The sequence below is a fragment of the Amycolatopsis sp. NPDC058278 genome (assembly GCF_042881395.1).
Classification (GTDB): Bacteria; Actinomycetota; Actinomycetes; order Mycobacteriales; family Pseudonocardiaceae; genus Amycolatopsis.
Genome location: NZ_JBHVXZ010000008.1, coordinates 40901 through 141283 on the forward strand (window position 1 = coordinate 40901; position 100383 = coordinate 141283).

Sequence of the window (100383 nt, forward strand, 5' to 3'; positions counted from 1 at the left end):
GGGGGCGGCGGGCCCCGGCCCTTCCACCGCTGGGGGCGTGGCGGTGTGGCATCCGGGGGGGGGCCCGGGCCGCCCCCCCCCGCGCCGCGGATCATCGAAACTTTCCGAAAGTTATTGCCTGACCAGCAGAACCACTCGCATGCTTTGGCCATCCTGGCTCGCTTGCCAGCCTCGACGAGGAGGAAGCATGCTCACCAAGAAACGCGGCCGCAGCAGGGTGTTCGCCGGCGGCGCCGTCCTTGCGCTGATCGCCGCATTCCTGCCCGGCACCGCCTGGGCCGACACGGTCATCACGACCAACCAGACGGGCAACAACAACGGGTACTACTACTCGTTCTGGACCGCCGGTGGCGGCTCGGTCTCCATGACACTCGGTTCCGGCGGGAACTACCGGACCAACTGGAGCAACGTCAACAACTTCGTCGCCGGCAAGGGCTGGAGCAACGGCAGCCGGCGGAACGTGAACTACTCCGGCAGCTTCAACCCCTCCGGCAACAGCTACCTGGCGCTCTACGGCTGGACGTCCAACCCGCTCGTCGAGTACTACATCGTCGACAACTGGGGCAGCTGGCGGCCGACCGGGACGTACAAGGGCAGCGTGACCAGCGACGGCGGCACGTACGACATCTACCAGACGACCCGCTACAACGCGCCGTCCGTCGAAGGCAACAAGACGTTCAACCAGTACTGGAGCGTTCGCCAGCAGCGGCGGACCGGCGGCACCATCACCACCGGCAACCACTTCGACGCGTGGGGCCGCGCCGGCATGCGGCTGGGCAGCTTCAACTACTACATGATCCTGGCCACCGAGGGCTACCAGAGCAGCGGCAACTCCAACATCACGGTGGGCTGACCATGCGCGTGTGGAGCACCCTCCTGGCCACGGCGGCCATCGCCGTGGCGAGCACGGTCGCCGTCACGCCGGCCCAAGCCGCCGCGTGCAACGGGTACGTCGGCCTGACGTTCGACGACGGGCCGTCGAACGCCCACACCCCGGCCATTCTGAACGCGTTGCGGCAGAACGGGTTGCGGGCCACGATGTTCAACGAGGGCCAGTACGCGGCCGCGTACCCGGCGCAGGTCCGCGCGGAGGTGAGCGCGGGGATGTGGGTGGGCAACCACAGTTACACGCACCCGCACCTGACCCAGCAGAGCCAGGCCCAGGTGGATTCCGAGATTTCCCGGACCCAGCAGGCGATTTCGGCCGCGGGCGGCGGTACGCCCCGGCTGTTCCGCCCGCCGTACGGGGAAACGAACGCGACGGTCCAGTCGGTCGAGGCCAGGTACGGCCTCCGCCAGATCATCTGGGACGTCGACTCGGGAGACTGGAACAACGCGAGTGTGGACGCGATCGTCGCGGCCAACGCCCGGCTCACGAACGGGCAGGTCATCCTGATGCACGAATGGCCGGCCAACACGCTGTCCGCGATCCCGCGCATCGCCCAGACGCTCGCCGGTCGCGGGCTCTGCGCCGGGATGATCTCACCGCAGACGGGGCGGGCGGTCGCCCCGGGCTGACGGTGCGGGAGGTGGCGCGGCGGTTGCACCCCGCCGCGCCACCATCCGATCCTCCACAGTGGATTGCCTGATGGCCGACCAAGGGTTGACCCCGACATTTCACCGGCCCGGTGACGGCCGGTCGGGGCCCTGCTCGGCCTGCTGCTGGGCCTGGCCGTCGCCGACGAAGGGCGGCTGGAGATCCTCGGGACGCCGGTGGGCCGGATCGCCCGGACAACGGGCAGTTGCTGCGGCGGGTGGAAGCCCGGATGGGCGACCGCCCGGACCCGGTGGTGGGGAGCTTCACCCCGGCGACGTCCGCGCCGCCGGGCTCGGTGGCGGCGTTCGCACGCTGAGCCGGAATCGCGTGCGCTTCAGCGGGCCGGGCGCAGGTGTTCGGTGCGCCAGTGCCGTCCCCGGCGGGGTGTTCGCCAATGCCGTCCCCGCCAGGGGCGCACCGGGCCGCGGGAGGCCATGAAGGCCGGCTGGTGCGCGGCGAAACCCTCCGCCGTGAGGCCCATCAGCACCGGGTACCGGACCTCTCCGCGGCGCAGCTCCGTGTCCCGCGGGCGGCCCTCCTCGCGGAAGCCCAGCTCTCCGTGCAGCGCCAGCGAGGCGAAGTTGCTCCCGTTGATGCTGACCTCGCACTTGCGGTACCGCCGCAGCTCGAACATGTACGCCAGCAGGACCGTGACCGCGTCGGCCGCGTAGCCGCAGCGGCGGTACTGGGGCCCGATGCCGACGCCGTAGCTGAAGTGGCCGCTGGCCGGGTCGGCCTGGATCCAGATCGACCCGACCAGCGTCCGGTTGTGCAGTGTCTCGATCGCGAAGTGGAAGTCGTCGCCCGCCGGGCCGCGGTGCGTTGCCCAGTGGCGGTAACCGCCGATCTGCCGGTCCGAATCACGGTCGAACCCGATCAGGGTGCGGTGATCCGCCGGGCGGACCTCCCGCAACCGCACCTTCCACCCCGCCCAGCTCATCGGCAGTGATGGTACAGCCCGATCACCAGTAGCACTGCGTGGTCATGTCGTCGAGCCGGACGAACCTGGACGAGCCGTTCGCCCCGATGATCGCCTTGACGAACACCGGGTTGACGCCGTTGAGGTTCCACCGGGCCGTGTTGACCGCCTGGTAGGCGCCGCTGCCGTTGAGCCACGGGTAGGTGCTGGACAGCAGGTGCCCGAAGGCGTCCCAGATCTCGATGCCGACCTGCGCCCCGCCCGCCGTCTGCATGAGGAACTGCGACGCGCACTGAGCATTGCCCGGCACCGAGTTCGTGGGCACCCAGAAGCCCTCGAACGCCCAGCCGTTGGTGGCGAACAGCCAGCCGTTGTTGCGGCCGGAGCGAGCGGTCCCGGCCCCGATGTCGAACCCGGCCGACGCGGAACCCCCGGTCGCGACCAGCCACGACGACTGCGGGTTGACCTCGAACCCGTCCTGGACCTGCGACAGGGAGGCGTGGGCCACCCCGGACGTGACGGCCATCAGTGCGGCGGACAGCGCGGCGGCGACGGTGACGCCACCCAGCTTGCGCAGGAGCCGGTTTCGTCCCCCGGAAAACGTTGCGGACATGTCGATCCCTTCCTCGATTCGTAGCACCCTCGCCTCTCCGAGCACGCGGGAAGGAGCGGTGATACATCCGGGTAACGACGGAACTGCCCGGAACGAAGGACAAGACACGATGAACCTGATGCCCCTGCCGGGCCGTGCCACCGGCGACGGCTTCCCGCACTGCCTGGCCGAGCTGCTCGAGCTGTGCCGGGTCCACCTCCCCGCCCGGACGGCGGAGGCCGGCGAGAGCGAGGAGGACCAGCGCGTCGTCCTGCGTGGCGCGCTGGGCAACCGGTACTCCGACTACCCCGACCTCCCGGAGCCGTTCTTCGCCGCGCTCGTGCGCGCCGCGGTCCACGACCCGAATCCCAGCTTCAACCGGCAGTTCGTCGAGCCGCTCCGCCGGGCGTTCGGGGCCCGCCGGACGCAGGAAGCGCTCCTCGAAGTCCTCGCCACCGGCACGAACCCGGAACGCGCGGGGGCGGCCCGCGCCTGGTACTGGGCCACGCTCGAGCCGCTCGACGACCTCCAGGACCGCTGGAACCGCGCCGCCCTGCGCGAGTTCGTCGCCAACGACGACCTCGACGTCCGCCGGTGGGTGCTGCCGGGGCTCACCCTCGACCCGGCCCGCTACCCCGCCGAGCTGCACCCGCTGGTCGCCGAGGCGGTGCACCTCGCGCGGACCCACCCCGACGGCTACCTCCGGCACCGCGTCGAGCTCCAGGGGGCCGACCCGGAGGTCTGACTGTCACAAGCTCCGGCCCGCCGGTGTCTTGAGGTCGTTCCCACCCCAGGACACCGGAGGACGAACCCATGGAACCCCGCATCGACCTGTTCACCACCGACACCGGCTCCCGGCTGGCGAAGCGGTTCGCCGGCCTCGGGCAGGTCATCGACCGGTCGCCGCTGCCGAAGCTCACCCGTGAACTGGTCAGCCTGCGGGCCAGCCAGATCAACGGGTGTGGCTGGTGCCTCGACATGCACGCCAAGGAAGCCGCCGCGGCCGGCGAGACGGCGGTCCGGCTCGCGCTCGTCGCCGCCTGGCGGGAGTCGACGGTCTTCAGCGAAGCCGAGCGGGCCGCGCTCGCCCTCGCCGAGGAGGGCACCCGGCTCGCCGACGCCGCCGAAGGCGTGTCCGACGAGACCTGGGCCCGGGTGCGCGAGCACTACGACGACGAGCAGGTCGCCGCGCTGGTCTCGCTGGTCGCCCTGATCAACGCCGCCAACCGGCTCGCCGTGATCGTGCACCAGAAGGGCGGGTCCTACGAGGCCGGGATGTTCGCCGCCGCTGCCGAACGCGGCTGAGAAGCCCGCTTCAGCAGCGTGGCGAGGACGGTGCCGAGCATGACCACCGGGGTGATCGCGATCATCGCCGACAAAGGTTACGTCTCCGCCGAACTGGACCGCTTCCTCACCGAGCGCGGAGTCCGGCTGATCCGGCCGTCCTACCGCCACCGGCCAACCCATCACCCGATCCCTGACCGCCTACGACCACTGACCGAGTTACGCATCAATCGTCCAGGGGACGCTGGTGCTCGCCCGGGGCGTTGGTGCCGGTTTCCGAACCCGAAAGCTGCCGGGCCGTGTTGACCAGCCCGACCATGCTGAACGCCTGCGGGGTGTTCCCCACCTGCCGCCCCGAGGCGGTGTCGTACTCCTCCGACAGCAGCCCCACGTCGTTGCGGAGCCCCAGCAGCTGCTCGAACAGCCCGCGGGCCTCGCTCGTGCGGCCGGTCGCGTGGAGGGCGTCGGCGAGCCAGAAGCTGCACGCCAGGAAACTGCCCTCGCCGCCGGGCAGTCCGTCGACGCCGCCGTCCGCGTCGGGGTCGTAGCGCCGGACGAAACCGCCGTGGGCGAGCTCGGCGCGGACCGCGTCCACCGTTCCGCGGACCCGGGCGTCGCCGGCCGGCAGGAAACCGACGCGGGGGATGAGCAGCAGGGCCGCGTCCAGGCCGCGCGAGCCGTAGAACTGGGTGAACGTGTTGCGATCGGCGTCGTAACCGTGGGCGCAGACGTCCTGGTGGATCTTTTCGCGCAGGGCCCGCCAGTCCTCGACCGGGCCCTCGAGGCCGTGGGCCGCCACCGTGTGCACCGCGCGGTCGATGCCGGCCCAGGCCATCACCTTGGAGTGGACGAAGTGCCGGCGCGGCCCGCGGACCTCCCACAGGCTGTTGTCCGGCTGGTCCCAGTGGCCTTCGAGGAAGTCGAGCAGCCCGCGCTGCAGGTCCCAGGCCGGGTGGGACGTCGGGAGCCCGGCTTCGCGGACGAGGTGGAGCCCGTCGAGGACCTCGCCCCAGACGTCGAGCTGGAACTGGTCCGCCGCGGCGTTGCCGACCCGGACCGGGGCGGCGCCTTCGTAGCCCGACAGCCAGTCCAGCGTCGACTCCGGCAGCCGGCGGGTGCCGTCGAGGCCGTACATGATCTGCAGGTCGGCGGGGTCCCCGGCGACCGCGCGCACGAGCCATTCCCGCCACGCGCGGGCTTCGTCGTGGTAGCCGGTGCCGATCAGGGCCTGCAGGGTGAAGGTCGCGTCGCGCAGCCAGCAGTAGCGGTAGTCCCAGTTGCGCGACCCGCCGAGCTGTTCCGGCAGCGACGTCGTCGCGGCGGCGAGGATGCCGCCGGTCGGGGCGTAGGTGAGGGCCTTGAGCGTGATCAGCGCGCGCCGGACCGCGTCCGGCCACGGCCCCTCGTACCGGCAGCGGCCGATCCACTCCGCCCAGAAGCGTTCCGTGTCGGCGAGCGCGGCTTCGGCGTCGGTGAAGCGCGGGCGCGGCCGGTAGGAGGCGTGGTGGGTGAGGACGAACGGGACGCGCTCCCCGGCGGCCACGGTGAACTCGGCGTGCGTGGCCAGGTCCTCGCCGTGCAGCGGCACGGGGGTGCGGACCCGGATCGCGTCGGGCCCGGCGACCGCGACGAACTCGCCGTCCTCGTTGCGCACCCAGGGGGTGACGGCGCCGTAGTCGAGCCGCAGCCGCAGCAGCATGCGCATCGGTACCCGGCCGGACACGCCTTCGACGATGCGGACGAGGTCCGCGGCTTCCCCGCGCGGCGGCATGAAGTCCAGGACGCGGACCGTGCCGTCGGGGGTGTCCCACTCGGTGGCCATGATCAGCGAGTCGCCGCGGTACGAACGCCGGGTCGCGGGACCGCCGCCGGCCGGGGCGAGCCGCCAGGTGCCGGCGTGCTCGTCGTGCAGGAGCGCGGCGAAACAGGCCGGGGAGTCGAAGCGCGGCAGGCACAGCCAGTCGATCGCGCCGTCGCGCGAGAGCAGCGCCGCCGTGTGCAGGTCGCCCAGCAGGGCGTAGTCCTCGATCGGGGCCACGGCGATCAGTGCTCGCCGTCGAGGTCGATGACGACCTTGACGTCGTCGTCGTGCGCTTCGAAGGCGTCGGCCGCCCGGTCCAGGGGCACCCGCCGGGTGATGAGCCCGCCGAGCCAGTCCAGGTCCGCGCGGCCGAGCGCGTCGGCGGCGGCCCGGTAGTGGCGCAGGTTCGCGTTGACCGACCCGATGACGACGTCGTTTTCGAGGACGAGCTCGCGGTTGATGGTCCCCGCGTCCACGGTGAGGCTCCGGCCGGCCGGGGAGACGCCGGTCAGGCAGACGATGCCGTACGAGCCGGTGCCGGCCATCGCGTCGAACACCAGCGAACCGACGCCGGTGGCCTCGAGGACGACGTCGGGCTCGAGCGACGGCAGCACCTTTTCGACCGGGTCGTGGTGGTAGGTCGCGCCCAGCGCCTCGGCGAGCCGGGGCTTGGGGCCGCCGGTGACGCGGTCGAGGACGTGGACGTCGAGGCCGCGCTGCACGCCCAGCAGCGCGCCGAGCAGCCCGATCGGGCCCGCGCCGGTGACCAGCACCCGCTGCGGCTCGAACCAGGCGCGTTCCCCGACGCGCTGGATCTGCTCCCACGCCTTCGCGACGACCGTCGTGGGTTCCAGCAGCATGCCGACGTCCCGCAGGCGGGGATCGAGGCGGACCGCGTAATCCGCCTCGACGGTCCACCGTTCGCTGCCGTAGCCGTCGATCTCCTTGATACCGCGCTCGGTGTAGCGGCCGTTGCGGCACATGTCGAACTCCCCGGCCGCGCACGCGCCGCACGGCACCGGGTCGGGGCGCCGGACGACCCCGACGACGAGGTCGCCCTCGGCGAAGCCGGCGGCCGGGGTGATCACCTGGCCGAGTGACTCGTGTCCCAGCACCAAGCGGTCCCGGCCGGGTGGCGCCCAGCCGTACTCGCCGCGGGCGATCTCCTTGTCCGTGCCGCACACGCCGAGGGCGAGCCCCCGCACGAGCAGCTCGCCCGGCAACGGTTGCGGCTCGGGTACCGTGCCGGTCCGCAGGGACCCCCGCTGTTCCGGCACCACGGTCAGTGCTCGCATCGCTCCGCTCCCTTCCGCGACGGCGGTGTCCGCCGGACGGCTCGGTCACGGTTTGACGCCCTTGCGCTCCGCAAAACATGCGGATGTGAAGCGATGAGCGGGCAAATGCGACGTTGCGGTGCAGAAAGGCCGGACGGGACCGGAACACCGGCCCCGTCCGGGTGACGGGCTCAGCCGGCGGCGACGATGCGCCACCGCTGGTTGGTGCTGCTGCTGTCACCGTATTGACCGAGGTCGGTGCCGCTGGCGGTGCGGCCCATGCCGTCGAGGTACTCGCCGGTGCTGCTGTTCCGGATGCGCACGTTGTTCGCGTCGGTCACCACCGACCACAGCTGGTTGGCGCTGCCGCTCGCGGCGTACTGGCTCACGACGGCGCCGTTGGTGGTGCGGCCCGCGCCGTCCAGGTAGAGGCCGGTGGCGCGGTTCTTGATGCGCACGCGGTTGCCGGCGTTCTCGATGACCCACTGCTGGTCGTAGCGGGCGGGGTCGCCGCTCGCCTGGCCGGTGCCGGAGCCGCTGGAGGAGCGCCCCAGCCCGTCGACGTACAGCCCGGTGGCGGCGTTGACGATCCGGACGTACGTGCCGCCTCCGTCGCCGATGCCCCACGCGTACCGCAGCCGGGTCAGCCCGCTGGCGTTCGACAGCGACAGCTTGATGCCCGGGCCGGTTCCCGCCTTGGTCGTCATGCTGTACCAGTCGCCGTCGCGCAGGCCCGGCCAGTACACGCTGCCCACGCCCAGGCTCCGCAGTTTCCCGCTGACGCCCCGGATGTAGTCGGCGAAGAACGATCCGCTCGGGATGCTGTAGTCGAGGGAGTCGTAGTGCACGCCGTTCTTGCTGCCGGGCGACATCGGGCCGCCCCACTCGGTGACGACGGTCCGGTCCGCGTACGCGCCGATGTAGCCGCCGATGTGGTCGGCCCACTCGGTTTCGCTTTCGTAGCCGGCGAAGAACGAGTAGTCGTGGGCCGCCAGCAGCGTCCCGTCGAGCCGCCGGTCGCCGCCGACCGCGGGCACGTTCTGGGCCAGGCCGGCGCCGTCGAGGATCACCCGGTCGCGGGGCACGCCGGGGTACCGGTTCAGCCAGGCGGTGTAGAAGTTGTTCAGGTCGCCCGCGCTGTAGGCGTACGGCTCGTTGATGACCTCGAAGTAGGCGTTCGGGTTGCTGCCGTACTTGGCGACGACCGTGTCCCACATCTGCTGGAACCGGCCCGTGTCCGTCGGCTTGCCCCCGGTGTAGGCCCAGTACGCCAGGATCACCTTGCCCTTGGTGAGCGCGGTGTCGATCGCCCCGGTGTAGGTGCCCCAGTAGCCGGAGACCGTCGGTTCGTTGATCGGCATCCGGACCGTGCTCGCCCCGGTGATCGAATACAGCTGGCCGACGACCTGGTTCGCCGTGGCGGCGGCCGAGGAGTACGTGTCCGAGGCACCGAGCCCGGAGACGTACAGCACGCCGTTGACGAAGTTGTCCCGCGTGTCGGCCCAGTTGACGCCCTTGAGCCCGGCAGTGGACGCCTGGGCCTGCGCCGGGACGGCGGTCAGCAGCCCGCCGGCGAGCGCGGACAGCGCCAAGAACCGCAACGCCGTGGACAGCGTCCTGCGGAGCGCGGAGTGGGTCGGTCTCATCGGCTCGTTCCTCCCGGATCCTGCGCAGCCGGAAAATGTTCGAGACCCTGGTTAACACCCGGCCCCGGCGAGCGGCCAGGCTTTCGAAGCGAAACGCTCAGGATCGGTCAGAAAAGAACACGGCGTGCCGCATTGAACAGAGCGAGCTCTGTTCAATGCGGCACGGCGCACTGTGGTCAGCCGAAGTCCACGTCACTGCACCACATGTACGTCTGGTCCTGATGCGAAGCCTGCCAGATCGTGAAGACGACGTGGTGTCCGCGGTAACCGCCGGAGGTCTGGACGGTGAAGGTGATGTCCTTCGCCGGGGCGTAGCGGCCGGTCTGCGTGACCTGGTCGAGGTTGCCCCAGCCGAGGCGCTGGGTGGTGGGGTCGTAGCCGTTCTTGCTGACGTAGACCCGGATGAAGTCGGCGCCGTGGCTGGCCTGGTCGTACAGGTGCATCGAGAAGGTGCTGCCGAGGCTGGTGGTGCGCCACTGGCCGGGGGTGTTCAGGGAGTTGTTGCGCGCCAGGCCGTTGCTGCACAGCTGCCCGTCGGGCGTCGCCCCCTGGAAGTTGCCGTGCAGCCCGTCCCGCAGGGCGCTCATCCAGTTCCACATGGTGTCGGCGTTGGCCTGGAAAGCCGCCCAGCACATGGGATCCTGCTGCTGCATGGCGGGGTTCGTGTGCTGGCTGCCCCAGTCCTTCCAGCACTGGTAGGCCCGGGTGGGGGGACTGACGATGGTCCCGTGCGCCGAGGCGGCGGGCACCCCGACGAACAGGCCGGCCAGCCCGGCGATGACCAGGGCGATCAGGCCCCGTCGTCCGGTAGCGGACCCGGAAAAGTTGCGCCTACGCATGGATGAGCCTCCATTCTCGGATGATCGAGCGGTGGTGGTTCATGTGGGAGCGCTCCCAGGGTGGCAGCAGCTTATCCCCGATCCGGACAAACTTCAACCAAAAGCCGAGCCGGAATCGTGGTTATTCCCCGCCGGAGTTCCGTTTCGAAAAGAACGTATTTCTCGCCGAAACTTTCGGAGTTCGTTGTTCGGCGGTGGACGACCGGCGACGAAGAGTGAGCCGAAGTCCGGGGTTACCCCCCGGGGGTTTCCCGATTGTCCCGGGCGGGCGTGGACCGCCGGTCACCTGGTCTTCCTCGTGGGGCTGGGATTCTTCGCCCACGCCTGCCGGACCATGTGGACGATCGCCGGCCGGACCCGTCTCGCCACCGCCGGGTTCCTCGCCGGGATCGCCGGCGGGCGGCGGGTGAAGCCGTGGGCGCCGGTACTGGTCCTCGCCGAGGTCGTCCTGCCCCTGCTCGACAAGAACTTCATCCCGCTGGGCGCCGCACTCCTGCTCGTCGCCTTCGCCTCGCTCCTCCGGCGCGGCGCCGTACCGCGGTCCACTTCGGACCCGGTCGCCCCGCTCATCGGAGGGTGAACACCACGGCGCGGGAGCCCGCCGGGCCGAGGGCTCCCGCGCCGGCGGTCAGCCCTTGGCGGTCAGCTCGAGCAGCCGGCCGGTGAGGTCGAGGTGCTCCTCGATGCTGCCGGTCAGGTAGGTGAGGTCCACGAAGGTGTGGTCCGGGGCCACCAGTTCGACGATCTTGGTGACCGACTCGGCGATGACCTCCGCGTCCGTGCCGGGGTCGGGGTTCACCCGCAGCGCCACCCCCAGCGCCTGCGGGTCGCGGCCGGCCCGCTCGGCGTCGGCGCGGAGCTTGGCCAGGGTCGAGGTGATCACGTCGGCGGGGAACTGCTCGGGCACCGACCAGACCGGGAGCCAGCCGTCGGCCCGCTCGGCGACCCGGCGCAGCGACTTCTCGCCGAAGCCGGCCAGGTGGACCGGCGGCTTGCGCACCGGCTTCAGGGCGACGTCGGACTCCGCGATCCGGTAGCCGACGCCCTCGTGCGTCACGGTGTCCTTCGTCCACCACGTCTCGAGCAGGTCGAGCAGGTCGTCGAGCCGCTTGCCGCGCTCGGACATCGGCACGCCGACGGCCGCGTACTCGTCGGGGGACCAGCCGATGCCCAGCCCCGGGAGGAGCCGGCCGTTGCTCGCGACGTCGATGCTGGTCAGCATCCGGGCGAAGTTGGCCGGCTGGTACTGCGTCGCGTTGATGGTGCTGGAACCGAGGACCGCGGTTTCGGTCACGGCCGCGGCGACGGCCAGCGCGGTGAACGGGTCCTGCGCGGTGTGGAACTCCTCGGGCATGGTGTCGTAGCCCGGGTACGGCACCACCGGGGCGACCGGCGACAGCAGCCGGTCGCCGACCCAGAGACTGGCCGCGCCGGCCCGTTCCGCCTCGCGCGCGTACCGCGCGATCCCGCCCGGCGTGGCCGCCGCCTTGCCGAACACCGGAAGGCTGAAACCAAGTGGCATTGCTTCTCCCCTGAAGAGTGAACGGACTCGTTCGGTCCTCGTACCACTACTACTCGCATCTAGTTGCGCCTTCAAGCACTTCCCGGTGCCCGGTCGCTGTGGCGCCGGATGCTCTGGGCCGCGGGGCGACGGCGGGCACGCCACCCACCTCGTGGAAGCGGCCGGGCGGACACACCTCGCGGAGCTTTCAGGCGGTCCGGTGCACCGCGAGCCAGGCGGCGCGGTGATCCGAATCCAGCCGGCCCGCGGCGGCCGCGGCGTTGTGGCCGACCGGTTCGGCGAGCCAGCCGGTGACGGTCTCCGCCAGCAAATCGGTGAATTGCCGGCCCAGGTCGGTCAGCTCGTCTCCGGCCCGGAGCTCGGCCAGTGCCTCGGCCACCGCTTTCCGCCACCGCGCGAACTCCGTTTCGGCGAACAGCCGGTCGGCCGGCGGTGCCGGGACTCGCCGCTGTTTCCGCCAGAAAGCCGCGACCCCGGCGAATGCGTAGCTGCCGTGCAGCAGGCCGCTCGCCGGCCTCGGATCGGTTCGCCACGGCGCGTAGTACCGGCGATCCGCGCCGGGCGAAACCAGCGGGAACAAGTCGGTCAGCCCGATGAGCTTGGTGTGCTGGAGCTCGTGGGTCAGGCTCGCGGCCGCGGTCACCGGATCGGCGGGCGGGGAAAGGAAGACGCACCCGAACGCCGCGTCGGCGGTGCCGCTCACCGGACTGGACTTCCCGCCGCGCAGGGGCGTGACCACCTTGATCGCCCACGGCAGCTCGTCCGCGGTGCCGGGGTGGTGGCGGCTGAGCACCTGCCAGGCCGCGCCGAGCGCCTTCTGCCACACGGCCGGGACCGCGGCGGTGTCCGGGACCATCGCGGGCGGCTCGTCCGCACCGGACCAGTCGTCCAGGAGGAATGTGACGGGCCGGTCCCGGGCGCCGACCGTGACGCGGGGGAGCGGGTACCAGTGGTCGGCCGACCGGCGCCAGTCGAGGGGAATCGTGACCGGCCCGATTCGCGTGCCGCCCGGAATCGGTGTCACCGTGATCCTGCCCGGCTCGGCGAGCAGGACCGTGCCCATTCCCGGAATCGCGACGTCGCGGCCCGGCACGTCGGCCGTCACCGGAACGCGGGCGTGGACGGCCGCGGCCAGGATGACCCGCTGGAGGCCCGGTACCGCGGGTTCTCCCCGGGTGGCCACTCGCAACGCCCAGGCGCCCACCGACGGGTGACGGAGCACGCGGCCGACGGACCCGGCCCGCGCTTTTTCCAAGCGAGCCAGGACGGCGAGGGCGGACGCCGCGGAATTCTGCGTGCCGGCCAGGTGCCTGATCAGGTGGAGGGTGCGGCTGAGCCGCGCGTCGGCGAGCAGGCGCACCACGGACGGGCCCCCGCCGCCCCGGGCGAGCGCGGCGAACTGGGCCCGCCGCAGGGTGAACGGGACCGCTCTCATCGGGTACCGCGCAACGCGCCGAGGTCGGCGGTGAGCCGGGCCCGGATGTGCGCGATCAATCGGTAGAGGTCCGCGCAGTAGACCGAGGGATTGTCGAAACCGCTGCCCGAGCGGTACCGGTGCGCCGGGAGCCCGCCGCCGCACACCCGCACCAGGTCGCACGCCCGGCAGCTCGCGCTCAGTGGTGGCGGTGCCGCACCGGGGAGTGCGGCGTCGAACGGATCCCGGTCCACGCGCAGACCGGTTTTCGCCACGTTTTCGGCAGCGGAGGCAAGAATGTCCGAGCGGCTGATCGAACCATCGGTTTCCACCACCAGGAACGGGGCCGACGGCGGGCCGCCCACACTTTCGACGGCGGACCGGCCGCCGAACAGCACGTGGATGATCTCCTCGAACAACCGCACCCCCGTTTCGCGCCGGTCCGCGCCGTACCAGCGGTCGAAGATGCGGATCAGCCAATCCGCGTACCGGCCCGCGCCCGGCGGTGGCGCGTCCCAGGTGTGGTGCGGGAGCAGGAAATCCACCCGGGGCGGAGAGAACTCCAGCAGGGCTTCGTAGCAGGCGACGGGATCGTTGCGCAGATCGATGGTGCACAGCACCCCGCGGTAGATCTCGCGGAAAGCGGGGGAATTCAGCCGCCGCAGCGCGGCCGCCGTGTCCGCGTGGCTCCCGCGCCCACCGGGCCCGCGGCGGTGCCGGTCGTGGGCGATCCGGTCTCCGTCGAGGCTCACGCCGACGCCGACGTCCAGCTCGCTCAGCACCTCCAGGGTGGCCTCGGTGAGCAGGGTTCCGTTGGTCTGCATCGAGAGCCGGACTCGGGCGGGCACCTTGTCCCGCAAGGCGTCCGCGATCCGCCGGACGAGCGGAAGACCGCCGAGCAGCGGCTCGCCGCCGTGCAGCAGGACAGCCAGGGTCGGCACGCGGTGCGCGGCGGCGTGTTCGGCGATCCTGGCGACGGTCCGGTCGGCCAGCTCCGGCGACAAGGCCCGCGGGCGAAGCTGCCAGCCGTGGTCGGCTTTGGTGTAGAGGTAGCAGTAGTCGCAGGCCAGGTTGCACCGGCCGTGCAGCTTGAGGATGAATTGACGAAATGCCAACGGGGCCGCTCGGACGATCTCCTCCATAGCGCCTCTTTTCCTCCTGATCAATGAAACACGCTCGTCCGGGTGATCGCGAGACCGCCGACGCCGATTGATCTTTCTGGCGGCAGCTCGATCCACCGAACGGTTCATCCTTCTCTGGAGTGACGGACGCCCGGTTATGATGGAAACCATCAGCGGCAGCACGAGGGGCGGCAGCGTCGATGGCCGACGAGAACCTGCTCGAATCCGATCTTCTCGACGTCACGGATCTCGACCTGGAGGCACTGCAAGCTCTGCCCGATTGTGTGTTGCGTTGTTCTCTGGAACGTGCGCTCGGTGCCGGGGAAGATTCTCCGGGCCGATACGATGCGCCGTACAAAGCAGGTCTGTGAGGCGCCGTGTAATACCCGGTCCTCTTTTCGCGACTGGAGTGTGATGAGCAGCCCATCGAGTACGGGGACCCCGGGAGCGGGAAGGCAGCCGAATGTGGCGGCCTTCCTCTCCGCGAAAGAGGGCTCGGGCTGCACCAGTACCGTGGCGAACCTGGCGTGGATCCTGTCCGCCGCCGGCCGGCGCGTATTGGTCCTCGATTGGAGCCCGGCAGGCACCGGGCAGCGCGAATTCCTGGGACCGTTCGCCTCCGAGCAGGTCGAGCTCCCGCAGCCACTGGCGAGGCAGCTGTGGCTCGCCGCTTCCCAGCCGTCGAACCCGCGCGAAGCCGGACCGCTGACCGCCGTGCGCTGCACCCACCTCGATCAGCCCGGGTACGTCGACGTGGTGACGATGACCGCGGCCGGCCCGGCCGTGGCCGCCGCGGCCGGCCTGCGGGAGCAGCTGCTCGCCGCCGGGTACGACGACGTCCTCGTGGACTGCCCGGTGGGGGCGGACGACCTGATGCTCGGCTTCGTCGGCGTCCTGTGCCGGTGCGTCGTCGTGTGTTTCGTGACGCGTGCCAAGGAAGTCGCCGAAGCCCGGGCACTGGTGGACCGGGTGCGGCAGGCCGGGCGGCCGGGACCGGCCGTGCTGCCGCTGGCGACCCGGTTCGGCGACCGGTTCCCCGAACGGGCCAAGCAGGCACGCGGTCTCATCGCCGCGGAGTTCGGTTCCGTGGTCGAGGAGCAGTCGGCCGTTCTCCACCTCGCCGAGGTGCCGGAGATCCCCGATCGCACCCACGACACGGTGGACCCGGTGCTCAACTTCGTCGTCGAAGAGCCCGGGGCGGGTGGGCGGCTGGAAGCGGGGTACGGGAGTCTCGCCACCGCGCTGACCGACGGGGTGCTCACGTCGGTGCCCGAGGTGCCCGACCTCGTGCGACGGCGCTACCGCAAGGCGTTCGGGCTGGCCGTGCCGGACGACGGCGCGGAGGACCGCGTGGTCGTCTCCTACGCCACCCCCGACCGGGCCTGGGCCGACTGGGTGAACGTGCACCTCCAGCGGGCCGGCGCGAGCACGCGGTTCTTCCGGGACGCGGAGCCGTGGCTGGCCGGAAGCGGCCGGCTCGGCCTGGTGCTGGTCGGCACCCCGGCGTTCGACGAGGCCGGGCTGGCCCCGGAGGTGGTCGCGCAGGTCGCGCGGGCGCGGCGGGCCGGGCTGCAGGTCGACGTGGTGATCCTCGCGCCCGGCGGGAGCGGGCGGACCAGCGACATGTTTCCCGAGGCGGCGACGATCGCGGGCGACTTCGCGCGGGACGGGCAGTGGCTCGTCACGCGCATGCTGCGGCATTTCGGCTTCGTCGAGCGCCCGGGGAGCAGGCCGGCCGAGGGTGACCGCATTCCGGGACGGGCGCGGAAGCTGCAGTCCCTGCCGCCGCGCCGCCGGGTGTTCGTCGGGCGCGATGCCGAGGTGGAGGGGTTGCGGGACCGGCTGCCGGTGGCGCGGGCGGGCCGGGAGGAGCTGAGCGGGCCACCCGGGATCGGCAAGACGGAACTCGCGCTCGAATTCGCCCACCGGTTCGCCGGCGACTACGACGTCGTGTGGTGGATCCCCGCCGCCGACCGGCAATCGGTCCTGCTCGCGCTGGCGAACCTGGCGGAACACCTGGAAGGGCCCGCCTCGGGAACCTACGGCAACACCGTGGCCCTCGATCGGCTGCTCGATCCGGAGTTCCAGCGGTTCCTCCTGATCTACGACAACGTCGAGGACCGGGCGGTGCTCGAAGGCACCGTGCCGGAAAGCGCGCACGGGCACGTCATCGTGACCGGGTCGGCGGCACCACCGTCGGCGATCGAGCTCGCGGAACTTTCCAGCCGCGACAGCGTCCGGCTGCTGAATTCCCGCGTCAACGGCCTCACGTTCGCCGATGCCCAGGAAGTCGCCGAAGCGGTGCGCCACCTGCCCCTCGCGCTCGAGCTCGCCGGGGCGTGGCTCAACGAGATGAGCGGCGCCGACCGCGGGGCGGGCTCGAGCGTCCTGTCCGCCGCGGCCTGGGCGGCCAGCCGGTTCCGCGCCCGGCTGGGCACTTCCGCCGACCGGGACGAGGATGCGGACACGACGGTCGCCCGGGTCGTCGACCTCCTCGTCGCCACCCTGGACGAATCGTCGCTCGGCCGGTGCACCGCCCTGCTCGCCCGGCTCTGCTCCTGCTACTCCCCGCACGGCATCGGGCTGGGCCTGGTCCGGTCGACCGCGATGATCGACCGGCTGACCGAGCTCGCCGCCGGCTCCGACGCGGACCTCCTCCGGCAGGACGCCGCGGAAATCGACCGGATGCTTTCCCTGGGCGCACGGCTGGGACTGTTCCGGGTCAGCTGGGCGCGGCCCGGTTCCCTGCAGATCCACCGGGTGGTGCAGGGGGGTGTCCGCCGCTCACTGGGGACGGAAGCCGAAGCCCGGTACCGGGCGGAAGCGTTGCGGGTGCTGGCGCGCTACGCGCCGACCGAGGTGGAGGCCGAGGAGAGCTACTACACCGAGCGCTTCCTCGAGCTGCACAAGCACGTTTTCTCCTCGCAAGCAGTGCGGAGCGAGGACGACGGGGTCCGGCGCTGGCTGGTCGCCCAGGTCCGGTTCTACTACCGCAGCGGCGGTACCCAGGTCCAGCGGGAGGCGCTGCCGTACGCGGAACAGGTGCTCCGCGACTGGACCGGGCGATTCGGCCAGAGCGACCTCCTGCGGATGCGGCTGGCGCTCCAGGTGGCCAACCTCCACCGCGCGGTCGGCAACACGGCCGAGGCGCTCCGCCTGGACGACGCGGTGCTCGGCAGGCTGCGCCGGCAACGCGGGCTCACGCACCCGCAGACCCTCTTCGCCGCCCGCGCGCGTGGTGGCGACCTGCGCAGCCTCGGCAAGTTCGCGGAAGGCCTCGTCGAAGACCTCAGCGCCTGGGACGGCTTGCGGGAGGCACTCGGCGACGACCACCCCGAGACGCAGATGGCGGCGAGCAACGCGGCCGGATCGCTCTTCCTCAACGGAGACCTGAAGCGCGCCCACACCGTCGCCACCGAGCAGTACGAACGGCGGAAGCGCCTGTACGGGAACGATTCCAGCGTGTGGTCCGCGCTCGTGACGGTCGGTGCTTACCGGCGGGAACTGGGCTACCGCCGGGACGCCGTCCACGTCCTGCGTGAAGCCATCGGGCGGTTGGCGGACCTCGAACCGAGGCTGAACCTGTACGAGCTCATCGCCCTGCGGCAGCTCGCCATCGCGGAGCGGACCGGCCCGGGCGCCGGCACTGCCGCGCACGCCGAAGGCGCCTGCAGCCAGATGGAGAAGGCGTACGCGGGGTACCGGACGCTGCTGGGGGACGACCACCCCGCCACGATGGGCTGTGCGCTGAGCAACGCGGCCACGCTGCGGGCGACGGGGACCGATCTCGCCGGCGCCGTGAACCTCGCCGAAATCGCGTTGGACGGCCTGCGGACCAAGGCCGGTTACACGCAGGACCACCCGTTCACCGGACTCGCCCGGCTGACCTTCGGCCTGGCGCTGGTCGCCGCGGGCGAGCACGACCGAGGAAGCGGCGAGGTGAGCGGGGCGCTCGACGTCCTGGTGTCCCGGCTCGGGGCGGCGCACCCGTGGTCGCTGGCCGCCGCCGTCGACCGGGCGTGGGCCCTCGCCGCGCGCGGGGAAGGCGAAGCGGCCGCGCGGCGCATCACCGAGGCCGGGCTCGCTTGCCGTGAGCACCTGGGAGACGAACATCCGCTCACCGCGGTCGCCACCCACGACGAGGAGCTGGCCAAGGCCGGGCAGTACCGCGGCTGGCGAGCGCACGACGTAGACATCCCGCACATCTGAACCCGGCCGGAGGAAATCGGTGGCTGTCCACGAGAACCACGCCGATCACGTCGGCGCCGAGTTCGATCGTGAACGAGCGGAGGTGACGGCGGCCGCGGAGGCGGAACCGGCGTTGAGCTTCCTCGCCCACTACCGGCGGGGGGTGTACGACTTCGGCGTCGACCGCCTCGCGGAGCCGGAGGCGAGTGCCTTGCGGGACCGGCTCCGGTTGCTGGGCAGGCAGTTCTGCCACCTCACGATGCGCCTCGACCGCATCCTCGCGGAGGCGCGCACGGGCGGGCTGATCCGGGTGGTCCTGCACGGAGGGAACGCCGCCGCGTTCTGCGACGCGGTGGTTCCCGACGCCCACTTGTTCGGGCTCGCGCTGACCCTCGGTGCGGACGAGGCGGAAGAGCGGCAGCCGATCCTCACCGAGCAGCCCGCGGTGCGTTCGGCGGACCAGGCGGTGGCGATGCTGGCCACCCGGCTGCGCGCCCTGGCCCAGCTGCCCACGGCGAACCCGGGCGGCTGGGAGACGACCGGGCGCGCCGGCCGGCAGGCCGCCGAGGACTCGGGGGAGACGGTGACCGAGATCCGGCACCGCACCGCGGACAAGCTGCCGGACGGAGAACTCGCCTTCGCCCGTGACTCGTTGCGCGAGTACATCCGGGCGCCGGATCTGCACTTCGTCGCGTTCTGCGCGAACTGCGAACCGGTGCTCACCTTCGACCGGCTGGCCGATCCGGTGCTGGGACCGTACTTCCAGCAGATCACCATCCCCGTGCGCCGCGCCTTCTACCACCGGCTCAGCCGGGAGGTCGGTGACGTGGCGGCGCGGTTCAACCGGACCGCCGCGGACGTCGTCGGCGGCCTCTTGGACCGGCTCGTGCTCGACGTCGAGCAGGGCGCCGTCTACTACTACCGGCTCGGGGCGGGCCGGTTCCTGATGGGGGTCACGCTGAACCAGGACGAAGTCAGCACCGTCGACGACCGGATGGCCGAACTGGCCCGCCGGTTTCGCCCGGTCGGAGTGGGATCGCGTGAAAAATGAGCCGGATCGGATAGTTCGGCTGGTCACCGCGGGTGAGAAGTCGCCATTGCCGCGGCCTGCGCAGTACGCTGGACGTTCCTCCCCGGCCCGGAGGTACCGATGATCGGAACACGACGCGCGCTCGCTCTGATTCCGGCGTTGGTGCTGGGCATCCTGCTGGCCGCCGGTACCGGGCTCGATGTGGCCCACTCACGGGCTTATCCCCTTGCGGTCACGATTCTGCTGGCCATCGGGCTGTACGCGAGCACGCACGGAATCGACGTGGCGGAATTCCGGACCCGGTGGAAAACGGTGGTCACCGCCGTCACGTTCGGGGTGATCCTCAAAGCGGCGTTGATCTCCGCCGTGATGTTCGCGTTCTACCGCGAACCGTACGTTTTCCTGCTTTCGATCGCCGTGGCGCAGATCGACCCGCTTTCCGTGGCCGCGGTCCGGGCGAAATCACGCATGTCGGAGCAGGGCAAGGCGTTGCTGGCGGCGTGGGCGGCGTTCGACGATCCGATCACGGTGCTGCTCACCGCTTACCTCACGGGCGTGCTCGTGCCGGGCTCGGGCGCGAGCCCGGCCGTCTTGCCCACCGGGCTCGCCGCGGCCGGGGTGAACTTCGCGGCGAACGCCGCCCTCGTCGTCGCGGTGTGGCTCGTCCGGCGGCTCGTTCTCGGCTGGAAGGCGCCTTCGCCGGCCGCCGTCCGGGTCCGCGCGGGCCTGGAAGTCGTGCTGCTCCTGGCGTGCGGGGCGGCCGCGGTCCAGTGGTCCCTGCTGCTGGGGCTGGCCGTCACCGGGCTTTTCCTGCGGCCCCGGTTCGGTGTGGCGCTCGACAGAGCGGTCACGGGGTGCCTGGTGCTGGCGGCGTTCGCGGTCGGGCTCGTCCTGGCCGACGGAGTCCGCATCGTACCGGGGATCGTCCTCGGCACCGCCGCGTACGGGGCGCAAATCGTCGTCGCGCTGGCGCTGACCGCGCCCCGGGTCTGGCGCGCGGATCGCATGCGGCTGGCGCTGGGCCAGCAGAACGGGCTGACGGCGCTGGTGCTCGCGCTCGTCCTGGAGCCCGTGGTGCCGGCCGCGGTGGCGACCGTGGGCCCGGCGATCCTGGTCGTGAACCTGTGGCACGCGGCCGCGAACGGGCTGTGGGACCGGCGGCACCGGTTAGCGCGGCCGAAGCCGGCTACGGCTGCGGAGCGGCCGAACGAAAGACCGCACGCAGAACACGCGGGCTGAGGTTCTCGACGACGTCCTGCACGTAGGTCAGCGAGGTCTCGCGGGCCCCGGCCGTCCGGCTGCGCGCGGCCACGCTCGTCAGCGGGCCGAGCCGGAACGCGGGCACCTGGCTGCAGATTTCGTCGTAGGCGCGGCACAACCGGTCCAGCTGGGCGCGTGACTCCGCCGAAGCCTGCGCCGGGGACTGGGGCGAATCCGCGGCCATCCGGCCGTACCACGTTTCGACCGCCGCGCGGAAGCCGTCCATGATCCGGCGCAGGACGAGAGCGGTGCCCGCCGCGGGGAAGAACTCGGTGCCGCGGGCCAAGGTCCGGAATTCGTCGATCGACTGCCGTTCGGTGGCCCCGAAGGCCCCGGTCAGGATGGGACCGAGCTGCACCAGGTCCTCGAGCGTGCCGGTGGCGTCGGTGAAGATCTCGCCGACGTGGTCGGGCAGCCGGTGCGGCGAGTCCGTGCTTCCCCGGCCCAGCGCGGCGAGGTCCTGCAGCACCGTGGCGAACCCGCGGGTGGAGGCCGCGGCGGCGTCGTCCAGCTGCTCGCTCAGCTGCTCGAGGAAACCGTGCAGACTGGCTTGCTGCCGGCTCAGCTGGGTGAACCGGAGCTCCAGGGCTGAAGAAGAGTCTCCGGTGAGCGCTTCGAGCCGGTCGTTGGCGATACCGAGGAGCGTCGCCAGCTGGTGGGGGAAGGCCGGATCGACGGAGCGCAGCAGTTCACCGGTCAGCGGCGTCCGCACTTGCTCCGCGACGGCGTCGTTCAGCACCCCGTTGATCACGATCAGGGCTTCCACCGGATCGTCGAGGTTGGCGAGGTCGTCGAGCCTGCGGTTCAGCACCTGCACGTCGCGCTCGTCGAGCACCGAGCGCGTCAGCAGGATCGCGCACCCGCCCGCCCGGCCGGGGAAGGTGACCCAGAAGTCGACCGGCTCGCTCCCCGGCGGGCCGAGCCGGTGCCGGCGGCGGAACGGCCACCCGTGGGCCGTGAGCACCCCGGTCACCGCCGCTTCGACGTCGTCCCCCGGCCGGGACCCGAACTGGCGGTGCGCGGCGCCGCGGATCATCGTCTCGGTGACCGGCGATCTCCGGTCCCCGCTCACCCGCGCGGCGTCGGCCCACGTGGCGTAGGTGGCCCGCAACAGCCGGATCACGTCACGGGCCTTGCCGCCGGACAGGTCGCGCACGTACCGCGGCGACTGCTCGGTGAACGGGGCGAGCCTGCTGTCCTGCGCCAGCTCGATGAACTGCCGGACCTCGTCCGCTTCCAGCGGATCGAGTTCGACGGTGTGGGCGACCCGTTCGAGCACGCTCGCCTGGAGAACGCGGAGGAAGTCGGGCAGGCCCACGAGCACGAGGCAGGCACCGGATTTGGAGAAGACCCGCATCAGCTCCTGGAACGCCGCTTGGACGTCCTCGTCCTCCCGGCGCTGCGCGGAGAAGACCTTGTCCATCTCGTCGAGCACCAGCACGAACCGGCCTTGGTGACTGCCGAACAGGAGCGCGAACACCCCCAGGGCCGCCAGTGCCGCGGTTTCGGTGTCGATCGCGGTGGTGATCCCGCGCTCCCGCAGGACCTCCGCCGGAGCGGCGCCGCTGAACCAGTCCCACACCGCGTCCTCGAACCCGCTGCGCAGCAGCAGGGTCAGCGCGGTGCCGAAGGTTTCGTCGTCGGTGACCTGGGCCAGGTTCTCGTGCACCCGGCGAAGCAGGGAACTTTCCATCAGTCCCAGCCGCTCCACCACCTGCTGGGGATTGAGCTCACGGTTTTCCAGCCACTCCAGGATGGTGCCGCTGAGCCCGGTGTCCTGCAGCGACGACGTGACGACGTCGATGTAGAAGTCGCTCACGCTGGTCCGGACGAAGTCCCGGTCGAGCCGCCGGACGAACCTGCGGTACAGGTCGACGAAGGTACTGGCGGTGGCCTCGAGGTACATCGCCCGGTGGGGATCGCCGAGCAGGATCCCGGCTTCCTGCACCAGCCGCAGCGCGAGGTGCGATTTGCCGGTGCCGTAGTCACCCACGACGGCGAGGACCGTGCCTTGGCCGGTCCGGGTGCGCTTCGAGTCGGGGGCCAGGCATTCGGACAGGTAGGCGAGGGCGCGGCGGACGGCGTCGGTCTGGATCGTGGGGTAGTCGTTGTCCGAGGAGTAGAACTCCGTCACCAGGGCGACGGCCATCGGCGAGTAGGGGTTCTCGAGTGGAGGCAGTTCTTCCACGCCTTCGCTCACCGCGCTCACTCCCGGCCGTCCGGCGGCTCTCGCCGGGCTTCTCTTTGCTGGAATTCGCTGATGTGTTGCTCGGTCACCAGCGTCGTGGGGCCGTACTCTAGTGGTTTTGTTTTCAGCAGTTCGTAGGTTCCGTGAAGCACGATCTGGAGTTGTGACACGGAGAGTAGCCGGCCCTCCAGCGAGTGCAAGGTCTCTTCGCTCATTAGAGGGTACTCTCCGGCCTGTGCGTGACGTGTAAGCCGATCGTTGGCAAAGCGGGCGAAATCGCCCTCCTTCAGCTTGCCGACGTGAATGCGGACCAAGCGACCGTAGTCCTTCAGCTCATTGTCGATCACTTTCAGGTGTTTGTCTTCGAAGTGGGCCGACTCGACCACGAACAGTGTCCGCTTGGACACCCACCCGCCGTAGCGGATCACTTCCTGGGCCAGTTCCGTCGACGGCAGCAGGATGACCAAGACGATTCCCCGGACCAGGGAGCGGCCGAGGTGGGGGTACACCCGGGCCGGGAAGGCGCGGTTCTCGACGAACCGGTTCAGGTCGGCGGGAACGAGGAAGTCCTCCCCCTCCAGTTGACCGACCACGTAATCGCAGACGGTGGTCAAGCGTTCGGTCATCGACAACGTCTGGCCGAGCAGGGCCGGTCGCGCGTCCACGATTTCGACTTTGAGTTCGCGAGCGGCCAAAGTTTTCTCCAACCAGCCCAGGCACCGGTTCGCGACCGCGGTCTTGCCGCAACCGGTGTCGCCGGTCACGAGCAGGAGTTTGCCGTCTTCGCCGGGGGAGCCGAGCGTCGCCGCCTGCTGCGTGAATTCCTCATACGCTTCTTGCGTGTGATCGAGGTCGACGTACAAGTCCCGGTGCTCGGGGTGCCGCCAGGGGCAGAGCGGCTGTTTCGGGTCGGTGAGCTTGGGCACGGCGAACGGGTTGTCCACGGTCCGGGCGGTCATCGCGCACCCCGGAGGATCCAGCGGGCCCGCAGCGGTCGTTCCAGCGCGATGGCCACGTCGAGCACTTCGTCCCGCTGGGAATCGAGTGCCGCCAGGAGGGTGCGCCGCCGGGCACGGGTGGTCTCGGACTGTTCGTACCAGTCCTCGGTCAGCGAACCACCGAACTCGCCGGTCGTGAGCCGGTCCCGCACCTGCCGGACGACCGTCCAGCGACGGTGTGCGGCCGCCGTTTCGGCGAGCCGGGCGACGAATTTCCGTCTCGATTCGCCGAGGGCGGCGTCCGGGTGCTCGGACGAGGTGTCACGCAGGTACTGGCCCGCGGCGTCGTGGAACTCCGCGTGTGCCGAACGCAGGGATTCGGCCTGGACACGTCCCCGGGCGACGCGGTCACGCCACGACGCCGCGAAGAAAGCGAGCACGGCACCCAGGACCGCGGTGAGGACGGGGAGCAGCGTGGCGAACTGGCTCGCCGCCGCCTGGTGGGTGGAGGCGTAGAGAGCCTCGCACGAAGCCGCGAAATCCGCCGGTCGCGAGGCACGCCACTCGCGCGGGGTGAGCGTGCGCGTGCCGTCGAGGACGGCCGTTCCGCTCGGGTCGGGCCGGGCGCGCCCGAGTGACACGCCGGCGTCGACCACCGCGGCGCGTTGCGCCGGGGAAAGGCAATAAACGATCGCCGCGTCGTCCTCGGCGTGGACGAGTTCGGGCCGGCCGGTCGCCAGGAGGACGATGAACAGGCAGAGCACCCCGGCTCGTCTTCCGGTGCCCGAAAGATCCACCTGCACCCCCGTGGGAACGACCGCCGACCACTTTACCGGCGGAGAGTCGTCGAACGGCCGCATCGCGTTACGTCCACCGGAGCGGAGTAGCGGGAGCAAGATCGCGGATTCCGGTGGCGCCGGTGAACCTGGCAAACTGTTCACCCACGATCGAGGGGAGCTGACGCCGGTGGCACGCCTTCACGTCGGCTGCGCGATGTGGACCCACAAGGCGTGGCCCGGGCGGTTCCTGCCGCCGTCGCTGCCGGCCAAGGAATGGCTGCGGGCCTACGCCGGCTGGTGCACCGCGGTCGAAGGCAACACCACCTTCTACGCGACTCCCGCCCGGGCCACCGTCGAAACCTGGGCGCGGCAAACCGATCCCGGTTTCCGGTTCGTGGTCAAGCTGCCCAAGGTCGTCACGCACGAGCGCCGGTTCGCGGGGGTCGAAACCGAGATGCGGGCGTTCCTGGACGCGATCGAACCCCTCGGCGAACGGGCGGTCCTGTGGACCCAGCTGCCCGGTTCGTTCGGCCCCGCGGACGTCGACGCCCTCGGCCGCTTCCTGCGCCGGCTCCCCGCCGGCCGCCGGCGCGCCGTGGAGGTGCGCCACCCCGGGTTCTTCACCGACGCCGGCTCGACGGCGCTGCTGGAGGGGACGCTCGCCCGCGCGTACGCCGAGTGGGTGCCGTTCGACACCACGGTCTTCTTCCAGCGCCCGCCGGCGAGCGAGGCCGAGCAGGATGCCTGGGCCAAGAAACCGCGGCTGCCACGGCGGACGCGGGCGCTGACCGACCGGCCGATCGTCCGTTACCTGGGCCGGGACTCGGCCGAGGAGACGATCGCGGGGTGGCGGCCGTGGACGGCGGTGGTCGCGGGCTGGCTGCGTGAGGGCCGGTCGCCGACGGTGTTCGTGCACACCCCCGACAACGACGACGCCCCGGCGCTCGCCCGCCGGTTCCACGACGACGTGCGCGCGCTGGTGCCGGATCTCGACCCCCTGCCGGAGCCGGCGCCGGTCGAGCCCGCGACCCTGTTCTGACGCGTCGATCCGGTCAGTGCCGGTGGGTCAGGCGCCCGTAGATTTCCCGGGGCTTCCTGGCCCAGCGCCAGAGCTTGGTGGCGAAGACGGCCTCGAGTTCCGCCTGGTACTGGTCGCGCTCCGCTGCCGTGCGGGCCAGCTCGGCTCGGAGCTGCCCGATCTCATCGCCGAGACGGCGGGCGTGGCGGGTGGCCGTCCCGGCGGACTCCTCCGCTTCGGCGCGCGCTGCCATCGCGGCCGCGAGGTCGTACTCGAGTTCGCCGCCCAGGGAGTCGCGGTAGCGGGCGTGGGTGACCGGGACGGTGAAGTCCTTGTCACGCGGGTCGAAGGACACCGCGATGAGGCCGTCGCCGCTGACGGATTCGCCGACGGTGTGCTCGGCGATGACGTGCGCGCCGGCGTCGAGCAGCAGCCGGAGGGCGTTCTGGTGGGTGAGCGGGTCGCCGGAGATGGTGTGGTGGTGGGTGGAGACGACCAGGAACCGCACCCGCCCGGCTTCGAGGTCGCCCCGGGCGCGGGCGAGCAGGACCGTCTCCGCCCCCTGGACGTCGGCCAGGACGAGGTCGACCCGGTCCAGGCCGGTTTCGGCCAGCAGGGAAGCCAGGTCGTGCTGGGGGACGTCGCGGACCCGCTGGTCGCTCTCGGCCTCGAAGGCCAGTGGCTCGCCGGGGTCGGCACCGAGCGCCCCCTGGACGAACCGGACGCGGTCGTCGTAGCCGTTGAGCGCGGCGTTGCGGCGGCCGACGTCGATCCAGGCGGGGTCCGGCTCGAGGCCGACGACCCGGCCGGCGGGGATGGCGTGGCAGAACCAGAGGCCGTAGTACATCCAGAAGCTGCCGAACTCGATCATGGCGGGTGCCCCGCCGTCGGCGGCCAGGCGTTCGAGTATCCGGTGGAAGACGATCTCTTCCTGCGGTTCGTGGTGGCCGCGCAGGGCCCGGATGATCTCGGACATCCAGGCGCCGTAGTAGCCGCCCTCCTCGACGAGCAGCCCGTTGTGCATGACCTGCACGCGGGTGCCTTCGTGGTCGCGGCACGTCCCGGCGTCGGCGACCTTCGGGATGACGTCGGCGTCGGTGCAGGCGACGGTGGCCAGCATGCGGCCGGCCAGCGCCGGATCGAACCCCGCGACGTCGGGAACCAGCCGCTCCACAGCACCTCCAAGACGGGAATTTCGCCGGTTCGAGCGTAGGACCTCCGGCCGGCCGCGAGCTGCGCGGCCCGGAGGCGGCGGTCGGCACCCCGTAACCGCGTGCGCACCATCCGCTGCCTGCCTCGAGAGATCGGATCGTTACGCAACTTCGGGTGGCCCGGCACGTCTTGGGGTTCGTGAGAATGATCCGCATCGCCGGACTCGGCCTGGGGGCCCTGCTGCTGGCGGCATGTAGTGGACAGACCGGCACCGTGGGGGCTGCGCAACCGGCCGGGGCGATCGGTGCGGCCGGAGCGACCGGGACGGCGACCGTACCCGGGGTACCGGCCGCGACCGTGGCGTTCCAGGGCGGGGACCAGCTGAGCCCGAAGGACCCGATCGTCGTCAAGGCATCGGGTGGCACGTTGCAGGCGGTCGTGGTGACGAACCCGCAGACCGGCAACGGCGTCAAGGGCGAGCTCTCGGCGGACAAGACGTCGTGGACCAGCACGGACCGCCTCCGGTACGGGTCCACCTACCAGGTGGTCGCGACCGCGGTGAACCAGGCGGGCGCGGCGACCGAGCAGCGCGGGGAAGTGCACACGGTCAAGCCGTCCGGGGTCGCGACTCCGGCGCTCTTCCAATCGGCCTCGGGCGATTTCGGCGTCGGCCTGATCATCGGCCTGAAGTTCGACCACGACATCACCGACAAGGCCACGGTGGAGAAGTCCTTCAAGGTGACGTCCTCGCCCGCCCAGGACGGCGGCTGGTACTGGGTCGGCAAGCGCGAGGTGCACTTCCGGCCCAAGGACTACTGGAAGCCCGGCTCGACGGTGAAGCTCGAGACCACGACCTTCGGCATGCCGATCGGGGGCGGCCTGTACGGCGGCCAGGACGTCTCGGCCAGCTACAAGGTGCACGACTCCTGGATCGCCAAGGCGGACGGCAAGACCCACCAGATCAAGGCGTACCACAACGGGCAGCTGGTGAAGACCGCGCCGACCAGCATGGGCAAGACCGCCGACACCCCGCCGCGGGGCGCGACGCCGACCTTCAACGGCACGCACACCGTGCTGGGCAAGGAGGCCAGCAAGATCATGGACTCCTGCAGCTACGGCGTGTGCGAGGGCGACCCCGGCTACTACAAGGCACCGGAGAACTGGAACGTCCGAATCTCCAGCGACGGCGAATACCTGCACGAGAACCTGAAGACGGTCGCTGTGCAGGGCAGCGACAACGTCTCCAACGGCTGCCTCAACATGAACACCGAGAACGCCAAGTGGTTCTTCGACAACTTCAACGTCGGCGACGTCGTCGAGGTCACCAACTCGGGCGGCCCGCAGCTGGCCATCAACAACGGCCACGGCGACTGGGCCATCAGCTGGACGGCGTGGCAGGCCGGCAGCGCCTTGCGCGGCTGAGTCCCGACCGCGGTCACCGGCACGGACGGTGCCGTGAAAACCAGTTCTGAACCTGGGGTTCTTCCCCGTACGGGTGGGCGAAGCTCGCAATGAGCCTCGCCCACCCGTACGGGTATCAGCCGTTCTTGCTCACGTTGCCGTCCTCGGCGGTGTTCCCGACGGCCCTCGCCAACCCTGGCCGGGTGCCCTCGGCAGCGGGTGCGGCAGAGCGAGGGTTGACCCCGCCGCAGCCGGGGTATCGCCGGAACGCGGACGTCTTCAGCAGCGAGGACGGAGAGCCTGGAAGGGTGGGTTTCTCATGCCCGAGCCGAGCGACGGCCCCGCCTCGCCGCCGCCCTTCTGGTCGATGGATCTGCGCGGTACCACCGCGCCGGCGCTGGTGGAGATCCGTCGCTGGGCGTCACGGATCCTGACCCAGGTGGATGACACCCACCTGGGTGATGTGCTGCTGGTGGCCACGGAACTGGTCACCAACGCCTACGACCACGGCCACGGCCCGCTGCAGGTCCGGATGAGCCACACCCCGGTGCCGTGCCGGATCCGGATCGAAGTCGACGACGAGTGCCCGGACCACCCGGTGCTCACCACGCCGTCACTCGAGCGCCTCGGCGGCCGCGGCATGCACATCGTGGACAAGCTCGCCCACGCCTGGGGCGTGCTCGAGCACCCGGCCGGCCGCAAGACGGTGTGGGCGGAAGTGTCCTGCGACGGGATCGGCGCAGTTCCGTGCGCGGCGGTGACCCGTTCCTGAGGTGGCGCTCCACCGCGACCACCGTCACCGCGGGGCACCGGCCGGCCGCCCGAGCTCCAGGGGTCAGGCGCCGAGGCGGCTGTAGAGCCGGCTGGCCAGGGTGCCGGCCAGCTGGTTCAACGCGGCGTGCGGATCGAGCTGCGCGAACTGCCCGAGCAGCTCCGCAGCCGCGTAGGCCTCGGCCTCCGACAGCACCGCCACGCACCGCTCCCGCCGTCCCCGCTCCAGGAGCCGCGTCAGCGCCTCGGCGTACTCCCCGAGGTCGGCGACCTCGGTCAAGCCGTACCGCTCCTCGAGCGGATCCCGGAGGGCCTCGTCACTCACGGTCGTACCCCTCTTCCTCACCGTCAGTCCACCACGCCGTCAGAAAATCTATGCCGGCTGGAGTAGACATTAGACGACGGGTGTGTGTAGTGTTCTTCTCGTAGCGAGAGAGACAACGTCAAGCAGGCGCGGGAGAGGACGTAACTACCCGCGAGGTGAGACAAGACGGTCAGGCAGTGCGGAGCCGATCACGGAACAAGGTTTCGGCTGGTGACCGGGAGCAGTAACAGCAGTATTCGTAGTTGTTCGTGCAAGTTTGTTCAGGCAAGTGCAGTGGCAGTACCGGTCAGGTGGCCGGAGCCGATCAGTGAACGGGGCTCCGGGCAGTGACCAGCGGCGTCAGCGTGCTGGGACCGATCAGTGGAAGGGTTCCGGCAGTGACGTCCGCGGCAGCAAGTGCAGTGGCAGTACCCAGTAAGTGGAAAACACAGGAGAGAAGGGATCGGGAGCATCATTGGATCGCCCGCAGCGGCTGGGCAGTAAGGCCGCGCGGGTGCCGCAGTCCCATCGAGTTCGGAGGTGGTGCTCGGTCACGAATGAGCGATCCCCGCGAGTTCCGGTTTTCGACCGGTCGCGGGTGCAGGAAGCCGGCGGTCGCGTCGGTTGACAATGATGAAACCCAACCCTTGAGGACCCCGGGTGCCGTGCGCGGCACCCGGGGTCCTTTGTGATGTGGAGGTGGAATGATTCCTGACCAAGCAGGACCGGCCGCGCCGGATGCGGCCGACAAGTTCGAAGACGAGCACTACCCGGCGTACACCATGGGGCGAGCCGCGGACATGCTCGGCACAACGCAAGGCTTTCTGCGCAGCCTCGACGAAGCCGGGCTGATCACGCCACAGCGCTCCGCCGGCGGGCACCGCCGCTACTCACGCCACCAGTTGCGTCTGGCCGCTCGTGTGAGGGAACTGGTCGACCAGGGCACCGCGATCGACGCCGCGTGCCGCATCGTCACCCTCGAAGACCAGCTCCACGAAGCCCAGTGCCTCAACACCGAGCTCCGCGCCCCGGCTGATCTCTCCAGCCCGGCCACGAAGCAGGAGTGACGTTCGTCCCCGACCACGTCCCGGGCACCTGGGCCGTGGTCGCGGCACCGGCCGGCGACCACCGTGCGGGCGCATGCCGGTCGCTCAGGAGGCGCCCGCCGGCGGTGCGGATCAGAGTGCCGGCTTGCCCGGCTGGTAGAGCCAGGTCTGGAAGAACGAGCCGAGGTTGCGGTGGGTCAGCCGCTCGACGAACTGGATGAACTGCCGCGTCGAGACATTGCCGTACCGGTGAGCCGTCGGCCACTGCGTGAGCACCTCGAAGAAGGCGCGGTCGCCGATCTTCATGCGCAGCGCCTGCAGTGCCATCGCGCCGCGGTTGTAGACCAGATCGTCGAAGATGTGATCACGTCCGGGGTCGGCGACTTCGCCGCTCCAGTCCTTCTCGTCGGCGTAGGCCTTCGCGAAGGTCTGCTGCACGGGGACGTTGTTGAACTTCTCCTGGTAGAGCCACTCCGAGTAGGTCGCGAAGCCTTCGTTGAGCCAGATGTCCGACCAGCGCACCGGAGTGAGGCTGTCGCCGAACCACTGGTGGCCGAGCTCGTGGGCGAGCAGGTCGCCGTCGACGTCGCTGGTGCTCTGGTCGTACACCGGCCGGCTCTGGGTCTCGAGGGCGTAGTCGACGCCGATGTCGGCGATGATGCCGCCGGCCGAGTCGAACGGGTACCGCCCGTACATCGAGGATTCCCACTGGATGATCTGCGCCGTGGTCCGGTTGAACACCTGGCCCTGACCGGGCTTGGTGTCGATCGACTTGCCGATCGCGGTGATGTTCGGCAGGCCGCCGGCCGTCACACCGCGGGTGACGTCGTAGTCGCCGATCGCGAGCATGCTCAGCTCGCTGGCCATCGGCCGGTTCATGGACCAGTGGAAGGTGGTCTGGTGATCGCGGGTGGTGGTGGGCCCGGGTTCGCCGTTGGCCAGCACGGTGAGCCCGGCCGGCACGGTGATGGTCTGGGTGTAGGTGGCCTTGTCGGTGGGGGCGTCGTTCACCGGGTAGTAGGTCGCCGCGCCGATCGGCTGGTTGAGCGCGACCGCGCCGTCCTTGGTGGTGACCCAGCCGGAGAGGCCCAGCGCCGGGTCGTCGATCTTCTGCGGGACGCCGGCGTAGGTCACCGAGACGACGAACGCGCTGCCCGTCCGCAGGCCGCGCGGCGGGGTGATCACCAGCTCCTGGGCGCCGCTGCGGGTGAAGGTGGCGTTCAGGCCGTTCACCGAGAGCTTGCTGATCGTCAGCGGTCCCTGGAAGTCCAGGTCGAAGCGGGACAGATCCTGGGTGGCCGTGGCGAGGATCGTCGTGGTCGCGTTGATGGCTTCGGTCCGGGGGTCGAACGCCAGCCGGATGTCGTAGTGGCCGACGTCGTAGCCGCCGTTGCCCATGTCGGGGAAATACGGATCCCCGGCGCCCGGGGCACCGGGGGAGTACCGCGGGGCTTGTGCCGGCGCCGCATCCGCTGCCGGGCTGGTCGCCGCCAGCAGGCCGGCGGACAGCGCGCAGGAGAGGAACAACAAGTGGACACGGCTACGGTTGGTGCCTCGCATTGGTCCTCCTCGGCCATCATCGACGCTGAAGCGTAGGACCGATGTGACACGCGGATCAAGCCTGTCGCGGACACCGCTCGCGGAGTTCGGTGGGTCGCACACAACGGATACCGCACCGAGCGGCCAGACGCGCACCTCCCCCAGCTTCCCGGCAGCCGCCGCCGAGTACTCACCACCCGGCTGCTGAAGCGAACCGGACCCACCCATCACGGCACGTGTCCATTGTAGACGCGACGGCCGCTGGGAAGTCGTCGGAAGAGGGCTCAGCGCCCCGCGAACCGGTGCAGGGCGTCGAGCACCGCCGGTGCGGGGGTGTTCGGGTGGTCGGCGTCGTGCAGCAAATGGTCCACTCCGGGCAGTGGCACCCGGCCCGGTCCGGCGGCGTGCGCGCGGCGTAGAGCGGCGGTCAGGGCATCCGTTGTGGCGCAAGGAACCTGGGCGTCCTTCGTGCCACAAGTCAGCAGCACCCTGGTCCCCGGCCGCAGGGCCGCAGCGGTGTCCGGCGGGTAGACGGCGTCGTCGCTGTCCACGAAGCGGCCGTTCGGCCCTTGGAAGGCCTCGAAGAGCTGGGCGACGGCGGGCGGCAGGTCGGTGGGGTCGACCGGCCGGTGTTCGCGCAGGGCGGTGACGGCGGCGTCGACCGCCGCGTCGACTGCGCGTTGCTGCTCCGGGGTGAGCCGGCCCTGCCGGGTCGCCTCGGCGATCTGGGCGTGCAGTTGCAGCGCGACCAGGTCCAGCAGGCGGATCGCCTGCGGTTGCAGCAGTGCCAGGCCGGCCGGGCGCGGGTGGACGGTGCCGCCGAGCAGCAGCGCGGTCATCGCGCCCTCGCTGTGCCCGACGACCATCAGCGCGCGCGGATCGGTCTCCGGCTGATCGCGCAACAACTCGTAGCCGGCCTTTGCCTGACGGACGAACGCCGGGTAGTCGAGTTCTTCCGGGTGGTCGCGGTAGGCGCCGAGCCCGGTGCGGCCGGTGCCGTACTTGTCGAACCGCAGCGTGGCGACCCGGTCGCCGGCGAGCGCGTCGGCCACTTGCGCCAGGGTGTTCGGGGAGGCGTGCGGTTGGTTGCCGTCGCGGTCGGTGGGGCCGCTGCCGGGGAGCAGCAGTGCGGCGCGCAGCCGCTGCCCGGCACGGTGGGCGGGGACGTGCAGGGTGCCGTACGTCGTCGTCCCGTCGACGGTGAAGACGACCTCGCGGTCGGCGGCGGGCACGAGGCCGGGCGCCGCCTCGGCCGGGGTGGCGGTCACGACGGCCAGCGACATCACGACCGTGGCGAGGTGGGAGAACATCCGCTTGCCTCTTTCAGCGCAGGGCGTTCTCGACGAGCGTGACGGTCTCGCGTGGATTGTCGACTTGGAGGACCAGGCGGGCGTAGCGCTCGTCGGCGAGTTCGATCACGACGGCCTTCGACGGATCCTTGACGTCCCAGAAGATCTTTTCGCCGTCGAGGTGGAAGGTGCCCGCCGTGATCACGCCGGGCAGGTGGGCACCCGGCGCGCGGACCCCCTTGGGGTCGGCGGCGATGCCGGGGTCCGCGGTCGCGCCGCGGACGTTGGCCAGCGAGATGGTCAGGCTGCTTTTGAAGGCCCAGAGCTTGTCGAGACCTTCGATCACGACAACGAGGTCGTTGCCGTCGATGTGGACCAGTGCCATGTCTGTTTCCTTGTCAGTGGGAAGAATCGAAGCGTTGGGTGAGCGCGGCGCCGACACCGTCGGGATTGCCGCGCAGGAGGATGCCCAGTGCGGCAGCCGTGAGGGCGGCGGCCAGGGCGGGGGAGAGGTCGAGCGCGTCGGCGATCGCCTGATCGATGGCGGCCAACGCCGCGGCCACCTCGTCGGCCACCTCCTCGTCGGCCGGCGCCCGTTCGACGGCCGCGAGCAGCAGCAGACCGAGGTCGGCCGACGTGACGAGCCGCAGCGCGGCCGCGGCATCCGCAGTCGCGGCGAGCGCTTCGGCCAAGGGACGGACGTCGTCGGCGAGGTGACGCCGCAGGGCGACCAGGTAGAGACCGCGCTTGCTGCCGAACGTCTTGTACAGGCTGTTGCGGTGCACGCCGAGGTGGGTGACGAGGTCGTCGACGGAAATCCCGTCGTAAGCGCGGCCACCGAACAACTTCACGGCGGCGCGCACCACCTCGTCTTCGTCGAACGCTCTCCGCCTGCCCATGCCATGAGGATAGACTTTTGAGGAACGATCAGTCAAGAACGATCGTTCCTCAAAATTTGGCCGACCGCCGCGACAGTCTCGGACCGCACTCCGTAACGGAAGCCGGCGGCGAAGCGACTCGTCCGGGGTGAGTGGATGGATTGCCCTTGTCGGCACCGTTGCCGGCACCTTGCTGGGCGGAATGCTCGGGTTCTGGAGCCAGCGGTCGGCTCGTCTCGACGCCGAAAGGCGCGAGCGACGCGAACGCGCCGATCGCCGCCGGGAAGTCCTTCGGCAAGCAGTCGATGCGCTGCTGGTCTCCGCGCAGGAGGTCGACCAGGTTGCCAACCACGTTCCCGATCGTGACCCCTCCGCCATCCATCTCCTGTGGCTGAACTACCACCGTCTCGCGATCATCGCCTCGCCGCAGCTCAAGAAGCCGGCGAGAGAATTCGCGGACGCACTGAACCAGGTGTTCTGGAACGGGACGCCGAACGGCGAAGAGGTGCCGGAGTACCTGCACGTTCTCCGTGAGCGTTTCGATGACGCCGCACACTGCGAGCTGGACGAGGCTGTTCCCGCCGATGGAGCCGTCGCAGCCACGAGGTAGGTCACCACGGTCGCGGCCGAACTCGAAGTCGGCGTCGACGATGATTGGCTTGAGCGCGTCACAGGTCTTGCCCATGACTTGGGGGCGTCGTGCAACATCGTGGCTGAGTCGGGCGACGTTGAAAGTCATGACCGACGAGAACCCGCCATCAGCCCCGGCCCCCGAGGTTCCTGCTCCACCGGCACTCGCCGCGCCCGTGCGGGCGGCGCGGTTGAGGGAGTTGTCGCCACAGGCAATGTTGGTGATCGCTGTCCTGATCACTGCCCTGACTGCGGGGGCGGTGGTGGTGTTGTGGTGGCTGGCGACCGCCGGCTTGAACGGGGCAGAGTTGGTGACGGCGCGGCTTGATGCGTTGAAGATCGGGCTGAGCGTCGGGGCGGGAAGCGGCGGCGTGGTCGCGCTGTATCTGGCGTGGCGGCGCCAGCGCTCTACCGAGGCTGATCTCGACAACCGGGAACGCGCTCTTTTTCATCAGCAGGAAGTGGCCGCGTCCACGATGGCTCACCAGGACCGGGTCGCTCGCGCCACCGAGCACGACGCGGCGGAGCGTCGGCTGACCGAGCTGTACCTCAAGGCGGTCGAGCAGCTTGGCTCCGTGCAGGCCGCGGTCCGCCACGGCGGCCTCTACGCCCTGGAACGCGTGGCGCAAGACAACCCGTCCCAGCGGCAGACGGTGGTGGACGTGATCTGTGCCTACCTGCGTAATCCGTACACCCCACCCCCGGAGGTCGGGGGACCTCGCCGATCGGGCGTGCGCCGCCCGCTGCTGCGATCGACGCATGTCCGTCCTGCGGCGATGCCCGTGCCCTCCCCCGAGTCGTCCCCTGCGTGGCATAACCGCCTGCAGGAGCGCGAAGTACGCCTAGCCGCCCAGCGCGTCCTTCGCCGCCACCTGCAACCCGGAGACGATCTCCAGCAGCCGCAACGCACTTTTTGGACCGATATCGACCTGGACCTCACCGGTGCGACACTCATCGACTTCACGTTCAGTAACTGCCACGTCGGCACTGCCTCCTTCAATGGGGCGACCTTCGTTGACAGCGCGGGATTCGGTGAGACGATCTTCGCCGGTGGCGCTTGGTTCGACCGGGCGATCTTCAATGGTGACGCTTGGTTCGACGGGGTGACCTTCGTCGGCGGTGCCGGGTTCACCAACGGGACCTTCGCTCGCCACGCCAAGTTCACGGGGACGACCTTCGCCAACGACGCCTGGTTCGGCTGGGCGATCTTCACCGAAGCCGACTTCAGCGGGGCAACTTTCACCGGCGGTGCCCTTTTTTATGGAGCGACTGAGCAGGGTTCAGCCTTCGACCCGGTCGAGCGATGAACTTGGCCGCACGGAAGAAGGCCGGCTGCCGAACCGGCTTTTCTTCACGTCCGGCGGTGACAACCCTGTCCCGCCAATACGTCCGGCTGCTCATGGAAGCCTATCGCGACGGATGCCGCTTCGAATGCGAGCGCGATTCGCCGAGCAACCGCGCCGCCGTGAACCAGCCCGCGTAGCGCTTCTGTCATGAGTCGTGTGCGAAGCGTCAGCGGAGTGGGGCTGGGCGATTCCGGGGAGCTGTGCGCCCGGGGACTTGAGCTGAACGCCTTCCGCGCCTGCGTGGCGACAACGCGAGTGGGACGTCAAAAGGTTGCCGCCGCGGGCCCTCCGAGTGGTCGTTTCGGGGTGGGCTGAAACGTTTCGGGAAAGTTGACTTTGCTCGCTCGCCGCTGGCACGTTCGGTGGGGATCGCCCCTGGGGGAGGCGGAAGGCCGCATGGCGAAGAGCGACGGCCGCGCCGTCTGCTGAACCAAGGCAGGAACGCCGTTCTCACACGCTGCCGATCGACCAAAACAGTCCACTGTGTACTCACGGCCGCAGTCCGTCGACTGCCGCGATGCACGGGAAATTCGAGAGGAAGTGTGTGTTCGTCATGAATCTGAGAGCCAGAGTTCTGGCCGTCATCACGTTCACGTTCGCCGCGGTCCTGGCCGTGGCCGCGCCGGCGCCGGCTGCCACGGCTCAGACCGTGGAATTTGCTGCTCCGGCCGGGAGTGGGCTCGCGCCCTACATTGCCGTCATCAGGCCCGTCACCGCCGAGCGGCTGGGCAACAGCTGGCACGAGGGGTGCCCGGTCGGGCCTGACCAGCTGCGGCTGATCACCCTGAGCCACCTCGGCTTCGACGGTGCCGTGCACCGGGGCGAACTGATCGTCAACGCCGACCGGGCCTTCGAGGTCGCCCGCACCTTCGCCGACCTGTACTTCGGGCGGTTCCCCATCGAACGGATGGAGACCGTGGAGAAGTACAACTCCGACGACGACGCCTCGATGGCGGCGAACAACACTTCGGCGTTCAACTGCCGGGCGATCACCGGTGGCACCGCGTGGTCGAACCACTCCTACGGCCGAGCGATCGACATCAACACCGTGCAGAACCCCTACATCTCCGGCAGCGGCGCGGTCTACCCGCCCAACGGTGCGCCTTACGTCGACCGCACGCAGAACGTGCCCGGCATGATCCACGCCGGTGACGTCACCGAGCGGGCCTTCACCACCCGCGGCTGGACCTGGGGCGGCTCCTGGGACACCCCGATCGACTACCAGCACTTCGAGAAGCCCTGACACACGAAGAAAACCGCCCAGGATCACCGCCGGACGGCTCGGCGGCGACCTGGGCGGTTCTCACTGGGGCCACCGATGAGGTTTCCCCGCCACGCCCGTCTGTACCTGTGAGAGCGACTCACGGAAGGCTGGCACGATGCGGAAACTGATCTTCGGCATGAACGTGACCCTGGACGGCTACATCGCCGCGCCCGAAGACGACATCGGCTGGAGCGAGCCGAGCGACGAGCTGTTCCGGTGGTGGCTCGACCAGGAGCTGGGGATCGGCTTGATGCTGTACGGGCGGAAGCTGTGGGAGGCGATGAGCTCCTACTGGCCGACCGGTGACCGGCAGCCCGGCGCCACCCCGGCGCAGATCGAGTTCGCGCGGAACTGGCGGGACACGCCGAAGGTGGTGTTCTCCTCGACGATCGGCGAGGTCGGCTGGAACACCCGCCTGGTCGCCGGCGACGCGGTCGCGGAGATCACCCGGCTCAAGGCCGGGGACGGCGGCCCGATGAGGGTCGCCGGCGCAACGCTCGCCGGCGCGGCCATGCGAGCCGGGCTGGTCGACGAGTACGAGATCGTCACCCACCCGGTCCTGGTGGGCGGCGGCACGCCGTTCTTCACGGCGCTGGACCGCTGGGTGAACCTGAACCTCGTGGAGACGCGGACGTTTCCCGGCGGCGTGGTGCTGACCCGCTACGAGACGAGGCGATGACCCTCGGCGACGCGGGCGTGTGATCACAGCGCCGGGGGCAGGTCCAGCCATGGTTTGCCGGTGGCGTCGAATCCGGTGAGCTCGGCGATCTTCCCGTCGACGATGTGCAGGACCGCGACGGCGAAGAGCCGGTGCTCCGGGTCGCCGGGGGTGCGGAGGTACAGCGCGGCGGCAGGCATGCGGTTGACCGCCGTGCTGATGCCGCGCCAATCGTCGTGGCCGCGCTGGAAGAGCCCGCCGGAGACCCACCCGTCCACCGCGTCCTTGGCCGTCCTGACCGAGGTCCCCCGCTCGGGCAGCATCGCGAAGCGCAGGTCGTCGCGCAGCAGGGACGTCAGCCCGTCGAGGTCGTTGCGCTCGTGGGCGTCGATGTAGGACTTCACGACGTCGCGCTCGTCACCGGACAGCTCGTGGGCGGCGGGGCTCCGCCAGTCGAGGCGGCGGCCGGGCAGCTGCTCGCGCATCGTCACGCGTGCCCGCTGCAGGGCGCTGGTCACCGAGGCGACGGTCAGCTCGAGGGCGTCGGCGGTCTTCGACGCCGGCCAGCCGAGGACGTCGCGCAGGATGAGCACCGCCCGCTGCCGCGGCGGCAGGTGCTGGACGGCGACGATGAACGCCAGCTCGATGGTCTCCCGCGCCACCACCGATTCCTGCGGGTCCTCGGGGAGCATCCGGTCGGGGTAGGGCTGCAGGTACAGCACCTCCGAGTCGGAGTCCGGCAGCTCGGACGGTACGGGTGTGCGGTCGTTGCGCTTGTCCAGGAAGTCGAGGCAGACGTTCGTCGCGATCCGGTACAGCCAGGTCCGCAGCGCGGCGTGGCCCTTGAACGTCTCCCGCTTGTTCCACGCTCGCAGGAACGTCTCCTGCGTCATGTCCTGGGCGTCCTCGTAGTTCGCGAGCATCCGGTAGCAGTGCACCTGCAGCGCACGCCGGTGGCGCTCCGTGACGAGCGCGAACCCCGCCGGATCGCCGGAGCCGGCCGCCGCGATGAACGTGGCCTCGTCGATGCCCAGCGGTCTGGCGTCGGTCATGGTCGGCAATCCTTCCAGCGGTACGAGGGGACTACCAGAACTGACGGTGTGGCGGAGGATTTCTGATCGGTGCGGCCGCTGACCCCGAGCCGTTCGTTGTTCAACGGGGGTGTGAGACGTAGGCGGGCAGCGCTTCGAGACTGTGGCGCACCGCTTCGGCGCCGTACTCGAACATCTGCCGCTCGTACTCGCCGACCGCGTCGAGCAGGTCCTGGGTCCCCTCGGTGACCCGGAGCAGGCATCGGCGCAGCAGGTCGGCATCGCGCAGGGCGGTGTTCGCGCCGTTTCCGCCGGTCGGGGAGGTGGCATGAATGGCGTCTCCGAGCAGGGTGACCGGGCCGCGCGCCCACCGCTCGCGTGGCTCCACCACCCGGATCGACAGCAGGGTGCTGTTGTCCGGGTCGCCCTCCTCGACAAGCGCCCGCAGGTCCGGATGCCAGCCGTCGATCCTGGACAGAACGGCCTCCTGCGGCGTCTCGGCGCCGAGTGAGCCGTTCGGGGGGAGGATCATGGCCCAGCGCACGTAGTCACCGACATCGGGCAGGGTCACCTCGGGTGCCAGTTCCTCGGCGGCCTGCTTCGGCGGAGTGCGGAACCGCATCGCTCCGAGCAACAGGCTCAGCCCGTCCCCGACGATCTTCGAGCCGAAGGCCCGGGACAGCCCGGCGAAGCGCTCTGTCATCGGTGTCCGGCCGATGACGAACCGGACGCCGGTGTCGGCCGGGACGGTCCGCGGCGAGAGCACCGCGCGGACGGCGGAGCCGACCCCGTCCGCCCCGACCAGCAGGTCGGCGGTGGTCTGGTGGCCGTGCGTGAACCGGGCTTCGACCCGGCCTTCGCCGTGGTCCAGCACGCCGTAGCCGGTCAGCGCGGCATCGGTGTGCACGGTGAGTCCGGTGAGCAGCAGGTGCCGGAGCACGTGGCGGTCGACGACGAGTCCGGACCGCGCGGGCCCGAGTTCACCGATCTTGTTCAGTTGCGGGTCCAGGATCAGCGGCTCGACGACCGCGTCGTCCAGGATCGCGTCCAGCAACGGGTGCCAGCGCCGCGGCAGGCAGCCGCGCAGCGCCTCGTAACCCACCGGGCTCAGCACGAGCCGGTAGCCCTGAAAACGTGCGGTGATCGCCGGGTCCCGCTCGTGGACGCCGACGTCGATGCCGGCGCCATGGAGGCCTTGAGCCAGGCACAGACCGCCCAGACCGGCTCCGATCACGGAAACCCGCATCGCACACCTCCCGAAGAGTGACTTGAACACTGCTCAATTTACTTGAGCACTGTTCAAGTGGCAAGGCCGGTGGCATGATCGACGGATGCCGTTGACTCCGGCGGTGGTGCTGGACGCCGCCATCGCCCACCTGGACGAGGTGGGTCTCGACACGTTCTCCACCCGCAAGCTCGCCGCTCGGCTCGGCGTGCAGGTGGGCGCGCTGTACTGGCACTACCCGAGCAAGCAAGCGCTGCTGGACGCGGCGGCCGAGCGCATCATCGGCGAGGCGTGTGCCGTCCCGGCCCCGGACGAGGACTGGCCGGAGCAGGCCGGCGCGATGATTCGGGCTCTGAGGGCCGCGATGCTCGCGCACACCGACGGTGCCCGGCTCATCGTCGAGATGGGCGAACCCGGCCCCATGGCGCAGGCCTTCATCGAACGGCTGCGCCGGCTGTTCACGGACGTGGGAATGGACGGGCCGACCGCCGAGGCCGCCGCCGACGTGCTCACCAGCTACCTCAACGGCTACACGATCGAAGAACAGGCCCACAAGCGTGGCCACCAGCGCGCTGAAGCGGACAGCAGGTTCGCCTTCGGCCTGAACCTGGTGCTCGCCGGGCTGCGCACCATTCCCACGGCTGTCTGAGCACCGGTCCGCCGCGAACCCGGGCTCGGCCGAAGGTCGGGGCCATCGGGCCGCGGGCCGAGCGGTGGCCAATGGGCTAGGCCCGCAGCGTCTCCGGTTCGCGCGTGGCTGCGGCGATCGCGCGCAGGACACCGATCGGGTCCTCGCCCAGCGCGTGCAGGCCGACGTGGTTCGCTCCCGCCGCGATCTGCGCGCGGATGCCTGCCGCGATGGCCGCCGCGTTGCCGTGGAGCACGAGCGCGTCGATCAACCGGTCGCTGAACGGGTCGGTGAGGTCGTGGTCGGTGTAGCCGATGCGCCGGAGGTTGCCGGCGTAGTTGGCGATACCGAGGAGGGGGCGCAGCCCGGCCCGGGCGGTCTCCCGGGCCCGGTCGGCGTCGGTGTCCAGCAGCACGCCGTGGCCCGGCACCACCAGCTTGTCCGGGCCCAGGGCTTCCCGGGCGCGGCGAGTGTGTTCGGGCGTCACCTGGAGCGTGAGTGTGCCCGCGGCGCGCTCGGCCGCCAGGCGGAGCATCTTGGGGCCGAGCGCGGCCAGCAGCACGCGGTCGGCGGGGACGCCCGCCGCGGTCAGGGTCTCCAGGTAGCCGGCGACCTTCGCCACCGGCGAGGCGTACCCGGCGTCGACCTCCCGGTGGCCGGCGCCGATGCCGATGAGCAGCCGGCCGGCGTGCTTGTCCGCGATCCGGTGGTAGGAGTCCGCGACGGTGCCCGCGTCGGCCTGCCACACGTTGAGCACGCTGGTGCCCACCACGATCCGGTTCGTGGCGTCGAGCAGCCGCTCGGCCGGGAGGAGGTCGGCGGCCGGCGACGCCGCCAGCCAGATCGCGCGGTAGCCGGCTTCCTCCAGTGCGACGGCGTCCGTCGCGGTCGCGTCGGCGGCGGTCAGGTAGGCGCCGAGCGGCCCGGGTTCGATGGTCATGAGCACGACTCCAGCAGCGGCCGGCCACGCGAACCAGCGCCAACCGGTACGTGCTGCGATAAGCTGAGCTTATCGTTGGACCAGTCCCAGGCAGGAACCATGGAGTTGCGGGCGCTGCGGTACTTCGTCGCCGTCGCCGACGAGCTGCACTTCGGCCGGGCCGCCGAGCGGCTGCACATCGCCCAGCCCGCGGTCAGCCAGCAGATCGCCCGGCTGGAGCGGGAACTCGGGGTCCGGCTGCTCGACCGGTCGCCGCGGCGGGTCCGGCTGACCGCGGCCGGGCAGCGGGTGCTCGACGCGGCACGCAGCACGCTCGCCGCGGCCGGCCAGGTGGCGATCGCGGCGAAGCAGGTCCCGACGATCGTGCGCATCGGCACCGCCGCCGGCCTGACCGCTCGTCTGGAACGGGGGATCGACGCTCTGCGCGAGCGGGCGCCGGAGTTCGACGTGGTGCTGGTCGATCTGCCGGTCGAGGCCCGGCTCAACGCTCTCCGGCAGGGTGACCTCGACCTGGCGCTGACCCGTGGCGTGGGCTCCGTACCCGGGTTGACGGTGTTGCCGGCCTGGACGGAGAACCTGCTGGCGGTGGTGTCCAAGCACCACCCGGCCGCGGACGGGAGCGCCGTCGGCCTGGCCGAGCTGGCCGGCGACACGCTGCGCTTGCCCGCGCGGGAGCACGACCCGCCGTTGCACGACGCCGTGGGCCTGGCGCTGCGCGAAACCGGGCTGTGCCCGCGGGCGGGCAGGCCGACCGGCACGCTCCAGGACACGATCGTCGAAGTCGGCTCGGATTCGCGGAGCTGGACGGTGCTGCCCGCCGACCAGGCCGCCGAGATCCACTCGACCCGCGTTCGGGCGATCCCGCTCGAACCGGCGATCACGATCGCCGGTGGCGTCGTCGTCGCGGAAGAGGCGGGCAGCGCGGCCGAGTGTGCGGTAGCGGCCTTCCGCGACGAGGGGATCGGGCACCGTCCACAAGAGACGGGTCCTGCTGCCCGCTGACACCGGCGTCAGGAGCAACCGGCCGAGGCGCGGGTCACACCATCAGGCCGACCGGGCCACCGGCTCCGCGGCCAGCTCCGCTCGGTGCCGGGTGTTGGCCTCGAGCACCACGTCGAGCGCGTCCCGGGCCTCGATCAAGCGGGCGATCTCGGCGTCGATCCGGTCGCGCTCGCGCGTCATCGTCGCGAACGCCTCCTCGGCGACTCCCGGGTCGGCAGGGGTTTCCACGCACGGCAGCACCGATGCGATCACCCGGCTGGACAGGCCCGCGTCGAACAGCTGCCGGATGAGCGACACGCGCTCGACCACGGCTTCGGCGTAGTGACGCTGCCCGGCGCCGGAGCGCGAGCTGGTCAGCAGGCCCTGCTCTTCGTAGTACCGCAAGGAACGCGAACTCACGCCCGTGCGCCTGGACAGCTCGCCGATCCGCATTCCCGGGATTCTACGCCCGCCCCGGCCGTTCGCCCTGCTCCGGCGAAGGAGAGCTCCGGATCCGGTTCAGCCACTTGAGGAGCAGGGCGGTCTCCTCGGGTTCCAGCGGTGACGTGCCCGGCTTCTTGAGTTGCGCCTCCAGCGCGAGCGCCGGTACCGCCATCGCGTTGCCCGGTGCCGGTTCCGCTGTGGTTTCGGGGGTGAGGCACGCGGCGAAGACCGCGTCGCGGACGCGGTGGGAGAGGCCGGGGTCGGCATAGCGCGCGGGTTGGGAAAGCATGTTCAACGCGACGCCGACGTTCGCCGACAGGATCGCTTGCGCCGCTTCGGCCGACGGGATCCGGAGCGCGCCGATCGCCGCGCAGCGGTCGAGCGCCCGGGTCAGCAGCTCGAAGATCCGGCCGGCGGGCGCGGGGACCTCCGCCAGGGCGGGGGAGAACATGAGCCGGTAGAGCGCGCCGTTGGTGAGGGCGAAGTCCATGTGGTCGTCCCAGCCCGCGCGCAGGTCGGCGACCGGATCGTCGGTGGTCTCGAGCGCCTGTTTCCGCACGACGTAGCGTTCGAACCCGTTCTGCAGCAGGGCGTGCAGCAGGCCGTTCTTGTCCTTGAAGATCCGGTACAGCATGGGCTGGGCCACGCCGACCGCGTCGCACACCGCGCGGGTGGAGATGTCGTGGTCGGCGGAGGTGATCAGGAGTTCTTCGGCGGCGGCGAGCATGCGGGTGCGGAGGTCGCCGGCTTTCGCGCTGCGTGTGGTGGCATCGGACACGACCAGCCCACTCACCTTTCCCTGACCTGCCCCGGACACCGGGACTTCCGGGTCACTGTATACAGCGCGCCGGTGCCGGTCGTGCGCCGTGGAGCGGGCGCACGACCGGCACGGGCCCGGCTCACCGGCCGCCGGGCTCGGCCGGTGCGTCACCGTTGATCATGGCGGCGGTGAGGACGGTGCCGCCGATGCCCCAGCCGCCGTCGACGACCTCGTCGACGAGCACGAGCACGTTCCGGCGGGCGGCTTCGCCGTAGATTTCGGCGTAGAGGTCGGTGGTGCGGTCGATGATCAGCTTCTTCTGCTCCGGCTCGAGCGTGCCGGCCGGGACCTTGAAGTGGGCGAAAGGCATGGGTTTCTCCTCGTTTCTCGCTGTGCGGAATCAGTGGACGGCGTTGGCCGGCAGCAGTTCGCCGATGCCGATCCGGCGGTAGAACTCGGCCCGGATGCGGTCGTTGACGACCGAGACGACTTCGCTGCCGTCGTTGCTGGGGTCGATGTGGACCCGGAAGGGGCGGTGGCCGGACGGCAGGCCGACGACGCGCACGATCTCGTCGGCGACCTCGTCGGTGGTGCGGCCTTCGGGGAAGATGCCGGCCAGCGCTTGGGCCATCCCGTCGCGCAGTTCGCCGTACTCCGCTTGATATGCGGCGTCGCGTTCCGTGTCGGCGGGGGTGCCGGCGTGCGCGAAGTGGTTGGTGCCGCTGGGATAGGCGCCGGGCACGACGATCGTGGTGTCGACGCCGTACTTGATCAGTTCCGCCGCGTAGCTCTCGGCGAGGGCGTCCATCGCCGCCTTGGCGGCGAAGTACGGGCCGAGGAACGGGGGATGGCCACCGCGGGTCGAGGACGAGCCGATCCACACCAGGTGCCCGCGGCCCCGGGCACGCAGTGCCGGCAGCACGGCGCGGTTGACCCGCTGGGTCGAGAGCACGTTGACGTCGTAGAGCTGGCCGAGCTGTTCGGTGGTGAAGGCTTCGGCCGGTCCGAGGACCATGTGGCCCGCGTTGTGCACCACGACGTCGATGTGCCCGTGCCGGGCCAGGACGTCCGCGACGGCCGTGTCCACGGAGTTCTGGTCCTGCACGTCCATTTCGACGCCGCGGATGTCGATGTTCTCCGCTTCGGCCAGCTCGGCGAGCTCGGCCACGCGGGGAGCGTTGCGGCCGTCGGTGGCGCGCATGCCGGCGTAGACGGTGTGGCCGGCCCGGGCCAGTGCCCGGGCGGCGAGGTTGCCGAACCCGCTGGACGCGCCGGTGATCAGGATGACGTTCTGCTCGGACATGGTGGGGTCTCCTAGATGATTCCGCCGTTGTCGCGGATGTTCTGGCCGTTGACCCACCGGCCGTCGGGGCCGACGAGGAACGCCGTGAGGTGGGCGATGTCTTCGGGGCGGCCCAGCCGTTCCAGGGGCGGCTGGGCGGCCAGCTGGTCGACGACGAAAGTGCCGCGGATGTTGGTGCGGTGCACGGCGTCCCGGTGACCAGCGCGACCCGTGCCTGGGTGGAGGGGACGGTCATGATGATCTCCTGTTATCGTCGATAACCTTTGTTGCTTTTCGACGATAACACGATAAGCGTGTCAGTGCTACAAGAAACTTGTTTTCACTGATAACCAGCCTTGGACGAAGTGCTCCCAGCCGGACTCGGGACGCTAGCCGCGCGCCGCCCGATCGTTCGCCGGCGCTTCGGTACGCCAGCCGAGGAGGATCGCGTGGAGTGCCTGTTCGGCGAGGTGGCGGGCGCGATCGTTGCCGATTTGGCCGAGGTGGCCCAGCGACGCGATGCCGTGCAGTGTGCCCCAGAGGATTTCGCAGGCCTGGTCCGGGTCGGCCAGGACCACGTCGTGGGCCGTCGACCAGCTGGTGAGCAACTCCTTGAGGACGTCGATGGCCGGCTCCGCGACGCGCCGGCGTTCGTCCCCGTCGACGACCGGGTCGTTCATGACCCGGTAGAGGTGGGGGTGTGCGCCGGCGAACCGTACGTACTCCGACGCGATGCGCGTCATGCGCCGATCCGTGTCGGGCTCCTCGGCGGCCTCGCGGACCTCGGTCAGCATCAGGCGGTGGCCGTGCGCGACCAGTTCGAGCAGGAGCGCGTCCTTGTTGGCAAAGTGCTGGTAGACCACGGGTGCGGAGTATTCGACGTCGGTGGCGATGCGCCGGATCGTCAAGGCCGCGATGCCGTCGGTCTCGAGGACGTGCAGGGCGGCCTCGATGATCCGCTCCCGGGTCTTCGCCCGTTCGCGGGCCCGTCTCGTGCTGGTCGGCATGGTCCGTCACTTCACTTCGATGGTGTCTCGAACACTAGTCACCGCCCTTGACCGCACCGGCGAAGAGCGCCAGAGTTAACGACGTTAGAAAATCTAACATCGTTAGCGAGGAGCTCGTCATGGCCAAGCACGTCGTCATCGGCGCCGGTTCGATCGGGACCAACGTCGCCCGGCTGCTCGTCGAGCAGGGGGAGACCGTCCGGATCGTCACCCGCAGCGGTTCGGGTCCCGAGCACCGGCTGATCGACCGGGTCGCCGCGGACGCGTCCGACCCGTCCCGCCTGACCGAGCTGTCCCGCGGCGCGGAGGTGATCTACCACTGCGCCAACCCGCCCTCGTACACGGCGTGGGAGCGCCTGTTGCCGCCCCTGCAGACGGCGGCCATCGCCGCCGCCAAGGCCAACGACGCCGTCCTCGCGCTGACCGGCAGCCTGTACGCCTACGGCCCGCAGCCCGATGGCCGGATGAACGAGCGCACCCCGATGGCCGCCGTCGGGCACAAGGGGCGCCTGCGCAGGCGCATGTGGGAAGAGGCCCTCGCCGCGGGTATCCGCACCGTCGAGGTCCGCGGCTCCGACTACATCGGCAAGGACGCCAACGGCATCTACGCCCTGCTCATCGAGCCGGCCCTGAAGAAGGGGAAAGCGGCCTGGATCACCGGTCACCTGGACATGCCGCACACCTTCACCGTCAACGCCGACATGGCACGCGCCCTCGTCACGCTGGCCTCGCAGGAACGCGCGTGGGGCCGGCCCTGGCACGTGCCGTCCCCGCCGGCCGTGACCATCCGCGAGCTGGCGCGGCGCTACGCCACCGCGGCGGGCCGGCCACCGATCAAGCTGATCCAGCTGCCGCGTTTCGTGATGCGTACAGCCGGGCTGATCGTGCCGATGGCCCGTGAGGTGTCCGAAATGGACTACCAGTGGTACGCACCGTTCCGGATGGACGCGACGGAGACGGCCCGCGCCTTCCAGCTGACCGTCACCGACCTCGACACCGCCGTCCGCGCCGAGGTCCACTGAATTCGACCTCGCACACGTCGCCTGACCAGCGATGTTCGGCATGCGGTGACGTAACCTGAACGCTTTGGGCGCGCGTTGGCAAAGACGGGTTGTTAGGGCGAAGCGAAACCCGAGGAGCTTCATGTCGTCAGACGCGGAACTAATCGGTAGGTCGCTGCGCGGAGACACCGATGCCTTCGTGGAAGTGATCAGCCGGCACGAGACCGCGCTCGGGAACTATCTGGCGCGCAGAGTGGGGCGGCAGGCCGCCGAGGACGTGCTCGGCGATGTGTGGGTGGCGGCTTACGAGTCCCGGGCGAACTATGACCGTTCGTATCCCGAAGCCAGGCCTTGGTTGTACGGCGTCGCGCTGAACAGGCTGCGCCGGCACTGGCGGTCCCGACCTGCCGAGGAGCCGGCGCCGGACCTGAGCGGCGTGGCGAATGACTGGGATCCCTGGCCGGCGGTGGATGCCCGCGTGGACACGCAGGCACTGCTGGGCAGGGCACTGGCCCGGCTCAAACCGGAAGAGCGGGAAGTGCTGGGCCTGGTCGCCTGGGAGGACCTGACCGTCGCCGAGGCCGGGCGGGTGCTCGACATCCCGGCCGGCACGGCCCGCCGCCTGTTGCACCAGGCGCGCAAGGCGTTGCGTGAAGCCCCCGAAGTGGTCGCGCTGCTGCAAGTCCCGACAACCTGAAAGACAGCCCCCATGGATGAAATGGATCTCATGAAGAATCTGCGTGACGTGCCGTCTCCCAGTCCCGAGGCCTATGACCGTGCGCGCACGGCACTGCAGACGGCGATGGCGGAACCCGCGGCCACGGTCGTGCGACCGAAGCGCTGGTTCTCCTGGCCCAAGGTCAGCGTCGCCGCCGTGGGCGCGGCAGCCGTCGCGGCGGCTGTGGTGATGGCTACGTCAGGCGGCAGCGTCCCGGCCGGCCCGGCCGGCTCGGCCGATGCGGCTCCGCAGGCGGTCGAGGCACCGCTGGTGAAGCTGGCCTCCGCGGTCCAGGCGGCCGGCACGCAGCCAGGGGACGCGTCGCTGATCATCAACACGAAGTTCGGGCTGGACAACAAGCCGGACCTCAACTACACCCTCTACACCGACAAGGGCCAGCAGTTCACGGGCGACTCGACGAAGACCCTGGTGGACGCAGTCGCCAAGGGCGACGCCCAGCCTGCTACGCCGTACGACGGGAAGGTGATGGCGGCGGCCCGTCTCGCCGCGAACGGCGACGTGGACAAGGCCAGGATCGCGATGATCACCGCGTCCGGCAACGCCCTGGGACTCGGCCTGAGCCCCGCCGAGGCCGACAAGGCCTGGGCGGCCGCCCAAGCCGAGACCGCGGAGATGCTCCGCAAGATCGGCAAGCCGGTTCCCGCCCCCAAACCGCGTCCGACGGGCAAGGACCTGGAAAACCTCATCAACAACCACCTGTGGAGCAACGCCGAACACGCGCTGTTCGCCAACGCCGCCGATGCGGAGGTCCGCGCGGGCGTGCTGAAGCTGTACGCGACCATCCCGGACATGATCGTCGGCAAGACCAGCGTCGACGGCCAGGCCGCGCTGACCCTCACCGCGCCCCCCGCCATCCTGGGCGGCAGTACGGACGTCCTCATCATCAACGCCGACAACGGCCTGCCGATCCGGGAGGAGATCACCTCGGCGGAACCGTCCAAGCACTACGTGGTGAACTACAAGTCCTCCCGCGTGACCCTCGCCGACGTGGCCGCGGGCAAGATCTGATCCTCGTACCGAACTGTCCCGGCAGGGCCGAGATCATCTCGGCCCTCCCGGGAGCGTTCTGCCTGCGTACACGGTGAGTGGGTCCAGAAAACGCGAGAGGCCAATGACCGCTGTCAGGACCAGGCGATCTCGCCGCTGCGGGCGACGAAGCGCCCGGAGCCGGCGCCCGGTTGCTCGGTGGCCAGGCCGACGATGGCGTCGGTGCCCTCGGTGACGGTCTGCGGGCCGCTGTGGCCGTTGAGGTCGGTCGCCGTGTAGCCGGGGTCCGCGGCGTTGATCCGGATGCCGGGAAACGCTTTCGCGTACTGCGTGGTCAGCATCGTCAACGCCGCCTTCGAAGCGGTGTAGAGCGGTGCGACCACCTTGGACTCGGCTCGCGACCGGTCGTGGGTGAGGGCGAGGGAGCCCATCCCGCTGCTGACGTTGATGATCACGGGGTCCGCCGACCGCTGCAGCAGCGGCAGGAACGCGGTGGTCGTCCGGACCACGCCGGCGAGGTTGACGTCGAAGACGCCCAGGACGTCGGCGCCGGTCAGGCCGGACGGGTCACCGGCCGGGCCGTGGATGCCGGCGTTGTTGATCAGCACGTCGATCGCGCCCTCGTGCGCGGCGATGTCGGCGGCCGCGGCGGCGACGGACGCGTCGTCGGTGACGTCGATGGGCACGAACCGCGCACCGACCGCGGCGGCGGCGCTCGCGCCCGCCTCCCGGTCGCGGGCTCCGACCAGCACGGTGTGGCCGGCCTCGACGAGCCGGCGGGCGGTCTCGCGGCCGAGCCCCTTGTTCGCTCCGGTGATGAAGGTGATCGTCATGCGATCGATCTTCGGCTCGCCGTCCGCGGCCGGCCAGGGATGTCTCGACGGTAGGAACAGCAGTACCACCGTCGGCCCGTGCCCGGCGGCCGGACCCGGGGCAAGATGGGAACGTGAGCACGACACCCGGGACCGGGCTGGGCGCGATGATCCGCACCTGGCGGGATCGGCTGCCGCCTTCCGCCGCGGCGTTGCCGGTCGGCCGCAACCGCCGTGCGGCCGGGCTGCGCCGCGAGGAGCTCGCCGACCTCGCCGGCTTGTCGGTCGACTACGTCGTCCGCCTGGAACAGGGCCGGGCCACCACGCCTTCGGTCCAGGTGGTCGCCTCCCTCGCGCGTGCGCTGCAGCTCTCGGGCCCCGAACGGGACCACCTGTACCGGCTCGCCGGGCTCACCCCGCCCGCGGACGGCACGATCTCGGACCACATCCCGCCCGGGGTCCACCGCGTGCTCTCCCGGCTCGGCGACGTCGCGGTCGCCGTGTTCGCGGCCGACTGGCAGCTGGTCTGGTGGAACCGCAGCTGGGCCGCGCTGCTGGGCGACCCCTCGGCCGCGGAGCCCCGCCTGCGCAACTTCGCCCGCGACCGGTTCCCGCTGGGCACGGGCCCCGCCTGCCTCGCCCAGTGGCCCGTGACCGAGGTCGACGCCGAGACCACGGACCTCGCCGTCGTCGCCGACCTGCGCCGCGCCACCGGACGGTTCCCGCATGATGCCCGCCTCGCCGGGCTGATCCGCGAACTGACCGCGGGCAACCGGCGGTTCGCGCAGCTGTGGGCCACCGGCTCCGTCGCCGGCCACCGTGAGGACGAGAAGACGATCCACCACCCGTCGGTGGGACCGATCGCGGTGAACTGCGACGTGCTGGGAGACGGCGATACCGAGCTGAAGATCGTGATCATGACCGCCGTCCCGGGCAGTCCCGCCGAGACCGGTCTCCGGCTGGCCGCGGCCACCGGCGCACCGGCCCCGAGGGAACAGCTCGCGTAGGCGGCGTCACGGCTTGATCAGCCGGTTGATCGCGTCGGTGTCGTGCTCGTGGGTCAGCAAGGCATCGAGGAGACCGGGGAAGCGTTTCTCCACATCTTCCTTGCGCACCCGCACGTTGCGCGTGCGGCCGTCGACGACGGTGCGGGTCAGGCCGGCTTCGCGCAGCGTGCGGAAGTGGTGCGAGACGGTCGGCGGGGTCAACCCGAGATTCGCGCACCACGTGCTCGCGCTGCAGTCGAACGGTTCCGGCCCCTGGTACATCACCGCCATGATCGTCCGGCGAGCCGGGTCGACCAAAGCGCCGAGGATCGTCGTCAGGTCCAGGTCGTCGACCGACGGCTCCGGCAGCTTTCGCGACATCGAGACTCCTTCGCGCGGGACGGGCGGCGGACTTTGACGTCCATCGAAGTCTAGTTTACCGTTGCGCCATGATTCGATCAGCATCGAAGTCACTCTCCTCGTCACGGCTGGCGGTGCTCGCCGTCGGCACGTTCGTGCTCGGGGTCGACGGCTTCGTGCTGGCGGGGCTGCTCCCCGCGGTCGCCCAGGACCTGCACGTCAGCCTCGCCCAAGCCGGGCAGCTGACCACGACGTTCGCGCTCACCTACGCGATCAGCTCGCCGCTGATCGCGACCGCCACCGGCCGGCTCGACCGGCGCGTCGTGCTCGGCGGCGGGATGGTGGTCTTCCTGCTCGGCATGGTCGGCCAGGCGCTCGGCCCGACGTACGCAGTGGTGCTGGCCGGGCGGATCCTGGCCGCACTCGGCGCGGCCGGGTTCCAGGCCAACGCGTACGCGGTCGTCGGGTTCCTTTCGGCGCCGGAGCGGCGGGCGCGATCGCTGGCGGTGGTCGGCGCCGGATCCAGCCTGGCCACGGTCATCGGGGTGCCGATCGGTGCGCTGGTCGGACAGCACCTCGGGTGGCGCGCGGCGCTGTGGTTGATCACCGGTGGGGCCGTGGTGGCCGCGGCACTCTGCCTGGCGCTGCCCGGCGTCCGGCTGCCCGTCGCGTCACTGCGCGAGAGGGCCCGCATCCTCGGCACACCCAGTGTGCTCCTGCTGCTCTGCGGCACCGCACTCCAGCTCGTGCCGCAGTTCGCCGTCATCAGCTACATCGCCCCCATCATCGGCGCGCAAGGCCAGACGGCCACCTCGGCGGTCGTCGCGCTGGTCGTGTTCGGCGTCGCCTTCTTCACCGGGAACCGCCTGGTGGGGCACCTCGCCGATCGCTGGGGCGCGCTCCGGGTGATCACGGTCGGCCTGACGGTCAGCGCACTGGCGCTGGTCGCGCTCTGGATCGTCCGGCTGAGCCTCGTCCCGGCGATAGCCGCACTCGCCGTGCTCGGCCTGGTCGCCTCTTTCCAGGTGACGCCGCAGCAGACCCGGGTGTTCGCGGCCGGCGGCGCGGCGGCGACCGTGGCGCTCGGGCTGAACGGCTCGATGATCTACGTCGGCAGCGGGGGTGGGGCAGCGCTCGGCGGTGGTGTCATCACCGTGGCCGGAGTCGGCTTCGTGCCCCTCGTCGCCGCCGGCATGGCCCTTGTAGCGCTGGCGTTCCTGTGGGCGTTCGCGCCGGAACGCCGGCAGGTCCTCGATCAGCGCGTCGACGCGGTGAGGAGATGATCCGGATGACCTCGGCCGGCACAGTCCGTTTCACCTACGAGGTGACCTCGGCCGGGCCCGCGATCGACTACCACCGGGTCGGCGCTGCGTTCCAGACGCAGCAACTCGCTTTCGCCCTCGAGGTCTCACCGCAGCGGTCACCGACTTACGGGCCACGCCGTTGACGGTGACCGATGCTGCCTGCCGGTGCCATTGGTGCGGCTCTCTTATGGCGTGTGTCTTGCCGGGGCACCCGGTTGCGGCCTGAAAGTTTCCCGAGATTGCGCTCTTCTCTGAAAGTTTCCCGGGATCGCGCTCTTCTTTCGCCGCAAGCCATGGACATGTTTGACACCACGAGTCGACCCCGCTTATCGTTCGGTCGAACCGGTTCGAACACGATGGCTTACCGACCGATGCCCTGCTCCGCGGGCATGGAGCCGGTAGAGCAGTCCATAGTGGACCTCTCCGTTTCGGCGGCCCCGGCGGGTAGTGACGATGGGTCCGATGATCGGTGTATCCCCGTAGACGCGCACCCGCGAAAGGGGTTTCTTGATGCGTCAGAACAACCCTCGCACGCTATCCCAGCGCTTCGCTCGCGCAGCGCTGGCCGGCGCCACCCTCCTCGCGATCATCGACACGGGACAACCCGCCGCCGCAGCACAGCCGGCTGTCGCACCACAGCCGGCCCCCGCGGCCGCAGCTGCCGGCGCCGCCGCGCTCGCCTCGGTCGACCTGGCCGGGACGTGGAGTTTCACGCCGACGGGTCGGGGGGCGACCTCGATCACCGTGCCCGGCGGCGGCTGGTACAAGCAGGGCTTCACCGACGTGAACGAGGCGGTGTACTCGCGCAGCATCACCGTGCCCGACTCTGGTCAGCCGCAGTCGACGTGGATCGAGTTCGGGGCGGTCAACCACCAGGCGACGCTGTCGGTCGACGGCCGGGTGGTGGCGACGCAGACCACGGCGTTCACGCCGTCGAATTTCGACATCTCCGCATACGCGGCCCCCGGCAGCACCCACACGATCAGCGTCGACGTGAAGGGCCGCGGCGCGTTGAAGGCGTCGAACGGCCGGTACCTGGTGCCCGACGCCGCCGAGTGGTCCGAGGCGGTCCCCCAGGGGATCTACCGTTCGGCGTTCCTGCGGACGTACCCGGCGGTGTCCGTCAGCGACACATTCGTGCGGACGTCGGTGGCGAACAAGACGTTGAGCTACGACGTGTCGGTGCGCAACACGTCGGGCAGCTCCCGGTCGGTGACGTTGACCGGGTCGCTGTCGTCCGACAACGGAACGGCTTTCAGCTACCCGGAACTGCCCAGCCGCACGGTCACCGTGGCGGCCCACTCGACCGCGACCGTGACCGTCGGGACGGTCGCGTGGAACCTCGACAGCACCTCGTACTGGTGGCCCAACGTGCCGTACCGGCCGGGGTACCGGGCGCAGCTGCACCGGCTTGCGGTGCGTGCCGTCACCGATGACGGGCACACCAGCGACGCCACGTACCGGTTCGGGTTCCGGGAGGCCACCCAGAACGGTGACTACTACTACCTCAACGGCGTGCGCGTGAACTTCCGCGGCGACAACCTGCAGGGTGCCGACTACGACCGGATCAACAACGGCGGCAAGGGCGACGCCTACGACACCCTGCCCGGCTTCCTGCCCCCTTCGTCGAACAACGGCGGCTGGCCGCAGACGGTGGACAACTACCAGCGCCTCAACTACAACGTGATACGCGTCCACCAGGAGCCCGCGAGCCCGTACATGTTGGATGTCGCCGACGAGATGGGCCTGATGGTCATCGACGAGGTCGCGATTCGCGGCTCCCAGTCCGGGCAGGATTGGATCGCCGGGCACGACAACATGGTCAACCACGCCCGTGCGCTGGTCCTGCGCGACCGCAACCACCCCGCGGTCATCCGCTGGAGTCAGAACAACGAGCCGAACCAGAGCGGCCAGGATTCCGAACAGTTCGAGAAGGACCTGTACGCGGCGATGAACGGCGCCGACGGCACCCGGCCGGTCATTGCCGAGCTGGGCGTCGGCGCGAATGTCAACAGTTACCCCGGGATGACGTACCCCAACTTCGCGGTGATCTCGCACTACATCGACGGCTTCGGCAGGTACGGGGAGGGCGTGGTCACCGCGAATGGGCGGCCCGACGGCGAGGGCGAGTTCATCTGGCCGGCGTGCAACAACAAGCAGGGCTTCGAGTGGTTCGCCACGGCAACCCTGGCCAAGCGCGGCAAGAACGCCACCGACCTGCGTCCGTACACGCTGCTGTCCGCCTGGGCCAGCGTCGTGCCCGGAGTGCGGACCACCGACTTCACCCCGGAGGAGGGCGGTCACCCCATTTACGGCGCGGACAACTTCCCGGCCCCCTGGAGCAACCCGCAGATCCAGCGCGTGCAGGCGGCGTTCAACCCGGTGGCCGCGGTCGACCTGCCGTTCTGGTCGGCCTCCGGCGCCTCGGACTCGAACGGCACCTTCCCGCTGCCGCAGGCCGTGCCCAGCTACGCCCGGAACGCCACGGTCACCCGCAACATCACCGTCTTCAACGACGACTTCGCCGACACCTCGGTGGGCTTCACCTGGACGGCGCGGCTCGACGCGCCGGACGGCGCGGTCGTCGCGTCCGGAAGCACGACCCTGACCGTCCCGCTCGGCTCGCGGGTCACCCAGCCGGTGTCCTTCACTGCCCCGGCCACCGGCAACCGCGTGTACCTGCAGCTGTCGACCACGAAGTCCGGTAGCCCCGTCTTCACCGACGCGGTGGAGTACTTCAACCTCGCCGGAGGCGGCGGAGACGGACCCGCACCGGGCACCTACCGCATCGTCAACCGCAACAGCGGCAAGCCGCTCGCTGTCGCGGGCAACTCCACCGCGGACGGCGCCAAGGTGGTCCAGCAGAGCGGCACCGCCACCTGGACCATCGCCACGACCTCCGACGGCTCCTACACCCTCCAGTACGTCCCGAGCGGAAAGGTGCTCGACGTCAACGCCAACAGCAGCACGGCCGGGCTGCAACTGCAGCAGTGGACGGCCAACGGCGGCCCCAACCAGATGTGGTACCTGCGCTCCACCGGCAACGGCTACTACACGATCGCCAGCCACGACAGCGGCCTGGTGGCGGACGTCTCCGGAGCGGCGACGAGCGACGGGGCACAGGTCGTGCAGTGGGCCGCCAACGGCGGTGCCAACCAGCAGTGGCAACTGAACCGGACCTGACCGGACGCCCCGGTTCTCGCCTGCTGCAACGGCGTCGATCGCCACCCCTGGCCGCTCGGCCTTGCGGCCAGGGGTGGCGGCGAGGTGTCAGCTCCGAACGTCGGCAAGTGACCACCCCCATGGGGTTCGATCAATGAACCCCACGCTGATGGAGGTTCCGCAACCGTCGGCCCGCCGCTACAACCATGTGTTCGCACATTGCAGCACGGAGAAGAACGATTCCATCGCGGTATTGTCACCGCACGCACCGACCTCTGGGAGGGCACGAGCAGGTCGGCATCCGCGTGGCACGCGAAATGCGCCCACGTCGATTTGCGTGCTCGCCGGACAGCAGCGGCAAGCCCGGATGGGTGTCGTGCAGGTGTTCGGCTTCGCCGGCGGTGGCCTGGCCGCGGACTCACAGCCGTCGCAAACCATCCGAAACTCGCTGGAGGAAGCCGAGATTCGACGCGGTGCTCTGCCGTATCGCCCGCGTCGCTGCGGCTCTCTCGTTCGCGAAATCGGCGTCACTGGTCTCGGCTGGTGCCTCGTCGTCGAGCCTCCCGGCAGGCGGCAGGCGGCAGGCGGCAGGCGTCGGGTTGGGGTAGCTTCAACGGCGCCTGTAACGCCCGGCGGGCGCAGGCGGATAGTTCGCGTGGGTCCTGTTGGGACGCGCGCGAGAGGTCTTGCGGCGCTCATACCGGACGGCAGTCGCCGAGGGGCCCGGGGGGAAACAGAGCCACGGAGGGCTTCGAGCATCATGACGTCTACGGTCACCGGCCGCCCGTCCGTGCCCACCGCACCCGCGAGCACCGGCCACAAACAGCGCGACGACATCCAGGGTCTGCGCGCGCTCGCCGTCGGCCTGGTGCTCGTCTACCACCTCAGGCCAGGGTGGCTGCCCGGCGGGTTCGTCGGCGTCGACGTCTTCTTCGTGATCTCCGGCTACCTGATCATCGGCACCCTCACGGGTGAGCTGCGCCGCACCGGGCGGGTCGGGCTGCTCACCTTCTACGCCCGGCGCATCCGGCGGCTGCTGCCCGCGGCGACCGTCGTGCTGCTGGCCACGGTCGCGGCGACGGTGCTGCTGGTGCCGGTGTCGCGCTGGCCGGAGATCCTGCGCGAGGTGGTGGCGTCCGCGCTGAACGCGCAGAACTGGGTGCTCGCCCTGTTCTCGTCGGACTACGCGACAGCCACCGCCTCCGCCTCGCCCGTGCAGCACTTCTGGTCGTTGAGCGTCGAAGAGCAGTTCTACCTGGTCATCCCGCTGTTGCTGCTGCTCAGCGCGGCGATCGCGCGGCGGTCCGGGTCACGTCCGGTGGCGGTGGCGTTCGGCGCGATCACGGTCATGACGGTGGCGTCGCTGGTGTTCTCCGCGGTCTATACGCAGATCAACCACGGTCAGGCGTACTTCATCACCCCCACCCGCATGTGGGAGCTGGGCATCGGCGGCCTGACCGCGATGGTCATCCGCCAGGTGCGCGTGCGCTTCGCCGCGCGGCTGGCGCTGGGGTGGCTGGGCCTGGGCGCGGTGCTGGTCAGCGCTTTCACCTTCGGTACGCACATGGCGTTCCCCGGCTGGATCGCCCTGCTGCCCACGCTGGGCACGGCCGCGCTGCTGGTCGCGGGCACCGCCGAGCGTCCCCGGGTCGGCGAACTGTCGCCGCTGCTGGGCCTGCCGCCGCTGCGCTACGTGGGCGACATCTCCTACAGCCTGTACCTGTGGCACTGGCCGGTGGCGGTCTTCCTGTTGGAGGAGGCGGGTGCCGCCAAGCTCAGCAAGCGTCAGGTGCTGGTCGCCGCAGTGTCGAGCCTGGTGCTCGCGGCGCTGTCGAAGCACCTGGTCGAGGACCCGCTGCGGCGACCGCGGCCCCGTCGCGGGGGTGCGCGGCCGAGGCGCCGCGCCGCTTACGCGATGGGCGCCTGCATGGTGGTGGTCACCACGGTGGCCGCGACGGTGCCGTGGCAGATCGCGCAGCACCGCCTCGACGCGCTGCGCGCCGACATCGCGTTGGACGCCGACCACCCTGGCGCGCTCGCGCTGGACCCGGCGCACGCACTCACCGTGCGCGAGGGCGTGCCGGTCGTCCCCGATCCGTCGGTGGCAGCCAAGGACATCGCCTCGGTGTGGCACGACGGCTGCGGCCAGTACGACCCGGTGGCCTTCCCGATGAACAGTGACAGGTGCGCCTACGGCCGCGCCGACGCGACGAAGACGATGGTCGTCATCGGCGACTCGCACATGACCCAGTTCGCCACGGCCCTGATCGACATCGCCAACCGCGCTGGCTGGCGCGTCAAGTTCATGCTCCACGACGGCTGCCCCTTCAGCGCCGCGGCCCCGACCAAGACCCGAGACGCCGACCCGAGCCGACCCGAGCCGTTCGCCGAGTGCCCCGCCCAGGACAAACTGAAGATCGACTCGATGCTGGCGGACAAGCCCGACCTCCTGGTCACCGCGGCCATGTCCCCCGAGTCCTACCTCAACGACCTCAGGTGGGCGTGGAAGTCCCCGGAGGCACTCACCGCGGGCTACCGCTCGTACCTCGAAAAGATCACCGCCGCCGGCATCCCCGTCGCCGTCATCAGGGACACCCCCCGCGCCGACGACAACGTCCTCAACTGCCTGCAACGCAACCCAGCCCCCCACTCCTGCGACAAGCCAAGGGCCAAGGCGGTAGACGCCTTCACCGACCCCTTGGCCACCACCGCGGCCACCATCCCTGGCGTGCGGGTCGTGGACTTGACGAACTGGATCTGCACGGCGGACCTGTGCCCGGCGGTCGTAGGCAACGTGGTCGTCTACCGCGACAACCACCTCACGGACACCTACATCCGCACCTTGGCGACCCCCCTCCGCCAGGCCCTGGGAATCTAGCCCCCGCCCACTGACCGATACGAGCACGCCCGGGATCGCGGCGGGTCTATCCCGTGATCGGTGTTTCCGGCGTTGTTGATCAGTAGGTTTCGGCTCCCGGCCAGCGGTCACCAAAGGTGATGGCGAACGCGTTGATCACTGGCTTCCAACGCATCGTCCATCGGGCGCGGCCTGTCCCGGTCGGGTCCAGGCTGCGGGTCACAAGGTACAGGCACTTCATCGCGGACTGCTCGGTCGGGAAATGCCCGCGTGCGCGAACCGCCCGCCGGTAACGGGCGTTCAGTGACTCGATGGCGTTCGTGGAGCAGATCATCGTCCGGATCTCGACGTCGTAGTCGAGGAACGGCGTGAACTCATTCCAAGCGTTGCGCCACAAACGAATTACCGCTCCATGCTTCGCACCCCATTTCTCTTCGAATTCGTGGAGAGCGGCCGCGGCGGCGTCCGGGCTGGGCGCGGCGTAGATGGGTTTGATGTCTTGTTTCACCGCCTCCCAGTCCCGGCGGGACACGAGCCGGAAAGTGTTGCGGATCAGATGGACGATGCAGGTTTGCACGACGGTTTGCGGCCACACGTTCGTAACGGCGTCGGGCAGGCCTTTGAGGCCGTCGCAGACGAGGAAGAACACGTCCCGGATACCGCGGTTCTTCAGGTCGATCAGCACGCTCAGCCAGAACTTCGCGCCCTCGCCGCCGGTGCCCATCCATAGGCCCAGGACGTCCTTGTGTCCGTCGATGGTGACGCCGATGGCGGCGTAGACGGGCCGGTTGGCGACCTGGCCGTCGCGGACCTTGACGTGGATAGCGTCAATGAACACGGCCACGTACACCGGGTCGAGGGGCCTGGTGGCCCAGTCCTGCATCTCGGCGACGACCTTGTCGGTGATCCGTGAGATCGTTTCTTTGCTGACCGAGGTTCTGTAGATGTCGGCGAAATGCGCCGAGATATCCCCGCTCGTCATTCCCTTCGCGTACAGCGACAGCACGATCTCATCCACCTCGGTGAGCCGCCGTTGCCGCTTCTTCACGATCTGCGGCTCAAACGTGCTCTCCCGGTCCCGCGGCACGTCGATACCGACCTTGCCGGCGGCGTCGGAGATCACCGTTTTCGGGCGGGTGCCGTTGCGGACGTTCGTCGAGTCCCGGTCCGGGTCGGCCTGGTTCTTCTCGTGACCGAGGTGCTCGGTCATCTCCTCGTTGAGGGCGGTTTCGAGTACGTTCTTGGTGAACAGCTTCAGCAGGCCGTCCGGGCCGGTCAACGCCAGCCCTCGGGCTTTTGCCTCGGCCACCATCGCCGCCGCGGCGGCCTGCTCCGGCGACAGCTCCCGTGCTGGCTTGGACTCACTCTTGCGTGGACTCACAAGGTCCGATGTCATCACTCACAGTGCCCATCCCGCCGGACCTCGGCCCGGCGTGTCGAGCCGGAAACACCGATCTTGGAACAGTCCCATCGCGGCGGACGGCTGTGACCGGTGAAGATGTCGTCCCACAGGGTTTTCCATTGTTTGGCCAGTGGGCCGGTAGGTGCAGGGTTCGTTTGCCCTTGGGGCCGGGCGATTCGGGTGGGGACGTTGACCAGATGGCGGCGGAGCGTCGCCCCGCGGGCGACGGCGGCGCAGCCCGTCTGCGTTGATGCAGAGGCACGCAGTCCGCCTTACGGCGGCAATCCGTTCAGTTCAAGGTGGACAGATCGATTGAGTTGGCCATCACGGCGTAGCCGTTGTTGTTGGGGTGGATGCGGTCGCCGCTGTCCCACACGGGGTTGAGCCAGTTCTGGTAGTCGGGTGCGCCCGAGTGGGGGTAGTTCGGGTCGGTGTTGCGCATGAGCGCGTCGAAGTCGATGATCGCGTCGAAGTGGTTGTCGGTGCGGATGAACTGGTTGACCTGGACACGGTTCGCGTCCTTGGCGTCGTCGTTGCCGAACCACCCACCGCGACGCGGGGTCACAGTGGCACCGACGACTCGTAGGCCGGCGGCGTGTGCCCGGTCGGCCAGCTGTTTGAGCCCGTCGATCAGGGTGGCGGCGTCCGTGCCCAGGTAGAGGTCGTTGGAGCCTTCGGCGATGATCACTGTTCGAGCGCCGTTGTGGCCGAGCACGTCCCGGTCGAACCGTTGTGCCCCGGCCGGGCCGATTCCACCGGGGGTGATCAGGGTGTTCCCCGCGACCCCTTCGTTGACGACCGACAGCGGCGTGCCCACGGCCTGCAACCTGCGCGATAGCACGTCCGGCCAAGTGCTGAAGGTGTTGACAGTGGCGTGTGCTCCGTCGGTGACCGAGTCACCGAGGACGATTACGGCGCCGGTGGTGTGGCCACCAGCCACCTCGATGCTGGACACCCAGGCCACGTTGATCCCGCGGCCTGGATACGGGCCGGGATCACCTGTGTGGTCCCCGGCGCCGCCGCCGAAGTCGGTGCAGTACTCACCGATCAGCCCGAGTTCGTGGTTGGGGTACTCGGTGACGGATCCGGCGGAATATACGCTGACCGCGAGTTGCTCGCCCGCGGTGACCGGCATGGGTACCGGGTCGCTGAACACCTCGCCGCCGGCCGGGATGGTGACCACGGATTGGCCGCCGAAGGTGACCTCGTGCAGGGTGGCGCGGACGATGGTGCTGTCGGTGTCGCGTTGCGCGACAGTGACCCGGTTGAACGTGGTGGGCGTGCGGACGAACTGGTTGGTCAGTCGGATGCGGATCTGTGTGCCGTCCGCGCTGACGCGTTCGGCGTTGCGGCAACTGAAGTTCGAGGCGTTCAGCGGCATCGCCTCGTGCATGGCAGTGCCCCAGGCCGCGATCCACGTGGTGTCGGTGGTGCCCGAGGATGCCGACCCGGCCGCGCACGCCACGGCGGTCAACGCAGCCAGGCAGACGCCGATACGTCTACTCCACGGGTTCACCAACTGCTCCCAGTTCGTAACGGTATAGGTGCGGTTCGTTCGGATTCACCGCTGGCGCGCAAACACTTTCTGTGAATGAAAGCGCGACGTGATCAACAACACTGGGCTTACCGCCGCCATCGGGCACATCGGATCCAACGAATGGCAGCAATCCGTGACCGCTTACTCATCAACGTTGCCGTGGCGGCAGGCCGTACCCGTTCAGGCCGCCTCCCTCTTCGATCAGGACCGATCCATCACGCAGGGTGCCGATTCGCTTACCCGACAACGAAATGTTGGTGATGCGGTCGGTTTGCGCGGTCCACTGGGGGCCGGCGAGGCTGTCGTCCTTGACCGCGATGGCAGCGACGACAAAAGATGTCCGATGAAGCAAAGCACTTGCTCGTCCTCTTCGATTCCCCCACCTTCGTCGCAATTGCGACAAATCGCCACGACCGGCCCTGGCAGGATGCATGGCCAGTCCTGCGTGGCACCGACAGACTAAAACATCACTTCGCGAAACGGTGTTGTGATATCGGCCATAGTGCAAATGGCGGTTGACGGGTCTGATACGCCCGGTATAGGACTTATATCGAGCCGAAATCTTCGCGCCCGGTCGACCGAGAGACTCAGATGCGTGCGGCGAGATCCGGTTTCGTGCTGCCCTTTCAATTGGGCTGACCACGGTGCTGATCTCTGGTGCGATCGCCGCCCCGGTTGCGTCGGTGGCCACTTCGGACACCCACTCAGCGCCTGCGCAGACCACGACCTTTTTCCGCTGCCGGCTCGGATCGGGCGAAAGTGGCACTGCTGTGGCGAGTCGGCGGGCCGGCCCCGGTCCTGCTGGGAGATGCTGATGGCGCTGGGACGGTGCTCCACAGCTCCTGCGCTGTGGTGAGGGGGTCGCGTGGTGGTGCGTGTCCAGGACCGCTCCATAGGCGACAGAGAGGAAGCTGATTCGGCGAAGAACCTCGGTATACGCCCGAATCGGGTGCTAGCGACGAGAGCGTTGTCGGCCGGCCCGGCTCGGAGCCTGGTTCCACCGGCTCGGTCCGCGGCGGCCGGCGGCGACGATCGCGCGGAGGTCTTCGTCGGAGAAGCGCAAGTGTTTGCCGACGAATGTGCAGGGGATGAGGCGCTGGCCGGCTTTGCGGCGGAGCCACGACTCGCCGATGGTCAGCCGTTCGGCGGCGGCGGCCGGTGTGTAGAGGAGGTGGCCTGCGTCGTCGCCGGTGGGGGAGCCGGCGGGACCGGACTGCCTCGGCAGTTCAGGCGTTACGGCGTCGGAGTGGCGAAGTGGATCGTCGGTTTTCATGGCGGCCTCAAGGTGCGCGACGGATCATGGTCGCTGCTAACTCCGTTCGACCGCGTCGGGGGAGACAGAACAGTGATGATCCACTGTCAACCGCATCGAAGCTGGTTCGGTTCGGCGGCGGAGCCTGCGGCTGACCCTGTGGAGGTGCCGGCTCAGAGAGCCTTTGGTGATCCACCTGTTCGGGCGACGCTGCTGGGGCACTTTTCGTGACCCCGTTTCGCCGCCGTCGGCGCGTGCCCCAGTTTTGCCCCAGCTACTCGTCGGTAGCTGAACTTCTTCTTGGCGAAACTCACAGTTCGCCGATACGAAAAAACCGCTCAACCTGGAACTTCTGTCCCGGTGAGCGGTGTTTCGTCACTGTGGAGCTAAGGGGACTCGAACCCCTGACCCCCTCACTGCCAGTGAGGTGCGCTACCAGCTGCGCCATAGCCCCGAGGCGAAGGTGAACTCCGCATCTCGTATGCCCATACATTACACCCCGCCCAGACCCCCTCAACGCGGGGGTCCCTGCAACCCCCCGGTGCGATCCACAACCCGCTGACCAGCACATTCGCACCTTATTTTTAGTCCTGTATTGACGCCTCGCTGTGGCCGCCGTTACATTTTGCGCGGTTGTGACGCCGAGGTCCCCGCCCGTTACGCCGCGTCTTCAGACCGGGCACACCTCTCGATGACGCCGCGTGTGCGGCAGAGGAGGCTTCGATGACGAGACGGCGGGTGATGACGCTGCTCGCGGCAGCGTCGGTCCTGGTCGGAAGCATGACAACGACAAACGCGGAAGCCGCTGTTACCCCGGACGGGTGGTACACCGTTGCCGCCGCCGGTAGTGGGAAGTGTGTCGATGCCCGGGCTGCCGGTACGGCCGATGGGACCGTTGTCCAGCAGTACACCTGCAACCAGACCGTCTCGCAGCAGTGGCAGTTCCAGTCCACCGGGGACGGCTACTTCCGGATCAACGCCCGGACCAACCCGGCCGCCGCCTGGGATGTCACGGATGTGTCGACCGCCGATGGTGGGCTCGTCCAGCTCTGGACCTACTCCAGCGGGGCCAACCAGCAGTGGCAGGCCGTCGACGAGGGCGGCAACCGGTACCACTTCGTCAGCCGCAACAGCGGGAAGTGCCTCGACGTCCCGGGCGCCTCCGCCGCCGACTCCGTGCAGCTTCAGCAGTACACCTGCAACGGCACCGCCGCGCAGTCCTTCATGCTGGCCCCCGTGAACACGAGCCAGCCGGGCCAGCCGGACTTCGGGCCGAACGTCGTGATCTTCGACCCGTCCATGCCGAGCTCGACCATCCAAAGCCGGCTCAACAGCATCTTCTCCCAGCAGGAACGCAACCAGTTCGGCAGCCAGCGCTACGCCGTCATGTTCAAGCCCGGCACCTACGCCAATGACGTCAACGTCGGCTTCTACACGCAGGTGCTGGGCCTCGGCCTGAGCCCCGACGCCGTCACCGTCAACGGCGCCGTGCACGTCGAGGCCGACTGGTTCCCGCCGCAGAACGCCACCCAGAACTTCTGGCGGGGCGCCGAGAACCTGTCCGTGAACCCGAACGGGGGCGCCGACCGGTGGGCGGTCTCCCAGGCCGCGCCCTACCGCCGCATGCACGTCCGCGGCGACCTGCAGCTCGACGACGGCGGCTGGGCCAGCGGCGGCTGGATCTCCGACACGAAGATCGACGGCCAGGTCCGCTCCGGCTCGCAGCAGCAGTGGATCTCCCGCAACTCGCAGTTCGGCAGCTGGAACGGTTCGAACTGGAACATGGTCTTCGCCGGGGTCCAGGGCGCGCCCGCCAACACCTTCCCGTCGCCGCCCTACACGACCGTCGCGCAGACGTCGGTCGTGCGCGAGAAGCCCTTCCTCTACATCGACGGCGCCGGGAACTACCAGGTGTTCGTCCCGGGCGTGAAGACCAACGCCGCCGGCACGAGCTGGGCGAATGGCACCGCGCCGGGTACGTCGATCCCGATCGGCCAGTTCTCCATCGCCAAGCCCGGAGCCACCGCCGCGGACCTGAACGCCGCACTCGCCGCGGGCAGGAACCTGCTGGTCACGCCCGGTGTCTACCACCTGAACCAGACGCTGCGCGTCACCCGGCCGGACACCGTCGTGCTGGGCCTCGGCATCGCCACGCTGATCCCGGACAACGGCCTCACCGCGATGACCGTGGACGACGTCGACGGCGTCAAGGTCGCCGGCCTGCTCATCGACGCCGGCACGACCAGCTCGGCCACGCTCATGCAGGTCGGCCCGGCCGGCTCGGCCGCGAACCACGCGGCGAACCCGACGTCGCTGCACGACGTCTTCTTCCGGATCGGCGGCGCCGCCGTCGGCAAGGCGGCCACCAGCCTGGTCGTCAACAGCAGCAACGTGATCGGCGACCACATGTGGATCTGGCGCGCCGATCACGCCGAGCGCAACGAGTACGTCGGCTGGACCACCAACACCGCCGACACCGGGCTCGTCGTCAACGGCAACGACGTCACGATGTACGGCCTCTTCGTCGAGCACTACCAGAAGACGCAGGTGGTCTGGAACGGCAACGGCGGCCGGACCTACTTCTTCCAGAACGAAATGCCCTACGACGTGCCGAACCAGGCGAGCTGGATGAACGGATCGACGCCGGGCTTCTCGGCCTACAAGGTCGGCCCGAACGTCACCAGTCACGAAGCCTGGGGCCTGGGCAGCTACTGCTACTTCAGTACCAACCCGTCGGTCGCCAGCGCTCACGCGTACGAGGCGCCGAACACGCCGGGTGTCCGGTTCCACGACATGGTGACCGTTTCGCTCAACTACCAGGGCACGATCACGCACGTGATCAACAACACCGGCCCGGCGACGCCGTCCGGCACCAAGGCCGTCAACCTGGTGAGTTACCCCTGAGCACCGGCGTGCGCCGTGGTGGCGGCCGCGGCGCACGCCGGTCCTTTGTGGATACGCCCGAACGGGGTGTTCCGGGAGCCGGACGGGGTAACCCTCGCGATACTGAGGTGTCCATCGATCCGGGAGCGGCAGATGACCTCGTTCGCAGCGTTCACCGTCGTCGAACCCCGCAAAGCCTGGCCGATCGCCGCCGTCCGAGGCGGGTTCGCCGTGCTCTTCGGGCTCTTCGCGCTGATCTGGCCCGGCGCCACCGTGCTCGTCCTGGCGATCCTGTACGGCGTGTACGCGATCGTCGACGGCATCGGCGGCCTGATGCAGGCGTTCCGCCCGGGCGACACCGGGCACCGCGTGGCCTACGGCGTCCTCGGCGCGCTCGGCATCGTCGCCGGGATCCTCGTCCTGGTCTGGCCGGGCATCACCGTCCTGCTGCTGGCCCTGCTGGTCGGTTTCTGGGCGATCATCACCGGCATCGCCGAGATCGCCGCGGCGATCCGGCTGCGCAAGCAGATCCAGGGTGAGGCCTTCCTCATCCTGGCCGGCGCGATCTCCCTGATCGCGGGCGTCCTCATCGTGATCAACCCGATCGCCGGCGCGTACGGCATCGCGCTGCTCGTCGGCAGCTACGCCCTCATCTACGGCATCGTGCTGCTGGTGCTGGCCTTCCGGCTGCGCAAGCTGGGAACGGGAGACGCGCAAACTGAGTAACGTGCGGGAGTGTCGACCCGCGAACTGGTGGTGCTGGGCACCGCGAGCCAGGTGCCCACGCGCCACCGCAACCAGAACGGTTACCTCCTGCGCTGGGACGGCGAGGGCATCCTCTTCGACCCCGGCGAAGGCACCCAGCGGCAGATGCTGCGAGCGGGGGTGGCCGCCACGGACATCACGCGGATCTGCATCACGCACTTCCACGGCGACCACAGCCTCGGCCTGCCCGGGGTGATCCAGCGGCTGTCGCTGGACAAGGTCGGCCACCCGGTCGACGCCCACTTCCCGGCGTCCGGCGCGCACTACTTCGAACGCATGCGGCACGCGACGGCGTTCTACGAGCAGGCCGACCTGCAGGAACACCCGATCGCCGAGGACGGCCCGATCGCCACGGGGAAGCTCACCCTCGAGGCAAGGCGGCTGAGCCACCCCGTCGAGGCGTTCGGCTACCGGCTGACCGAGCCCGACGGCCGCACCATGCTCCCCGAGCGGCTGAAGGCACACGGCATCGCGGGCCCCGACGTCGGCAGGCTCCAGCGGGAAGGGCGTCTGGGGACGACGAGACTCGAAGACGTCAGCACGCCGAGGCCGGGCCAGCGGTTCGCGTTCGTGATGGACACCCGGCTGTGCGACGCGGTGTACGCCCTCAGCGAAAACGCCGACACACTCGTGATCGAGTCGACGTTCCTGGCCGAGGACACCGCCCTGGCGGAGGACTTCGGCCACCTGACCGCGCAGCAGGCGGCGCGCGTCGCCGCCGAGTCCGGCGTCCGGCAGCTCGTCCTGACGCACTTCTCGCAGCGCTACCCCGATCCGGAGCGCTTCGCGGCGGAGGCGCGAGCCGAGTTCGACGGCGAGATCGTCGTGGCGCAGGACCTGGAGCGGGTCCAGCTGCCGAAAAGACGTTCTTCGCCGACCGGGCGCCGCGAGCCGTAGGCTGCATCTCGTGAGCCAGCCGATCCTGATGACCGTCGACGACGATCCCGCCGTGTCCCGCTCGGTCGCCCGTGACCTGCGCCGGCGCTACGGGAAGGACTACCGCGTCATCCGTGCCGACTCCGGCATGGACGCGCTCGAAGCGCTGCGCGAGATCAAGCTGCGCGGTGACGCCGTCGCGGCGATCCTCGCCGACTACCGGATGCCGCAGATGGACGGGATCGCCTTCCTCGAGAAGGCGATGGACCTGTTCCCGCACGCCCGCCGCGCCCTGCTGACCGCCTACGCCGACACCGACGCCGCGATCCAGGCGATCAACGTCGTCGACGTCGACCACTACCTGCTCAAGCCGTGGGACCCGCCGGAGGAGAAGCTCTACCCGGTGATCGACGCGCTGGTCGAGACCTGGAAGGCGGTCGGCGACAAGCCGGTCGAGGAGGTCAAGCTCATCGGCCACCGCTACAACTCGCCCTCGTTCCACCTGCGGGACTTCCTCGCGCGCAACGCCGTTCCGTACCGCTGGTACTCGGTCGACGACGACGAGGGCTGCCGGATCCTGCAGGCCGCGGAGGCGACCGACAAGGACATCCCGGTGGTCGTCACCCCGGACGGCACCGTCCTCAAGAACCCGACCGGCGGCGAGATCGCCGACGCGGTCGGTTTGTCGACCCGGCCGGCGCAGGAGTTCTACGACCTCGTCGTGATCGGCGGCGGCCCGGCCGGCCTCGGTGCCGCGGTGTACGGCGCTTCGGAGGGCCTGCGCACGGTGCTCGTCGAGAAGAAGGCCACCGGCGGCCAGGCCGGCACGAGTTCGCGCATCGAGAACTACCTCGGCTTCCCCGACGGCGTCTCCGGCGCGCAGCTGACCGACCGGGCGCGGCGCCAGGCGCAGAAGTTCGGCGCCGAGGTCCTGACCGCCCGCGACGTCGTCGGCCTCGAAGCCCGCGGTTCGCAGCGGGTGATCACCTTCGGCGACGGCAGCGAGATCGCCGCGCACTCGGTGATCCTCGCCAGCGGCGTCAACTACCGCGCCCTGGAAGCCGGCGGCATCGAGGAGCTGACCGGCCGCGGCGTCTACTACGGCTCGGCCGCGACCGAGGCGCCCGAGTGCAAGGGCGAGCACGTCTACATCGTCGGCGGCGCGAACTCCGCCGGGCAGGCCGCGGTGTTCTTCTCCAAGCACGCCAGCGACGTCACGATCCTGGTGCGCGGCGCGTCGCTGGAGTCCTCGATGTCGCACTACCTGATCGAGCAGATCGCCGGGATCGAGAACATCCACGTCCGCACGCACATCACCGTCAAGGAGGTGCACGGCGACGGCCACCTGGAGCGGCTCACGCTCTGCGAAAACGGCGTCACCGAGACGGTCGAGACCGGGCACCTGTTCATCTTCATCGGCGCGGCCCCGCGCACCGACTGGCTCGGCGACGCGATCCACCGCGACGAGCACGGCTTCGTGTGCACCGGGCCGGACCTCCTGAGCGCCGGTCAGCGGCCCGCGGGCTGGCCGCTCGACCGTGATCCGCACTACCTCGAGTCGTCGATCCCGGGCGTGTTCGTGGCCGGCGACGTGCGGTCCCAGTCGGTCAAGCGGGTGGCCTCCGCGGTCGGCGAGGGCGCGATGGCCGTGACGCTGGTACACCGGTACCTGGAGGAACAATGAGCGCACTGCCGCGGGAAGAGCTTCGCGGCCTCTTCCTGTTCGAACACCTTTCCGAAGACCAGCTCGACTGGGTCGCCGCCAACGCTGTGCTCGAGGAGCACGAGGGTGACTCGTTCGTCATCCGCGAGGGCGACGAAGCGACCTGCTTCTACGTGATCCTGAACGGCGCCGTCCGGATGACGCGGCTGGTCAGCGGCACCGAAGTCGAGACGAACCGGTCCGACCAGCGCGGCGCCTACTTCGGCGCGACGCAGTTCTTCGTGCACCAGGAAGCCGAGCACCGCTACGGCGCTTCGGTGCAGGCGCTGAGCGACCTGACGCTGCTCGCGCTGCCCGCCGCGGAGTTCTCCGTCGAGTTCCGCAGGTGGTTCCCGATGGCGACGCACCTGCTGGAGGGCATGTACCTCGGCTGGCGCAACAGCGACACGGTGATCGGCTCCCGCCGCCGCCTGCTGGCGCTCGGCGAGCTCTCGGCCGGCCTGACGCACGAGCTGAACAACCCGGCCGCGGCCGCCGTCCGGGCGACGTCCGCCCTGCGCGAACGCGTCGCCGGGATGCGGCACAAGCTCGCGTTCCTGGCCAAGAAGGACATCGACCCGGAGCTGCTCTACCAGCTCATCGACGTCCAGGAACGCCTGGTCAAGCAGGTCGTGCAGGCCGAGAAGCTGACCGCGATGCAGCAGGCCGACCGCGAGGACGAGATCGGCGACTGGTTCGACGACCACGGCATCGACGGCGGCTGGGACCTCGCCGACATCTACGTCCGGGCCGGGCTCACCACGGCCGATCTCGACAACGTCCTGGAGCAGGTCGGTGACACCTTCATGGAAGGTGCCGTCCGCTGGCTCGCCTACGCGCTCGAAACCGAGATGCTGATGGGCGAGATCGAGGACTCCACGACGCGGATCTCCGCGCTGGTCGGCAAGGCCAAGCAGTACTCGCAGATGGACCGGGCGCCGCACCAGTGGGTCGACGTCCACGACGGCCTCGACTCCACGCTCGTCATGCTCTCCGGCAAGATCGGCGGCGGCATCCGCGTCGTCAAGGAATACGACCGCAGCCTGCCGAAGATCCCGGCGTACCCGGCCGAGCTGAACCAGGTCTGGACGAACATCATCGACAACGCCCTCGGCGCGATGAAGGGCGAGGGCACGCTGACGCTGCGGACGTGGCGCGTCGACGACCAGATCCGCGTCGAAATCGGCGACACCGGCCCGGGCATCCCCGCGGACATCAAGCCGCGGATCTTCGAGCCGTTCTTCACGACCAAGCCGGTCGGCGAGGGCACCGGGCTGGGCCTGGACATCTCGTGGAAGATCGTCGTCGAGCGGCACCAGGGCGACCTGCGCGTCGAATCGGAGCCGGGGAATACCCGGTTCGAGGTCTGCCTGCCGACGGTCGAGCAGGCCTCGCTCTGATGGCTTCCGTCCCGACGGTCACGACCGAACTCGGGGCGCTGGTCGGGCTGGCGGGTGACGGCGTCCGCGTCTGGCGCGGGATCCCGTACGCCCGGCCGCCGGTCGGCGAGCTGCGGTGGAAGGCACCGCAGCCGCCGTCGCTGTCCGGCGGCGTGCACGTCGCCACCGAGTACGGGCCGCACGCGATGCAGGCACCGGACCCGATGAACCCGTCGGCCGTGTGCGACGAGGACTGCCTGTACCTCAACGTCTGCACCCCCGAGGGCCCCGCGCCCGACGGCGGGTGGCCGGTGCTGTTCTGGCTGCACGGCGGCGGCTACCGCGTCGGCCACGGCGAACAGCTGGGGGACGGCGAGGAGTTCGCGCGCGCCGGGATCGTCGTGGTCACCATCAACTACCGGCTCGGCTCGCTCGGCTTCCTGCACCTCGACGGGATCTTCGGCGAATCCGAAGCAGACGCCGGCGTCTGCGGTTTCCTCGACCAGGTCGAGGCCTTGAAGTGGGTGCGCCGCAACGTCTCCGCGTTCGGCGGGGATCCCGCGCGGATCACCGTCTACGGCGTCTCGGCGGGCGCGAAGAGCGTCGGGAACCTGCTGGGCAGCCCGCTGGGTGCCGGGTTGTTCGCGCAGGCCATCAGCAGTTCCGGCGGCGCGGACCACGTGGCGACGCCGGAGGCCGGGACGGCGCTGGCACGGCGCCTGCTGGACGAGGTGGGCTGCCAGGACATCACCGCGTTGCGGTCGCTGCCGGCCAAGGAGTTCGTCGAGGCGCAGGAACGGATCCTGAGCGGGTTCCAGGCGCTGTGGCTGTGGCGCCCGACGCTGCACCCGCGCGTGCTGCCCGAGGTGCCGATCGGGCCGATCCGGCGGGGGAGCGCGGCGGGCGTTCCGCTGCTGGTCGGCTGCAACAGCAACGAAGGCAGCACGTACGCGATGATGCTCGGCGAAGAGGTCGCTTCCGCTCCGGCTGCCGATGTTCTCGCGAGCATCCTCGGCGATCCGGGTGCTTCGCGGCTTCTCGAGACGTACCTTCGGCGCGTCCCCGACCTGCGAGCCGCCCGGATCGCCGCGATGGGCGACGAGCGGTACGGCATCCCGACGCAGCGGCTCGCCGACGCGCAGTCCGCGCACGCTCCCGTTTACCGGTACCGGATCGACATCGCCGCGCCCGGCGTGCCCGAGCAGCTCGACGGCGGCCACGGCACCGAGACCACGATGGCGTGGAAGGTCCCGCTTCCCTTGGCCGCGCAGGGGACCGCCGTGAACCCGGCGCGCGAGCGGGCGGCCCTGCTCATCCACCGCTGCTGGGTGGGGTTCGTGCGCGACGGCGTCGCGTCGGCCGATGGACCCGAATGGCCGTTGTACGGCCCGGAATTGCGGCCGGTGCTGGTGTTCCGGGAGGACACGGACCTGGTGCTCGATCCGCGGGCGGACGAACGCGCGGCCTGGGGCGACGTGGAATGGGCTTCGGGGACCTGGTTCCCGGTGGCCTGATTTCCTTGCGTGGCAACGGTTTTCCGGGTGTACCCGTGTGAGTGATGTGTTCGAACGCGCGTTCGAGTAGCTTGGTCGGTGTGAGCCAATTCCGGCTCACACCGGCGAAGGGGGAGAGCTATGGACGCGCACCGAGGTTCGGCAGGGTCATGGTCATGGCCGCGGTGGTCAGCCAGCTCAGGAGGTCCGGCAGGGGAATGCGGGAGAGGCGCTCCGGCCATTCCTCCGCCACCGTGTGCAGCACGAGCTCGTCGTGCCGCGGCTCCACCTTCGTCAGTTTCAACCCGGGCGGGAGTTCCGGCAGGGGAAGCACGATGGGCTGGAAGCGGCGGGGCGGCCGCAGCTGCCGCCGTCCGATGTGGAGGGTCTGCGGCACGAGCACCACGCCGTCGTCCGCCACCTGCGGGCGGAGAGTCAGATGTCCCCAGTGCGGCCGCTTGGCCCAGTGGATCCGCAGCAGCCCGCCGTCGGCCGGGGCCGCGACGATCCCGGGGCGGACTTTCGCCACCCGGCCCCGCAGCACGTCGGCGGAGACGGCGATCGCCAGCTGCACCCGCGCGGGTTTGGCGGCCGGCGTGGGCAGCGAGCGGAGGCGGACGTCTTCGGCGAGCACGGTGACGCGGCGGAGCTGGATGCTTCCGGGCGCGCCACCGTCGGCGGCTTCGGGGACTGCGGCGGCTGCGGCGTTTTCGGCGTCCGGTTCCGGCCAATCGACGTCCTCGGCGACGATCCGGACGTCGCCGAGGCGTCCGGTGGCCAGCCGGAGGCTGTCGGCCGGGTAATCGAGTTCGGCGAGGGTGAAGGCGACTTCGCGGTCACCCACCTTCGCGGTCAGCCGGCGGCCGACGAGCTGTTCGGTGACGGTGCGCGCCAAGGCGGCCGGCGTGACCGGGACGTTCGGGAGCAGTGAACGCCCGGCCGCGGCCAACCCGGCCAGCTCAGGCCACGGCGACCAGCCGTCGAACCACCTGCCGTCGCTCATCCGTCCAGTGTCGCCCACGGACACGATCGGCGGCGACGGCGGGTGGTTCCGGGGTGGTCCAGCGGATCGCCGCCGGTCACCGGCCCGCGAAGCGGGCGATGATGCCGGTGATGACCAGCCAGAACACCGCGGCGAGGCCGAAGTCGAGGATCACGGCCAAGCTGGGGCTGTCGACCGGGAACAAGCCGGGCCAGAACAACGCGAGAGGAACCGCCAGTGACCTGATGAACTGGAAGAAGGCGTTCCCGGCATTCGCGCCGGCGAGCACCATGATCATGTAGAGAACTTCGATCCCCGCGAAGATCGCGCCGATCGCCGTGATGACCCGCACGGCCGTGTTGCGTCTGGTGGTGGTTCGCCAAGGAGACATGCCGCGAAATTCCCGCATCAGGTGACCGATCAAACGCTCCAAGGCCGAGATTGCGCCGTTTGGCCGCTCGCTATTGCTCTCCGGCACCGCTTCGGCACTGTGGGTGAGTGATTCGAGGGCAATGTCCGCCTTGGGCGCGGGTGAGCACCATGTTGGCAAGACACTGCCGGGCACGAGCCACCGCTTGCAGCCAGGTCGGCGGTGACTCCCCGATCACCGGCTCGCCCTAGGGACGCACCGCCTCACCGAGCAGCCGGGCGATAGCCCAGTCCTGAATCGCGAGCCCGACGGACTTGAACACGGTCCGCCCGTTGACCGTCGGCGGTGTGCGCAGGGCCGGACCCAGCTCGGCCAGCTCCGCGCGCTCGAGAAGCCCGGTGTCGACGGCGTGGATCACCTCGCCCGCCTCCTCGAGAGCCGCGTCGATCTGATCCACCACCACGCACCCCGCGGTGGCGAGCAACTCCGCGGGAAGCTCCCGCATGGACGGCAGGTACGAGCCGATCGCGTTGACGTGAACGCGTTCCGGCAAGTCATCGACTCTGAAGAGAGGGGCACGGGATGACGTAGCGCAACAGACGATCTCCGCGTCGGACACCGCGTTCGGGGCACTCGAAGCCACCCGCACCGCGACTTCCGGGAACTCGGCGCGCAACCGGTCCGCGAACGCCTGCGTTCGCAACCGGTCGCGGCCGAACACCGCCAGCCGGCGCACCGGGCGCACCGCCGCCACGGCGCGCACCTGGTCGGCGGCCTGGGCGCCGGTGCCGAGGAGGGCCAGGCGGCTCGCCCCGGGCGGGGCGAGCAAGTCCGTGGCGACGCCGGAGACCGCGCCGGTGCGCAGGGTGGTGACCTCGACGGCGTCGGCGACCAGCTGGCCGTCGGCGGTGTTCCACACCAGCGTGCCCAGGATCATCGGCGTCCGGCCGGGGACCAGGTTGAGCGTCTTCACGACCGTCGTCGACGACGGTGTGTGGCAGGCGGTCATCACGAGCGTCGTGGCTCCGGCGAAGGACAGCCGTTGCGGCACCACGAACCGGCCGGCGGCGAGGTCGAGGAATGCCTCGCGGACCGCTTCGACGGCGGCCGTCATCGGCACGGCCCTCCGGACGTCGTCGGCGTCGAGCATGCGCGGCCCCTCCGGCATCGGGTCTGCCGCTAGCCTGGCGGCATGTCCGAGGCCACGCAAGATCCTGTCCAGGACCAGCGATTCGTCCGCGACGACCGGTACGGGGAGGAGCTCGCCGGGCGGCACTACGTGCGGTGCGAGTTCCACGAGGTCGACTTCTCGGAGGCGGTCACGCGGAATTCGGTGTTCACCGACTGCGTGTTCGGCAACGTGCGCTTCAACGCGTCGCGGCACACGGACTCGGCGTTCACCGGCTGCGCCTTCAAGCGGTGCAACTTCTTCGACGCCGAATTCACCGGGTGCAAGCTCGTCGGCGCCACGTTCACCGAGTGCGAGCTGCGGCCGTTGCGGGTCACCGGCGGGGACTGGTCGTTCGCCGGGCTGGCGGGCGCCGACCTGCGGACGGTCACCTTCCAGGGGGTCCGGATGCGGGAAGCCGACCTCACCGGGGCGGACTGCGCCGGCGCGGTGTTCGCCGACGTCGACCTGTCCGGGGCGCTGCTGCACGCCGTCAAGCTGCCGAAAGCCGAGCTGCGGGGCAGCGACCTCTCGGCGCTCGACCCGCTGAACGCCGAGCTGGCCGGGGCGATCGTGTCACCCGAACAGGCTGCGGTGCTCGTCACGTCGCTCGGGCTGCGGGTGCGGGCGTAGGCTCGGCGCGATCGGGAAGGAGCGCCGCATGGGTGTCGTGACACCGGGTTTCCAGGGCCGCGCGCGCAGCGGCAACCCGCGGCTGCCGCCGGGGCAGTACCTGGCCGAGGACTTCCCGGTGCTTTCGGCGGGCCCGACCCCGCGCGTGCGGACCGAAACGTGGGAGTTCACCGTCACCACCGAGGCGGGGGAGAAGCACGCCTGGAACTGGGCCGAGCTGATGGCCCTGCCCAGCGAGAAGCCCACAGTGGACATCCACTGCGTCACCCAGTGGTCCAAACTGGACACTCGCTGGCGCGGTGTTTCGATCGACACGCTGGTCGGCGGGCTCGGCACCGAAGCCGACTACGTGATGGTGCACGCCTACGGCGGGTACACGACGAACCTGCCGCTGGCCGACCTGCTCGACGGCCAGGCCTGGATCGCCTACGAGTACGGCGGCAAGCCGCTGACGCCCGAGCACGGTGGCCCGGCGCGGCTGCTCGTGCCGCACCTGTACTTCTGGAAGTCCGCGAAGTGGGTGCGCGGGCTGGAGCTGAAGACCCGGGACGAGCCGGGCTTCTGGGAGAACGCCGGCTACCACGACTACGGGGATCCATGGCGCGAACAGCGGTATCAGGGCGACTAGCCTGGCGGGTCGCCCGCCTGGCCGGATTCCGCGACGAGACGCCGACGGCGCGCACGCTCGTCTTCGACCTGCCCGGCTGGCCGGGCCACCTGGCGGGCCAGCACGTCGACGTCCGGCTCACGGCCGCGGACGGCTATCGCGCGCAGCGCAGCTACTCCCTCGCCGCGCCGGCGGACGGCGACCGCGTGGAGCTGACGGTGCAGCGCGTCGCCGACGGCGAGGTGTCCGAGCACCTCACCGGCCCGTACGGGATCGGCGACCCGGTCGAGATCCGCGGGCCGATCGGCGGCTGGTTCGCCTGGCGCCCGACGGACCCGGCGCCGGTGCTCCTGATCGCGGGGGGCTCGGGCATCGTCCCGCTGATGGCGATGGTCCGCGCCCGCCGCGCGGCGGGCGTCCGGACGCCGTTCAAGCTGATCTACTCGCTGCGCACCCCGGCCGAGCTGTACTACGCGGACGAGCTGCGCACGCCCGTGGCGGGCGTGGACGTGACCTACGTGTACACCCGCGAGCTGCCCGAAGGTCGCCTCGGCATTCCCCGCCGCATCGACGTGGCGACGATCAACACGGCGGGCTGGCCGGCCGAGTTCGGCGCGTCGTGCTTCGTCTGCGGCCCGACGGGCTTCGTGGAAACGGTGGCGGACATCCTGGTCGCGCTGGGCCACGACCCGCACCGGATCCGCACCGAACGCTTCGGCCCCAGCCGCGACTGACCAGCGAGCCGCCGACTCGCCCAGCAGGCATCCGATGAATAGGGGATCGACTGCCCCGCTGAGCGGGAAATTGTCGACATGTTGGTCGAGAGATCCTATCTTTCCTCCATGCTGACCAAGTGGGGCTCGACGCGGCGGCGCACCGTGGTGACCGTCCTCCTGAGTGCGGGCGCACTGCTCGCCACGACCGGTCCGGTGGCCGCGGCCGGTCCCGATGCCGCCGGCCGGGACGTCTACGTCTCACCCGGTGGGTCCGATCGGGCCTCCGGGAGCGCCGGCCACCCCGTCCGGACCCTCGACCGGGCCCGCGACCTCGTGCGGCAACGCGCACCGCACCTCACGCGGGATCTCACCGTCCACCTCGCGCCCGGCGTCTTCCGGCTGGCCGCACCCCTGCAGCTCGACGCGCGGGACTCCGGCGGCAACGGTCACCGCGTCGTCTGGCAGGGCAGCGGTGACACCGAGCTGAACGGCGGCGTGCGCGTCACCGGCTGGCAGCCCGTGCCGGGCCGTCCGGGCCTGTTCGCCGCGCCCGCGCCCGCCGGGCTGGACAACACCCGCCAGCTCTACGTCGACGGCGTCCGCGAGCAACGCGCCCGCGGCCCCCTGCCGGTGACGGTCAAGGCCACCGCCACCGGATACACCGCCAGTGCCGACACGCTCGCGCACTGGCGCAACCCGAAGGACGTCGAGTTCGTGTACGTCTCGGGTGAGGCGCTCTGGAACGTCCAGCGCGACGGCCTCGGCCAGTGGACCGAACCGCGCTGCCCCCTCGCCGCCGCCGAAGGCACGACGATCACCATGGCCCGCCCGTGCTGGGACAACTCGACGAAACGCGTGCTGTTCCCGGACATCCCCGGCCGCAGCGTCAACATGGTCGGCCCGGCCGACCTCACCAACGGACGGCACCCCACCTACGCCGAAAACGCCTTCGAACTGCTCGACACCCCGGGTGAGTGGTACCTCGACCGGTCCGCCCGCGTCGTCTACTACCTGCCGAAGCCCGGCCAGGACCTGCGTCGCGCGGACGTCGAAATGCCGGTGCTGGAGAAGCTCCTCGACGCGAAAGGTACCGCCGCCGCGCCGATCCACGACATCGCCTTCCGCGGCTTGCGCTACTCCTACGCGACCTGGCTGACGCCTTCGTCGCCCGAAGGGTTCTCGGAAATCCAGGCGGGGTACACGATCACGGGCGCCGACGGCTGGGCCGTCCAAGGCCTCTGCCAGTTCGTGCCCGGCGGCACCTGCCCGTACGCCTCGTGGACGCGGGAACCCGCCAACGTCTCCGTCTCGCACGGCCGGCGCGTCGAATTCGCCGACAGCGTGTTCGCCCATCTCGGCGGCGCCGGGCTGGACCTCGTCGACGGCACCAAGGAAGCCCAGGTGCGCGGCGACGTCTTCACCGACATCTCCGGCAACGGTGTGCAGATCGGCGGCGTCGACAAACCGGTGACGGACACCGATGCCGACGTCGTGCGGGACGTCCGGGTCACCGACAACCACCTCTACGGCCTGCCGCGCGAATTCCACGGCGGCGTGCCGATCGTCAACGGCTACACCGTGCGGAACACCATCTCCCACAACCAGATCGACCACGTCGGCTACTCGGCGATCTCCGTCGGCTGGGGCGGCTGGCCGGACAAGATCAAGCGGCCCGCGACGCCGAACCTGTCGCGCGACAACGTCGTGTCGGACAACCTGATCTTCGACTACATGCAGATGCTCGACGACGGCGGTGGCGTCTACACCCAGGGCATCACCGGCAGCTCCCTCGACGACGGCGAGAAGGTCACCGGCAACGTCATCCACGACCAGTGGGGGCTCGGCAAGGGCGTCTACACCGACAACGGCAACACCTACGAGACGATCCGCGGCAACGTCCTGTACCGCACGGCGTACTTCAACGTCGGCACGGTGCACGTCGACTACCGCGACGACCTCGGCAACAACGACCCGACGCTGATCGAGGGCAACTACTGGGAGCAGGGCGACCGCGACAAGGTCGACAAGGGCGCGATCACCCGCGGGAACCAGCTCCTCGCGAACCCGGCCGGCGCACCGGCGGCGATCGTCGCGAACGCGGGCCTCGAGCCGGCCTACCGCGGGCTGCTCACCCGGCCGGTCGGCGGGCGGGCACCGGCCGAAGCGCCGTCACGGGTCGGCACGTTCGCCGTCGCGGGGAAGCTCTACGCGACCTGGAACCCGACGTTCGCCTTCAACAACGCACCGGTCACGGACTACGTGGTGACCGCATCGGGTGGCGGGCGCACGTATTCGGCCACGGTCACCGCGGCCGACTTCGCGAAGCGCGCGTACGCCGAAGTGCCGGGGTTGACGGACGGGACGCCGTACACGGTGACAGTCGCGGCGCGCAACGCGTTCGGCACGAGCGAGCCTTCGCTGCCATCGGCACCGGTGACCCCCGGCCTGAAACCCGCGGCGCTGCCGGGAATCCCGACGAGCGCGCGGGCACTGCCGAGCGCCACGGCGGCCTCGATCCGCTGGAACCCCCCGGCGGCAGCGGGCGACACCCCGGTGCTGGGCTACGTGATCACGGTGTCCGACGGCCGCACGATCCCGGTGCAGGGCCGCGACGCCCTGGTCACCCAGCCGACGGTCAAGGGCATGACCAGGGTCGTGGACAACCTCAAGCCGGCAACGGCCTACACGTTCACGGTCGCCGCGGTGACGGCCACCGGAACGGGGCCGGCGGCCACTTTCACCGCCACGACGTCGTAGCGCACCGCGCCGGCTCGCGCCCCGATGCCCGTCAAGTGGCGTCGGGGCGCGAAAGGAGCTCCCGCAGCGTCGCCAGCAGCTCTCGCCGGTCCGCCGCCCCGAGCTTTCCGCGGATCCGGGCCATGTGGTGCTCCACCGTCTTGCCCGAAATGAACAGCTTGCTGCCCGCCTGCTTGTACGTCAGCCCCTCCACGACCAGGCGGGCGACCTCCAGTTCGCGCTCGCTCAACGCCGCCAAGCCCGTCCCGGCCGCCGGTTCCGGGGAGGCTCCGGGTTCGCGGCGGGCCGCCGTGCCCTGGAACTGGCGGGCCGCCTCCAGGAGCTGGACCATCGCCTTGCGGTCGGACGTGCGGATCGCCGCCTGGCCCGCGAGCCGGGCCGCGTCCCAGCGCAGGCCCAGGTCGTGCAGCTCGGCCGCCGCCGCGGTGATGGCGTCCGGGTCGAACGTTCCGCCGAGCACCGCCAGCCAGCCCTGGGCCGCCGTGGCCAGGGCACGGGGGTGGCGGCCGCAGTGGGCGTGCGTGGTCAACGTCGCCAGGTGGGCCTTGACCGCGTCCGCGTCCTCCAGCGTGATCGCCGCGTGCAGCTCGTGCCAGACCAGCGAAACCGTCCACAGTGGAGGTTCGCCGAGCCGGGCCAGCAGGCCGTGGGCGCGTTCGAACTGGCCGGAGAGCTTCGCGAACGCGCCGGTGCGGGCCGCGGCGATCGCCAGCTCGCCCAGTGGCAGCAACGTGAACAGGTCGGTCTGCTGCCGCATCGACGCCTGGTACGCCCGGTTCCACGACCGCTGCAGCCCGACGAGGTCGCTGGCCCGCCGGGCCAGGCCCAGCTCCAGCGTCGCGAAGAACAGCTCGTCGCGGGCTTCCAGCGGCCGGCCCGCGACGGCGTCACGGTGTTCCGCGGCCGTCGCCAGGTCGCCCGCCGTCATCGCGACCCAGCCCAGCAGCAACCGGTGCCGCGCGGCCAGGAGGTCTCCGCCGGTTCCGCCGTCCAGCGCCCGGCTCAGCACCGACTCCGCCAGTGCCAGCTCACCCGTGTGCAGGGCGACGAGCGCGGCGAGCGCGGCCGGGCTGTCCGGCAGCAGCATGCCGCCCAGTGCCGGCTCCAGCATCGTGGCCGCGCCGAGCAGGGTCGACAACGTCTCCGTCGCGCAGCCGGACACCGAATCCACGATGCCGCGGGCCATCCGGGTGGCCGCGCCGGCGAACAGCGTCGGCGCGACGCCCGGGGTGGGGGAGTCGAGCAGGCGCCGGGCGCCCTCGATGTCGCCGGTGCCGACCGAAGCCGTCGCCGAGAACGCGTCCGCGCGGCCCGCCCAGTGGTACAGCTCGGCGCTGCGGGCCAGTTCGCCGCGGTGGGCCAGCACGGTCGCCGCGATCTCCGCCCCCGCCGCGCGGGTTTCCGCGTCGGCGGCACCGAGCATCCCGTCCCCGAGCCGCAGCGCGGTGTCGAGGTCGCCGGACAACGCGGCCGCGCGCGCCCAGCCCGCCGTGACGGCGGGAGAGCGGTCGCCCGCTTCGGCGGCGGCTTCGAACAACCGCGTCGCCAAGCGCGCGTCGGACGGCAGCGCTTCGCCCGCCGCCGCGGCGAACGCGGCGGCCGCGGACGCGCCGGAACTGCCCGTGCCGAGCAGGGACCGGGCCAGGTCGAGCACCGGAAGGCCGTTCGCCAGCTGCAGTTCGACCAGCCGCTGCACCGTCGTCAGCCGGCGCGCGGGCGGACCGAAGTCGCGGACGGCGGCCGCGGCCAGTGGCAGCAGCGTGTCGTCAGGGGCGAGCAGGCCGGTCGCGCGGGCGCCCTCGACGATGGCGGGCAGCTGGTCGGGACGGCGGTCGAGCAGGGCGCACAGCAGGTCGAGGTTGCGCCCGGCGCCGGCTTCGGCCGCGATCAGGTAGCGGAGCACGTCGTCGTCGAGCTCGTCGAGCTCGGGCCGGAACTCCTCCAGCCGCCCGAGCAGCGCGCGCTCGGCCAGCCGCGGCACGCCGCCGCTGCGGGCGTGCAGTTCGGCCGCGGCGGCCGGGTCGGCGGGGGAACCCGTCACCGCGGACATCAGCCGCGCCACGTCCTCGACGCCGAGCGGGCCGAGCTGCAGCAGCGTCCAGCCGGGCGCCACCGCGGCCGGCCGGTGGGCGACGACGATCGGGCCGTCCGCGCCGTCGAGCAGGTCCTCGAGCTGGTCGGCGCCGAGCCGGTCGGCGTCGTCGACCAGCACGGCGTCGACGCCGGCCGCCCGGTAGCGGCGATCGAGCGCGGCGAGCAGCACGCTCTTGCCGTAACCGCCGGGGGCGACGACGGCGAGCCGCAGCGGGGCGGCCGGCTCGGCGGTGACGCGGTCGAGCAGCTGCCGCGCCGCCGGGTGCACGGGAACCGTGTGCGGCGGGGGGACCTGCGTGAGCAGTGGGTTCAACAGTGACCTTCACCGGAGGGGGCGCAGTGGTGGGTGGGGGCGGGGGTACCGGCGGGGCCGGCGGTGGCGTCGCGGGCGGTGACGGTGATGACGACGGCCGAAACGGCCGCGGCGAGTACCAGGATCACGGCGGCGAGGGGACGCCGCCGGCGGAACAGGTTCAGCGGGCCGGTGCGCTCGGGCAGTTCGAACGGCGTGATCTCGACCGGCGGCCGGGGCGGCCGCTCGCCGAGCTCACCGAGCGTGTCCACCTTGGGGAGCAAGGTGGTTTCGACGGCGGGGGGTTCCTGCGGGGTCCCCCGGTGGTCGGCGCGCAGGGCCGCGAGGGCGGCCGCGCCGAGCGCGGTGGTCGCCGGCGGAACCGGTCCCGCGAACATCGGGCACGGCGGCCGGGCCGGCAGCGCGTGTGGGGGGACGTCGCCGCAGAACACCACGCCGGCCAGTCTCTTCGGGGCCGTCGAGGCCGCTCCGGCGAGCGCGAACAGCGTGCTCAGCGCGGCCGCCGGGGCCACCCCTTCCGCGCCATGGCCGAGCTGCCAGCCACTCGCGCCGCTCGCCGTCGCCAGCGTCACGTTCACGCCGTCGGTGCCGTACTCGCACACCCCGGCCACCTGGGCGCCGGGGCCGGGCAGCGGCAGGTGCGCCCCGAGCGCGGCGATCGAGCCGGGAACCAGTGTCACCGCGGTGAACCCGGCGTCGGCGAGTGCCCGGCGCAGCACGTCACGGCGGTAGCCGCCCCAGTCGCCGGGGTGGGTCAGCACCAGGTGCTGCGGGGGGCCGCCGAACAGGTTCGCGGCGTGCTCGGCGATCCCTTCGACCAGCACGGTGGTGAGCGTCTCGGGCGGGAACGGCTCCCCTTCGACGAGCATCGGCACGTCGTCGCCGATCCGCCGGTGGAAGCCGGTGAGCAGCCTGGACGGGACCCGCGCGCCCGCCTCCGCGGCGGCGTCGCCGGTGAGCAGGTACCCCTCGTCGTCGAGGAACAGCGCGGACGCCGCGGCCGGGGACCTCGTTCCCAGCCAAAGGGGTTCGGGCTCACCCCACCCGAGGCCCCGCCGGTGGCAGGTCGCGGCGTGGGTCCGGCCGTGGGCCACGTCGATCCCGAGGACGTAGGGCAACGGCGCTTTCCTCCTCACCTCGCGGCGGCCGATCGGGGGCAGGCAATCCCCCTAGGGTTCGGGGCATCCTCACCCAAACGGGTTAGTCAGGCAAGGGTCTGGAGGGATTTAACCCAACTGAGCGCGTCTCGGATGACCCCCTAACTCCCTAACGATGACATATCGATCCCCTATCGGCTGACCGGACTGCGACTCGGAGTAATCCCCGATGTGCGCTGGGGGACGCCCTCCCTACCTTGATGTCGGAGCACCGGTCCTTGCGGGCCGTGCCGTCCCCCGAACCACCGGATCTGGAGAAACCCATGGACTCCGTGCAGACCCTGCACGACTTCGCCCTCAACCTGCTCAACGACCCGACCGCGCTGGCGGCCTTCGGGACGGACCCGCAGGGCGTCCTCGCCGCCGCCGGTCTCGGTGACGTGAGCGCCGCCGACGTGCACGAGGTCATCCCGCTGGTGCTCGACTACGTGCCGGTCGACAGCCTCCCGGCCGTGGGCGGCCTCCCCGTCGTCGGCGACCTGTCCCCGGTCGGCACCGACGCCCCGGGCGTCCAGGGCGCGATCGACCAGCTCACCGCCCTCACCGCGGGCCTCGGCCTGCCGGCCACCTCGGGCCTGCCGGGCGTCGGCGACCTGGGTGTCGGCGAGCTCCCGGTCGTGGGCGAGCTGCCCGCCGTCGGCAGCCTCGGCTCGCTGCCGGGCGTGAACGTCGTCACCAACGCCGCCAACGTGACCGCGCTGGCCGGCAACGCCACCGGCGCCATCCTCGGTGGCGACCTGGCCCACGGCCTGGACTCGCAGGCGCTGGCCAACCTGACCGCCGCCCCGGCGTACCTGACGGAGCCGGAGTCGGGCGTGACCGGCAACGTGGCCTACGCCGCCGCCGCGGGTGTCGGCGAGGCGCAGCAGGTCCTCGCCACCTCGAACGCGGAGATCCACGAGGTCAACGGGCACGTCGGCGACGTGGCCGGCACCCTCGGCGACGTGACCGGTGCCCTCGGCGCCGGCAACGCGGTGAGCGGGCTGACCAGCCACGTCGGTGACTTCTCCGGCATCCTCAAGGGTGCGGGCGACGTCGACGTCAAGCACGTCACCGGCGACGTCGCGGGCGCCGTCCACGGCCTCGGTGACGTCACCAACACCGTGACCTCGGCCACCGGCATCAACGTCGACCACAACGTCGTCGGCCAGGTCGGCGAGCTCGCCAGCGGCAACGGCACGGCCGTCCACGACGTGGTGTCCGACGTCGCCGACGTCAGCCACAACGCCCTGGGCAACCTGCACCTCGGCGACATCGCCTCCGGCAACGACATCCACCTCGGGCACTGATCCCCGAACCGGTCACCGGTGCCCGTCCCGCGGTCTGGGTGCAGCCGCGGGACGGGCACCCGGTGTGCGTACGGGGAGTGAACCGGGGACACTCGACCATCGTGACCGCACCGGCTTGGCTCGAAGTGCTCAACGAGACGCTGGACGCGTGCCGCACGCACGGCCGCGCCGATCTCGCCGAGCGCCTGCGCAGACGCCGGGACGCCCCCACCGGGCAGACCCGGCTCGGCGTGCTCGGCTTTCCCAAACAGGGCAAGGGTTATCTGCTCAACGCCGTGCTGAACGCGCCGGTGTGCGCGGTCGGCGACGCTGCGACCCCCGCCGTCCCCACGGAAATCGCCTACTCACCCGAACCCGCCGCGACCCTGGTCGGCCGGTCCCGCGAACGGATCCCCGTCGCGGTCGAACGGCTCACCGGCGAGCTCGGTGCCCGGCCCGCCGGCACGCTCAGCCGCGTCGAGGTCGGCGTGCCGCGCGAACTGCTCTCGGCCGGTCTCGTGCTGGTCGACACCCCGCCGGTCGGTGACCCGCGGTCACCGCGCACCGCCGCGGCGCTGGATTTCCTCGCCGAAGCCGACGCGGTGATCCTCGTCTCCGACGCGACCGCCCCGCTGAGCGCGGCCGAACTCGCGCTCGCGCGGCACGTGCGCACCTGGTGCCCGCACGTCGTGCTGGCGCTCACGAAGATCGACGCCTGCCCCGGGTGGCGTGCGGTCGCCGAACGCGATCGCGCCATGCTCGGCGAGGCCGGGGTCGACGCGCCGGTCCTGCCCGTTTCGGCCGTCGTGCGCCAAGCCGCCGCGAAGGCCGGCGACGCGGAACTCAACGCCCGCTCGGGTTTCCCGGAGCTGCTGGGCTGGATCGCCGAGCAGGCCGCGCGCCCGCCCGAGCAGTCCCGCGCGCTCCTCGCCGCCGTCGGAGTCCGCGCCGCGGCCGCCGAATTGGTGGAATCCCTGCGCGACCGCATCGATACCGTCGCCCAGGACGCCGGGCTCGGCCAGGCTGCGCTGCTGCAGCGGGCCCAGCGCCGCGCCGACGACCTGCGCCGGCAGAACACCCGGTGGCAGAACCTGCTCTCCGACGAGATCACCGACCTGCTGTCCGACGCCGAGTACGACCTGCGCGAGCGGACCCGCAAGATCGTCACCACCATCGACCGGACCTTCGACGAAGGCGATCCGGCGAAGGTGTGGGACGAATTCGCGCCCTGGCTGGACAACGCGCTGGCCGAAGCCGTCGACGTCAACTACACGTGGCTGGCCGACCGGGCGGAGTGGATCGCGCAGGCGGTCGCGGCGTGCTTCGGTGCCCAGTACGACCGCGCACTGCCGGACCTGCGGCTCGACGGTTCCGGCGTGGAGCACCTCGAAGAGGTCGGGCGGCCGAAGATCGAGAAGTTCAAGATCGGCCAGCAGGCCTTCACCGGGCTGCGCGGGTCGTACGGCGGCGTGCTGATGTTCGGCCTGGTCACCAGCCTCGCCGGGCTGCCGCTGATCAACCCGGTCTCGATCGGCGCCGGCGCGGCGTTCGCCGCCAAGACGATCAAGGACGAAGGCGGGATGCGGCTGCAGCGACGGCAAGCCGTGGCCAAGCAGGCGGCGCAGCGGCACGTCGACGACGTCTTCCTGCGCTTCGGCAAGGAATGCCGGGACGCCATCCGCGTCGTCCAGCGGCGGCTGCGCGACCACTTCACCGGCCTGGCCGAAGAACTCGCCGACGAGCTGACGCACGAGCGGGAGACGATCCTGGCCGGCACCGCCGAGCGCGAGCGGCGGACCGGGCACATCCGCCGGGAAATCGACCGGCTCGCGGCCCTGCACCAGCGGGCCGGCGAGCTCGGCACGATCGCCGGACGGCAGCAACGGCGGGAGCTCTCGGCGTGACCAAGGACGTCCGCGACCTGCTGCACGCCGCGGCCGGGCTCTACCGGGACGACCCGCGGGCTTCGGCGCTGCTGCACGACTGTCTCACCCGGCTGGAGCAGCCGCTGCGCGTCGCGTTCACCGGGGCGCCTTCCTCGGGGAAGACGACACTCGCCGCCGCGCTGGGCGAATGGCCGACGCGCGCGCTGCGCGACCTCGTGCTGCTGGACGACCCCGGGCCGGGCGACGACGTCCCGGACGCGACCGTCCGCCTGGTCCGCCACCTCGAACCGGACGAGCTCGCGGCGGCCCACCCGCCGGGTGGCTCGGCGTTCGCGCGGCAGAGCGCGGTGAACTCGGTGCTGGTGCTGTCGCGGGCCGACGAGGTCGGCGCGGGCCGGATCGACGCGCTGCTCACCGCGAAGCAGCTGGCGCGCCGCGCGTGGCGGGAAGACCCGCTGTGCACGGGGTTCCTCGGCGTGATCGCCGTCGCCGGGCAGCTCGCCTACGGCGGCCGGTCGCTGCGCGACGACGAGTTCGACCTGCTGGCGGCGTTCGCCGCGGTGCCGCGCGAGGAGCTGGAACGGCACGTGCTGTCGGTGGATTCGTTCACCGACCCGGCGTTCCCGGGTCCGATCCCGGTCGAGACGCGGCGGTCCCTGGTGGTGCGGTTCGGGATGTTCGGCGTCCGGCTGGCGCTCACGCTGATCCGCACCGGCTGCGACGACCGCGTCAAGCTCTCGGCGGAACTGGTGCGCCGCAGCGGGTTGGGCGAGCTGCGGGACACCCTGGCCGGGTGTTTCGTGGCGCGGGCCGAGGCACTGCGGGCACGCACGGCGATCATCCGGCTGGAGGCCCTGCTGGCGGACCGGCCCCGCCCGGGCGGCGACCGGCTGGTGTCACGGGTGGAGCGCTTCGCCGCGGCCGCGCACGACTTCCGCGAGCTGCGGCTGATCGCCGACATCCGCGGCGGCCGCACGGCGCTGTCCGGCGAACCCGCGGAGGAAGCGGTCCGGCTGCTGGGCGCGCAGGGCACGGCGCCGGCCGACCGGCTGGGCCTGGAACCGGACGCGGACCCGAACGAGATCTACGAAGCCGGCCTCGACGCGCTGCGGCGCTGGCGGCACGAGGCCGAACGTCCGGACCGCCCGCACGCCGAGCGGACCGCGGCGCACGTGGTGGTGCGGTCCGCCGAGGGGCTGCTCGCGCTGTTCGCCTAGAGGACGGCGGTCACTTCGACCTCGACCAGGTGCTCCGGGACGTCGAGCGCCGCGACGCCGATGAGCGTGGCGGGCGGCTTCGCCGTGGTCCCGATCTTGGCGCTGCCGCGGGCGATCCCGTCGAGCAGGGCGGGCATCTTCTCGGGCTTCCAGTCGACGGCGTAGATGGTCAGTTTCGCCACGTCGTCGAACGATCCGCCGGCCGCGGCCAGTGCGGCGGCGACGTTGACGTAGGCCTGCTCGACCTGGGCGGCGAGGTCGAGTTCGGTCTCCCAGGCGACCTGCCCGGCGACGAAGACGAGCTTCGTCCCCTCGGCGACGGCGACCTGGTGGTAGACGTCGATCTCGGGCAGTTCCGGGGAGTTCACCATGGTGACGCTCATCTTTACCTCCGTGCTCTCTTGTGGTTACCCAGAAACCATAGGAGAGTGCTGGACCATGCGGAAGAAGGCACTTTTCGGTGACGGGGGAACCAGATGGTGACCAAGCAGGACACGGACCTTTCCCGGGCGGATTCCCTGGCGCGCGAGATCTTCTCGGACGTCGCCAACAAGTGGGCGTTCCTGATCATCGAGACCCTCGGCGAGCGCACGCTGCGGTTCAGCGAGCTGCGGAACGAGGTCGACGGCATCAGCCACAAGATGCTGACGCAGAACCTGCGCATGCTGGAGCGCAACGGGCTGATCGAGCGCGAGGTGTACCCGACCGTCCCGCCGCGCGTCGAATACACCCTCACCGAACCCGGCCAGGGCCTGCGCGCGACGGTCGACAGCATGTGCGGCTGGACCCAGCGGTTCATCGAGGACATCGAAGCCGCCCGGCGCAGCTTCGACGGCTGACGGGTGACAAAGACACCCCATTGACGCCCGGCCCGCCGCGGCGCACCATAGACCGGTCTATGGTCCAGTGCCGGTCCGAAGGGGAACCCCCATGCCCGAAGACGTCCGCCCCCGGGTCCGGTTGTTCGGCGAGCTCCTGGCGCACTGGGCACGGGAACGCCCGGAGGACACCGCGCTGATCTTTGGCGACCGGACATGGACCTGGGCGGAGTTCGACGAGCGGGTCCGGCGGCTGTCCGGTGCCCTCGCGGCCGCCGGTGTCGGCCGGGACGACCGCGTCGCGTTCGTCGACAAGAACCACCCCGCCTGCCTGGAGACGACCTTCGCGGCGGCCGGGCTCGGCGCGGCCAACGCCGTGGTCAACTGGCGGCTTTCCGGCGACGAACTCGCCTACGTGCTCGAGGACGCGGGCGCGAAGGTGGTGTTCGTCGGGGCCGAGCTGCGGCCCGCGCTCGACGCGATCCGGGACCGGCTGCCCGCGGTGGAGCGCGTGATCGTCGTCGGCGGGGACGCCGACGAGTACGAGGCCTTCCTGACCTCCGCCGCGCCGCACAGCGCGACCGGTGTCGGTGAAGACGACGGCGTGCTGGTCATGTACACCAGTGGTACCACCGGTTTCCCGAAGGGCGCGGTGCTGACCCACCGCAGTGTCCTCGCGCACGGCCTCGCCGCCGGGACCGCGTTCCCGATCGGCCCGGGTGACGTCAACCTGGTCGCGATGCCGCTGTTCCACGTCGGCGGCAGCTGTTACGCGGTTTCGGGGTTCCTCTACGGAGAACCGTCCTACCTGACGCGCGAGCCGGACGCGGCGTCGCTGTTCGCGGCGCTGCGGGCCGGGATCACGCACGCCTTCCTGGTGCCCGCCGTCGTGGCCGGGATCGCGCAGGCGGGCGAGGCCGCGCTGCAGGCGTTCTCCCGGCTGAAGTACCTCTGCTACGGCGCTTCGCCGATGCCGCTCCCGCTGCTGCGCACGGTGCTCGCCGCCTGGCCGGACGTCAAGTTCGCCCAGGTTTACGGCATGACCGAACTGTCCGGCGCGGTCACCGCCCTGGACCCGGACGCGCACCGGGACGGCACGCGCCCGGAACGGCTCGCCTCGGCGGGCACCGCACTGTCCGGAGTGGACATCCGGATCGTCGACCCGGTCACGACGGAGGACGCCGGCGTCGGCGAGGTGTGGGTGCGCACCGAGCAGCGGATGGCCGGTTATCTCGGCAAGCCCGAGGCCACCGCGGAGACCGTCGTGGACGGCTGGGTCCGCACCGGTGACGTCGGGCGCCTCGACGACGGCGGGTTCCTGTTCCTCGAAGACCGCGTCAAGGACATGATCATCACCGGCGGCGAGAACGTCTACTCGCCCGAAGTCGAGCGCGTCGTGGCGGAATTCCCCGGCGTCGCCGAGGTGGCCGTGATCGGTGTGCCGGACGAGCGGTGGGGCGAGCAGGTCAAGGCCGTCGTCGCCGGCGATCAGCTCGACGCCGGGAAGATCGTGGAGTTCTGCCGCGAGCGGCTGGCCCACTACAAGTGCCCGCGCAGCGTCGACGTCGTGGAGGCGTTGCCGCGCAACGCCACCGGCAAGATCCTCAAGCGTTCGCTGCGCGAGCCCTACTGGCGGGACCGGGACCGGAACGTCTGATGCCGCCGGTGACGCGGCGCGGGTACTTCGAGGCCGCGCTGAAGGTGCTGGCGGAGCACGGGTTCACCGAGCTGAACGTCGGCGTGCTGTGCCGCGGCCTCGGCGTCACGAGCGGGTCTTTCTACCACCACTTCGGTGGCTGGCCGGGGTTCGTGGCACAGCTGCTGGCGCACTGGGAGGACCGCCAGGTGCGCATCCTGCGCGAGCGGAACTTCGGCACCGGCGGGCCGGCGGCCGACTTCGCCGCGCTGATGGACCTCACCCTCGGGCTGCCCCACGAGGCCGAGGCGGCGATCCGCGCGTGGGCGAAGAACGACGAAACCGTGCGCGCGGCGCAGAAGCGCGTCGACGACGCCCGGCTGCGGACGGTCGGCAAGGCGGTCGAAGGCATCGTCGGCGACCGGGCGCTGGCCCGGACGCTGACGTCCCTCGGGATGGCGATGCTGGTGGGCCACCAGCAGCTGAGGTCGGCGGGCGAGCACGGCGATCTGGCGGAGTTGCTGGCGGAGTACACCCGGCTGGTGCACTCGCGTGCGGGCGGCGGCTGAGCGGGATCAGGCGTTGCCGAGTACCCGGGTCACGGTGATCTCGATGACGACCCGCTGCGGGTTCGGCTTGGGCTGCCGATAGCGGGCGGCGTACCGGTTTTCGGCGTCCCGCACCGATTCGGGGTCTTCACGCAGCACCGCTCGTCCCTCCAAAGTGGACCAGCGAGGGCCGTCGAGCTGGCAGACCGCGACGGGGATCCCGTCCGGGCCCGCGGCGCGCACGAGCCGGGCCTTGACCGACGGCGCGAAGGTGATCACGCGGGCGAGGCCGGCGTCGAAGTCGACGGTCACGCCGACCGCGACGACGTGCGGGGTGCCGTCCGGCCGGACCGTGGTCAGCGTGGCCAGGTGGCGCTCGGTCCAGAACGCGCGGAAGTCCGGCCCGCGGCCGTCGAGGTCGATCTCCATGACGTCCACGCTAGTCCGTCCGGGTGGGCTGGGCGCCGGGGGACCCACTCTCGGTCATGGTAAGGAAAGTTTCCTAACCCTCTTGACCTGGTCTTGAACCGTCTGTCAGGCTTCGATCACCTTCGCCGCAGCCAACGATGTCTTTACGGAGGAGCCATGAAGAGAGTCGTCCGGGCGGTGGTGGTTTCGGCCGCGCTCGCCGCGGGGCTGGTGAGCGTGCCGACGGCGGCGTCCGCGGCCGAAACCCCGTACGTGCCGGGAACGCTGCGGCCGTCCGTCTCGCAGGCCACGCAGGATGCCGCGCTGCAGAAGTACTACGACTTCTGGAAGAAGAACTTCCTGACGACCAAGTGCGGCACCGGCACCTACGCCGTATTGTCCAAGGACGCCGACCACTCCTTCGTCGCCGAGGGCGAGGGGTACGGCATGACGATCTCGGCGATGATGGCGGACAAGGATCCGCAGGCGCGCTCGATCGTCGACGGGATCCTGAAGTTCGTGAAGGCGCACCCGTCGGTCAACAACAAGGACCTGCACGCGGCCGAGCAGGATGCGAACTGCAAGAGCGTCAACGGCAGCGACTCCGCCACCGACGGCGACCTCGAAATCGCCTACGGCCTGCTGATCGCGGACAAGAAGTGGGGCAGCGGCGGCTCGGTGAACTACAAGGCCGAAGCCGTCCGGATCATCAACGCGATCAAGAAGAGCGAGGTCAACGGCACCACGAAGTTCACCCTGCTCGGCGACTGGGGCAACGACGCGGAGTACAAGAACAGCTCGCGTTCGTCGGACTGGATGCCGGGTCACCTGCGCGCGTTCGCCACGGCGACCGGCGACAGCTTCTGGACGTCGGTCCGCACCCGCTCGGAGACTGCGGTGAGCCGGCTGCAGTCGTCGTACGCGCCGAACACCGGGCTGTTGCCGGACTTCGTGATCGGCACGAACTCGACGCCGAAGCCGGCGCCGTCGAACTTCCTGGAGGGCCCGTACGACGGCAAGTACAGCTGGAACGCCTGCCGCGACCCGTGGCGCCTCGGCGCGGACGCGATCTCGGCGTCCGGGAGTGCGGCGGTCGCGCAGGTCCGCAAGATGAACACCTGGATCAAGTCGGCCACGGGTGGCGACCCGGCGAAGATCCAGAGCGGCTATTCGCTGTCGGGCTCGAAGACCGAAAGCGGCCGGCACCCGTGCTTCACGGCGCCGTTCGCGGTGGCGGCGATGACGGACCCGGGCAGCCAGGCCTGGCTGGACAAGCTGTGGACGGCGGTGTCGTCGTGGTCCCCGGACGCGACGGACTACTACGGGACGGGCATCACGATCCAGGTGCTCCTGATCCTGAGCGGCAACTACGTGGCCGTCTGAGCGCGGGGACGGCCCGCACCCGGAAACTCGGGTGCGGGCCGAGCCTCCGGCGGGTGAGACTGGCGCCATGACCGGTCACCCGCGCAGTGGGCGCACGGCCGAGCACTACATGATGTGGCGCAAGGCGACGTGCGCGCTCAGCTCGGTTCGCGGACCGGCAGTCCGGCGGCCCGGTAGATCTCGTCGATCACGGTCATCGTCTCGACCGCGTCGGCCGCCGAGGTCTTCACCGGTTCGCTCCGCAGGACGGCCGCCGCGAACGCGTCCAGCTGGTATGCGTACGTCGATCTCCGTGGGAACTTCTCCGTGCGGCGTGACTCGCCGATGCGGGCCGTCAGGCGGTGGTACGCCTGCGGCATCAAGGGGTTGAAGACACTGAGCGAACCCCGGGAGCCGATCACCTTCGCGCTGATCTTCAGCAGCGAAGACGACCACATCGAACACTCCACGCGCCCGGTGTGGCCGGACGGGTACGCCAGCTCCGCCGTCATCGCCCGGTCCACCCGGGGCGACCGCAGCTTCGCCGACGCCGAAACCACCGACGGCGTCTCGCCGCCGAAGACCCGTGCCATGTGGACCGCGTAGCAGCCCGCGTCCATCGTGGCCCCGCCCGCCAGCGCGTAGTCGTAGCGGATGTCCGAGAACTTCGGCAGCGGGAAGCACAACGCCGTCTCGACCCGCTGAAGAGTGCCCAGCTCGCCCGAGGCCACGATCTCCTCCACCCGCAGCGCCAGCGGGTGGTACCGGTAGTGGAACGCCTCCATCACCGCGCGGTCCGAAGCGGCTGCCACCTGAGCGATTTCCCGGGCTTCCGCCGCGTTGGCCGTGAACGGCTTCTCGCACAGGACGTGCTTGCCGGCCGCCAGGGCGGCGAGTGTCCAGCGGCCGTGCAGGCCGTTCGGCAGCGGGTTGTAGACGGCGTCGATGTCCGGATCCGCCAGCAGCTCGTCGTACCCGGCGTACACCCGAGGGATGCCGTGCCTGGTCGCAAACGCTTGCGCGCGGTCGCGTGACCGGGCCGCGATCGCGACGACCGAGACCGAGGGCGCAGACGCGGCGGGCTTGATCAGGGCCGCCGGGGCGATGCGAGCCGCCCCCAGGATGCCGATCCGCAGGCTCATGCCGCGAAGCTAGCACCGGACCGAATTTCAACTATGAGTTGACCTCTTCAACAACGAGTTGTAGCGTTCCGGCCAGCCGAACAGTGGAGGTCCGTTATGTCCCGTTCTCGTGCCCTGCAGGCGGGAGTGTTGCTCGCGAGCGTCGCCGTGCTGGTGGCGGCTTGTGGTGGCGGTCCGGACGGTGCGGGCGGGACGTCGCAGGCCGCCGGCGCGCCCGCGTCCGGCATCCCGGACACCGCCGCGATCGTCCAGGGCGTGCAGAAGGACGCCCAGCTCAACGCGGGTCTGCCGGACGCCGTCAAGCAGGCCGGCCTGCACCTGGCCTCGAACCTGCAGTCCGCGCCCAACAACTTCTACGCCGCCGACGGCAAGACCCCGATCGGCTACGAGGTCGACCTCGCCAAGGCGATCGCCGCCAAGCTCGGCGTCGCCGTCACCCACCAGGACATGGCGTTCGGCTCGCTCATCACGAGCCTCCAGTCCGGCCGCATCGACCTCACCATGGCCGGCATGAACGACACCAAGGCCCGCCAGGCGCAGATCGACTTCGTCGACTACTTCACCTCGGGCATCACGATCATGATCCGCAAGGGCAACCCCGACGGCATCACCGGCCCGGACACCCTGTGCGGCAAGAACGTCGCCGTCGTGCAGGGCACCAGCCACCAGAAGTTCGCCGAAGCGCAGAGCACGAAGTGCACGCAGGCCGGCAAGCCCGCGCTCACCGTCACCGCGACCGACAGCGACAACCAGAACCAGAACCAGCTGCGCACCGGCCGCGTCGCCGCGATCCTCAACGACCTGCCCAGCGCCGTCTACATCTCGCGCACCGCGGGCGACGGCAAGTTCTTCGAGGTCGTCCCGGGTGAGCCGATCGAGGGCGGGCCGTACGGCATCGGCGTCAACAAGGCCAACACGGCGCTGCGGGACTCCGTCCAGAAGGCGCTCCAGGCCCTGATCACCGACGGCACCTACGGCAAGATCCTGCAGGCCTGGGGCGTCGAGCAGGGCGCGATCAAGGAGGCCGCGGTCAATGGCGGCTCCTGAGCCACTGCCGATCGTCCGGCTCCGGCACTGGGGCCGGTGGGTCGCCGCCGCGATCATCCTGGCCCTGCTGGTGCTGCTGGGTATCGCCCTCGGCAACGCGCAGATCGCGTGGAACCAGGTCCCGGACTTCGTCTTCTACAAGGTGATGGCGACCGGCCTGCTCAACACCGTCGTGCTGGCCGTGCTGTCCCAGGCCGTCGCGATCGTGCTCGGCATCGTCATCGCCCTGCTGCGCCGCAGCGCCAATCCGGTCGCCCGGTGGTTCGCCGCCGGCTACATCTGGATCTTCCGCGGCCTGCCCGTGCTGCTGCAGATCCTCCTCTGGTACAACCTGGCGCTCGTCTTCCCCGTGATCGACATCCCGTTCCTCGTCCACGAGCAGACGAACGTGCTGATCAGCGCGTTCACCGCCGCGTTCCTCGGCTTGGCGCTCAACGAGAGCGCGTACATGGCCGAGATCGTCCGGGCCGGGCTGAACAGCGTCGACAGCGGCCAGACCGAGGCCGCGAAGTCGATCGGCATGACGCCGGCCGCGACGCTGCGCCGGGTCGTGCTGCCGCAGGCCATGCGCGTGATCATCCCGCCCACCGGCAACGACTTCATCAACATGCTCAAGGGCACGTCGATGGCCTCGGTGATCGGCGTGACCGAGCTGATCCACGCCGCCAACAACATCTCGTCGAACAACCTGCTGGTGATGGAGACGCTGCTGGCCGCGGCCGTCTGGTACATGGTCGTGGTGACCGTCGCCGGGGTCGGCCAGCACTACCTGGAACGTTCGTTCGGTCAAGCGGACCGCGGGCCGCTCGCCCGCGCGGGCAGGGCGCTGCGCGGCGTGCCGCTGGTGAGGAGTGCCCGTGTCTGAACCGCTGCTGCGCGCCGTCGGCGTCAAGAAGTCCTACGGCCACACCGAAGTGCTCGGCGGCATCGACCTCGAAGTCCACAAGGGACAGGTCGTCTGCCTGCTCGGCCCGTCCGGCGCCGGGAAGAGCACGTTCCTGCGCTGCATCAACCACCTCGAGACCATCGACGCCGGCCAGATCTGGGTTGACGGCGAGCCGATCGGCTTCCGGCAGCGCGGCGGCAAGCTGTACGAACTGCGCGAACGCGACGTCGCCCGGCAGCGCCGGGACATCGGCATGGTGTTCCAGCGGTTCAACCTGTTCGCGCACCGGACGGCGCTGGAGAACGTCGTCGAGGGCCCGATCCGGGTGCTGGGCGTGAAACCGGCGGAAGCGCGCAAGCAGGGCCTCGAACTGCTCGACCGCGTCGGGCTGGGCCATCGCGGCGACGCCTACCCGGCGCAGCTGTCCGGCGGGCAGCAGCAGCGCGTCGCGATCGCCCGGTCGCTCGCGATGAAACCGAAGCTGATGCTGTTCGACGAGCCGACGTCCGCGCTCGACCCGGAGCTGGTCGGCGAGGTCCTCGAGGTGATGAGTACGTTGGCGGGGGAGGGGATGACGATGGTCGTCGTGACGCACGAGATGAGCTTCGCCGCGGAGGCCGCCGACGAGGTGGTGTTCCTGGCCGACGGCGCTGTCGTCGAGACCGGGCCGCCTTCGGAGGTCTTGAGCGCGCCGAAGCACGACCGCACCCGGCAGTTCCTGGCGAGGATCCTCGCGTGAGGAGGATTTCGCCCCGGTACCTGCTCCAGTTCGACGAGCCCGCCGGCTACCTCGACTTCGCCCGCTTCGGCCCGCCGTCGCACGCGGTGCTCGACACGACGGCCGCCCTGCTCGACCAGGCCACCACGGCCGGGCCGTCCACAGTGGACGAGCTGATGCGGCAGGAGGTTCGTGCCAAGGCCGCGGCGGCGCGGCTGTCCGGCTCGGACACCGACCACACCGTGCTGCTGCCCCACACCAGCCTGGGCCTGTTCCAGGCCGCCTTCCACAGCTCGGGCGAGGTGCTGGTTTCGGCGGCCGAGTTCCCGGCCAACACCTACCCGTGGGCGCGTGCCGAGCAGGCCGGACGGCTGCGCGTCAGGCGGCTGACCGGCGGTTACGTGACGCCTGAGCGGGTCGCCGAAGCGTTGACGCCGGAAATCACCACCGTCAGCGTGAGCGCCGTCGACTTCCGCACCGGGTTCCGCGCCGACCTGGCCGCGCTGCGTGACGTCGTCGGCGACCGGCTGCTGGTCGTCGACGGCATCCAGGGCTTCGGCGTGATCGAGGAGCCGTGGGAGGTCGCCGACGTCCTGGTCGTCGGCGGCCAGAAGTGGCTGCGCGCGGGCTGGGGGACCGGCTTCGCGGTGTTGTCCGATCGGGCGTTGGAGCGGATGGACCCGGTGCTGTCGGGCTGGACCGGCGCGCGCGACCCCGGCCTGTTCGACGACGAGATCCACCCGCCGGACGGCACCGCGCAGTCGTGGTCGATCTCCAACCTCAGCCCGATCACCTCCGGCGCGTTCGCCGAGGCGCTCGAGCTGGTCGAAGAGGCCGGGGTCGGCGCCATCGCGGCGCGGATCGCCGAGCGGCTGGGGCAGTTCGAAGAGGTGCTCGCCTCCTGCGGCGCCGAAGTCGTGTCGGCCGTGGACCGGCGCGCGGGAATCCTCGCGTTCACCCTGCCCGGCCACCCCGCCGAGCAGGTCGGCGCCGCGCTGGCCAACGCCGGCATCGCGGCGACCGTGCGTCCCGAGCACGTCCGGCTCTCGCCGCACGCCTCCACCCCGGCGGCCGCCGCGGACCTGCTGCGTTCGGCGTTGGAGACGTTGACCGCACCCCGGGAGCCGCTGGTCGTCCCGGCCGCGGGCGCGACGACGCACGAGGTGCTCACCGCCCTGGTGCCGGCCATCCCGGGGCTCGCGGCGATGCTCGGGCCGGGCAACGAAGTCCTGCTGCACGACCTGAGCCGGCTGCCGGACTCGATCATCGCCATCGCCGGCGACCTCACCGGCCGCAGCGTCGGCGGCCCGATGACCGACCTGCTGCTCGGCCTGGTCCGCCGCGGCACCACCCAGGACCTGACGAACTACCGCACGCACGGCCCGGACGGACGGCCGATCCGCTCCTCGACGCTGTTCCTGCGCGACGCCGACGGGGTCGCGGTCGGCTGCCTGTGCGTCAACAGCGTCGAAGAGGCGGCGGCCCCGGGGGGCAACGGCGAGCCGGAGACTTTCCCACCGGACGTCGACAGCCTGCAACGGTTCCTCGTGGACCGGGCGGTGACCAAGGCGGGCATCCCGGTGGACCTCATGAAGAAGCGGCACAAGGCGGACGTGGTGCGGGAGCTCGACGAAGCCGGTTATTTCCTGATCAAGGACGCCGTCGACCACCTGGCCGGGCGCCTCGACGTCACCCGCTACACGATCTACAACTACCTCAACGAAATCCGGGCCTGACGCTGCCCGATCGGCCCTTGCCTGGTGGTCCGTTCGGGCGCACCATGGCCCGCATGACCGAATCGGACACGCGGGCCCTGGTCCGGCTCGAGGCGGACGGCGAGGCGGACGCCGAAGAGCTCGACGTGCTGGCCCGCCGGCTGCGCGCCGAGCTGGGCGAACTGGACGTCGACCTGCTGCCGGTCCCGGGCGAGCTCCCACCGGGTGCGAAGGCCGCCGACCCGGTGACGATCGGCTCGCTGATGGTGGCCTTCAGCGCGGCCGGCGGCGTGTTCCCGGGGCTCGTCGAAACGCTGCGCGAGTGGCTGGGCCGCCAGGCGGGCAAGCACAAGATCAAGGTGACCATCGACGGCGACACGGTCGAGCTGGAGCGGGCGACCACGGCCGAACGCCAGCAGCTGATCGACGCCTTCGTCAGCCGGCACGCTCAGCCGACCGGCTGACGAAGGTCGCCATCACTCCATAAAGGACTCCACGGTGTCGGCCGCGAAGGAAACCCCGCCGTGACCGCGGATCTCCGTCTTCAGCTCCGCCAGCCGCGAAGCCACCGAAGCCGACGAGGACACCTCATCCACCGCTTCCCGCAGCGAGGAAGCCGTCACCGAATCGGCCGGCAGGTGACGGCCCACCCCGAGTGCCTCCAGCTGGGCCGCGTTCCCGAACTGGTCCGCCGCCTGGGGGATCGCGACCGTCGGGACGCCGAACCACAACGCTTCGGTCGCGCCGCCCATCCCCGCGTGCGTGATGAACGCCGACGCCGCTTCCAGCACCGCCAGCTGCGGGACACTCTCGTACACCTCCACCGAGGCAGGCAGCGGTCCGAGGGAAGCAGGCGAGACGTGCTTTCCCAGAGACATCACGACGTGCCAGTCCGAAGCGAACGCGGCCACGCACGCCCGGTAGACGTCGAGCTGGTCGTTGAACGCCGTCCCGAACGACACCAGCAGCACCCGGCGGCCCGACGTCGGCGGTGTCCACGACCGATCGGCCAACCGCACCGGGTCGAGGCACGGCCCGACGAACCGCACGTGCGGCCCCACCCGGTCCGCGTTCGGCTGCATCGCGCGCGGGATCAGCGAAAGGATCCGCGCCGGGTGCCCGAGCCACTCCCACGGATCGGCCGAAACGCCGTGGGCCGAGAGCCACCGCGACAACGTGGCCGCGTAGTCCACTCCGGACGGTGACGTCTTGATCGGGCCCATCACCTCGGCCATGTCCTCGTCGTAGCCCTCCCACGCCACCAGCGTCGGCGACAGCTGGACCGCGGGCACGCCGTAGCGCGCACCCAGCAGCGGCGCGCCCAGCCCGCCGATGTCGTACAGCACCAGGTCGGGCCGGTCGTCGTCGAACCGCGCGGTGAGCTGCGGGTGGATCGCGATGGCTTCGTCGAGGAAGACGCGCATGGCTTCGGCCGGCTCGTCCGGCCACACGGCCGCTTCGCCGAGCGGGAACGTCGTCGGGTGCTCGACGACCTCGGCACCCGTCGGGGCGACCAGCGACGCCAGCGGCGCGCCGACGACGTAGGACACCCGGTGGCCGCGGCGGACCAGCTCACCGACCACGCCCAGCGACGGGTAGATGTGGCTCGGCGCGGTGCAGCCGACCATGACGATGTGTTTGCGCAGCATGGTGCTCCTTCAAGACGAAGAAAGAACAGACGGCGCGCAGGTGAAGGGACCCTCCCGGTAGGCGGGGAGTCCGGCGGTCACGCCGTCTCAGACGAGGCGGAGCCGGATGAAGAAGATCATGAAACCGACCGTACGGGATCCCGGATCGACCGCGCCACCCGATTTCCGCCTTTCGTAGGGCATTCGCGGTCAGGCCGTCCCGGCGGGCCCGGCCGGGACTAGGGTTCTCCCGCCCGAAGACGCAGGGGAAAGGGAGAAAACAGTGAGACGTGCCGTAATCGCCGCGGTGGCCGCCGCCGCGGCGGCGTCCGCGCTCGTGGCCGCACCGCCCGCGACCGCCGCGCCCGCCGCCCCCGCGGCGATCGCCTGGGGACCGTGCACCGATCCCACGCTGGTCGCCGCCGGCGCCGAATGCGGGTACCTGGGCGTGCCGCTCGACTACCGCAAGCCGGCCGGGGAGCAGGTCCAGCTCGCCGTCACCCGCGTCAAGCACAAGGTTCCCGACGCGCAGTACCAGGGCGTCATGCTGACCAACCCCGGTGGCCCCGGCGGTTCCGGCCTGCTGCTGGCCACCCGCGGCCCGCGCGTGCCCAACCACGCCGGTGACGCCTACGACTGGGTCGGCTTCGACCCGCGCGGTGTCGGCGCCAGCAAGCCCGCGCTGAGCTGCGACCCGAACTACATGGACTACAACCGGCCGCAGTACGTGCCGTTCACCCCGCAGCTGGAGCGGACCTGGCTCGACCGCGCCAAGGGGTACGCCGAAGCCTGCGCGAAGAACAACTCGCGCGCCCTGCTGGAGAACATGAAGACGACCGACACGGTCAAGGACATGGACTCCATCCGCAAGGCGCTCGGCCAGCGGCAGCTGAACTTCTACGGCTACTCCTACGGCACCTACCTCGGCCAGGTGTACGGCTCGCTGTACCCGCAGAACGTCCGCCGGATGGTGCTCGACTCGACGGTCGACCCGCGCGGTGTCTGGTACGGCGACAACCTGAACCAGGACGTCGCGTTCGACAAGAACATCCTCATCTGGTTCGGCTGGCTCGCCCAGCACGACGACGTCTACCACCTCGGCAAGACCCAGGCCGCCGTGCAGCGGGTCGTCAACGAGCAGCTGCTCAAGGCGTCCTTCGACCCGGCGGGCGGCGTGATCGGGCCGGACGAGATCCTCGACGTCATCCAGCAGGCCAGCTACTACCAGCTGCGGTGGACGCTGCTCGGCGACGCGCTGTCCCGGTTCGTCAACAAGGGTGACTGGCAGAACTGGAAGACGCTCTTCGAGGCCTTCGGCGGCCGTGGTGACGACAACGGCTACGCGGTGTACCTCGCCGTGCAGTGCACCGACGTCCAGTGGCCGCAGAGCTGGAACCAGTGGAAGCGCGACAACTGGCAGACCTTCGCCAAGGCGCCGTACTTCACCTGGCAGAACGCGTGGTTCAACGCACCCTGCCTGAACTGGCCCGCCAAGGCCGGGAAGCCGACGAAGATCGACGGCCGGGGCGTCCAGAGCGTCCTGATGATCGACGAGACGCTCGACGCGGCGACGCCGTTCGAAGGCAGCATCGAGGTCCGCAGCCGGTTCCCGGGCGCTTCGCTGATCGCGGAGCCGGGCGGCACCAGCCACGCGATCACCCCGCGGGGCAACGCGTGCGTCGACACCAAGATCGCGGACTACCTGGCGACGGGCGCGCTCCCGGCCCGCAAGCCGGGCCGCACGGCCGACGTCGAGTGCGCGCCGCTGCCCCAGCCGACGCCGCCGGCGCCGACGGCCGCCAAGGCCGACGTCGCGGCGACGCAGGGCCTGGTGGCCGGGCGGTTCGCCGGCTGACCTGCGGAAACCCTGGGAAACGGGGTGCC

Annotated in this window: 92 protein-coding genes and 1 tRNA gene; 49 read left to right on the forward strand and 44 right to left on the reverse strand. The window is 70.5% G+C overall.

Going from position 1 to position 100383, the window contains the following annotated elements; genetic code table 11:
* Window positions 1-187: 187 nt before the first annotated feature.
* Both ACFVYA_RS05970 and ACFVYA_RS05975 read left to right on the forward strand, forming a co-directional pair.
* Window positions 188-853: a glycoside hydrolase family 11 protein gene (locus ACFVYA_RS05970; protein ID WP_285988744.1), complete on the forward strand. Its 666-nt coding sequence runs from the start codon at window positions 188-190 to the stop codon at window positions 851-853.
* 2 nt (window positions 854-855) lie between these two features.
* Window positions 856-1518: a polysaccharide deacetylase family protein gene (locus tag ACFVYA_RS05975; RefSeq protein ID WP_387042908.1), complete on the forward strand. Its 663-nt coding sequence runs from the start codon at window positions 856-858 to the stop codon at window positions 1516-1518.
* A gap of 353 nt (window positions 1519-1871) precedes the next feature.
* On the opposite strand, the gene ACFVYA_RS05980 is transcribed toward ACFVYA_RS05975, so the two are convergent.
* Window positions 1872-2477, reverse strand: coding sequence for a GNAT family N-acetyltransferase (locus tag ACFVYA_RS05980; RefSeq protein ID WP_387042910.1), 606 nt, complete (start codon window positions 2475-2477; stop codon window positions 1872-1874).
* A gap of 22 nt (window positions 2478-2499) precedes the next feature.
* Window positions 2500-3069, reverse strand: coding sequence for a hypothetical protein (locus ACFVYA_RS05985; RefSeq protein ID WP_285988747.1), 570 nt, complete (start codon window positions 3067-3069; stop codon window positions 2500-2502).
* A 109-nt stretch (window positions 3070-3178) separates the two neighbouring features.
* On the opposite strand from ACFVYA_RS05985, the gene ACFVYA_RS05990 reads away from it, so the two are divergent.
* On the forward strand, window positions 3179-3793 hold the full coding sequence (locus tag ACFVYA_RS05990; RefSeq protein ID WP_387042912.1) for a hypothetical protein: 615 nt from the start codon (window positions 3179-3181) through the stop codon (window positions 3791-3793).
* Between the two features lie 68 nt (window positions 3794-3861).
* Window positions 3862-4353, forward strand: a complete 492-nt coding sequence (locus ACFVYA_RS05995) for a carboxymuconolactone decarboxylase family protein (RefSeq protein ID WP_285988749.1) — start codon at window positions 3862-3864, stop codon at window positions 4351-4353.
* 205 nt (window positions 4354-4558) lie between these two features.
* On the opposite strand, the gene ACFVYA_RS06000 is transcribed toward ACFVYA_RS05995, so the two are convergent.
* From ACFVYA_RS06000 to ACFVYA_RS06015, 4 genes are all read right to left on the reverse strand, one after another.
* On the reverse strand, window positions 4559-6370 hold the full coding sequence (locus ACFVYA_RS06000) for a glycoside hydrolase family 15 protein (RefSeq protein ID WP_387042914.1): 1812 nt from the start codon (window positions 6368-6370) through the stop codon (window positions 4559-4561).
* 5 nt (window positions 6371-6375) lie between these two features.
* On the reverse strand, window positions 6376-7428 hold the full coding sequence (locus ACFVYA_RS06005) for a glucose 1-dehydrogenase (RefSeq protein WP_387042916.1): 1053 nt from the start codon (window positions 7426-7428) through the stop codon (window positions 6376-6378).
* 170 nt (window positions 7429-7598) lie between these two features.
* Complete coding sequence (locus ACFVYA_RS06010; protein WP_387042918.1) at window positions 7599-9053, reverse strand: RICIN domain-containing protein; 1455 nt, start codon at window positions 9051-9053, stop codon at window positions 7599-7601.
* A gap of 176 nt (window positions 9054-9229) precedes the next feature.
* Window positions 9230-9892: a lytic polysaccharide monooxygenase gene (locus ACFVYA_RS06015; RefSeq protein ID WP_387042920.1), complete on the reverse strand. Its 663-nt coding sequence runs from the start codon at window positions 9890-9892 to the stop codon at window positions 9230-9232.
* 298 nt (window positions 9893-10190) lie between these two features.
* Between ACFVYA_RS06015 and ACFVYA_RS06020 the strand changes: the two genes are divergently transcribed.
* Entirely contained in the window at window positions 10191-10472 is a 282-nt protein-coding gene (locus ACFVYA_RS06020; protein ID WP_387042922.1) for a hypothetical protein, read from the forward strand.
* A 48-nt stretch (window positions 10473-10520) separates the two neighbouring features.
* Here the strand turns inward: ACFVYA_RS06020 and ACFVYA_RS06025 are convergent, their stop codons facing one another.
* From ACFVYA_RS06025 to ACFVYA_RS06035, 3 genes are all read right to left on the reverse strand, one after another.
* Window positions 10521-11414 carry a TIGR03619 family F420-dependent LLM class oxidoreductase gene (locus ACFVYA_RS06025; protein WP_285988756.1) on the reverse strand — a complete coding sequence of 298 codons (894 nt, stop codon included), beginning with the start codon at window positions 11412-11414 and terminating at the stop codon, window positions 10521-10523.
* Window positions 11415-11601: 187 nt separating this feature from the next.
* On the reverse strand, window positions 11602-12849 hold the full coding sequence (locus ACFVYA_RS06030; RefSeq protein WP_387042924.1) for an HEXXH motif domain-containing protein: 1248 nt from the start codon (window positions 12847-12849) through the stop codon (window positions 11602-11604).
* On the reverse strand, window positions 12846-13970 hold the full coding sequence (locus ACFVYA_RS06035) for an FxsB family cyclophane-forming radical SAM/SPASM peptide maturase (RefSeq protein ID WP_387042926.1): 1125 nt from the start codon (window positions 13968-13970) through the stop codon (window positions 12846-12848). Before ACFVYA_RS06035 ends, ACFVYA_RS06030 begins: the two co-directional genes overlap by 4 nt.
* A gap of 179 nt (window positions 13971-14149) precedes the next feature.
* Between ACFVYA_RS06035 and ACFVYA_RS06040 the strand changes: the two genes are divergently transcribed.
* The 4 genes from ACFVYA_RS06040 (at window position 14150) to ACFVYA_RS06055 (ending at window position 20406) form a co-directional block, all read left to right on the forward strand.
* Entirely contained in the window at window positions 14150-14320 is a 171-nt protein-coding gene (locus ACFVYA_RS06040; RefSeq protein WP_285988759.1) for a hypothetical protein, read from the forward strand.
* A 94-nt stretch (window positions 14321-14414) separates the two neighbouring features.
* A complete protein-coding gene (gene fxsT, locus ACFVYA_RS06045; protein ID WP_387042928.1) occupies window positions 14415-18158 on the forward strand; it encodes an FxSxx-COOH system tetratricopeptide repeat protein in 3744 nt (1247 codons plus the stop codon).
* Window positions 18159-18177: 19 nt separating this feature from the next.
* A complete protein-coding gene (locus tag ACFVYA_RS06050; RefSeq protein ID WP_387042930.1) occupies window positions 18178-19188 on the forward strand; it encodes a hypothetical protein in 1011 nt (336 codons plus the stop codon).
* 99 nt (window positions 19189-19287) lie between these two features.
* Window positions 19288-20406: a hypothetical protein gene (locus tag ACFVYA_RS06055; protein WP_387042932.1), complete on the forward strand. Its 1119-nt coding sequence runs from the start codon at window positions 19288-19290 to the stop codon at window positions 20404-20406.
* On the opposite strand, the gene ACFVYA_RS06060 is transcribed toward ACFVYA_RS06055, so the two are convergent.
* The 3 genes from ACFVYA_RS06060 to ACFVYA_RS06070 are packed head-to-tail and all read right to left on the reverse strand — an operon-like array spanning window position 20354 to window position 24350.
* Window positions 20354-22627 (reverse strand): hypothetical protein, encoded by a 2274-nt coding sequence (locus ACFVYA_RS06060; RefSeq protein ID WP_387042934.1) that lies wholly within the window; start codon window positions 22625-22627, stop codon window positions 20354-20356. The genes ACFVYA_RS06055 and ACFVYA_RS06060 overlap by 53 nt on opposite strands.
* A 5-nt stretch (window positions 22628-22632) precedes the next feature.
* Window positions 22633-23574, reverse strand: a complete 942-nt coding sequence (locus ACFVYA_RS06065) for a hypothetical protein (protein WP_387042936.1) — start codon at window positions 23572-23574, stop codon at window positions 22633-22635.
* Entirely contained in the window at window positions 23571-24350 is a 780-nt protein-coding gene (locus tag ACFVYA_RS06070; protein ID WP_387042938.1) for a hypothetical protein, read from the reverse strand. Before ACFVYA_RS06070 ends, ACFVYA_RS06065 begins: the two co-directional genes overlap by 4 nt.
* A 196-nt stretch (window positions 24351-24546) precedes the next feature.
* On the opposite strand from ACFVYA_RS06070, the gene ACFVYA_RS06075 reads away from it, so the two are divergent.
* Window positions 24547-25371 (forward strand): DUF72 domain-containing protein, encoded by an 825-nt coding sequence (locus ACFVYA_RS06075; protein ID WP_387043060.1) that lies wholly within the window; start codon window positions 24547-24549, stop codon window positions 25369-25371.
* Between the two features lie 13 nt (window positions 25372-25384).
* On the opposite strand, the gene ACFVYA_RS06080 is transcribed toward ACFVYA_RS06075, so the two are convergent.
* Entirely contained in the window at window positions 25385-26524 is a 1140-nt protein-coding gene (locus tag ACFVYA_RS06080) for an FkbM family methyltransferase (protein WP_387042940.1), read from the reverse strand.
* Window positions 26525-26706: 182 nt separating this feature from the next.
* Here ACFVYA_RS06080 and ACFVYA_RS06085 point away from each other — a divergent pair, with 182 nt between their 5' ends.
* On the forward strand, window positions 26707-27924 hold the full coding sequence (locus ACFVYA_RS06085) for an Ig-like domain-containing protein (protein ID WP_387042942.1): 1218 nt from the start codon (window positions 26707-26709) through the stop codon (window positions 27922-27924).
* Window positions 27925-28222: 298 nt separating this feature from the next.
* Window positions 28223-28675: an ATP-binding protein gene (locus tag ACFVYA_RS06090; protein WP_387042944.1), complete on the forward strand. Its 453-nt coding sequence runs from the start codon at window positions 28223-28225 to the stop codon at window positions 28673-28675.
* 63 nt (window positions 28676-28738) lie between these two features.
* On the opposite strand, the gene ACFVYA_RS06095 is transcribed toward ACFVYA_RS06090, so the two are convergent.
* Window positions 28739-28999, reverse strand: coding sequence for a hypothetical protein (locus ACFVYA_RS06095; RefSeq protein WP_387042946.1), 261 nt, complete (start codon window positions 28997-28999; stop codon window positions 28739-28741).
* 683 nt (window positions 29000-29682) lie between these two features.
* Here ACFVYA_RS06095 and ACFVYA_RS06100 point away from each other — a divergent pair.
* The gene (locus tag ACFVYA_RS06100; protein ID WP_387042948.1) at window positions 29683-30045 is read left to right on the forward strand and encodes a helix-turn-helix domain-containing protein; all 363 of its coding nucleotides are present in this window, start codon (window positions 29683-29685) and stop codon (window positions 30043-30045) included.
* A gap of 111 nt (window positions 30046-30156) precedes the next feature.
* Here the strand turns inward: ACFVYA_RS06100 and ACFVYA_RS06105 are convergent, their stop codons facing one another.
* The 5 genes from ACFVYA_RS06105 to ACFVYA_RS06125 all read right to left on the reverse strand — a co-directional run bounded on the left by ACFVYA_RS06105 (window position 30157) and on the right by ACFVYA_RS06125 (window position 34469).
* Window positions 30157-31584: a M1 family metallopeptidase gene (locus ACFVYA_RS06105; RefSeq protein WP_387042950.1), complete on the reverse strand. Its 1428-nt coding sequence runs from the start codon at window positions 31582-31584 to the stop codon at window positions 30157-30159.
* Window positions 31585-31847: 263 nt separating this feature from the next.
* On the reverse strand, window positions 31848-32873 hold the full coding sequence (locus tag ACFVYA_RS06110) for an alpha/beta hydrolase family protein (protein WP_387042952.1): 1026 nt from the start codon (window positions 32871-32873) through the stop codon (window positions 31848-31850).
* Between the two features lie 13 nt (window positions 32874-32886).
* The gene (locus ACFVYA_RS06115; RefSeq protein ID WP_387042954.1) at window positions 32887-33237 is read right to left on the reverse strand and encodes a hypothetical protein; all 351 of its coding nucleotides are present in this window, start codon (window positions 33235-33237) and stop codon (window positions 32887-32889) included.
* A gap of 13 nt (window positions 33238-33250) precedes the next feature.
* The gene (locus tag ACFVYA_RS06120) at window positions 33251-33751 is read right to left on the reverse strand and encodes a TetR/AcrR family transcriptional regulator (protein ID WP_387042956.1); all 501 of its coding nucleotides are present in this window, start codon (window positions 33749-33751) and stop codon (window positions 33251-33253) included.
* Window positions 33752-33800: 49 nt separating this feature from the next.
* On the reverse strand, window positions 33801-34469 hold the full coding sequence (locus ACFVYA_RS06125) for a hypothetical protein (RefSeq protein WP_387042958.1): 669 nt from the start codon (window positions 34467-34469) through the stop codon (window positions 33801-33803).
* Here ACFVYA_RS06125 and ACFVYA_RS06130 point away from each other — a divergent pair.
* The 3 genes from ACFVYA_RS06130 (at window position 34468) to ACFVYA_RS06140 (ending at window position 37649) form a co-directional block, all read left to right on the forward strand.
* On the forward strand, window positions 34468-35667 hold the full coding sequence (locus ACFVYA_RS06130; RefSeq protein WP_387042960.1) for a pentapeptide repeat-containing protein: 1200 nt from the start codon (window positions 34468-34470) through the stop codon (window positions 35665-35667). The two genes, ACFVYA_RS06125 and ACFVYA_RS06130, sit on opposite strands and share 2 nt — an antisense overlap.
* A gap of 592 nt (window positions 35668-36259) precedes the next feature.
* Window positions 36260-36949 carry a M15 family metallopeptidase gene (locus ACFVYA_RS06135; RefSeq protein ID WP_387042962.1) on the forward strand — a complete coding sequence of 230 codons (690 nt, stop codon included), beginning with the start codon at window positions 36260-36262 and terminating at the stop codon, window positions 36947-36949.
* Window positions 36950-37085: 136 nt separating this feature from the next.
* A complete protein-coding gene (locus ACFVYA_RS06140; protein WP_387042963.1) occupies window positions 37086-37649 on the forward strand; it encodes a dihydrofolate reductase family protein in 564 nt (187 codons plus the stop codon).
* A 23-nt stretch (window positions 37650-37672) separates the two neighbouring features.
* Here the strand turns inward: ACFVYA_RS06140 and ACFVYA_RS06145 are convergent, their stop codons facing one another.
* Together ACFVYA_RS06145 and ACFVYA_RS06150 are read right to left on the reverse strand one after the other, a co-directional pair.
* A complete protein-coding gene (locus ACFVYA_RS06145) occupies window positions 37673-38680 on the reverse strand; it encodes an RNA polymerase subunit sigma-70 (RefSeq protein WP_387042966.1) in 1008 nt (335 codons plus the stop codon).
* A 100-nt stretch (window positions 38681-38780) separates the two neighbouring features.
* Entirely contained in the window at window positions 38781-39905 is a 1125-nt protein-coding gene (locus tag ACFVYA_RS06150) for an FAD-dependent oxidoreductase (protein WP_387042968.1), read from the reverse strand.
* Window positions 39906-39990: 85 nt separating this feature from the next.
* Between ACFVYA_RS06150 and ACFVYA_RS06155 the strand changes: the two genes are divergently transcribed.
* Complete coding sequence (locus ACFVYA_RS06155; protein WP_387042969.1) at window positions 39991-40533, forward strand: TetR/AcrR family transcriptional regulator C-terminal domain-containing protein; 543 nt, start codon at window positions 39991-39993, stop codon at window positions 40531-40533.
* Between the two features lie 76 nt (window positions 40534-40609).
* Here the strand turns inward: ACFVYA_RS06155 and ACFVYA_RS06160 are convergent, their stop codons facing one another.
* Window positions 40610-41452, reverse strand: a complete 843-nt coding sequence (locus ACFVYA_RS06160) for a TIGR03620 family F420-dependent LLM class oxidoreductase (RefSeq protein ID WP_387042971.1) — start codon at window positions 41450-41452, stop codon at window positions 40610-40612.
* Between the two features lie 99 nt (window positions 41453-41551).
* Between ACFVYA_RS06160 and ACFVYA_RS06165 the strand changes: the two genes are divergently transcribed.
* Window positions 41552-42454, forward strand: coding sequence for a LysR family transcriptional regulator (locus tag ACFVYA_RS06165; protein WP_387042973.1), 903 nt, complete (start codon window positions 41552-41554; stop codon window positions 42452-42454).
* 42 nt (window positions 42455-42496) lie between these two features.
* On the opposite strand, the gene ACFVYA_RS06170 is transcribed toward ACFVYA_RS06165, so the two are convergent.
* The 6 genes from ACFVYA_RS06170 to ACFVYA_RS06195 form a co-directional block, all read right to left on the reverse strand.
* Complete coding sequence (locus ACFVYA_RS06170) at window positions 42497-42886, reverse strand: MerR family transcriptional regulator (RefSeq protein WP_285988784.1); 390 nt, start codon at window positions 42884-42886, stop codon at window positions 42497-42499.
* A gap of 10 nt (window positions 42887-42896) precedes the next feature.
* Window positions 42897-43670 (reverse strand): TetR/AcrR family transcriptional regulator, encoded by a 774-nt coding sequence (locus ACFVYA_RS06175; RefSeq protein WP_387042975.1) that lies wholly within the window; start codon window positions 43668-43670, stop codon window positions 42897-42899.
* Between the two features lie 106 nt (window positions 43671-43776).
* The gene (locus ACFVYA_RS06180; RefSeq protein ID WP_387042977.1) at window positions 43777-44007 is read right to left on the reverse strand and encodes a tautomerase family protein; all 231 of its coding nucleotides are present in this window, start codon (window positions 44005-44007) and stop codon (window positions 43777-43779) included.
* Window positions 44008-44037: 30 nt separating this feature from the next.
* On the reverse strand, window positions 44038-44940 hold the full coding sequence (locus ACFVYA_RS06185) for an SDR family NAD(P)-dependent oxidoreductase (RefSeq protein WP_387042979.1): 903 nt from the start codon (window positions 44938-44940) through the stop codon (window positions 44038-44040).
* An 11-nt stretch (window positions 44941-44951) separates the two neighbouring features.
* Window positions 44952-45125 (reverse strand): SDR family oxidoreductase, encoded by a 174-nt coding sequence (locus ACFVYA_RS06190; RefSeq protein WP_387042981.1) that lies wholly within the window; start codon window positions 45123-45125, stop codon window positions 44952-44954.
* 183 nt (window positions 45126-45308) lie between these two features.
* Window positions 45309-45926, reverse strand: a complete 618-nt coding sequence (locus tag ACFVYA_RS06195) for a TetR/AcrR family transcriptional regulator (RefSeq protein WP_387042983.1) — start codon at window positions 45924-45926, stop codon at window positions 45309-45311.
* A gap of 119 nt (window positions 45927-46045) precedes the next feature.
* Here ACFVYA_RS06195 and ACFVYA_RS06200 point away from each other — a divergent pair, with 119 nt between their 5' ends.
* The 3 genes from ACFVYA_RS06200 to ACFVYA_RS06210 all read left to right on the forward strand — a co-directional run bounded on the left by ACFVYA_RS06200 (window position 46046) and on the right by ACFVYA_RS06210 (window position 48674).
* Complete coding sequence (locus ACFVYA_RS06200; protein ID WP_387042985.1) at window positions 46046-46948, forward strand: NAD-dependent epimerase/dehydratase family protein; 903 nt, start codon at window positions 46046-46048, stop codon at window positions 46946-46948.
* Between the two features lie 121 nt (window positions 46949-47069).
* Entirely contained in the window at window positions 47070-47624 is a 555-nt protein-coding gene (locus ACFVYA_RS06205) for an RNA polymerase sigma factor (RefSeq protein WP_285988791.1), read from the forward strand.
* A 30-nt stretch (window positions 47625-47654) separates the two neighbouring features.
* Window positions 47655-48674, forward strand: a complete 1020-nt coding sequence (locus tag ACFVYA_RS06210) for a hypothetical protein (RefSeq protein ID WP_387042987.1) — start codon at window positions 47655-47657, stop codon at window positions 48672-48674.
* 113 nt (window positions 48675-48787) lie between these two features.
* Here the strand turns inward: ACFVYA_RS06210 and ACFVYA_RS06215 are convergent, their stop codons facing one another.
* The gene (locus tag ACFVYA_RS06215; RefSeq protein WP_387042989.1) at window positions 48788-49486 is read right to left on the reverse strand and encodes an SDR family NAD(P)-dependent oxidoreductase; all 699 of its coding nucleotides are present in this window, start codon (window positions 49484-49486) and stop codon (window positions 48788-48790) included.
* A gap of 113 nt (window positions 49487-49599) precedes the next feature.
* Here ACFVYA_RS06215 and ACFVYA_RS06220 point away from each other — a divergent pair, with 113 nt between their 5' ends.
* On the forward strand, window positions 49600-50472 hold the full coding sequence (locus ACFVYA_RS06220) for a helix-turn-helix transcriptional regulator (protein ID WP_387042991.1): 873 nt from the start codon (window positions 49600-49602) through the stop codon (window positions 50470-50472).
* Window positions 50473-50478: 6 nt separating this feature from the next.
* Here ACFVYA_RS06220 and ACFVYA_RS06225 read toward each other — a convergent pair whose 3' ends face one another.
* Window positions 50479-50832: an ArsR/SmtB family transcription factor gene (locus ACFVYA_RS06225; RefSeq protein WP_387042993.1), complete on the reverse strand. Its 354-nt coding sequence runs from the start codon at window positions 50830-50832 to the stop codon at window positions 50479-50481.
* Window positions 50833-50900: 68 nt separating this feature from the next.
* Here ACFVYA_RS06225 and ACFVYA_RS06230 point away from each other — a divergent pair, with 68 nt between their 5' ends.
* From ACFVYA_RS06230 to ACFVYA_RS06240, 3 genes are all read left to right on the forward strand, one after another.
* Window positions 50901-52094 (forward strand): MFS transporter, encoded by a 1194-nt coding sequence (locus ACFVYA_RS06230; RefSeq protein ID WP_387042995.1) that lies wholly within the window; start codon window positions 50901-50903, stop codon window positions 52092-52094.
* Between the two features lie 531 nt (window positions 52095-52625).
* Window positions 52626-55298, forward strand: coding sequence for an RICIN domain-containing protein (locus tag ACFVYA_RS06235; RefSeq protein WP_387042997.1), 2673 nt, complete (start codon window positions 52626-52628; stop codon window positions 55296-55298).
* 739 nt (window positions 55299-56037) lie between these two features.
* Window positions 56038-58155 (forward strand): acyltransferase family protein, encoded by a 2118-nt coding sequence (locus ACFVYA_RS06240; RefSeq protein WP_387042999.1) that lies wholly within the window; start codon window positions 56038-56040, stop codon window positions 58153-58155.
* A gap of 79 nt (window positions 58156-58234) precedes the next feature.
* Here the strand turns inward: ACFVYA_RS06240 and ACFVYA_RS06245 are convergent, their stop codons facing one another.
* The 4 genes from ACFVYA_RS06245 to ACFVYA_RS06260 all read right to left on the reverse strand — a co-directional run bounded on the left by ACFVYA_RS06245 (window position 58235) and on the right by ACFVYA_RS06260 (window position 62211).
* Window positions 58235-59530 (reverse strand): IS256 family transposase, encoded by a 1296-nt coding sequence (locus ACFVYA_RS06245; RefSeq protein ID WP_387043001.1) that lies wholly within the window; start codon window positions 59528-59530, stop codon window positions 58235-58237.
* 295 nt (window positions 59531-59825) lie between these two features.
* A complete protein-coding gene (locus ACFVYA_RS06250; protein WP_387043062.1) occupies window positions 59826-61001 on the reverse strand; it encodes a GDSL-type esterase/lipase family protein in 1176 nt (391 codons plus the stop codon).
* A gap of 220 nt (window positions 61002-61221) precedes the next feature.
* On the reverse strand, window positions 61222-61764 hold the full coding sequence (locus ACFVYA_RS06255) for a hypothetical protein (RefSeq protein WP_387043003.1): 543 nt from the start codon (window positions 61762-61764) through the stop codon (window positions 61222-61224).
* 261 nt (window positions 61765-62025) lie between these two features.
* On the reverse strand, window positions 62026-62211 hold the full coding sequence (locus tag ACFVYA_RS06260) for a hypothetical protein (protein WP_387043064.1): 186 nt from the start codon (window positions 62209-62211) through the stop codon (window positions 62026-62028).
* Here ACFVYA_RS06260 and ACFVYA_RS06265 point away from each other — a divergent pair.
* Window positions 62137-62556, forward strand: a complete 420-nt coding sequence (locus ACFVYA_RS06265) for a hypothetical protein (protein WP_387043066.1) — start codon at window positions 62137-62139, stop codon at window positions 62554-62556. The two genes, ACFVYA_RS06260 and ACFVYA_RS06265, sit on opposite strands and share 75 nt — an antisense overlap.
* A 150-nt stretch (window positions 62557-62706) precedes the next feature.
* Here the strand turns inward: ACFVYA_RS06265 and ACFVYA_RS06270 are convergent.
* A tRNA-Ala gene (locus tag ACFVYA_RS06270) sits at window positions 62707-62779 on the reverse strand.
* 269 nt (window positions 62780-63048) lie between these two features.
* On the opposite strand from ACFVYA_RS06270, the gene ACFVYA_RS06275 reads away from it, so the two are divergent.
* The 6 genes from ACFVYA_RS06275 to ACFVYA_RS06300 all read left to right on the forward strand — a co-directional run bounded on the left by ACFVYA_RS06275 (window position 63049) and on the right by ACFVYA_RS06300 (window position 71444).
* The gene (locus ACFVYA_RS06275) at window positions 63049-65229 is read left to right on the forward strand and encodes an RICIN domain-containing protein (protein ID WP_387043005.1); all 2181 of its coding nucleotides are present in this window, start codon (window positions 63049-63051) and stop codon (window positions 65227-65229) included.
* Window positions 65230-65361: 132 nt separating this feature from the next.
* Window positions 65362-65934: an HdeD family acid-resistance protein gene (locus ACFVYA_RS06280; RefSeq protein ID WP_387043007.1), complete on the forward strand. Its 573-nt coding sequence runs from the start codon at window positions 65362-65364 to the stop codon at window positions 65932-65934.
* 9 nt (window positions 65935-65943) lie between these two features.
* Entirely contained in the window at window positions 65944-66870 is a 927-nt protein-coding gene (locus ACFVYA_RS06285) for a ribonuclease Z (RefSeq protein WP_387043009.1), read from the forward strand.
* 10 nt (window positions 66871-66880) lie between these two features.
* Window positions 66881-68533 (forward strand): FAD-dependent oxidoreductase, encoded by a 1653-nt coding sequence (locus ACFVYA_RS06290; RefSeq protein WP_387043011.1) that lies wholly within the window; start codon window positions 66881-66883, stop codon window positions 68531-68533.
* The gene (locus ACFVYA_RS06295; RefSeq protein ID WP_387043013.1) at window positions 68530-69951 is read left to right on the forward strand and encodes an ATP-binding protein; all 1422 of its coding nucleotides are present in this window, start codon (window positions 68530-68532) and stop codon (window positions 69949-69951) included. The genes ACFVYA_RS06290 and ACFVYA_RS06295 overlap by 4 nt, the downstream gene beginning before the upstream one ends.
* A complete protein-coding gene (locus ACFVYA_RS06300) occupies window positions 69951-71444 on the forward strand; it encodes a carboxylesterase/lipase family protein (protein ID WP_387043015.1) in 1494 nt (497 codons plus the stop codon). Before ACFVYA_RS06295 ends, ACFVYA_RS06300 begins: the two co-directional genes overlap by 1 nt.
* A 118-nt stretch (window positions 71445-71562) precedes the next feature.
* Here ACFVYA_RS06300 and ACFVYA_RS06305 read toward each other — a convergent pair whose 3' ends face one another.
* From ACFVYA_RS06305 to ACFVYA_RS06315, 3 genes are all read right to left on the reverse strand, one after another.
* Window positions 71563-72426 (reverse strand): hypothetical protein, encoded by an 864-nt coding sequence (locus ACFVYA_RS06305; RefSeq protein WP_387043017.1) that lies wholly within the window; start codon window positions 72424-72426, stop codon window positions 71563-71565.
* A gap of 76 nt (window positions 72427-72502) precedes the next feature.
* Complete coding sequence (locus ACFVYA_RS06310) at window positions 72503-72757, reverse strand: hypothetical protein (RefSeq protein ID WP_353069663.1); 255 nt, start codon at window positions 72755-72757, stop codon at window positions 72503-72505.
* 265 nt (window positions 72758-73022) lie between these two features.
* Window positions 73023-73925 carry an ornithine cyclodeaminase family protein gene (locus ACFVYA_RS06315; protein ID WP_387043019.1) on the reverse strand — a complete coding sequence of 301 codons (903 nt, stop codon included), beginning with the start codon at window positions 73923-73925 and terminating at the stop codon, window positions 73023-73025.
* 42 nt (window positions 73926-73967) lie between these two features.
* On the opposite strand from ACFVYA_RS06315, the gene ACFVYA_RS06320 reads away from it, so the two are divergent.
* From ACFVYA_RS06320 to ACFVYA_RS06335, 4 genes are all read left to right on the forward strand, one after another.
* A complete protein-coding gene (locus ACFVYA_RS06320; RefSeq protein WP_387043021.1) occupies window positions 73968-74576 on the forward strand; it encodes a pentapeptide repeat-containing protein in 609 nt (202 codons plus the stop codon).
* A 28-nt stretch (window positions 74577-74604) separates the two neighbouring features.
* A complete protein-coding gene (locus tag ACFVYA_RS06325) occupies window positions 74605-75204 on the forward strand; it encodes a sulfite oxidase-like oxidoreductase (RefSeq protein WP_387043023.1) in 600 nt (199 codons plus the stop codon).
* Complete coding sequence (locus ACFVYA_RS06330; protein ID WP_387043025.1) at window positions 75174-75917, forward strand: ferredoxin reductase; 744 nt, start codon at window positions 75174-75176, stop codon at window positions 75915-75917. The genes ACFVYA_RS06325 and ACFVYA_RS06330 overlap by 31 nt, the downstream gene beginning before the upstream one ends.
* 108 nt (window positions 75918-76025) lie before the next feature.
* Complete coding sequence (locus ACFVYA_RS06335; protein ID WP_387043027.1) at window positions 76026-78656, forward strand: fibronectin type III domain-containing protein; 2631 nt, start codon at window positions 76026-76028, stop codon at window positions 78654-78656.
* Between the two features lie 31 nt (window positions 78657-78687).
* On the opposite strand, the gene ACFVYA_RS06340 is transcribed toward ACFVYA_RS06335, so the two are convergent.
* Entirely contained in the window at window positions 78688-81063 is a 2376-nt protein-coding gene (locus ACFVYA_RS06340) for a LuxR C-terminal-related transcriptional regulator (protein ID WP_387043029.1), read from the reverse strand.
* Window positions 81060-82181: a molecular chaperone DnaK gene (locus ACFVYA_RS06345; RefSeq protein ID WP_387043030.1), complete on the reverse strand. Its 1122-nt coding sequence runs from the start codon at window positions 82179-82181 to the stop codon at window positions 81060-81062. The genes ACFVYA_RS06340 and ACFVYA_RS06345 overlap by 4 nt, the downstream gene beginning before the upstream one ends.
* A gap of 302 nt (window positions 82182-82483) precedes the next feature.
* Here ACFVYA_RS06345 and ACFVYA_RS06350 point away from each other — a divergent pair, with 302 nt between their 5' ends.
* From ACFVYA_RS06350 to ACFVYA_RS06360, 3 genes are all read left to right on the forward strand, one after another.
* Window positions 82484-83509, forward strand: a complete 1026-nt coding sequence (locus ACFVYA_RS06350) for an IniB N-terminal domain-containing protein (protein WP_387043032.1) — start codon at window positions 82484-82486, stop codon at window positions 83507-83509.
* A gap of 101 nt (window positions 83510-83610) precedes the next feature.
* Window positions 83611-85392, forward strand: a complete 1782-nt coding sequence (locus ACFVYA_RS06355; RefSeq protein WP_387043034.1) for a dynamin family protein — start codon at window positions 83611-83613, stop codon at window positions 85390-85392.
* A complete protein-coding gene (locus tag ACFVYA_RS06360) occupies window positions 85389-86591 on the forward strand; it encodes a GTPase (protein ID WP_387043035.1) in 1203 nt (400 codons plus the stop codon). Before ACFVYA_RS06355 ends, ACFVYA_RS06360 begins: the two co-directional genes overlap by 4 nt.
* Here ACFVYA_RS06360 and ACFVYA_RS06365 read toward each other — a convergent pair.
* Entirely contained in the window at window positions 86588-86974 is a 387-nt protein-coding gene (locus ACFVYA_RS06365; RefSeq protein ID WP_387043037.1) for a RidA family protein, read from the reverse strand. The genes ACFVYA_RS06360 and ACFVYA_RS06365 overlap by 4 nt on opposite strands.
* A 93-nt stretch (window positions 86975-87067) precedes the next feature.
* On the opposite strand from ACFVYA_RS06365, the gene ACFVYA_RS06370 reads away from it, so the two are divergent.
* From ACFVYA_RS06370 to ACFVYA_RS06380, 3 genes are all read left to right on the forward strand, one after another.
* Window positions 87068-87430 (forward strand): helix-turn-helix domain-containing protein, encoded by a 363-nt coding sequence (locus ACFVYA_RS06370; protein WP_285988823.1) that lies wholly within the window; start codon window positions 87068-87070, stop codon window positions 87428-87430.
* A gap of 91 nt (window positions 87431-87521) precedes the next feature.
* Entirely contained in the window at window positions 87522-89066 is a 1545-nt protein-coding gene (locus ACFVYA_RS06375; RefSeq protein WP_387043039.1) for a long-chain fatty acid--CoA ligase, read from the forward strand.
* The gene (locus ACFVYA_RS06380; RefSeq protein WP_285988825.1) at window positions 89066-89614 is read left to right on the forward strand and encodes a TetR/AcrR family transcriptional regulator; all 549 of its coding nucleotides are present in this window, start codon (window positions 89066-89068) and stop codon (window positions 89612-89614) included. Before ACFVYA_RS06375 ends, ACFVYA_RS06380 begins: the two co-directional genes overlap by 1 nt.
* Window positions 89615-89620: 6 nt before the next feature.
* On the opposite strand, the gene ACFVYA_RS06385 is transcribed toward ACFVYA_RS06380, so the two are convergent.
* The gene (locus ACFVYA_RS06385) at window positions 89621-90022 is read right to left on the reverse strand and encodes a PPOX class F420-dependent oxidoreductase (RefSeq protein ID WP_285988826.1); all 402 of its coding nucleotides are present in this window, start codon (window positions 90020-90022) and stop codon (window positions 89621-89623) included.
* A 156-nt stretch (window positions 90023-90178) separates the two neighbouring features.
* Between ACFVYA_RS06385 and ACFVYA_RS06390 the strand changes: the two genes are divergently transcribed.
* Complete coding sequence (locus tag ACFVYA_RS06390; protein WP_387043041.1) at window positions 90179-91384, forward strand: glycosyl hydrolase family 8; 1206 nt, start codon at window positions 90179-90181, stop codon at window positions 91382-91384.
* Between the two features lie 137 nt (window positions 91385-91521).
* Here the strand turns inward: ACFVYA_RS06390 and ACFVYA_RS06395 are convergent, their stop codons facing one another.
* Window positions 91522-92505 (reverse strand): Gfo/Idh/MocA family protein, encoded by a 984-nt coding sequence (locus ACFVYA_RS06395; RefSeq protein ID WP_387043043.1) that lies wholly within the window; start codon window positions 92503-92505, stop codon window positions 91522-91524.
* A 96-nt stretch (window positions 92506-92601) separates the two neighbouring features.
* Between ACFVYA_RS06395 and ACFVYA_RS06400 the strand changes: the two genes are divergently transcribed.
* The 5 genes from ACFVYA_RS06400 to ACFVYA_RS06420 are packed head-to-tail and all read left to right on the forward strand — an operon-like array spanning window position 92602 to window position 97335.
* Window positions 92602-93552, forward strand: a complete 951-nt coding sequence (locus tag ACFVYA_RS06400; protein WP_387043045.1) for an ABC transporter substrate-binding protein — start codon at window positions 92602-92604, stop codon at window positions 93550-93552.
* The gene (locus ACFVYA_RS06405) at window positions 93539-94417 is read left to right on the forward strand and encodes an amino acid ABC transporter permease (RefSeq protein ID WP_387043047.1); all 879 of its coding nucleotides are present in this window, start codon (window positions 93539-93541) and stop codon (window positions 94415-94417) included. The genes ACFVYA_RS06400 and ACFVYA_RS06405 overlap by 14 nt, the downstream gene beginning before the upstream one ends.
* Window positions 94410-95177, forward strand: a complete 768-nt coding sequence (locus tag ACFVYA_RS06410; protein WP_387043049.1) for an amino acid ABC transporter ATP-binding protein — start codon at window positions 94410-94412, stop codon at window positions 95175-95177. Before ACFVYA_RS06405 ends, ACFVYA_RS06410 begins: the two co-directional genes overlap by 8 nt.
* Window positions 95174-96892, forward strand: coding sequence for an aminotransferase class V-fold PLP-dependent enzyme (locus ACFVYA_RS06415; RefSeq protein WP_387043051.1), 1719 nt, complete (start codon window positions 95174-95176; stop codon window positions 96890-96892). Before ACFVYA_RS06410 ends, ACFVYA_RS06415 begins: the two co-directional genes overlap by 4 nt.
* A gap of 53 nt (window positions 96893-96945) precedes the next feature.
* A complete protein-coding gene (locus ACFVYA_RS06420) occupies window positions 96946-97335 on the forward strand; it encodes a hypothetical protein (RefSeq protein WP_387043053.1) in 390 nt (129 codons plus the stop codon).
* 12 nt (window positions 97336-97347) lie between these two features.
* Here ACFVYA_RS06420 and ACFVYA_RS06425 read toward each other — a convergent pair whose 3' ends face one another.
* Complete coding sequence (locus ACFVYA_RS06425; protein WP_387043055.1) at window positions 97348-98520, reverse strand: macrolide family glycosyltransferase; 1173 nt, start codon at window positions 98518-98520, stop codon at window positions 97348-97350.
* A gap of 262 nt (window positions 98521-98782) precedes the next feature.
* On the opposite strand from ACFVYA_RS06425, the gene ACFVYA_RS06430 reads away from it, so the two are divergent.
* On the forward strand, window positions 98783-100354 hold the full coding sequence (locus tag ACFVYA_RS06430; RefSeq protein ID WP_387043057.1) for an alpha/beta hydrolase: 1572 nt from the start codon (window positions 98783-98785) through the stop codon (window positions 100352-100354).
* Window positions 100355-100383 lie beyond the last annotated feature (29 nt).

Coding starts and splice junctions, on each gene's coding strand:
- ACFVYA_RS06155 (WP_387042969.1), top strand. CDS start 39,991: ATGCCGTTGACTCCGGCGGTGGTGCTGGACGCCGCCATCGCCCACCTG.
- ACFVYA_RS06145 (WP_387042966.1), bottom strand. CDS start 38,680: ATGACCGACGCCAGACCGCTGGGCATCGACGAGGCCACGTTCATCGCG.
- ACFVYA_RS06425 (WP_387043055.1), bottom strand. CDS start 98,520: ATGCTGCGCAAACACATCGTCATGGTCGGCTGCACCGCGCCGAGCCAC.
- ACFVYA_RS06375 (WP_387043039.1), top strand. CDS start 87,522: ATGCCCGAAGACGTCCGCCCCCGGGTCCGGTTGTTCGGCGAGCTCCTG.
- ACFVYA_RS06370 (WP_285988823.1), top strand. CDS start 87,068: ATGGTGACCAAGCAGGACACGGACCTTTCCCGGGCGGATTCCCTGGCG.
- ACFVYA_RS06165 (WP_387042973.1), top strand. CDS start 41,552: ATGGAGTTGCGGGCGCTGCGGTACTTCGTCGCCGTCGCCGACGAGCTG.
- ACFVYA_RS05970 (WP_285988744.1), top strand. CDS start 188: ATGCTCACCAAGAAACGCGGCCGCAGCAGGGTGTTCGCCGGCGGCGCC.
- ACFVYA_RS06295 (WP_387043013.1), top strand. CDS start 68,530: ATGAGCGCACTGCCGCGGGAAGAGCTTCGCGGCCTCTTCCTGTTCGAA.
- ACFVYA_RS05975 (WP_387042908.1), top strand. CDS start 856: ATGCGCGTGTGGAGCACCCTCCTGGCCACGGCGGCCATCGCCGTGGCG.
- ACFVYA_RS06200 (WP_387042985.1), top strand. CDS start 46,046: ATGGCCAAGCACGTCGTCATCGGCGCCGGTTCGATCGGGACCAACGTC.
- ACFVYA_RS06115 (WP_387042954.1), bottom strand. CDS start 33,237: ATGGCACTGGTCCACATCGACGGCAACGACCTCGTTGTCGTGATCGAA.
- ACFVYA_RS06350 (WP_387043032.1), top strand. CDS start 82,484: ATGGACTCCGTGCAGACCCTGCACGACTTCGCCCTCAACCTGCTCAAC.
- ACFVYA_RS06125 (WP_387042958.1), bottom strand. CDS start 34,469: ATGACTTTCAACGTCGCCCGACTCAGCCACGATGTTGCACGACGCCCC.
- ACFVYA_RS06015 (WP_387042920.1), bottom strand. CDS start 9,892: ATGCGTAGGCGCAACTTTTCCGGGTCCGCTACCGGACGACGGGGCCTG.
- ACFVYA_RS06300 (WP_387043015.1), top strand. CDS start 69,951: ATGGCTTCCGTCCCGACGGTCACGACCGAACTCGGGGCGCTGGTCGGG.
- ACFVYA_RS06405 (WP_387043047.1), top strand. CDS start 93,539: ATGGCGGCTCCTGAGCCACTGCCGATCGTCCGGCTCCGGCACTGGGGC.
- ACFVYA_RS06160 (WP_387042971.1), bottom strand. CDS start 41,452: ATGACCATCGAACCCGGGCCGCTCGGCGCCTACCTGACCGCCGCCGAC.
- ACFVYA_RS06135 (WP_387042962.1), top strand. CDS start 36,260: ATGAATCTGAGAGCCAGAGTTCTGGCCGTCATCACGTTCACGTTCGCC.
- ACFVYA_RS06235 (WP_387042997.1), top strand. CDS start 52,626: ATGCGTCAGAACAACCCTCGCACGCTATCCCAGCGCTTCGCTCGCGCA.
- ACFVYA_RS06185 (WP_387042979.1), bottom strand. CDS start 44,940: ATGTCCGAGCAGAACGTCATCCTGATCACCGGCGCGTCCAGCGGGTTC.
- ACFVYA_RS06280 (WP_387043007.1), top strand. CDS start 65,362: ATGACCTCGTTCGCAGCGTTCACCGTCGTCGAACCCCGCAAAGCCTGG.
- ACFVYA_RS06090 (WP_387042944.1), top strand. CDS start 28,223: ATGCCCGAGCCGAGCGACGGCCCCGCCTCGCCGCCGCCCTTCTGGTCG.
- ACFVYA_RS06315 (WP_387043019.1), bottom strand. CDS start 73,925: ATGCTCGACGCCGACGACGTCCGGAGGGCCGTGCCGATGACGGCCGCC.
- ACFVYA_RS06055 (WP_387042932.1), top strand. CDS start 19,288: ATGATCGGAACACGACGCGCGCTCGCTCTGATTCCGGCGTTGGTGCTG.
- ACFVYA_RS05990 (WP_387042912.1), top strand. CDS start 3,179: ATGAACCTGATGCCCCTGCCGGGCCGTGCCACCGGCGACGGCTTCCCG.
- ACFVYA_RS06335 (WP_387043027.1), top strand. CDS start 76,026: ATGCTGACCAAGTGGGGCTCGACGCGGCGGCGCACCGTGGTGACCGTC.
- ACFVYA_RS06390 (WP_387043041.1), top strand. CDS start 90,179: ATGAAGAGAGTCGTCCGGGCGGTGGTGGTTTCGGCCGCGCTCGCCGCG.
- ACFVYA_RS06420 (WP_387043053.1), top strand. CDS start 96,946: ATGACCGAATCGGACACGCGGGCCCTGGTCCGGCTCGAGGCGGACGGC.
- ACFVYA_RS06245 (WP_387043001.1), bottom strand. CDS start 59,530: ATGACATCGGACCTTGTGAGTCCACGCAAGAGTGAGTCCAAGCCAGCA.
- ACFVYA_RS06395 (WP_387043043.1), bottom strand. CDS start 92,505: ATGAGCCTGCGGATCGGCATCCTGGGGGCGGCTCGCATCGCCCCGGCG.
- ACFVYA_RS06035 (WP_387042926.1), bottom strand. CDS start 13,970: ATGGAGGAGATCGTCCGAGCGGCCCCGTTGGCATTTCGTCAATTCATC.
- ACFVYA_RS06010 (WP_387042918.1), bottom strand. CDS start 9,053: ATGAGACCGACCCACTCCGCGCTCCGCAGGACGCTGTCCACGGCGTTG.
- ACFVYA_RS06085 (WP_387042942.1), top strand. CDS start 26,707: ATGATCCGCATCGCCGGACTCGGCCTGGGGGCCCTGCTGCTGGCGGCA.
- ACFVYA_RS06385 (WP_285988826.1), bottom strand. CDS start 90,022: ATGGAGATCGACCTCGACGGCCGCGGGCCGGACTTCCGCGCGTTCTGG.
- ACFVYA_RS06210 (WP_387042987.1), top strand. CDS start 47,655: ATGAAGAATCTGCGTGACGTGCCGTCTCCCAGTCCCGAGGCCTATGAC.
- ACFVYA_RS06100 (WP_387042948.1), top strand. CDS start 29,683: ATGATTCCTGACCAAGCAGGACCGGCCGCGCCGGATGCGGCCGACAAG.
- ACFVYA_RS06075 (WP_387043060.1), top strand. CDS start 24,547: ATGTGGACCCACAAGGCGTGGCCCGGGCGGTTCCTGCCGCCGTCGCTG.
- ACFVYA_RS06130 (WP_387042960.1), top strand. CDS start 34,468: ATGACCGACGAGAACCCGCCATCAGCCCCGGCCCCCGAGGTTCCTGCT.
- ACFVYA_RS06275 (WP_387043005.1), top strand. CDS start 63,049: ATGACGAGACGGCGGGTGATGACGCTGCTCGCGGCAGCGTCGGTCCTG.
- ACFVYA_RS06105 (WP_387042950.1), bottom strand. CDS start 31,584: ATGCGAGGCACCAACCGTAGCCGTGTCCACTTGTTGTTCCTCTCCTGC.
- ACFVYA_RS05995 (WP_285988749.1), top strand. CDS start 3,862: ATGGAACCCCGCATCGACCTGTTCACCACCGACACCGGCTCCCGGCTG.
- ACFVYA_RS06065 (WP_387042936.1), bottom strand. CDS start 23,574: ATGACCGCCCGGACCGTGGACAACCCGTTCGCCGTGCCCAAGCTCACC.
- ACFVYA_RS06230 (WP_387042995.1), top strand. CDS start 50,901: ATGATTCGATCAGCATCGAAGTCACTCTCCTCGTCACGGCTGGCGGTG.
- ACFVYA_RS06365 (WP_387043037.1), bottom strand. CDS start 86,974: ATGAGCGTCACCATGGTGAACTCCCCGGAACTGCCCGAGATCGACGTC.
- ACFVYA_RS06240 (WP_387042999.1), top strand. CDS start 56,038: ATGACGTCTACGGTCACCGGCCGCCCGTCCGTGCCCACCGCACCCGCG.
- ACFVYA_RS06110 (WP_387042952.1), bottom strand. CDS start 32,873: ATGTTCTCCCACCTCGCCACGGTCGTGATGTCGCTGGCCGTCGTGACC.
- ACFVYA_RS06215 (WP_387042989.1), bottom strand. CDS start 49,486: ATGACGATCACCTTCATCACCGGAGCGAACAAGGGGCTCGGCCGCGAG.
- ACFVYA_RS06170 (WP_285988784.1), bottom strand. CDS start 42,886: ATGCGGATCGGCGAGCTGTCCAGGCGCACGGGCGTGAGTTCGCGTTCC.
- ACFVYA_RS06025 (WP_285988756.1), bottom strand. CDS start 11,414: ATGCCACTTGGTTTCAGCCTTCCGGTGTTCGGCAAGGCGGCGGCCACG.
- ACFVYA_RS05980 (WP_387042910.1), bottom strand. CDS start 2,477: ATGAGCTGGGCGGGGTGGAAGGTGCGGTTGCGGGAGGTCCGCCCGGCG.
- ACFVYA_RS06205 (WP_285988791.1), top strand. CDS start 47,070: ATGTCGTCAGACGCGGAACTAATCGGTAGGTCGCTGCGCGGAGACACC.
- ACFVYA_RS06140 (WP_387042963.1), top strand. CDS start 37,086: ATGCGGAAACTGATCTTCGGCATGAACGTGACCCTGGACGGCTACATC.
- ACFVYA_RS05985 (WP_285988747.1), bottom strand. CDS start 3,069: ATGTCCGCAACGTTTTCCGGGGGACGAAACCGGCTCCTGCGCAAGCTG.
- ACFVYA_RS06195 (WP_387042983.1), bottom strand. CDS start 45,926: ATGCCGACCAGCACGAGACGGGCCCGCGAACGGGCGAAGACCCGGGAG.
- ACFVYA_RS06150 (WP_387042968.1), bottom strand. CDS start 39,905: ATGCGGGTTTCCGTGATCGGAGCCGGTCTGGGCGGTCTGTGCCTGGCT.
- ACFVYA_RS06320 (WP_387043021.1), top strand. CDS start 73,968: ATGTCCGAGGCCACGCAAGATCCTGTCCAGGACCAGCGATTCGTCCGC.
- ACFVYA_RS06330 (WP_387043025.1), top strand. CDS start 75,174: ATGGCGCGAACAGCGGTATCAGGGCGACTAGCCTGGCGGGTCGCCCGC.
- ACFVYA_RS06005 (WP_387042916.1), bottom strand. CDS start 7,428: ATGCGAGCACTGACCGTGGTGCCGGAACAGCGGGGGTCCCTGCGGACC.
- ACFVYA_RS06325 (WP_387043023.1), top strand. CDS start 74,605: ATGGGTGTCGTGACACCGGGTTTCCAGGGCCGCGCGCGCAGCGGCAAC.
- ACFVYA_RS06120 (WP_387042956.1), bottom strand. CDS start 33,751: ATGGGCAGGCGGAGAGCGTTCGACGAAGACGAGGTGGTGCGCGCCGCC.
- ACFVYA_RS06225 (WP_387042993.1), bottom strand. CDS start 50,832: ATGTCGCGAAAGCTGCCGGAGCCGTCGGTCGACGACCTGGACCTGACG.
- ACFVYA_RS06380 (WP_285988825.1), top strand. CDS start 89,066: ATGCCGCCGGTGACGCGGCGCGGGTACTTCGAGGCCGCGCTGAAGGTG.
- ACFVYA_RS06030 (WP_387042924.1), bottom strand. CDS start 12,849: ATGAGAGCGGTCCCGTTCACCCTGCGGCGGGCCCAGTTCGCCGCGCTC.
- ACFVYA_RS06400 (WP_387043045.1), top strand. CDS start 92,602: ATGTCCCGTTCTCGTGCCCTGCAGGCGGGAGTGTTGCTCGCGAGCGTC.
- ACFVYA_RS06180 (WP_387042977.1), bottom strand. CDS start 44,007: ATGCCTTTCGCCCACTTCAAGGTCCCGGCCGGCACGCTCGAGCCGGAG.
- ACFVYA_RS06305 (WP_387043017.1), bottom strand. CDS start 72,426: ATGAGCGACGGCAGGTGGTTCGACGGCTGGTCGCCGTGGCCTGAGCTG.
- ACFVYA_RS06040 (WP_285988759.1), top strand. CDS start 14,150: ATGGCCGACGAGAACCTGCTCGAATCCGATCTTCTCGACGTCACGGAT.